The organism is Lapillicoccus sp. (genome assembly GCF_046595215.1).
Lineage (GTDB): Bacteria > Actinomycetota > Actinomycetes > Actinomycetales > Dermatophilaceae > Lapillicoccus.
Map to the genome: position 1 here is coordinate 1 of NZ_JBKJPP010000219.1, position 100,438 is coordinate 100,438.

Genomic DNA, 100,438 nt, shown 5'->3' on the forward strand with positions numbered 1-100,438 from the left:
CAAGTACGACATCAAGGGCGGCTGGGCGGCGCTGTTCGCAGCCAACAAGGGCTCCGTGAGCAACGCCAACCTGATCTTCGTCGGCCAGCAGCTCCAGCTGCCTGGCTGAGGATCGAAGCACGACTCCTCGAGTCGAGCGTGACGAACGGCCCCGTGGGAAGACCACGGGGCCGTTCGTGTCTCGTGTGGTCGGCGGCGCGGCATACCTCTGGCGCTCGGCCCGAAAGGCAGAGCTCTGGTATGCCGGGTGCCCATGTGCGTGCGGCCGCTTTCGTCCCGCGCGCTCTGCCTGTCTGGCGGGCCGGAGAGCGCCTGTCTCCGGGTCTGGTGGCCGCCGCGGGGTTTGCTGGGCGCGGGGTTTGGAGGCGACCCTCGTCTGACGGGTACGCTTTCGCCCGTCCTCGCCGCGGCTGCTGCGAGATGCCGGCGTGGCGCAATTGGCAGCGCACTTGTCTTGTAAACAAGGGGTTGCGGGTTCGAGTCCCGCCGCCGGCTCAATCTGCCTCTGACACTCGTTCAAGTCTCTGGCGTGCGCAAACGTCGGCGGAGGACGAACCAGATGCGGGTCAATCATGGCTCTCAACCTCCATCTCGACCGCCACATCAGTGGTCTGCGGTAGGGAGGCGGTAGGAACTGCTGGCCGCCCGCCACGGAGCGCGCCGGCGATCTGCTCCGCAGCGGTGCGTCCGACTTTGCGGTTGAGGTGGGTGTAGAGGTCGGCTGTGATGGCCAACTGCGAGCCCCAGGCGCTCGGAGACGACTTTGAGGTCGACTCCGGCCGCTACCAGATGGGGGACGTAGGCCCGGCGCAGACAGTGCAGCGTCAGCGCCGGGTGAAGCCGGGCCTGCTCACGCAGCCAGGAGGCGCTTGTCCAGGTGCTTTGACGAGACCCGGTTGACCCGTTCGCTGACCCACAGCGCGGGGTGGTCCCCGACGTCCATGATCGGGCGGGCGACTGGGCGAACTCGGTGAGCCGGCGTATCCACCGGATCGGTGAGGCGATCGTCGAGGCTCCGAGCAGGCGCGACTTCTGCTGGGTCGACCACCCCTTCAGCATCGCCTCGAACACCGCCGTCTCCGAGTCGAGATGCACGACTCCGTCGACAAAGGACGAGCGTTGAGCGACGCACTCGATGAGTACAAGGGAGGGTCTTGGCGTCAGCGGTCGTGAACACGGGTCATGGTCATCTTCCACGACATCTTGGGTAACGGCGTGTTGACCAGCTCCGAGCCGTTTCGACCATCCTCGTTAAGCCCTCGCCGGGGGGCTTGCGTCAAGGCCGCCGATGGGGTCAGGCTGCAACACCAACTCCCCCTGCCGACCGGGTCTCTGGATCGGGCAGGCTCACTCAACGGAATGCGAAGCACCCGAACACATGGTCATGATGCTGCGGCCGGCCGAGGCGGCCGAGCCCGACGAGCAGCAGGCCGCAGCGGAATGGCCAACAGCATTCACGTCGCGCCGGGCGTCATCGTCGAGGTCGTGCGCAGCCGAGGCGACGTGGAGGTTGCCACGGCTGTGCAGCTCCTGACGTAGCGCCGCGCCTGGAGGAGCCCGCCGCCAGGCGCTGGCGAGCGGCGCCCACGGACGACCCCGCTCGCTACCGCCCGACGAGGTGGAAGGCGTCCAGGCGTGGAGCGAGCTCCTTGGGCAGGTTGCGACCTCGTTTCCTCATCGCCACCGGACGACGACCTGGATCGTGAGCGACGGCGACCAGGTCTTCATCCGGTCCATGAACGCACCGCCGCGTGGTTCCGTGGCGGTATCGCCACCCGGCACCGGACAGGTCATCGCCGCCGGCACGGCGTCGACCACCTCGGCGCCATCGGTGCAGACGCAACCCTGGGGTGCGTCGGAACGGACACTCCGTGACCCAGGCTCTGCGCTCGGCCCCAGCCGGAGGATGGTCGGCTGGGTCGGCGTCCCCCACGTCACCGAGCTGACCCAGGAGCACATGTTTTGGATGAATGTCGGGCTTCGCGGCGGCCCCGCCCCGGTCCGCGCCTACCTGCCCGACATGCTCGGGCGCGTCTGGGACGGGCGCATCAACCGGCAAGGTCTTCGACCTCACCCTTCCCCTCGAACACGTCGCCGACGCGTATGCCGCCAAGGACGAACGCCGCGCCACCAAGGTCCTGCTGCGTCCTGGACCGCACCGATTCCTCCTCGCAGGGATAAGTCGGCGCCTCGCACCCACCGAATCCGAACCCACCCCTATGCCGTGAAGAGCGCACGTTGTCCCCCGGTCGGTGATCCCTGGCGGTCGTACTACTGCAGCGGGGCTTTGGGCAGGACAAGCAGGCCGAACTCACGCTCGGCCTGGGCGATGAGGTCCTCCGGGATCGGGCTCGGCTTGTCGGCGCTGAGCGCCGGCGCTGCCGAGGAGAACAGCGCCAGCGAGATCAGACGGAAGCCCGGGTCGTGGCGGGCGAAGTAGCGGATGCCGTCGAAGAAGTTCTCGACCAACTCGGCCGCGAGCCGCCCTGAGTCGTCGTAGTCCGGTCCCACCGACACCTCGGGGATCGCCCCGAGTTCACCGAGCAGCTTGCGGTCGGTCAGGTCCGCGATGAGCAGCGGCCGGGAGATCACCACCTCGGTCAGTGCCCTCTCGGCGATCATGGTCTCCGAGATCGGGTTGGTCCGGCCGAACACCTCCACGTAGGCGGTCAGGCGGTCGATCCCGAGGTAGCAGGTGCCGAACCCGCTTCCTGATCCCAGCGGCGGGTCGAACCGGCCGGAGATGCTGCGCGAGAAGTACACGGCGCCGTTGTCGGCACGATGGATTCGGTACAGCACCCGGCCAACCTCGGCGTTGTGCCTCGGGATGCGCCGGGCGATCTCGGCCAGTCGGTCTGGATCGAGCCTTCTCACTGAGCGAGTCGGGATGCGGTGACCCGCGCGCTAAAGATCAGTAGCTCAGCCTTATCGCCGCCGCCCTTGCCGAGGTGCTCGACCGGCGTCAGGTCATGCAGCTCGGGCTGCAGCGTCTGCGCCCAGGAGGCCACGGCGTACGGGTCCAGCGAGCCCATCTCCTCGACCCACGCCGTGAAGGCGGCGGCAACGCTGCGGCGGACGCGGAGCGGCTCGGCGCTGAGGTCGAACTGCCATCTCGGGTAGAAGGTCGTGCCCTTGCCGGGGAGTCCCAGCAGCGTGCCGCTGGCCACCCGCTTGGCCAGGGCCTGTCGGGTGATCCCCAGCATCTGTACCAGTTGGGCGGTGTCGAATCGCTCCCCCGCCACGTCGGCCCAGATCTTGGGCGCGAGCGCGGCGCCGACGACCCGGCCGCCGAGCTGCTCGGCCTGGCTGGGCCAGAGCGAGTCGAGGAGGTGGCTGGGAAGCGCGTCGAGACGTTCGCGGAACCCCCGCGCGAGGGCCTCGCGCATGTCGTCAGCATGGGTAGCGGTCATACCACCAGTGTGCGTCAACCTGTCAATCTCGTCAACTTGTCAACCACCCCGAGAATCGAGCGGCAACTGGAGAGCAACCAGCTGATGCTTCGGACCTGTCGCGGCGCTTCGAGCAGTGTGAGCTTAGAGCTCGCAAATCAACAACACGCGTAGTTCAGGGTTGAAGTGCTGGTCTCACCGCGTAGTTCCACTCGCCGTGGAAGTCGTACCTGGTGAGGTATTAGGTTTCCAGGTCTCGCATTTCTCGGTCGGTGATCTTGATGCCCTTGGGTAGAGGCTTTCGTCGAGTTCGGCGCGGACGGTCAGTCCGGTGCGGGTGGTTGTGCCCGCGATCAGGTTGACGATGACTTCGTGGCTGGTCAGCGGCTGTCCACGCCAGTTCGTCGAGATCTGGCTGAACAGCCGGTGTTCGATCTCGTTCCACTTGGAGGTGCCCGGCGGGAAGTGGGCGACGGCTATCGCCAGCCCGCTTTGGGTTGCCAGTTCGGCCAGTTCACGCTTCCACAGTCGCAGCCGGTATCCGTTGGAGCCTCCGCCGTCGGCGGTGATCAGCAGCCGCTCGGCTTTGGGGTAGGCCGCGGCGCGTCCTAAGGAGACAAGCAGCGCCCCATTGCCGTGAGGCCCGGTTGCGGAAGCCGGCGGCGGTCACCCCACGGGTGCAGTCGCTGCATCGGATTTTCGCTGTCACGGAGTCGCTCCCGTGGTGGTGGATCGCGTCCGATGTCGAGGACTTCACGGTCTCGTTGAAGTGCGGGCCGCGGCTGCTCGCGCCGTCGACGGTCCACCTGACGTTGCGGATGTCCTGCGACTACCTGACCGACGTCCGATATGACTGGGTCGGTGAATGCTCGACCCGGTTCGGCCGAGTGCCGTCGCAGGTGTCACGAGCGGGACCACGGATGGTGGTGCCTTGCGGGACGTGACCTTGTCGAAGGTCGCATACGGTTCGGGCTGCGTCGCAACGAGACCGGCATACCGGACGCCGCGTTCAGCCTTTGTGAGCCTTTGCGTAGGCGGCCTTGATCGCGGCGGGTAGGGTTCCGCGGTCGCTGACGGAGTGTCCGTTGGCGACCGCCCAGGCTCGCACTTCACGTGAGTCGGCAGTGGACTTCGGGCGCCCACGGCCCGACCCGCTCGGCGAGGAGACCGGGGATGTCTTCGGGCGGCGACGTCGTGAGGGCTTGGCTGTCCCAGGGCCGGCTGACTGATCCTGGGCCGCCGCCATGGTCGTGGTCTCGTCGGTGTCGGCGACTTGTGCGAGGTCGACGTTGTAGAGGGCGCCGATCACCCGGATCGCGTCGGCCAGCGGCTCGGTGGAGTCAATGGTGACCTTCAAGGGTTTCTCGCTTCTCGCAGTGTTCGGGCCCGACGGAGGAACCGCAAGGTGATGTCCGGAAGGAAACGGTATCGCGTTGCGCGATGGCAATGAACCATTCCGATCCTGCTTCTGTTCTTCCGGGTTTGGCGAGTGGATCGGTCCTCGCCTTCACGGGACGGAGGGCCGGTGACTGATCGGGTGGCGAGCACGCTGTGTGCTGGCTGGTGTCGCGTCGTCCAATACGTCTGCAACGCAACGCGTTTCAGGAGCCTGCTGACGCCCGCAGGCACGCCCTCATCCGGCATCTCCGGACGTACTCAGGTGTAGTTTTAGGGGCTCCTGTGGAGTTGGCCAGAAGCCTCAATACCGAAAGGATGAGGGGCACCCTCGACGTGCCGCCGGCCAAGGGCCCAGGAGTCACGTCCGACTGTGTCCTTTCGAGGTTCTCAGGCTGGGTGGGTGACGTACGCGGTTCGGATGAGACGGAGTCGGGGGAGGGAGATGGCATTTTCGCTGCTGCGCGGGCGAGGAATTGAGCTGGCGGTCTCCAGGCGGTGCTGGCGAACGCACGGGACGGCCAGGGCGCCGTGGTGTGAGCGTTACGGCCGATATGGATGTGAGCGTGGGCTTGGGCGAGCCGACGTCGACGACGTTGCCCTCCCGATGTCACCCTGTTGGCCACTTGCTTCGACGGCTCGACGTCGTCGGTGGTGAACCGCAGAGATCTGAGCAGTCCGCGAACCCTCGGTGCCGATCGCTACTGGCTGTTGCTTGAGCTCGAGGAACTGCCCGCACGCCGCACGGGTTAAGCCGGTGCTCATCTGTCTGGATGACAGGCATTGGGCGGATGCTGGTACGACGGAGGCATTGCGGTCTCTGCCGATGCGGTTGGCCGGCGCCCCCATCGTGTGGCTCATCGCCTACCGGGCTGGACAGTCGTCCTCCCGCTTCATGCGTGCTGTCCAATAGCGCGAGGAGGCGAAGGAGAAGCGCTTGGTCCTCCGCCGACTGGGCGTTGGTGCGACGGAGCTGTTGATGGGTGATCTGTTGGAGGCTCGAGCCGACGAGGGTTTGCTGCGCATCGTCAACAGTGCGCACGGCATCCCCTTCTTCCTGATCGAGCTGCTCAGGGGGCTGACCGATGAGGGTCTCGTGCGCATGCGGGGGAAGGCGCGTCCGTGGCGGAGAACCGCCTGCCCTCGCGGGGACGCGCCAGTATGCGAGCGGCTGGAGAAACTCAGCACGGACACCAGACAGGCCGCGATCGCCGCCTCAGTACTCGGCCGGAGGTTCCGGCTCGACGACCTGGCCGCCATGCTCGCCACCACGCCCGCTGCACTTCCCGGGCGGCTGGAGGCCTGTGCCCAGCGGAAACGTTCGGTGGGCCCGGGCAACGGCAAGGCCGGTCCGTCGACGTCAGGTGCAGCGGAAGACGTGTCTACCTTCGGTCTGGGAGGCGGACTGCACGTTCAAGATGTCGCGCATGACCGCGAAAATCTCGGCAAGTGGGAGAGGGTTCTGCGAGACGCGCAGGCTGTTGGAGGTGACGGCGACCGGGTGCCACCAGGCACCGTCGACGGAGAGGGTGGGCTCGGGTTCGATGGTGTCAAGGCTGATATGCGTGCCGGCCGCAGCGAAGCCCTCGTGCGCGACGGGCCGCACCAGTCGGTCCTCGACAGGGATGCCGACCTGATCGAGTCTGGTGTGCAGGGCGGGAGCTGAGGCGAGGTCTTCCTCGTGGAGGGTTGCCGCGACCTTGACGCGGAAGCCCAGTGAGCGGGCCTGCTCGATCCCGTCAATGGCCCTGGCGTGCGAGCCGGCCCCGCGTTGGGCGTCGTGCAGGCCAGGGCTGGCCGAGTCGAGGCTCACTTGGAGCACGACCCGGGCGGTGTCCATCGATTCCAGCATCTCCCGCCGGCGACCGCGACCGAAGACCATGGCGTTGGTCAGCACGGTGACCGGAACCCGGGCGGCGGCGTGAGCGACGATCTGGTCCAGTTCGGGGTGCAGGAAGGGTTCCCCGCCGGTCACGAGGAGCTCCTTCCCGCCAAGGGAGGCGAACTCCTCCACCGCGGCGGCGGCGAGGACGGGGGGCATGCTGCGCGGGTCGGCCTTGGGTGAGGATTGTGCGCAGCAGTAGGCGCAGGCCAGGTTGCAGTGGAAGTTGGAGTAGAGCCATAGTCGGGTGCCCAACTCGGCCGGGGTCCCCGTGCTCAGGACGTCGGCGAGCCGGTCCCGGCCGGCTGCCGCGCCCGGGCCGCCGCGACGCACCAGCAGCTGCCACGGTCCGTCTCCTTGGACAGCCACCAGCTCATGACCTGCCAGCCGGGCCCAGACCGGCAGGTCGGCCAGGACCGACTTCTCTCGGGTCCGCAGCAGCAGTACCTGTCCGGCCTCGATGCGGTGCATCGCGCCGGTCAGGCTCAGCAACAGCCCGCTGCCGCAGTCCTGGTCGCCGCCGTCGAGCTCGGCGCTCGGGGTGGGCAGCGTCGGCGTACCCACGTCAGAAGGAGAGGGAGGCTGCGCCGTCAACAAGCAGGCCGACAAGGGTGGCGCCCCCGACGATCGTGGCGCCCTCGATGAGGTGCTCCTCGGTGATGCCGCGCTTCTTGGCGCAGGGGCTGCACACCAGGAACGTGCCTCCCGCGGCCACGAAGGAGGCGACCAGCTCACCCAAGGGGGCAAACCCCTCCTCGTGGAGAGTCTCCGCGACGCCGTCCTTGGCGATCAGTGTGCCCTCCGAGGAAAGGAACACGGTGGTCCGCTGCGCCGAGGCCACGGAGGCGCCGGCGACGACCATCGCGACGCTGGCTCGGTCGACGTCGTCGGAGGAGTGGGTCAAGGAGATGACTAGTCCGTTCATGGGGCGTCCTTCCACAGGAGGTTGTCAGTGCTGGTCAGTGCTGGTCGTGCTGGTCAGGCGGGGAGTCTCGTAGGGCCGAGTGCGGCTGGTGGGTGTCGGCGGCGTCGCCGCAGCGGGCCAGGTGCCACGGACGTCCGGGCTGGGTCTGGCCGGCGGTGTCCGTGAGTCGAATGTCGAAGTGGGAGCGTCCGTCCGGCCCCCGACCAGCGCCCTCATACGAGTGACCAGTCAGATGACACCAGACCGGGATGTCCAACGGGGCTGCCGGGTCGGTCGCGATCAGACGGATCACGGTGCCCGGCGGGCGTCGCCTGATCGCATGGACGAGCTTCAGGAGCAGCTCGCCGCACCCGAGGCTCCCACCGTCCAGAAGGTGGGGCTGCGCGTTGACGCGCTCGTCAACGCCCACAGGCCGCGGGTCAGTCACGAACCGATGCCCCGGTGCGCGGTGCCGTCGCGGCGGGAACTGCACCACCCGCACGCGTGGCGTCCGAGCGCATGGCCTGTCCAAGGACGCCGGCCACGAGCACCAAGGCCAGCAAAAGGCCGGTGCTGCTCCCATTGGCCCCGAGGGGGACGGATCCGAAGCCCCAGCGGGCCACGACCGATAGCGCAGCGAGTCCGGCGACGACGGCTGCCCCGAGTGCCAGCCCAGGGCGTCGGCGGGCGCCCGCCGCGACCAGAGCCGCGCCGAGGGCGAGCATCAGCAGGGCGCCGAAGAGATTGAACTGCCCGAAGGACAATTCCAAGACGGAGATGCCCGGGGTGGTGCCGGCGCTGGCGAACGGGTCATTGAAGGAGCCGGCAGCGGACCAGAGCCCCACCGCGGCTGCCACTGCGCCCCAGCCGAGCAGCTGCCGGGACGCGCGAGCCGGACGCTCCCCGGGCTGGGACAGCAGCGCCGAGTCGACCCCCGGAACCGTCCGCGGTGAGGCGACCAGGACGGCCGCGTGGGCGGCGACCATGAGCACGTAGCTCCACGGCCACTCTCCCGGCGCAGCGAGCACGGACAGGCCAATCGCGAGGGACTGAACCATCCCCACAAGTGCTGCTACACGGGTCAGCGTCCCGGTCAGCAGCAGGCCCGCGAGCAGCGTCTCGACCGCCAACGTGGCCCATCCGAACACCATGAAGTTCGGCAGGACGAGGTGCTCGATGACCCAGCTGTATGGAGGCAGCACCGGATGCGAGACGGCGTCGGTGACGTAGAGGTACAACCCTCCTGCGGTGCCCTGGCCAAAATTAGGGGGGATCTTCCAACCCAGATTCGACAGCCACAGCAGGCCCAGGGTGATCCGAACGGCGGCCATCACCATCGACCCACCCCTCGGGTGGTCGGCGACCAGCCAGGTTCTCAGCGACGTCATGGCCACACGCTGCCCCCGTGCGCACTCGCGTGTCAACCAGTTCACGACACCGTCACCAGGCCGTAAGGCAGACGCCAGTGACCGCGCCACCGCACGCGGTCAAGGAGCCGCGCCGGAAAGGGGGACATCGGTCTCCCCACGGCTGGGAACAGGGGTCTGCCGCGCTGTCGGGGGGCGCAGCACCCGGACACCGTGGGCGACCCGCTGCACAGCGGTGATCGCGACCGCGGCGGTGAGCACCCAGGCGATCGTCGCGGCGTTCGCAGGGAAGAGGCAGAACAGGACGTAGACGATGACGGTCTCGGTCCCATGCGCCAGCCCGCCGACGAACCGGAGCGATCGTTCATCGCGATCGCCGGTGCCGCGACTCTCCAACAGCGCGGACAGCGCAAGAAATGCCGTACCGGAGATGTAGGACGCCGAAAGCAGAGCCACACACGCCAGTCGCGCGTCCGGGACGGCGACCGCGACCGCGACGACGAATCCGGAGTAGATGCTGAAGTCGGCGACGATGTCGAGGAATCCGCCCAGCTCGGTAGCGGCCCGCCGCCGCGTGACGGGTCCGTCAAGGCCGTCCAGCAGCCTGTTGACCAGCCAAAGGAGCAGGGCCGAGGAGCCAGTTCAGGGAGGCGACCGCGACGCAGGCGGCGGCGCCCGCAAGCCAGCCGGCACCCGTCTAGGCCAGCGGTGGAGCGACGGCATCGGCGATCCGTCTCGCGAGCCGTCCAAGGTGGGCGCGAGGACGCGACGTGCGCAGGGGTCAAGCATCCGGTCCGGCTCACATCGATGGTCCGGTGACGACCCGCGCGAGCGGGGTCAGCGGGAGCAGGCGCCGTAGGGCGACGTTCTCGAGCGGGTCCAGGACGGCGTGCTGAACGCAGGCCGGGACGAGTTCACCGGTCTCTGGGTGGGCCATGGCGTAGGAACAGGCCCGCAGCCGATCCTGGGTCTCGGCGATCCGAGGGTCGGTGCTGTGCGCACCCCGTTGCATCGCCGCCCATGCGGGCGCCACGTCGGCGGCGTCCATGAAGGAGTGCATCACAAAAGTTACCGGCCGGATCCGCCTGGTCAGCAGGGGCCGCAGCCCGATGGAGCGGACCCTCCGCGCCACCCAACCGGCGAAGTGACCGACGACAGACGGGTGTCGCGCCACGACCCGGGCCAACTTCGCGGCCAGCACGGGCAGGCGTGTCCCGGAGAAGTCGACGCCCCCGAGATGGTGGAAGAAGGCGTCGCGGACCGCCAGGTCAGCGGGGCTCTCGTCGTCGAGTATCGGGTGGTAGTCCTCGCCGACGTAGAACCCATAGGTGGTCCTGTTGCACCGTTCGTCGCCGACCTGCAGTGCACGGAACGGGAGCCGGGTGCCGGCTCCCCGTTCGATCTCGGCCCACACCTGATCGCTGGTGGTGTCACGGTATCCCTCGTGCCAGCGGCGGTCGTCACCGACAAAGGCGGCCGGTTGGAAGGAGAACAGCCCGAAGCCGTACCCGTGACAGTCGGTGATCACCTGGGCGATCTGGTCGAGGTTGGTTGGGGTGACCGTCATGTTGTGTGCAAGAAAGGACCGGACTCCGTGCTCGCGTCGCAGGCGGGCGAACATGTCGGTGAACTGTCTGCGATGCGGATTGAGAGACAACTCATCAGCCGGGCGAGGTATCCCCCGGCGGCCGAACATCAGCATGTCGAAGTGCCCGGCGAACGAGAGCCGGTCCAGCCTCGGTCGCCCGGAGGCGTCGACGGCCAGCGCCTCCAGGTAGGGGTAGTCGAAGTCGCCGTGCGTCATGCTCATCGGCTTGCGGCCGTGCTCGCGCATGATTCGCAGCGTCGCGGCGTGGTCATCGGGTGGCAGCAGGCTCACCTCGCCGCCGATCAGCTGGGCGTGGGCTGCCGGCCCCCGCCGGCGGCGCAGCAGCGCCATCTGCGCAGTGACCTCGGCCTGGGTGTGGCTGCCATTGACCGCGACCCGGTTGGCGTCGCGTGAGTGGTAGCACGGCATACATGCCAGGTTGCAGCGCGGGAACACCCCATGGGTGCCCTCGCAACCGACCGCGTGCTGGCCCAGCGCCTGTGCCGGGGTGCGAACCGGCATCGGCAGCTCGGCCCAGCGCCGTTGCAGCGCGACCCGGGCCTGCGGGTGGACGGGCCGGGTCTCGAGCTCCAGCCCGCGGAGCCACCGCACCAGCTTCACGCGGCACCGGCCTGGTACGTCGCCAACCAGAGTTTCTCGCCCACGATGATGTGCGCCATCGCTATCGCCGCGCTCATGCATGCCCCGTCCCTCGTCCGCGCTGCCGACGCGCACGCATCGGCAGCCCCGCCGGGTCAACCCTGGCGGACAAACGTCAATCCTTCCCCAGAATCCTTCCCCAGGCTCGAGGCGTCTGCCTGTCCGGGCTCGAGCCGGCATCCCGCCAGATAGCCGAGACTCGCCGCGACGAAGGGGTTCAGGCAGGTCACCGCCACGCGCACCCAGGTCGCTCAGGACGGTCTCCCCTGCTGAGGGTCGCGCCCTGGTTCGCGACGGACAGCACGGTCCCGACGGTGACAGCGACCCGACTCGCTTCCCGCACGGTTGCGCCACGAGCGAACCGGCCCCAGGCCTGCCGGCTGCCACGAACGGCGTCCCAGTCTCCGACGGTGACCGGCCGCTGACGGCGGATCATGTTCAGGTGCGTGTGGCGCACGATGGTCAACGGCCACGCCCGAGGATGGCGTCCGTCGAAGCGGGCCACCGATCGGTGGGCCCGGATCAGGCTCTCCTGCGTCACGTCCTCCGCATCGGGCGTGTTGCCGGTGAGAGACTGCGTCACCCGCAGCATCACCTCGATCTCAGGCTGCACGTAACGACGGAACGCGTTCGCCTGTGCGTCGACATCATGCGAATAACCAGCCACAGTGACGGAACCCTCCGAGGCACTCACGGTGTTCCCCGTCCGACCGACCGGTCCTTCGAGCAGTCACGAGCGCGCAGGACGGGGTGCTGGCCCCGGGGGTAACACCACACAGTGCGCAGGTTCGGCCCCTGAACGGGAACGCGGCGGCCCGCTCACCATTTGCTCTGTCATCGGGGCACGAGATCTCGGCAGCCGACGTCGCCCTGACGGCCCGCCACGGGGATGCCGAGAGCGTCAAGCTGCTCACCCGATCGGCGCAGCTCGTGGGGAGACGCTTGCCCGTCAGGGTCAACGTCGTCGACCCGTCCCAAGGTGGTGCTGGGCGGGGGGTGGCGCAGGCCGGAGACCTCCATCGGCCGTTCGCCAGGCCGTCCTGGCGAGGTCGCTGCCTCTTGCGACCCGATCGTTGCCAGTCGTCACGTCATCGCTGCGGTCCACGGCCGGGCTGATGGGCGCGCGTTCATGGTGACCGATGCGCTGTTCTCAGGGGAGATCCTCGGCGAGTGGCTCAGCTGCGGAAGCCCGCCGACACCCGAAAGCCCACGTGAAGGACGTTTCCGGACCCACCTGGGGTCGCCTGCGGCTACGTGGTGGTCTCGCAGCCGAGTTGGGCGGCGCCGTACCGACCGGGATCTCGACGTGGACATCTCAGTCGGGGCCGTCGCTGAGCGCCCGGTCGCGACGCATGCGCCGCGCGGCCGCGTCGAGCAGCACGATCACCTCTTCGTCGCTCGTCGGCGAGAAGTCGCGATAGTGGTTGCCGACCGCCTGGAAATGCCGTGGCGCCAAGACACAGACCACCTCGTCGGCGCCCACCAGGTCGTGGACGGCTTCGGCCGGGGCCACCGGCACCCCCAGGACCACATGGGCCGCGCCGAGGAGACGGGCCACCTCACACGCCACCCGTGCAGTTGACCCCGTCGCAATGCCGTCGTCAACGATGACCGCGATGCGATCGTTCAGGTCGATGCGCCCACGGCCCCTCCGCAGACGTGCGACGCGCGCCTCCAGCATGGAGCGCTCACGTCTCTCGATCGTGCGCAGCTCATCCTCGGCGACCTGGGCGTGCGCCAGCACCCCGGCGTCGAGCACCCGGACGCCCCCCTCGCCGATGGCCCCCATGGCCAGTTCGGGCTGTGACGGGACCCCCAGCTTGCGCACCACGATGACATCCAGCGGCGCGTCGAGCGCCTCCGCCACTTCGAACGCCACGGGCACCCCGCCTCGTGGCAGGCCCAGGACCACGACATCCTGGCCACGCAGGTGCTCCATCCGCACTGCCAGGCGACGGCCGGCCTCAACCCGGTCAGCAAATACTGCCATCCGCGGCTACCTCCGTCCCGGTATCTGAGGCGCTCGACGCCTGGTCGCGGTCCGAGAGCCCATGGCGCCATGCTCAGCCAGGGCTTGTCTATCGAGCGAGGTAGCCGCCGTCAATGGGGTAGAAGGTCCCCGTGGCGAACGACGCAGCGTCGCTGGCCAGCCACGCCACGAGCTCCGCCACCTCGTGGGGCTCACCGAGGCGCTGGAGTGCGTGCTGGGTGGCGAGGAATGCCAGCGCCGCCTCGTCGAGGTTCTTCGCCAGCAGGGGGGTCCGGATGAAGCCGGGGCCGACGGCGTTGATCCGGATCCCGTCGACAGCGTGCTCCCACGCGGCCGCCTGGGTCAGGCCCACGACACCGTGCTTGGCTGCGGTGTAGGCGCTCGCCGAGGCAAACCCGACGTCACCCAGGACCGAGGCCATGTTGACGATGGAGCCGCCACGGCCGCTCTGCCGCATCGCGCGGATCGCCGCCCGCTGTGTGTAGAAGACTCCGTCCAGGTTGATGCCGATGACGCGGTGCCAGTCATCGTCCGAATAGTCCCCGCTGGACGCGGCCGCCCCGCCGATCCCCGCATTGGCCACCGTGATGTCCACATGACCCAGGGTGTCGACCACGTCCTGCATCGCGCTGTCCACCGCGGCGGAGTCACTCACGTCGACGACCGCGCTGTGCAGCCGGTAGTCATAGTCCTCGAGCTCCTTGAGCACGAGGTCGAGGGCGCCCTGATCGAGGTCCCAGATCGAGATGTCCGCGCCGGAGCGCGCCAAGGTGTGGGCGCACGCACGCCCGATGCCGGAGGCGCCTCCCGTGATGACGGCGACCTTGCCGCCCAGACCGTAGATGTTCATGAGTCCTGTCCTCCTCCATCGTCTGCCGCCCGCGCTGCGGCCTGATCCATGGTCATCCGAGACGACCAGTACCAGTAGGGCCGAAGGGCCCGGCTACATTGACGAGGACAGGTCCGCGAGACACCCACCCCCGCCTGGGCGGGGGTGGGACCGGATGATCCCGACAACCCGGGCGAGCGAGGATGCCGAACACCTTCAGGCAGCGTCAACCCCGGTTGGGTCACGTGTGGGTCCGTGGGTGGCGGTCGGTGGTGGTGCTGCTGGTGGTCGTCGCGCTCGCCCTGTCCGCCGTCGTCGCCTTTCGGGTGCGGCTGGCTCCCACCGTCAAGGTGGTTGCCTTCGGAGACTCCGTCCCATCGGGACGCGCGTGCGGATGCCGAGGCTTTGTGGAGACCTTCGCCGCGATGCGGGCCACGCAGGTCGGAGGCGATGCCGCCACGGTGAACCTCGCCGTCGACGGGGACACCAGCGCAGAGCTCCTGTCGCAGGTCCAGGGACCGGCTGCGCGTGAGGCGGTCGAAGGTGCCGACACCGTGGTGCTGATGATCGGCGCGAATGACGTCCTCGACCCCTTCGCCCGTGACCTCGCAGCGCAGTGCTCCGAAAGAGACTGCTACACGAGCGCTGAGCAGAGCGTGACGGTGAACGTGACCGCCACGATCCGGTGGATCCGTGCGATCCACCGAAGCTGGGTCGCCGTCCTCGTGGTCGGGTACTGGAACATCGCGCAGGACGGCAGCATCGGACGCGCCGCTTACGGCGTGGAGGGAATGGCGAAGGCCGACCGGGCCACGACGGCCGCCAACAGTGCGCTGCTCGCGGCCGCGACCGCGGCAGGCGCCCTGTATGTCCCTACCTTCGCCGCATTCCGTGGCGCGGGTGGCGACCAGGACGCCACCGCGTTGCTGGCCGACGACGGGGATCACCCCAACGCCGCCGGGCACGCACGCATCGCTGAGGCACTCTTCATCGCGGCAACGGCCGGCTGACGGCGGGTGAGGCTCGAGGCCCGATGCCGCCCGAGACGGGGGCGCTGCCGCCGACCCATCGTCGCGTTGTTGTACGCTTCCCCTCGCACCACGGGAGCTCGGACTGACCGGGCTGAGAGGGCGACTAAACGGGTCGCCGACCGAATGAACCTGACCGGGTAATGCCGGCGTAGGGAGTGATCATGGTTGTTGGGCCTCGTCTCATGAAGCGGTCCTCCGCGACCGCGGAGGCGCCGTACACGCTGGGGGAGTCACCTCCACGGGTGCTCGGGTTGCTCGATCAGCTGGGCCTGTGGGGAAATCTGGGAGTCAGTCTGCTCGGCTTCACCGGCGCGATTTTTGTGCTGGTCCCCATAGCGGATCCGGGCATGTCGCTCGGTGCGGCGCTGACCGCGCTGGCCCTCGGGACGGTGCTCGGCGCCCTGGGGGTGGGCGCCGCGTCCGTGCCCGGCGCGCGGACGGGAGCACCGTCAATGGTCCTGCTGCGTGGGCTGTTCGGCACCAGGCCCTCCTACTTTCCGACGATCCTTAACATCGTGCAGCTGGTGGGGTGGACGACGTTCGAGCTGGTCACGATCAGCACCGCGCTGCATCAGCTCGCGCCGACGCTTCCCCGCTGGGTGTACGCGCTGGCGGCGGGCGTCCTCACGACGCTGTTGGCGCTTCGCCCGCTGGGTTGGATCAGGGTGCTGCGCAAGTACGTGACGGTCGCCGTCCTGCTCGCCCTGGTCTACCTGGGCGTTCAGCTGCTGGGCCATCCCCTCCCGGCCCTGGGCGAGGGGAGCTGGGACGGCTTCTGGGTGGCCGTCGACACGGTCATCGGCGTCGCCGTCTCCTGGGTGCCGCTGGCCTCGGACTACTCCCGCCACGCGCGCACGACGCGCTCGGCCTTTCTGGGCTCGTTCGTCGGCTACGGAGTGACGCAGATCGCCTGCTACACGATCGGGCTGCTCGCTCTCGTCACGGTCGCCGGTCGCGACCCGGACAAGATCTTCGGCTCGTTCATCGCCATCCCCTTGGGAGCGTTGGTGTTCGGTGTGCTGACGATCCGCGAGCTCGACCAGTCGTTCGCCGACACCTACTCCACCGCGGTCTCGGTCCAGAATCTCCGGCCGCGCTGGGACCGGCGCGCGCTCGCCGTCGCTGTCGGCCTGCTGGCAACGCTCGGCGCGCTCGCGTTCGACATCGGCGACTACGAGAACTTCCTCCTCCTGATCGGCTCGCTGTTCGTCCCACTGCTGGGCGTCCTCGTGGTCGACTACTTCGTGGTATGCCGCGGCCGCTGGGACCTCAGCGAGCAGGCCCGCGCGCGGTGGTCCAATCTGCTGGCCTGGGCGTTGGGCTTCGTCGCCTACCAGCTGGTCAACCCGGGGTCGGTCTCGTGGTGGACTGCCCTGTGGGCGCCAGTCAACCAGGCAATCGGTTTCACTCCGCCGTCGTGGCTGGGCGCGTCACCCTTCTCCTTCATCGTGGCCGCTGTCGCCGCCGGGGTGCTCAGTCTCCTCACCAGGCGCAACGGTCAGCGCGCTGCCGGGGCCGGCCCGCAGACGTCGCTGCCGGAGCGAAGGGACGTCACTCCATGACTGCCACGATGGCTCCGTCCGTGATCGGCGACGCACTCGAGACGCTGCGCTCACAACCGCCCCTGGTGCAGTGCCTGACGAACATCGTTGTCGCCCAGTGGACAGCGAACGTGCTCCTGGCTGCGGGCGCGGCACCGGCCATGGTCGACAACCCCCACGAGGCAGGCGACTTCGCGCGAGTCGCGGGTGGGGTGCTGATCAATCTCGGCACCCCCTACGACGACACCGCGTCGGCGATGCGGGGTGCCGTCGCCGCCGCCAGCGACGCCGGGACGCCGTGGGTGCTCGACCCTGTCGCCGCAGGCGCCCTGGCGTGGCGCACCGAGCTGGCGCACGAGCTGCTCGGGCTCGGCCGTCCGGCGATCATCCGCGGCAACGCCTCCGAGGTGCTGGCGCTGGCCGGCGGCGCGGGTGGCAAGGGGGTCGACGCGATCGACTCCCCGGAGGCCGCGTCCGAGGTGGCGCGGAGCCTGGCCCGTGAGCGTGGCACCGTCGTCGCCGTCAGCGGTCCCATCGACCACATCACCGACGGGGACCGACTGGTGCGCGTCGGCAACGGCCACCCATGGCTGACCCGGGTGACCGGGGTGGGGTGTGCGCTGGGAGCGTTGATGGCCGGGTTCGCCGCCAGCGTCGAGGACCCCCTGGCAGCAGCAGTAGCAGGCACAGCCATGTTGACGGTCGCCGCAGACATCGCCGCCGCCGGCACTCGGGGGCCCGGGAGCTTCGCGGTGGCGTTGCTGGATGAGCTGTCGCTGTTGACCCCCACGACGCTTGCCGACCGGGTCACCCTCAGCTGATGTCCACCTCGAACCACAGGTGCGATGGGGCCGTCCGGCCTCCCCTGGACCTCTCGCTCTACCTGGTCACCGACACCGCGATGTGCGACCGCGCCGGTGTCCCGGCCACGGTTGCCGCCGCGGTGGCCGCAGGTGTCACCCTCGTCCAGCTGCGCGACCCCGCCGCCTCGGACGGCGAGTTCGTCGCCCTCGGCCGGGCCGTCGGCGCGGCACTGGCGGGCACGGGGGTCCCGCTGATCGTCAACGACAGGGTGCACCTGGTCGCGGCCATCGGAGCGCAGGGGGCCCATGTCGGCCAGCAGGACCTCGACGTCGGGCAGGCGCGAGCCCGACTGGGCGGCTCGGCATACCTTGGCCTGTCGGCACACGACATCGAGCAGGTGACGCGGGCGATCTCTCGCGGCATCGAGACCCTCGACTACCTCGGCGTCGGGCCGGTCTGGGCGACCACGAGCAAGTCCGACGCGGCGGCGCCACGGGGAGTGGAGCACCTGAGGGCGATGACCACGTCCAGCCCTTGGCCATGTGTCGCGATCGGTGGGATCACCCCCGCCAGGGTCGCCGCCCTGCGGTCGAGCGGAGTGGCTGGTGTCGCCGTCATCAGCGCGATCTGCGGACAGCCGGACGTCGCCGCAGCGACCCGTGCCCTGCGCGCGGCGTGGGACGACGCACCGCACTTCGGCGTGGGCGACGGATCCCCGCTCCCACGGGAGGAGAGCCGCTGATGAGTCGACCACCGGTGGCCCTGAGCATCGCGGGCAGCGACCCGTCCGGCGGCGCCGGCATCCAGGCAGACCTGAAGACCTTCAGCGCGCTGGGCGCGTTCGGCACCACCGTGATCACCGCGCTGACCGCACAGAACACCCAAGGTGTGACGGGGATCCACGTGGTACCAACACCGTTCGTCGTCCAACAGCTCGAGACGCTGATCAGCGATGTCCGCGTCGATGCCGTGAAGATCGGCATGCTCGCGACCGCGGAGCTGGCCGAGGCCGTCGGCACGTTCCTGCACGCGCACCCCCAGCGGATCGTGGTGCTCGACCCGGTCATGGTCGCCACCAGCGGTGACCGGCTCCTTGAGGACGACGCCGTCCGGGCCATCCGGGCGCTGCTGCCCCTGAGCTCCGTGGTCACCCCCAACCTTGCCGAGGCAGGCATCCTCCTCGGCAGGGCACCCGCAAAGAGCATCTCCGAGATGCGATCACAGGCCGCAGCGCTGCTTCTCGCGGGCGCTGCCCGGGTCCTGCTCAAGGGGGGCCACCTGCAGGACGGCGACGAGGCCGTCGATGTCTTCGCCGACGGCGACGCGGTGGTGGAACTCCGGGCGTCACGGGTGCGCACCGTCAACACCCACGGGACCGGCTGCACGCTCTCCTCGGCCCTGGCGGCGCTGCGCCCCCAACGGGATTCATGGGTCGAGACGGCCATCGAGGCGAAGGCGTGGCTGACCGGCGCACTCGCTGCAGCCGATGTCCTCCAGGTCGGTCACGGACACGGCCCCGTCCACCACTTCCACCAGATCTGGAGCACGTGAATGACCTTCTGCGACGACGCCTGGGTCGCGACAGCCCCCATCCGTCAAGCCATCGACAGGCTGCCTTTCCTGACCGGCCTCAGGGACGGCACGCTGCCGGGCTCGTCTTTCGGCTACTACATGGCCCAGGACGCCCACTACCTCGTGGAGTTCGGTCGAGTCCTCGCCCTGGCCGCCGGACAGGCCAGCGACCCCAATGAGCTCCTCTTCTGGGTGAAGAGCGCCCACTCGGCGATCCTCGTCGAACGAGCGCTCCACGCCAGCCACGTCGCTGACTTCGACGCCACCACCATGTCCCCGACCTGCACGGCATACACCTCCTTCCTGCTGTCCCTCACCACCGCCGGGTGCTACCCCGCACTTGCCGCGGGAGTCCTGCCCTGTTTCTGGATCTACGAAGACGTCGGCCGCCGCCTCAAGGATCAGGTCACCGACCTCGCGGCCCACCCGTACGGCGACTGGATCGGCACCTACGGTGACCCCGACTTCGCCGCGGCCACCAACGACGCGAAGGCGATCGTCGACCGACTCGCCGCAGAATCCGGCCCGGCCACGACCGAGCGGATGCACCGGGCCTTCACCAGCGCCGCCCGCTACGAATGGATGTTCTGGGACGCGGCCTGGCACCAGGAGCCCTGGCCAGCCTGAGCCGACGCGCTCGTGGCCCGTCGACTGCACTCGGCCAGGGCTTAGCGGGAACTCGGCCAGTGCGCGGCTAGTGCTGGACGTACACCGAGGCACCGAGCTCGACGAACTCTCGTGACGTGCTCTCCATGCCCTTGGCGATGGCGCTGCTGTCTGAGAGGGCCTGCTCGGCCGCATGCCGGCGCACGTCCTGGGTGATCCGCATCGAGCAGAACTTCGGTCCGCACATCGAGCAGAAGTGGGCGGTCTTGGCGGGCTCGGCGGGCAGGGTCTCGTCGTGGAAGGCCCGCGCCGTGTCCGGGTCCAGAGAGAGGTTGAACTGGTCCTCCCAGCGGAACTCGAAGCGGGCCCTGGAGAGGGCGTCGTCCCAGTCGCGGGCCCCGGGGTGCCCCTTGGCGAGGTCGGCGGAGTGAGCGGCCAGCTTGTAGGTGATGACGCCGGTCTTGACGTCGTCGCGGTTGGGGAGGCCGAGGTGCTCCTTGGGGGTGACGTAGCAGAGCATCGCCGTTCCGTGCCAGGCGATGTGGGCCGCACCGATGGCGGAGGTGATGTGGTCGTAGCCGGGCGCGATGTCGGTGGCGAGCGGTCCGAGGGTGTAGAAGGGCGCGCCGTCGCACCACTCCTGCTGGAGGTCGACGTTCTCCTTGACGAGGTTCAGCGGCACGTGACCCGGGCCCTCGACCATCACCTGGACGTCGAACGCCCAGGCCCGCTTGGTCAGCTCCGCCAGGGTCCGCAGCTCCGACAGCTGGGCCTGGTCGTTGGCGTCTGCCGTGCATCCGGGGCGGAGGCCGTCGCCGAGACTGAAGGCGACGTCGTACTGGGCGAAGATCTCGCAGAGCTCGTCGAAGTGCGTGTAGAGGAAGTTCTCCTGGTGGTGGGCGAGGCACCACCCCGCCATGATTGCGCCGCCGCGGCTGACAATGCCGGTGATGCGCGCCGCCGTCATCGGCACGTAGCGCAGGAGGACGCCGGCGTGGATGGTCATGTAGTCCACGCCCTGCTCGCACTGCTCGACGACGGTGTCCCGGAAGATCTCCCAGGTCAGCTCGTGCGCCTCCCCGTCGACCTTCTCCAGCGCCTGGTAGATCGGGACAGACCCGATGGGCACCGGTGAGTTGCGCACGATCCACTCGCGGGTGGTGTGGATGTCGTCGCCGGTCGAGAGATCCATCACCGTGTCAGCCCCCCAACGGGTCGCCCAGGTGAGCTTGTCGACCTCGTCGGCGATGGAGCTGGTCACGGCCGAGTTGCCGATGTTGGCGTTCACCTTGACGAGGAATGCGCGGCCGATGACCATCGGCTCGGTCTCGGGGTGGTTGACGTTGGCCGGGATGATCGCCCGGCCCGCGGCGACCTCGGTGCGCACCAGCTCGACGTCGCAGTTCTCGCGCACGGCGACGAATTCCATCTCGGGCGTGATCAGCCCCTGACGGGCGTAGTGCATCTGCGTGACCCGGCGACCGGCGGTGGCGCGCAACGGCTGTCGGCGCGCTCCGCGCCACTCCTGCGACGCCTCGCCGCGACGCACCGCCGAGCGTCCGTCGTCGGCGAGATCGCGCTCGCGGCCGTCGTACTCCTCGACGTCGGCGCGCTCCGCGACCCATACCGCGCGCAGCGGCAGCAGGCCCTCCTCGGGGACACTCCCGGGGCCTGAGGTGTCGTAGATCCGGTGCGGTGGGTTGGCCTCGGGGCCGGCCGGGCCGGGGGAGTCGGCGAGGCGGACCTCGGTGAAGGGGACCCTCACGTCGGGGCGAGTGCCCGGGGCATGGACCTTCGTGCGGGAGCTGGGCTGGGTCATGGTTCTCTCCTGTGGTGGACTGCATTGGGGGGATGGATGGGCCAGGTATGCCGTGCAGCCCGGTGGTGGCATGCCCGGCCGCCGTCGTGAGGGAAGGTCAGGGCGACCGGGGGAGTGGTCCCGTGCGCGTTCCCGGGCTGACTAGGGGGTCGACTGCAGGGCCGACTGCAGGGCCGACACGACCTCTGCCGGCCGTTCGGCGCGCATGACGGCTCCCATCACCGCGACGCCGTAGGCCCCTGCCGCGAGGAACGACCCACAGGTGCGCTGGTCGACGCCACCCAGGGCGAACGTGTGCGGCAGGGGCCCGCTGAACTCCCGGGCGGCGCCCGCGAGCAGGGTCTGCAGCCCGTCGGCACCGAGCGCTGGGCCGTATCCCGGTTTGGACGGCGAGGGGGCGACGGGGGAGACGGTGACGTAGTCCAGTCCGTCCGCCGCCGCCCGGACGACCTCGTCGAGGCTGTGTGCCGACCTCCCGAGCAGGTCCGGCCGCACTGCGGGAAGCCGGCTTGCCGCCCGCAGGTGCAGGCCGCCGGAGGGCGTGCCGGCCGCGCTCCGGGGATCGGGGTCGGCCACGATGCAGACGCCTCCGACGACGTCCATGAGTCGGTCGCACGCGTCGGCGAGCACGGCCCGCTGGGCGCTCGGCAGGTCACGCTCGCGCACCACCACGGCACGGGCTCCGGCCTCGACGGCCGCCCGGATCGTGCCCAGCAGCGTCCCTCCTGCCGGCACGGACCGGCGGTCCGTCAGGACCAGCAACCGCGGCAGGACCGGCGTGGGTCGTGCGCCGGTCACGTGTCGACCAACCCGGTGGTCGGCGACGAGGCGTTCGCCAGGGGGCGCCGGGGGATGCGGCCGGCCAGACGGGCGAGACGGCCGGCCTGCACGGCATACCGCATGGCCTCGGCCATGGCTGCCGGCCGTTCGGCACGGGTGACCGCGCTGGCGACGAGGACGGCGTCGCAGCCGAGCTCCATCGCCAGGGTGGCGTCCGACGCCGTCCCGATGCCGGCGTCGAGGACGACCGGCACGCTGACGGCGTCCCGGAGGAGCTCGATGTTGTGGGGGTTGTGGATCCCGAGGCCGCTGCCGATGGGGGACCCGAGCGGCATGACTGCGGCGCATCCCAGGTCGGCGAGGCGGCGAGCGAGCACAGGGTCGTCGGTGGTGTAGGGCAGCACGGTGAAGCCGTCGGCGACGAGCTGCTCCGCCGCGTCGAGCAGCTCGACCGCGTCAGGCAGCAGGGTTCGGTCGTCGGCGATCACCTCCAGCTTGACCCAGGACGTCTGCAGGGCCTCACGCCCCAGCCGGGCGGTGAGGACCGCCTCCCGTGCGGTGTAGCAGCCGGCGGTGTTGGGCAGCAGTCGGACCCCGCAGGAGTGCAGGACGTCGAGCAGCCCTCCGACTCCGGAGGCCGGGACGCGGCGGATGGCGACCGTCACGAGGGCGGCGCCGGAGGCGCGGACGGCGGACTCGAGCGACGAGAGGCTGCTCGCGCCGCCGGTGCCGAGCAGCAGGCGTGAGCTGACCACCTCGCCGGCCACGACGAGCTGGTCGGCGTCGCCGCTGGCGTTCGTCGGGTCCATCTCAGCCGCCCTGCATCGCGGTGACGAGCTCGACGCGCGCGTCGGGGGTCAGGAGGGTGCTGGCCCACGCGGATCGGGGCACCACCTCGCCGTCCACGGCGATCGCGACACCGCGCTCGGGCAGCGCGAGCGCGGTTGCGAGGGTTCCGACGGTGGCGCCGGCGGCAACGTCGGTGCGCGCGCCGTTGAGGATGATCGTCATGAGGTGACCTCGGCAGGGCTGGGGAAGCGCTGTGGCGACAGCGCCTCGACGGACGGGTCGACGGGCCGGCGGTGCACGAGGTCGACCACGGCGCGGGCCGTGACCGGGGCGAGAAGGATGCCGCCGCGGTAGTGGCCCGTGGCGAGCAGCAGCCCGTCGATGCAGCTGGTCCCGATGAGCGGCATGTTGTCGGGAGTGGTGGGCCGGAAACGCGCGATCGACTCCACCAGCTCCAGCTCGGCGACCTCCGGGACCACAATGATCGCCGCGCGGAGCAGCGCGTGGGTCGCGCCTGCGGTGACCCGGCCGTCCAGGCCCACGTCCTCGCACGTGGCGCCCACGACGATCTCCCCGGACTCTCGGGGGACGAGGTAGACCGGTTCTCCCGCGACGAGAGCGCGGACCGTCCGGGTGAGCAGCCCCGCCCCGCCGGCCAGCCGGATGATCTGTCCCTTCACTGGACGCACCAGGGGGACGGCGTGCCGGGGCAGGCCCGGGATCTCGCCGGAGGCGATCCCGGCCGCCACGACCACCGTGTCGGCGACGTGCCGGGTGCCGACCGTCGTCCGCACGCCGACGGCGCGCCCATCCTGGACCTCCACGGCGACCCGTTGGGGGTGCAGGTGGGCGCCGGCCCGTTCGGCCGCCACAGCGAGGGCCCGCAGCAGGCTACGGTTCTCGACACTGTGGTCACCGGGCACGAGCAGTCCCGACGTGGTCCTCGGGGAGAGCGCCGGCTCGAGGGCGCGGGTCGCTCTGCTGGTGAGGGGCTCCGCGGCGAGCCCGTGACCGGCGAGCAGGGCGGCATGACGTCGCAGTGCCGCTGCGTCCTGCGGGTCGTGCCCCACGAGGAGAGACCCCGCCGGACGGTAGCCGACGTCGATCCCGGAGGCGTGGCCCAGCCTCGCGGCGAAGTCGGGCCACACCCTGGCCGACTCGAGTCCGACGGTGAGCAGGTCGTCCTCGCCGTAGGCCGCCTCGCTCACCGGCGCCAGCATCCCCGCAGCGGCGTGAGACGCCCCTCGGCCGAGCTGGTCGTCGAAAAGGTCCACCTGACAGCCCGATTCAGCAAGCTGCCAGGCCGCGCTCAGGCCGATGACCCCACCGCCGACCACCGCCACGGTGGGGCGGTCGACGTTCCCTGCCGCAGACGTGGACCTGCTGGCGATCGGTGACGAGATCATGGCAACTCCCGGCTCCCTGCGCCGGCATGATCCGGATCAGGTGTGGACGGTCGGGGCTGCCTCAGCCCCCTCTCAGCCCGGTGCGCCGGACTCCCGTGAAGGACGACGCCCACGCTAACGCGGTGCCCCGGGAGGGCGCAAGGCGCAAGGCGCCGCGGACCGGGCGCTCAGCCCACGAGGGAAAGGTCGAGGACCGATACCCCTGCGGCGGCCGCCGACGTCCACCCCCTAGCGTGTGGTCCGTGCCGACTCCGACCTCCTGCCCGCGACGGTGGGCCACCTCCGCGAGGGTGCTCGGTCTCCTCTCCGGGTATGCCGCGGACGCAGCCTTCGGTGACCCGCGCCGCGGGCACCCGGTTGCGGCCTTCGGTCGTGTCGCCCAGTCGGCGGAAGGGCGCCTCTACGCCGACAGCCGGCCACGTGGCGCGGCATACGCGGCGGTGCTGGTCGGCGGCGCCGCAGTGGCCGGTGCCCTGCTGCAGCGAGCTGTCGAGGGTTCGGCGCTGGCTGAGGCAGCGCTCGTCGCCGCCGCGACCTGGACCGTCCTGGGCGGACGAAGCCTGGTCGCCGAGGCCGACGCGATGAGCACGCTCCTCGACTCAGGCGACACCGTGGGCGCCCGCCGGCGGCTCTCTCACCTGTGTTCGCGCGATGCGACCCACCTCGGCCCCGACGAGCTCGCCCGCGCCAGTGTCGAGTCGGTGGCCGAGAACACCTCCGACGCGGTCGTCGCGCCGCTGCTGTGGGGAGCCGCCGCCGGCGTGCCCGGTCTGCTCGCCTACCGCGCCGTGAACACCCTCGACGCCATGGTCGGCTACCGGAGCGCGCGCTACCTCCGGTTCGGCTGGGCCGCGGCGCGGACCGATGATGTCGTGAACTGGGTGCCCGCCCGGGTGGCCGCGGGCCTCGCGGTGGCCGCGGCACCGGTCGTCGGGGGTCGCAGCTCACGCGCCTGGCAGGTGTGGCGACGCGACGCGGCCGCACACCCGAGCCCCAACGCGGGCCCCGTCGAGGCGGCCTTCGCGGGCGGCCTCGGCGTGCGGCTCGGGGGCACCAGCACGTATGCCGGGCACCGCGAGGACCGCGGCGTCATGGACGGTGGGCGTCCGGTGCAGGCAGCCGACCTGGACCGGGCGGCCCGGCTGTCCCGGCTCGTCGGGGTCGGCGCGCTCGCTCTCGCAGCACTGGTGGCCCAGGTGCTGGCGCGCCAGGATGACCGTCGCCGTGGCTAGGGGCCTGCTCGTCGCTGGGACGACGTCGGACGCCGGCAAGAGCCTTGTCACGTCGGGGATCTGCCGCTGGCTCGCCCGGACCGGGGTGTCGGTGGCCCCGTTCAAGGCCCAGAACATGTCCAACAACTCGATGGTCTGCCCCGACGGCGCCGAGATCGGCCGGGCGCAGTGGTTGCAGGCGCAGGCGTGCGGGGTGACGCCCGAGGCGGCCATGAACCCCGTGCTCCTCAAACCGGGTTCGGACCGCCGCTCGCACGTCGTGGTCATGGGTCGACCGCACGGCGAACTGTCGGCCGGGGAGTGGGCGACAGGTCGCAAAGCTCTGTCGGAGAGTGCTTTTGCTGCTTTCGACGATCTTGTGGGCCGGTTCGACGTCGTGGTCGCGGAGGGGGCCGGCAGTCCCGCTGAGATCAACCTGCGCCAGGGCGACTACGTGAACCTCGGCCTGGCCCGGGCCAAGGACCTGCCCGTGGTCGTCGTCGGCGACATCGACCGGGGTGGGGTGCTCGCCGCGATGTACGGCACGCTCGGCCTCCTCGAGCCGGCCGACGCGGCCCACGTCCGCGGCTGGATCATCAACAAGTTCCGCGGCGACCTCGACCTGCTGCGCCCGGGGCTGGCGATGCTCGAGGAGCGCACCGCCCGCCCGGTGCTCGGCGTCCTGCCGTTCCTGAGGGACGTGTGGCTCGACTCCGAGGACGCGTTGGCGCTCGGCGGCTGGCAGGGATCGGTGTCCCCCGCCGGAGCAGGGACAGGGTCCGGGTCGGCGTCGGTCTCGCTGACGGTGGCCGTCGTGCGCTTCCCCCGCATCTCCAACGCCACCGACGTCGACGCCCTGGCGGCCGAGCCGGGCGTCCGCGTCGTGGTGACCGCGGACCCGGACGTCGCCGCGGCGGCCGACCTCCTCGTCCTGCCCGGCAGCCGGGCCACGCTCTCGGACCTGGCGTGGCTGCGGAGCAGGGGGCTCGACGAGGCGATCACGGCGCGCTCCCGCTCCGGCCGGCCGACGCTGGGCATCTGCGGCGGCTATCAGATGCTGGCGTTGGAGCTCGTCGACGAGGACGGCGTGGAGTCGTCCCGGCCCGAGCGCGTTGCCGGCCTGGGTCTGCTTCCCGCGACGGTGGCGTTCCGTGCGGAGAAGCACCTGGGCACCCCGCGCGGCGCGTGGCGCGGCCACGACGTCACGGCATACGAGATCCACCACGGGGTGGCGCAGCCCGCGAGCACGCCGGGCGCCGAGCCGTTCCTCGACGGATGGGCCCTCGGGCCGGTGTGGGGGACGATGTGGCACGGAGCCTTCGAGAACGACGGGTTCCGCAGGGAGTTCCTGCGCGAGGTCGCCTCGAGGGTCGGGTCGCGGTGGCGGCCCGACGCGACCGCCCCGGGCCACCGTCAGCGACGCGAGGAGATGTTGGACCGCCTCGGCGACGCCGTCGAGGAGCACTTCGACACCGCGGCCCTGATGTCCCTCATCGACGGCTCTCGCCCGGCGCCAGCCCCGCAGCCGCCGGCATCAGGCCGTGACGCGGGCCCGGGCCCGGGCGGCGGGCGACGGGTCGTCGTCGTGGGCATCGGAGCGGACGGGTGGTCGGGTCTGGCGACGGCGTCCCGCGCGGCGATCGAACAGGCCGGCGCAGTCATCGGCTCACCCCGCCAGCTGCGGCTCCTCCCGGCCCACGTGAGCGCCGAGCAGGTGAGGTGGCCGTCACCCCTGCGCCCGGCCGTCGCCGCGCTGGTCGCCACCTACCGGGCGTCGGGGCTGGTGGTCCTGGCCAGCGGTGACCCGATGTGGCACGGCATCGGGACGACGCTGGCCGCGGAGGTGGGTGCGTCCGCCTTGACGGTGCTTCCGCACCCGTCGTCGGTCTCGCTCGCGTGCGCGGCCCTGGCCTGGCCCGTCGAGGACACGACGGTGGTCTCCCTCGTCGACGCCCCGCCCGAGCTGGTGCTGGCGGCGTGCCACCAAGGGCAGCGCGTCCTCGTGCTGAGCCGGGATGGCGCCACCCCCGGGGCCGTCGCCGGGCTGCTGTCCGCACACGGCTACGGCGGCTCGCAGATGACGGTGCTGTCCGGCCTGGGCGCGGCCACGACCGGTCGCCGGGACGGCGTCGCGCGGACCTGGGACGCCGGGCCCATGGACCCGCTCAACGTCGTCGCGGTGCGCTGCCGACGCGACGAGGGTGCGCTCGCCGTGGGCCTGACGCCGGGGCTGGCGGACGGGGTCTACGAGCACGACGGGCAGCTCACCAAGCGGGAGGTCCGCTCGATCACCCTCGCGTCGTTGGCGCCCGAGCCGGGCGAGCTGCTCTGGGACGTCGGCGGCGGCTCGGGCAGCGTGGCCATCGAGTGGATGCGGGCTCACCCACGGTGCCGTGCGGTCTCCTTCGAGCGTCGTCGCGATCGTGCGAACCGGATCATCGCCAACGCTGCTCGGCTCGGCGTGCCCGGGCTGCAGGTCTGCGTCGGGGATGCTCCCGGCGTCCTGGTCGGCCAGCCCCGACCCGATGCGGTGTTCATCGGCGGCGGCCTCATGCTCGACGGCGTGGTCGAGGCGTGTTGGACGGCGTTGCGCCCCGGTGGCCGGCTCGTCGCCAACGCGGTGACGATCGAGTCGCAGTCGGCACTGGCCACGTGGCGGGCCAGGCTCGGCGGAGAGCTGACCAGGATCGAGGTGGCCCGCGCGGGTGCCGTCGGCGGTTTCACGGCCTGGCGTCCAGCCATGCCCGTGGTCCAGTGGCGTGCCGTCACACCGGCCGGGCACGACGAGAGGAACGCACGGTGACGGTCCACTTCATCGGCGCGGGGCCGGGAGCCGCAGACCTGATCACGGTCCGGGGGCAGCGGCTGCTGAGCACCTGCCGGGTCTGTCTGTATGCCGGAAGCCTCGTCCCCGCCGAGCTGCTCGACAGCTGCCCGAGCGGCGCCCGCCTCGTCGACACCGCGCAGCTGACCCTGGACGAGATCGTCGCCGAGTGCGTCGCGGCGACCCGGGACGGCCACGACGTGGCCCGGCTGCACTCCGGCGACCTGTCGCTCTACAGCGCCGTGGCCGAGCAGGTCCGACGCCTGCAGGCCGAGGGCATCCCCTACGCGATGGTCCCGGGTGTGCCCGCGTTCGCGGCCGCGGCCGCCGCCCTCGGCCGCGAGCTGACCGTGCCGACGGTCAGCCAGAGCGTCATCCTCACCCGGATGGCCCGCGAGGCCACCGCCATGCCCGAGGGGGAGGACCTCGCGACGCTCGGCGCGAGCCGGGCCCTGATGGTCCTGCACCTGGCGACGCACCTCATCCACGAGGCGGTGGCGGAGCTCGCTCCCGGCTACGGAGCGGACTGCCCGGCAGCCGTCGTGGCCTTCGCGAGCCAGCCCGGGGAGATCGTCCTGCGCGGCACCCTGGGCACGATCGCCGACCAGGTCGTGGCGGCCGGGATCCGACGCACCGCAGTGATCCTCGTCGGTCGAAGCCTTGCGGCAGAACAGTTTCCCGACTCGCACCTCTACTCAGCGACGCGCCGGCGGGACTCCTGATCCCGGTGCGGCGGTCCCCGCTCCCGTCAGCGTTCCCGTCAGCGGCGGCGGGGATCGCTGCGTCCGACGACCAACCCGGCCCGGTCGATGCAGATGGTGTCCACGGTGACGGGCGCCTCCCGCAGCACCTCGAGCGCGGCGTCCCGGGCCCCGACCGCAACGACGTCGCCAAGCGGCAGACCGTGCCGTTGGGCGATCTGCAGCGCACCGAGTCCCGTTGTCGCAGAGGCAATTTGAGCAACCAGATCCGCCGTTGCCCCTGCTCCGCGGGCCAGCTCGGCGAGCAGCCCGAGGTCCACCTGGGAGCGACCGGAGTGCAGGTCGAGGTGCCCCGCGGCGAGCTTCGACATCTTCGCGAACCCGCCGACGATGCTCAGCCGGTCGATGGGGTGACGCCGGAGGTACTTCAAGACGGCGCCGGCGAAGTCGCCCATGTCGAGCAGCGCCTCGGGTGGCAGGTCGTACTGCGCGATGGCGGTCTGCTCGGAGGTCGATCCCGTGCACCCTGCGACGTGAGTGCGTCCGACGGCCCGGGCGACGTCGATCCCCCTGCGGATGCTGTCGATCCACGCCGCGCAGGAGTAGGGCACGACGATGCCGGTCGTGCCGAGGATGGACAGGCCACCAAGGATGCCGAGGCGGGGGTTCCACGTCCTGAGGGCCAGCTCCTCGCCGTTGTCGACACTGATCTCGATGCGCACGTCCCCGCCCCCACCGTGGGCCTCGGCGACGGCTGCCACCTGCTCACGCATCATCCGTCGTGGCACCGGGTTGATGGCCGGCTCGCCGACGTCGAGGGGCAGTCCGGGCAGGGTGACGGTGCCGACCCCGGACCCCGCGTGGAACGTCACCCCCGACCCGGTTGCCCCCGCGCGGACGGTGACCCTGACGAGGGCCCCGTGGGTGACGTCAGGGTCGTCCCCGGCGTCCTTGACCACCCCGGCCGTCGCCCACCCCGCCCCCAGCTCCTCGGCCGCCAGCGCGAACGCCGGGCGCTGACCACCGGGCAGCGTGATGACCACCGGGTCGGGGAAGTCGCCCGTCAGCAGTGCGGTGTATGCGGCGGTGGTCGCGGCGGTGGCGCAGGCGCCGGTCGTCCAGCCGCTGCGCAGGCCCGTCCGTTGCAGCTGGGCGGGTCGGCCGCCCTGGCGCTCAGCCACGGGGCCACCTCGGGGACGATGACGTCATGACGAACTGCCGGGTGCTCGTCCTCGGGGGCACAGGAGAGGCCAGGGAGCTCGCGTCGGTGCTGGCCACGCTGCCCGACGTGAGCGTCGTCTCCTCGCTCGCCGGACGGATCGCCACGCCCCGGCTCCCGGAGGGCGAGGTCCGGGTGGGCGGGTTCGGAGGAGCCGACGGGCTCACGCACTGGTTGCGTGACAACGCTGTTGCGGCTGTCATCGATGCCACCCACCCCTTTGCCGCCCGGATCACCACGAGTGCCGCGCACGCCGCGGCCCACACCCATGTTCCTCTGCTCGTGCTGCGTCGGCCAGCCTGGGTCGTCGACGACGCGGACGACTGGCACGTGGTGGCCGACCTCGGCGGCGCGGCCGTGCTCACGCCCACCCTCGGACAGCGGGCCTTCCTGACGATCGGCCGACAGGAGGTGGCTGCCTTCTCGGCGCTCGAGGACGTGTGGTTCCTCATCCGCGCGATCGAGGCGCCGGGTGAGCCCCTGCCACGGCATCGGCAGGTGCTGTTGGCTCGCGGCCCGTTCACCGTCCAGGGGGAGGTGGAGCTGTTGCGCCACCATCGGATCGATGTGGTGGTGTCGAAGAACAGCGGTGGCCCGGCCACCGTCGCCAAGCTGACGGCAGCACGCCGACTCGGGGTGCCCGTCATCATGGTCGAGCGGCCACCCCTGCCGGCGGGGGTGGCGAGCGCGGGGACGGTCGACGAGGCCGTGTCATGGCTGACGGCTCACTCCGGATAGCGGCGTGGCGTCCACACCACCGTGCTCCCGTCGCCCCGGACCGCGCGAGTGGTCTGCGTGGAACCGATGATGAGCAGGGTCCTCATGTCGACCACGTCGGGGTCGAGGGACGCGAGGTCGACCACGGCAACCGACTCGGTCGGACCCCCGACGTCGCGCGCCACGACGACCGGGGTGTCCGGCTTGCGATGGCCCAGGGCGAGGTCGCGCAGGAGCGACACCTGGTGTCGCCGCTGGCGGGAGGCCGGGTTGTAGACCGCCAGCACGAGGTCCGCCTCAAGGACCGCCTCGACCCGTCGCGCGATGACGGCCCAGGGCTTCAGGCGGTCGGAGAGCGAGATCGTCGCGTAGTCGTGACCCAGCGGTGCGCCGACCCGTGCAGCCGCGGCGTGCGCCGCGGTCAGGCCCGGGAGCACCCGCACCGGCACGGCGGCGTACCGTGCCTCGCAGGCCACCTCGAGCACGGCGCTCGCCATCGCGAACACTCCCGGGTCCCCTGAGGACACGACCGCCACCCGCCGGCCACGCAACGCCAGGTCCAGCGCCAGCTCGGCCCGCTCGGACTCGACCTTGTTGTCGGAGCAGTGGCGCGACTGACCCGCCCGGTGGGGGACACGATCGACATAGGTGGTGTAGCCGACGAGGTCCTCGGCCCGGGCAATCGCCCCGCGGGCCTCCGGCGTGAGCCAGAGGGGCCCCGCCGGGCCGAGCCCGACGACGGTGACCTCGCCCCGACGGACGTCGTGACCCGCGTCCGCGTCGGCCCAGGCCGGCCTTCCCTGACGGCTGGGCAGCACCGCCATGGAGAAGTAGGGCACCGAGTCGACGTCGACGTCGGCCAACGGCGAGACCCGCTGTGCGCCCATCGTGGCCCGCTCGACGTAGTAGGCCTCCTCCAGCCGGCCCACGCGCTCGAGCGCGCCGCGCACGGCAGGGAAGGTCCGACCGAGCTTGAGGACGACGGCGGAGTCGGTGGAGGCCAGTCGCGCGGCGAGCTCCTCCTGCGGCAGGGTCCCGGGCAGGACCGTCAGCACCTCGTCCGCCTCCGTCAGCGGCAGCCCGAGCGCGGCGGCCGCAGCCGAGATCGAGCTGACACCGGGGACGACCTCGGTCTCGTAGCGATCGGCCAGGCGCTGGTGCATGTGCTGGTAGGAGCTGTAGACCAGCGGGTCGCCCTCGGACAGGACCGCGACGCTGCGACCGGCATCGAGGTGCGCGGCGAGCCGGGCCGCCGCCTCCTCGTAGAAGGTGTCCAGGGCTCCCCGATAGCCGCCTGGATGGTCGGTCGTCCCGGTGGTCAGGGGGTAGACCAGCGCCTCCTCGATGTGGTCCTCGCGCAGGTGGGGAGCGGCGATCGTGCGGGCGATGCTGCGACCGTGCTGGGCGCTGTGGAAGGCCACCACCTCGACCTCACGGATGACCTCGACGGCCCGCAGGGTGAGCAGCCTGGGGTCTCCGGGCCCGAGCCCGACGCCGTAGAGCCGACCGGTCCGGGTGCTGGTCATTCTTCCTCGCTCGCGATCGCGTTGACGGCCGCCGCCGTGATGGCGCTGCCGCCCCGACGGCCACGGACGGTGAGGTGGTCGAGGCCGAGGTCGTTGGCCGCGAGGGCATCCTTGGACTCGACGGCGCCGATGAACCCGACCGGGATGCCGATGATGGCGGCTGGACGGATGCCGCTGTGCGACAGCATCTCCAGCAGGTGGAAGAGGGCCGTTGGCGCGTTGCCGATCGCCACCACCGCGCCGTCGAGACGGTCCCGCCACAGCTCGACGGCGGCGGCGGTGCGGGTGGTGCCCAGCTGGGTTGCGAGCCCCGGCACACGCGGGTCGTCGAGCAGGCAGACCACGTCGTTGTCGGCGGGGAGCCGGCGCCGTGTGACGCCGCTCGCCACCATGCTCACGTCACACAGGACGGGCGCCCCGTCGCGCAGGGCGGTCCGGGCGCGACCGACCAACCCGGGGGAGTGCGCGACGTCGCTGGCCAGGTCCACCTGGCCGCAGGCGTGGATCATCCGGACGACGACCTGGGCGGTCTCGGGGTCGAACGCCCGCAGGTCGGCCTCGGCCCGGATCGTCGCGAACGACCTCCGGTAGATCTCGGCGCCGTCCCTCTCGTAGTCGTACCGCATCAGACGGGCTCAGCTCCCTCGTGGTGGGTGGTGACGACGCTGTCGTCGGGGGCGTGGGTGCGCACGACGTAGCGCCCCTCGCCGGAGGCGACGGCCTCGGCGCGGGCGCCGCCCGGGTGCCCGCACCGGCGCTCACAGCCGGAGACGTGCAGGGGCCGCTGGTGGTGACGCCCCGCCAGGTGCGGCGCGTCGACGTGCACGTCGGAGGTCGCCGAGGCGCACCCCGGTCTGCCGACACAGGCGCTCACCCCGGCCAGCGGCGACGTCCGGTCGGTGAGCAGGCCGGCTCGTCGGAACCGGGCGAGGGCGTCGTGGGCGCTCGCGCCGTCCAGGCCGCCGACCACGACCGTGCGCCACGGCGTGACCCGGATCGGTGCCACCCCCGGTCCCAGGACGGACGCCGAGGCGAGCGCGACGATCTCCTGCCACGTCGTTGCGTCCGCCCGGCCCAGCGGGAGCCCGACGGTGACCGCCCACGTGCCGCGGTGCGGGCCGAGCAGCCCGAACGCCGTTGCGGCAGAGGTGTCCACGGTGACAGAGGTGTCCACGGCGACAGCGGTCGATGCGTCGTCCAACGGCGCGACCCGGTCCGCGGCCGCGCCGAGATCCGCGACCCGCCAGGCGTCAGGGCTGGTCGCCGCCCGCACTCCGAGGAACGATCGGGCCGCCTCCACGAGCAGCCCAGCGGCTCCGGCCGGGGAGGCGGTGCGGGTCGTGGGACGGTCGCCGACCCACAGGCGCAGGTCGCCGGGGGGTTGTCCGACGACGGCCAGGTCGGGACCCAGAGCGAGGACGTCGCCCCTGCCGTCGTCGACGGCGAAGAGGAAGCGACCGGAGAGCCCGGTGAGGTCCGGCGCCGAGCAGACGAGCGCGTCGAGGTCCGCGACGACGGTCTCGATGTCGACGAGTCCGCGACCGTCCAGCCCGGCCCAGGGGGACGCCACGACGTTGCGCACGCGGTCGTGGGCCGGTGACGGCAGCATCCCCACGGCGAACAGGCGGTCGGCCAGCTCCTGGCCGGACCCCCCGTCCAGGCCCCTCAGCTGGACGTTGCCCCGGGAGGTCAGGTGCAGACTGGCGTCACCCAGCTCCGTTGCGGCACCGACGATCACCTCGAGCTGAGGGGGTCGCAGACGTCCACCCGGAACGCGCACCCGGGCCACGTGGCCGTCGGCCGCCGGGTGCAGGCGCAACGTCCCCGGGCACCGGTCGTCGGGGCGACGGCCGTCGGTGGTGGCGGAGGAGGGCAGCATGGCGCGGAGCATACCCACCGTCGATGGCGCGTCGATCCGTCGTCCGCTACGCTCCGGGACGACGCCCGACTGGGTGTCACTCCACCGAAGGTGACACCTGGGGAGGAAGCCGGTTAGAGCCCGGCACGGTCCCGCCACTGTGTCCACGCCCCCCAGCGTGGAAGTCAGGAACTCCCGTCACCTTCACTCAGCCCGGGGCGCGGACACCCCAGGAAGAGAGCACGCGTTGCTGCTCCTGCTGTCGACCTCTGACACCGATCTCATGAGTGCCCGCTCGGCCCGCGGCCCGGTCCCGTGGCGTTACGACAACCCCTCACGGATGCACGCCGGCGACCTGCCCACGCTCCTCGAGGGCGTCGACCTCGTGGTGGTGCGGCTCCTTGGTGGACGGCGGGCCTGGGCAGAGGGTCTCGGGCTGCTCCTGGCCGGCCGGCGACCGGTCGTCGTCCTCACCGGCGAGCAGGCTCCCGACGCCGACCTCATGGCCCTGTCGACGGTGCCGGCAGGGATCGCTGCGCAGGCCCACGCCTACCTCGCCCACGGCGGTCCGGAGAACCTCGCCCGGCTCGCGGCGTTCCTGTCCGACACCGTGCTGCTCACGGGAGTGGGCTTCGAGGCGCCCGCCCCCGCCCCGTCCTGGGGACGGCTGGAACGGCTGGAAGGGCTGGAGCGGGCCGCGGCCGCCGGTCCCGACGGGCCCCGCCCGAGCGTCGCGGTGCTCTACTACCGGGCCCACCACCTGAGCGGCAACACCGCCTTCGTCGACGCCCTCTGCCGACAGATCGAGGTCGCCGGGGGTCGGGCGCTGCCGATCTGGTGCGCTTCCCTGCGCGACACCACGCCCGAGCTGCTCGCCGCGCTGGCCGAGGCCGACTCCATCGTCACCACCGTCCTCGCGGCGGGTGGCACCCGGCCGGCGGACGCCCAGGCCGGGGGCGACGAGAGCGCCTGGGACGCAGGGGCACTGGCCGCCCTGGACCGCCCGATCCTGCAGGCCCTGTGCCTGACGGGGTCGCGGGCGACGTGGGAGGCCGGCAGCGAGGGACTCTCTCCCCTGGATGCCGCGACGCAGGTCGCGGTCCCGGAGTTCGACGGCCGGATCATCACGGTTCCGTTCTCGTTCAAGGAGATCGACGCCGACGGGCTGCCCGCCTACACGCCCGATATCGAGCGGTCTGCCCGCGTCGCGGGCATCGCGGTCGCGCATGGCCGGCTGAGGCACGTCGCCCCGGCGGACCACCGGGTGGCCCTGGTCCTGTCGGCCTATCCCACCAAGCACGCCCGGATCGGCAACGCGGTCGGCCTCGACACCTCGGCGAGTGCCATGGCGCTGCTCGGTCGGATGCGTGACGAGGGGTGGGACGTGGGTCCGGCCGAGGGGCCGGACGCCCTGCCGGGCCTGGCGACGGGCGCCGGTGACGACCTCATCCACGCGCTCATCGAGGCCGGCGGTTACGACGAGAACTGGCTCACCGAGGGGCAGCTCGCGTCCAACCCGGTGCGCATCCCCGCCGCCGACTACCGCCGCTGGTATGCCGCCCTGCCGCGCTCCCTTCGTGAGGACGTCGAACGCCACTGGGGTCCGCCGCCGGGCGAGCTCTACGTCGACCGGAGCCGCAACCCCGAGGGTGACCTCGTCCTCGCGGCGTTGCGCGCGGGCAACGTGCTCGTCCTCGTGCAGCCGCCGCGGGGGTTCGGTGAGAACCCCATCGCCATCTACCACGACCCCGACCTGCCGCCCTCGCACCACTACCTCGCGGCATACCGGTGGATCGGGTCCGCCCGGGCGGACGGGGGGTTCGGCGCCGACGCGGTCATCCACCTGGGCAAGCACGGCAACCTCGAGTGGCTGCCCGGCAAGAACGCCGGGCTCTCCGCCGGCTGCGGCCCGGACGCGGCGCTCGGTAACCTCCCCCTCATCTACCCGTTCCTCGTCAACGACCCCGGCGAGGGGACCCAGGCAAAGCGGCGCGCCCACGCGGTGATCATCGACCACCTCGTGCCGCCGATGGCGCGGGCGGAGAGCTATGGCGACATCGCCCGGCTTGAGCAGCTCCTCGACGAGCACGCGAGCATCGCGGCCCTCGACCCGGCCAAGCTGCCGGCGATCCGCGGGCAGATCTGGACCCTGATGCAGGCCGCCAAGCTGGACCACGACCTCGGCCTGTCCGACCGTCCCGAGGATGAGCGCTTCGACGACATGATCATGCACGTCGACGGGTGGCTGTGCGAGATCAAGGACTCCCAGATCCGCGACGGGCTGCACGTCTTCGGTCAGGCGCCCACCGGTGGACCGCGCGTCGACCTGGTCCTGGCGATCCTGCGGGCCCGGCAGATCTTCGGCGGGAGCGTCAGCGTTCCCGGCCTGCGCGAGGCCCTGGGGCTGGACGAGTCCGAGCACGAGCGGGCCAGCGTCGACCTCGCCGAGGAGCGGGCCAGGGAGCTCGTCGAGGCCCTCGACGCCGGCGACTGGAACGACGCCGCCGTCGACAAGGCCGTCAGCCTCGTCCCGGCGCACCAGGCGGGCGCGGTGCGCGAGGTGCTCGACTTCGCCGTGACCCAGGTGGTGCCGAGGCTCGCGGCGACCCCGCAGGAGCTGGACAACACCATCCGGGCCCTGCGCGGCGGCTTCGTCGAGGCCGGGCCGAGCGGCTCGCCCCTGCGTGGCCTCGTCAGCGTCCTGCCCACCGGACGCAACTTCTACTCCGTCGACCCCAAGGCCATCCCCAGCCAGCTCGCGTGGGTGACCGGCCAGCTCCTCGCCGACTCCCTCCTCGAGCGGCACCGTGCCGAGACGGGGACCTGGCCCAGCTCGGTGGGTCTGTCCCTGTGGGGCACCTCCGCCATGCGCACCGCCGGTGACGACATCGCCGAGGCGCTGGCCCTGCTCGGGGTCCGACCTCTCTGGGACGAGGCGTCACGGCGGGTCACCGGCCTCGAGCCGATCCGCGCCGACGAGCTCGGTCGCCCGCGGGTGGACGTCACGCTGCGCATCTCGGGCTTCTTTCGCGACGCCTTCCCGCACGTGGTGGCCATGCTCGACGACGCCGTGAACCTCGCAGCCGACCTCGACGAGGGCCCGGAGGACAACCATGTCCGAGCCCACGTCCAGGCCGACCTCGCCGAGCACGGCGACCGCCGGCGGGCGACCACCCGGATCTTCGGGTCCCGCCCCGGCACCTATGGCGCCGGGCTGCTCCAGCTCATCGACTCGCGCGACTGGCGCACCGACGCCGACCTGGCCGAGGTCTACACGGTCTGGGGTGGTTACGCCTACGGGCGCGGGCTGGACGGCCAGCCCGCGCGGGAGGAGATGGAGACGGCATACCGGCGGATCGCGGTGGCCGCCAAGAACACCGACACCCGTGAGCACGACATCGCCGACTCCGACGACTACTTCCAGTACCACGGGGGGATGGTCGCGGCGGTGCGGGCGCTGACCGGGACCTCGCCCGCGGCCTACATCGGCGACAGCACCCGTCCCGAGTCGGTCCGCACCCGCAGCCTGCACGAGGAGACCTCCCGGGTGTTCCGCGCCCGCGTGGTCAACCCCCGATGGATGGAGGCGATGCGGAGGCACGGCTACAAGGGCGCGTTCGAGATGGCCGCGACGGTGGACTACCTCTTCGGCTACGACGCGACGACGGGGGTCGTCGACGACTGGATGTATGAGCGGCTCACGCAGGAGTACGTCTTCGACGAGACGAACCGCGAGTTCCTCCAGCAGGCGAACCCCTGGGCCCTGCACGGCATGGTCGAGCGACTCCTCGAGGCGACCTCGCGCGGCCTGTGGGCCGAGCCCGACCCGGACGTGGTCGCGCGACTGCAGCAGGTCTACCTCGACGTCGAGGGCGACCTCGAGGGGGGAGAGCGATGAACCACGACACGGTGAGCTATCCCTTCACGGCGGTCGTCGGCATGGACGACCTGTCCCTGGCTCTGTGCCTCGCCGTCGTCTCGCCGGCCATCGGCGGCGTCCTGGTGCGCGGTGAGAAAGGCACGGCGAAGTCGACGATGGTCCGCGGCCTCGCGTCGGTCCTGCCACCCGTGAGCGTGGTCGAGGGGTGCCGGTTCAGCTGCGACCCGCTCGCACCCGACCCGGGGTGCCCGGATGCGCCGCACCCGAGCGTGACCTCGGGGGCGGGAGCCGCGGTGGATCGGCCGGTGCGCCTCGTCGAGCTCCCCGTCGGCGCGAGCGAGGACCGTCTCGTCGGCTCGCTCCACCTCGACCGGCTGGTCTCCACCGGTCGCGTCGCCTTCGACCCCGGCCTGCTCGCCCGGGCCCACCGCGGGATCCTCTACGTCGACGAGGTCAACCTCCTGCCCGACCACCTCGTCGACACGCTGCTCGACGCCGCCGCCATGGGGCGCGCCCGGATCGAGCGGGAGAGCGTCTCCGTGACGCACGCCGCACGCTTCGTCCTCGTCGGCACGATGAACCCCGAGGAGGGCGACCTGCGCCCCCAGCTGCTCGACCGTTTCGGTCTCACCGTCGAGGTCGCCGCCGACCGCGACCCGGCCGCCCGCGTGCAGGTGGTGCGCCGCCGGCTGGCCTACGAGGCGGACCCCCGGGCCTTCGCGGCCGACTACGCCGACAGCGACGAGGCGCTGGCGCGGCGGCTCAGCGACGCACGGGACGGCGTCGGGTCGGTCGACCTGCCCGACAGCGCCGTGGTCAGCATCGCGTCGTTGTGCGCCGCCTACGACCTCGACGGGCTGCGTGGCGACCTCGTCGTGGCGAGGTGCGCCGTGGCCCATGCGGCCTGGTGCGGGCGGGATGTCGTCTCGAACGACGACATCCGGGTGGCAGCGCGGCTCGCGCTGCCCCACCGCCGCCGCCGCAACCCGTTCGACAGCAGCGACTCCAGTGCCCGCGGCCTCGACGACCTCCTCGACGAGATGGTGCCGGCCACGCCTCCCGAGGGTCCCGAACCGCCGGCCTCCCCGGATCCGGAGGCGGACGGCCCGGTCGGCGGCCCAGCACCCGAGGCTGAGACGTCGTCCGAGGGGGAGCCGGCGTCCGAGGGGGAGCCGGCGTCCGAGGGGGAGCCGGCGTCCGAGGCCGAGACGGTGCCCAAGGGACAGACGCCACCCGAGACGCCCCAGTCGTGCGACGCGCACGACGGGTCCCCGCAGCAGGCTCGGGGGCGCGGGGCCGAGACTCAGGGTGAGCCCACCGGCACACCGTATGCCGCTCACCTCCTGCGCCTCGATCGTGCCGGTCGGGGGGTCGTCGGTCGTCGGTCGGCCGCCATCACGGCCGTTGGTCGCCATGTGCGTCCCGTGGGTCTGGATGACGCCCGGGGACAGGGACTTTCGCTCATGGGCACCGTCCTCGCCGCAGCGACCCGCACCGCAGCAACCCGCACGGCAGCGACCCGCACCGCAGGCTCGCGACCCGGCGGGGACGGACCGGGCGAGCTCGGGCGGATCGCCCTGTCCGCGACGGACCTGCGACGCAGCCTGCGCCACGGAAAGGAGGGCAACCTCGTCGTCTTCGTCGTCGACACGTCAGGGTCGATGGGGGCGGCCCGGCGCGTCCGTGAGGTCAAGACCGCGGTGGTCTCCCTGCTGCTCGACGCCTACCAGCGTCGCGACAAGGTGGCGGTGCTCACCTTCGGCGACCGGTCCGCGCACGTCGTCCTGCCGCCCACCTCGAGCGTCGAGCTCGCCGAACGGCTCCTCACCCGGGTGGCCACCGGCGGCCGCACGCCGCTGGCCGAGGGCATCGCCGCGGCAACCGACCTCGTCCGTCGCGAACGCGCCCGCGACCCTCACCGGCGGGCCCTGGTGCTGCTCATGACGGACGGCCGGGCGAACGCCGGTCCCGACGCGCTCGCCAGGGCCCTCGAGGCCGCGGCGGAGGCGTCGCGCCGCGACGGTGAGTGGGTCGTCGTCGACTGCGAGGACCCCCGGGCGGTCGTGCGACTCGGTCTGGCCCGGACCATGGCCGGCGCACTCGGTGCCCGGTGCCTCGAGCTCGACGACCTTGCGGCCCACACCCTGGTCCGGGCCGTCCGGGCCGTCACGAACGAGCACCCGCAGAGGGGAGTGGCCTGATGCCGCAGGGTCAACCGGAGAGCGTCCCCCGGGACGGGCTCACCACCAGGCAGCGCCGCAACCGGCCACTGCTGATCGTCCACACCGGCGACATGAAGGGCAAGTCCACCGCAGCGTTCGGCCTGGGCCTGCGCGGCTGGAACCAGGGGTGGGACACCGCGGTCTTCCAGTTCGTCAAGTCGGCGAAGTGGAAGGTGGGCGAGGAGAACGCCTTCAAGGCACTGGGGGAGCTGCACTCCGAGAAGGGGATCGGTGGTCCGGTGCAGTGGCACAAAATGGGTGAGGGCTGGAGCTGGGCCCGCAAGCCGGGCAGCGACCAGGACCACGCGGAGGCGGCCCTGCAGGGATGGCACGAGATCAAGCGTCGTCTCGCCGAACAGGCCCACGACCTCTACATCCTCGACGAGTTCACCTACCCCATGGCGTGGGGCTGGGTCGACGTGGACGAGGTCGTCGAGACCCTCCGCGCCCGCCCAGGGCACCAGCACGTCGTCATCACCGGCCGACGGGCCCACCCGGCGCTCATCGAGGTGGCCGACCTCGTCACGGAGATGACGAAGGTCAAGCACCCCATGGACACGGGCGCCAAGGGCCAGCGGGGCATCGAATGGTGACCCTGCCCCGGGTCGTCATCGCGGCCCCGGCCTCCGGCCACGGCAAGACGATGATCGCGACGGGCCTCATGGCGGCGCTGCGCGCAGTGGGGTATGCCGTGTCTCCTCACAAGGTCGGACCCGACTACATCGACCCCGGCTACCACGCCGTCGCGGCGGGCCGGCCCGGGCGCAACCTGGACCCGCACCTGCAGTCCGAGGCACTCGTCGCCCCGCTGCTCGTGCACGGGGCCCTCACCCCCGAGCCTGCGGACGTGGCGGTGATCGAGGGCGTCATGGGCCTGTTCGACGGGGCCATCGGCACCCGCGGACACAGCTCCACCGCCCACGTCGCGCGGCTCGTCGGGGCGCCGGTCGTGCTCGTGGTCGACTGCAGCTCGACCGCCCGCAGCGTCGGGGCGGTCGTCCACGGCTTCGCGCACTTCGACCCCGACGTGCAGGTCGCCGGGGTGATCCTCAACAACGTCGCCTCGGCACGCCACGAGGCCGAGGCACGGGAGGGCGTCGAAAGCACCGGCGTCCCCGTCCTCGGGTGCGTGCCGCGCCGGCCCGACGTCGTCGTCCCGAGTCGACACCTGGGGCTCGTCCCCGCGGCCGAGCGCCGCCAGCAGGCGACGGGCGCGGTCGACGCGCTGGCGACCCTCATCGCCGGGCACGTCGACCTCGAGGCCGTCGTCGCCCTCGCGCGCCGAGCGCCGGACCTCGACGTGGAGCCGTGGTCCCCGACCCGGGCGGTGGGCGGACCCGTGGCCGACGGGCCACGGATTGCCGTGGCAGGCGGCGTCGCCTTCACCTTCGGCTACGCGGAGACCACCGAGCTGCTCACGGCCGCGGGCGCCGAGGTGGTCGGCTTCGACCCGGTCCACGACCGCGAGCTCCCCTCGGGCGTGTCCGGACTCGTCATCGGCGGCGGTTTCCCCGAGGCCCACGCACACGTGTTGTCCCAGAACGCCTCTCTTCGGCGGGCCATCCAGGCCTTCGTGGTCGGGGGCGGGGCGGTCGCGGCCGAGTGCGCCGGGCTGCTCTATCTCGGCACCGCGATCGAGGACGAGCCGATGTGTGGGGTGCTGCCGTTCACCGCGGCCATGGGTTCGCGCCTCACCCTTGGCTACCGCACGGCCGTGGCGCTGTCGGACAGCGTGCTGGCCAGGGTGGGGGAGCGCGTGACCGGGCACGAGTTCCACCGGACGGTGATCACGCCCGACCTGGGGCCCGGCGCCGAGCAGGGCGCCTGGGGGTGGGTCGGGTCGACCGGCGAGACGGTGCGGGAGGGGTTCGTCGATGGCCGCGTCCACGCGTCCTACCTCCACGTGCACTGGGCCGGGCACCCCCGACTGGCCCGTCGCTTCGTCGAGGCCGCCGCGGCCGCCGCGGCCGCCCGGGGGAGCGCGGCGTGAGCAACCAGAGGGAGTGCGGCATGAGGGAGCAGGGAGAGCGACTCGGGCGCGTCGTCGTCGGGGTGGGGGGTCGCAGGGGCGCCGACCCCGAGGAGCTCGTGGCCCTGGTCCGGGCCGAGCTCGGGGTGCACGACCTGATCGCCGAGCGGGTCGACGTGGTCGCCACCCTCGACCGTCGGGCAGGGGAGCCGGGCGTGCGCCTGCTCGCGGCGCGGCTGGGAGCCCGCGTCACGGCATACAGTGCCGTGGCTCTCGCGGCCATGGACGTGCCGAGCCCGAGCGACGTCGTCCGGGGTCACACCGGCACAGCGGGGGTCGCGGAGGCGGCGGTGCTCGCGGCGGGAGCACATTTGTTGTGCCACAAGCGATCCGGAGCCGACTGGACGGTCGCGATCGGCGTCTCGGACACCCGTGGGGAGGCGCGATGAGCGTCGTCGGGCCGGGAGCCGGCACCTGGAGCAGGGCCGAGCGGGTCCGACTCATGGGCATCCTCGGCATGATCGCCGCCCTGCACGTCAGCGGCATCAGCCTCTACCTCGCCTACAGCGACAACCTCGTCGGGGCGGGGGGTGTCGCGGGCGCCGGCGCCCTGGCCTACGTGCTGGGCATGCGCCATGCCTTCGATGCCGACCACATCGCCGCCATCGACGACACGACCAGGGTCATGCTCCTTCGTGGACGACGCCCCGTCGGTGTCGGCTTCTTCTTCGCCATGGGCCACTCGACGGTGGTCGTCGTGCTCGCGCTGCTCGTGGCGGCCGCCGCGGGGAGCCTCTCGGACTCCACCGCCCTGTCGGTGCGATCGGTGGGGGGCACCGTGGCCGTCGTCGTCGCGGTGCTGTTCCTCATGCTCGTCGCCACCCTCAACGCCAAGGTGCTCGCCAACCTCGTCAGGCTGCGGCGCGAGCTGCGGCGCGGCGGGTCGGATGCCGCTGCGGGCGTCGAGGAGGCGCTGCTGTCGCGAGGACTGCTGACCCGCTTCATGGGCGGCCGGCTGCGCGGCCTCATCCGGCACTCGTGGCACATGTATCCCGTCGGCCTGCTCATGGGCCTCGGGCTCGAGACCGCCAGCGAGGTCACACTGCTGGCCCTGTCGGCATCGTCCGCCGCCGGGGGGCGACTGCCGATCCTCGCCGCGCTCAGCCTGCCGCTGCTCTTCGCCGCCGGGATGTCGATGTTCGACACGGCCGACTCGCTCCTGATGACCCGGATCTACTCGTGGAGCTACCGCGACCCCGCCAGAGCCCTGTCCTTCAACATCGCGACCACGGCGATGACCGTGCTTGTCGGCGGGTTCGTCGCCGGCGTCTATCTCGCGGGCCTGCTCGTCGAGCACGCCGGGGTCGAGGTGCTCGCCCCGGTCGCCGCCGTGGGTGAGCACTTCGAGGTGCTCGGCTTCGTGATCGCCGGAGCCTTCGTCCTGACGTGGCTGGGAGCCTACGGCGCGTGGAAGTGGGGTGCCCGTGCCCGTGCCCGCGCCGAGTGAGCCGATGCCGGCCGTCCAGTCGGACCGGGTTCCACCCGACCACGCCCTGCTCGACCACCACGGCGACGTCGAGGTCGCCGACGGGCTGGCGGACTTCGCGGTCAACGTCGCCGAGCCCGAGCCGCCGTCATGGCTGGTCGAGGTGCTCCGGTCGGCGGTGAGCGACCTGGCCCACTACCCCGACCCCGGCCCGGCCCGGTCTGCTCTCGCCACCCTCCACGGAGTGCCCGCCGAGTGCGTCCTCGTCGTGGCCGGCGCCGCCGAGGCCTTCACCCTGGTCGCCCGGCTGCCGTGGCGCCGGCCCCTGGTCGTCCACCCGCAGTTCACCGCACCGGAGGCGGCGCTGCGGGCTTCCGGACACCCGGTGGAGCGGCTCCTCCTCTCGGCCGAGGACGGCTTCCGCCTGGGTGAGCGCGTTGTCGGCGTGCCGCCCGACGTCGATCTCGTCGTGGTCGGCAACCCCACCAACCCGACGTCGCGGCTGCACCGGCCGGACGAGGTGCTGGCGCTGGTCCGTCCGGGGCGAACGGTGCTCGTGGACGAGGCCTTCATGGACGTCGTCGAGGCCCCTGGTGCCCCGCGTCACTCGCTCACCCGCCGCGCGGCCTCGTCGCCCGGTCTGGTCGTCGTGCGGAGCCTCACGAAGACCTTCGCCATCGCCGGGCTCAGGGTGGGCTATGTCGTCGCCGACCCTCCCTTGATCGCGCGGCTGGCCCGGCTCCAACCGCCGTGGTCCGTGGGCAGTCTCGCGACGGTGGCTGCCGTGGCCTGCGCCGGCCCCGAGGGCAGGGCGCACGCGTCCAGCGTGCGTGACGGGCTGCCGGGGCGGTTGGCCCGCCTGGTCCGTGGCCTGGGGGACGTCGGCCTCGAGGTCGTCACACCTCCGCGCGGACCGTTCGTGCTGGCCCGACACGACCATGCCGACGAGACACGGATGCTGATGCGACACAGAGGGTTTGCCGTTCGTCGCGGTGACACGTTCCCGGGCCTCGGCCCCGAGTGGCTGCGCGTTGCCGCGCGCCCACCTGAGATGACGGACCGACTGATCGACGCGCTGCGCGCGACGCTAGGCGCCCCCACCCAGGAGCCACGATGATCTCGCCGCACGCCTTCCCCCAGCCCGCGGTCGAGGCGATCCACGACGTGATCAGGCTCCGGCGCGACATCCGCCAAGGGTTCACCATGGAGGCGATCGACGACGCCGTGCTCACCCGCGTCCTCACCGCCGCGCACCGGGCTCCGAGCGTCGGGTTGAGCCAGCCCTGGGACTTCCTGCTCATCACCGACCTCGAGCAGCGGCGCCGCATCCAGCACCTCGCGGCGTCGCAACGGGACGCGTTCGCCGCGACGTTGCCGAGGCCGCGGGCCCGCGCGTTCGACGGGCTCAAGGTCGAGGCGATCCTCCAGACCCCGCTCAACATCGTCGTCACCTGCGACCCCACCCGCGGTGGGCCGTTCACCCTGGGCCGCCACGCCGACCCGCGGATGGCCCCCTTCTCGACATCCCTCGCCGTCCAGAACCTCTGGCTCGCAGCCCGCGCCGAGGGCCTCGGGGTCGGCTGGGTCAGCTTCTTTGACCCCGACGAGCTGGCCCGCGAGCTGCACCTGCCCGACCACCTCGACGTCGTCGCCTACCTGTGCGTCGGTCACGTCGAGCGATTCCCGCCCGCACCCGAGCTCGCCCTGAGCGGCTGGGCCCGCACCCGCCCCCTGTCATGGGCGGTCCACCACGGCGCGTGGGGCGAGCGCCACCTACCCGGAGGAGATCCCGTGAGCCTGCTGGAGCAGACCATCGAGGCGGTCGAGCCGGCCTCGGTGCCCGACATGGCCGATGCCGAGGAGCGACAGAGCCGACTGACCAAGCCGCGTGGCGCCCTCGGTGTCCTGGAGCGCCTGGGCACCCGGCTCGCGGGCATGTATGCCGCGTGCCCCCCGCCGCTGCCGGAGCCGGTCGCCGTGGCGGTCTTCGCCGCCGACCACGGCGTGCACGCGCAGGGGGTCTCACCGTGGCCGCAGGAGGTGACGGCCCAGATGGTCGGCAACTTCCTCGCGGGGGGCGCCGCGATCAACGCCTTCGCCCGCCAGATCGGTGCGGAGGTCAACGTCGTCGATGTCGGAGTCGCCGCGGACCTGCCGGTGGCCCCCGGGCTGCTGGCCCGCAAGGTGCGCTTCGGCACGGCCGACATGACGCTCGAGGCGGCAATGACACGGTCTGACGTGCGCCAGGCCCTCGAGGCCGGCATCGAGGTGGCGCGCGACCTCGTGGCGCAGGGCAACCGGCTGCTCGTCGCGGGCGACATGGGCATCGCGAACACGACCGCGTCGGCGGCCCTCATCGCGACGTTCACCGGGCGCGGTGTGGCTGAGGTCACCGGCCGGGGCACCGGGATCGACGACGAGACCCTGAGCCACAAGATCTCGGTCATCCGTCGTGCCCTGGACCTGCACCGCCCCTCTGCGTCGGACCCGATCGCGGCCCTGGCAGCCGTCGGTGGTCTCGAGCACGCGGCCATCACGGGGTTCCTCATCGGCGCCGCGGCCCTGCGCACCCCGGTCGTCCTCGACGGGGTCATCGCCTGCTCGTCGGCTCTCGTGGCCGCGGCCCTGGCCCCCGTCGCCGCGGACTACTGGGTCGCCGGACACCGCTCGTCGGAGCCCGGTGCGTCCGTGGCGCTCACGCACCTGGGCCTCGAGCCGCTGATCGACCTCGACCTGCGACTGGGCGAGGGGTCCGGCGCCGCGCTCGCGGTGCCCCTGGTGCAGTCGGCCGCCCGGATCCTGCGCGAGATGGCGACGTTCGACGCAGCCGGGGTGACGGACAAGGGATGACGGAGTCAGGACAGCTCTCCCTGACCGTGCCACTCGGGGGGCGCCGGGTCGTCGTGGTCGGAGGAGGGCCACCGGCCCTGCGACGGGTGTCCCGGCTCCTGCGCGCGGGCGCTCGGGTCGAGATCGTCGCCGGTCAGCTCGAAGCGGCTCTCGAGGACCTCGCCCAACGAGGCGTCGTCACCTGGCTCGCCCGGGACCACCGGCCGGAGGACCTCGAGGGGGCCTGGCTCGTCGTGGCGGCAACAGGCGACCCGCAGGCGGATGCCGCCGTCGCCGGCGCCGCGGACGCGGCGCACGTGTGGAGCATCGGTCCTGCTCATGCAGCCATGAGCGACGACCTGGTCCACCACGGCGACCGGGCTCCTCTCGAGCGGGGGTCCGTCACCCTGGTGGGCGGAGGCCCGGGCGACGAGGGGATGCTGACGCTGAGCGGTCTTCGGGCCCTGCGCTCCGCCGACGTCGTGGTGGTGGACCGGCTCGCCCCGCTCGCGGTGCTCAACGAGCTCGGGGACGACGTCGAGATCATCGACGTGTCGAAGATCCCCCGCGGCCGATCGACGTCCCAGGAGGACATCAACGCGGTGCTCGTCGATCGCGCCCGGGCCGGCCATCGGGTCGTGCGTCTCAAGGGGGGCGACCCGTTCGTCTTCGGCCGGGGACAGGAAGAGGCGCTCGCCTGCGCGATGGCGGGAGTGCCCGTCGAGGTGGTCCCGGGCGTGACCTCGGCGGTCGCGGCCCCCGCCCTGGCCGGCATCCCCGTCACCCACCGCGGCCTGAGCCAGGGCTTCACCGTCGTCTCGGGTCACGTCGTGCCCAGCGACCCACGCAGCTCCCTGGACTGGGCGGCGCTGGCCAGGGGGGGCACCACCCTCGTCCTGCTCATGGCGGTCGACACCCTGGCGGTGATCGCCCAGGCCCTCGTCGAGGCCGGGATGCCCGGCGACACCCCGCTGGCGAGCATCATGGACGCCGGACTTCCCAGTCAGCGCTCGCTCCTGACGAGCGTGGGACACGTCGCCATGCACGGGCGGCCGGCGGGTCTGCACGCGCCGGCGGTCACCGTCGTCGGGGCCGTGGCCGCCTTCGCCGAACAGCCGGCTCGCGACGACTCGTAGGCCTGGAGGGTCAGGAGGCTCAGCGCGAGCGCGCCACGGCATACGTGGTGGTGCGCTGCCGGACCGGGCGCCCGATCCCGGCGGCGATGTCCGTCAGCTCGGCCACGGTCTTGGCCGAGCCGTGCTCGGAGCCGGCCATCCGGCTGATGGTCTCCTCCATGAGGGTGCCTCCCACGTCGTTGGCGCCGCCCCGGAGCATGGCGCGGGTGCCCTCGACGCCGAGCTTGACCCACGAGGTCTGGACGTTGGGGATGCGCCCGTGCAGCAGGATCCTCGCCACGGCGTGGACGGCCCGGTTGTCGCGCAGGGTGGGTCCGGGGCGGGCGATGCCGGCGAGGTAGACCGGGGCGTTGGTGTGCACGAACGGCAGCGGTACGAACTCGGTGAAGCCGCCCGTGCGGTCCTGCAGGGTGGCCAGGGTGCGCAGGTGTCCCACCCAGTGCCGGGGGTGGTCGACGTGGCCGTACATCATCGTCGAGCTGCTGGGGAGGCCGAGCTCGTGCGCAGCCGCGACGACCTCGATCCACTGGGCGGCGGGGAGCTTGCCCTTGGTCAGGACCCAGCGGACCTCGTCGTCCAGGATCTCCGCGGCGGTGCCCGGGATCGATCCGAGCCCGGCCTCCTTGACCTCGGTGAGCCACTCCCGCACGGGGATGCCGGCCTTGGCGGCAGCGGTGGCGATCTCCATGGGAGAGAAGGCATGCACGTGGATGCCGGGGGCGGCGGCCGTCACGGCGCGCACGATGTCCGTGTATGCCGTGCGCCCCAGTGAGGGGTCGATCCCGCCCTGCAGGCAGACCTCGGTGGCGCCCAGGGCCTGGGCCTCTGCGGCGCGCTGGCCGATCTGCTCGAGCGAGAGGGTGTAGGCGTCGGCGTCGGTCCGGCGCTGGGCGAACGCGCAGAAGCGGCAGCCCACGTAACAGATGTTGGTGAAGTTGATGTTGCGGTTGACGACGTAGGTCACGTCGTCGCCGACGGTGTCGCGACGCAGCTCGTCGGCCAGCACCGTCACGGCGTCGAGGCCGGCTCCGTCGGCCGTGATCAGGGCGAGGTAGTCGTCGTCGCTGCAGCCCGCGGGGTCGTCGTGGGCCCGGTGCAGGGCGGCGCGGACGTCGGCGTCCAGCCGGGCGGGCGCGACGGACGCAGCGTCGGCGTCCACCCGGGTGGCGACCTGCTGCCAGTCGCCGTAGACCTCGTCGAAGTCACCCCGCCGGTCGCCGGTGCGGCCCTGCTCGTCGACGCCCCGGTGCAGGTCGACCCGTCCGGAGCCGGCGCCGGTTGCCGCGATGCCGCCGTCGGGCTCCTGCCACGGCATACCGGCCGGGCGCCCGCCCTCGCGGGCCAGTCCCGTGCCGTCCGCCAGGGCCCGGACGTGGCCGTGCAGGCGCGGGTCGATCCACGCCTCGTCCCGCTCCAGCGCCCCGAGGACGAAGCGGGGGTGGGCGGTGAGGCGCTCGCGCAGCCGCAGCCCCGACTGGGCCGTCCACCGGGCCAGGTCCCCGATCTGCGGCCACGGGCGCTCGGGGTTGACGTGGTCCGGCGTCACGGGGGAGACCCCGCCCCAGTCGTCCACCCCCGCCGCCAGGAGCCGGGCGATCTGGTCCGGCTCGGACAGGTTCGGCGGCGCCTGGACCGTGACGCTCGCGCCGAGGAGCAGGCGGGTCACCGCGATCGTTGCGAGGTACTCCTCCTCGTCGACGTCCGGCACCGACCGCATCGCCGTGTCGTCCTTGGCGCGGAAGTTCTGGACGATGCACTCCTGGATCGAGCCGTACTCGCGCGCCACCCTCCGGATCGCCAGGATCGAGTCGAGTCGCTCGGCCGGGGTCTCACCGATGCCGACGAGGATCCCCGTCGTGAACGGCACCCCGACGCGCCCGGCGTCCTCGAGCACCCGCAGGCGCACCGCGGGGTCCTTGTCCGGCGAGCCGTAATGGGCCTGGCCGGGCTCGCTGAAGAGCCGCTGCGAGGTCGTCTCGAGCATCATGCCCATGGACGGGGCGACCGGCTTCAGGCGCTGCAGGTCCGACCACGACATCACCCCGGGGTTGAGGTGCGGCAGCAGCCCTGTCTCCTCCAGGACCCGGATGGCCATGGCCCGCACGTAGGCGAGGGTGTCGTCGTAGCCGTGCGCGTCGAGCCATTCCCGCGCTGCGGGCCAGCGGTCCTCCGGGCGGTCCCCGAGGGTGAACAGCGCCTCCTTGCAGCCCCGCGCCGCACCCTGCCGGGCGATGTCGAGGACCTCGTCGGGGGAGAGGTATGCCGCGGGAAGACGGTGCGGGACCGTCACGAACGTGCAGTAGTGGCACCGGTCCCGGCACAGGCGGGTCAGCGGGATGAAGACCTTGCGCGAGTAGGAGACGGTCCCCGGACGACCGGCCCGCAGCATCGCCGCGTCACGCACCCGGGTGCACGCCTCGAAGATGCTCTCGAGGTCAGCGCCGCGGGCCCCCAGCAGGATCAGCGCCTCCGGCTCGTCGATCGGCTTGCCGGCACGAACGCGGGCCAGGACCCTGCGCATGGACGAGTCGGTCATCCCCGCAACATAGTGGCCCCTGCCGGGGGCGTTCCGTGCGGGTGCAGCGCAGCACGGGCGTGGCCCAGCAGGGTGTCGCGTTGAGCGGTGTCACCGTGACGGCTCTCGGCCAGGCCGGCCAGCCGCACCACGGTGAGCATCGTCCACGCCGTGACGTGGCCCTCATCGATGCCGGCACACGCTCCGTAGCCTTCCAGGAACGCCTCGCCGGCGGCCGCTGTCGCCGCCACCGACCGCGCCCCGGTGGCGCGCTCCTGGACGAGGTGGCCGAGCATGTTGCCGATGTCGAGGCCCCGGGGCGCCATCGCCGCATCATCGAGGTCGATGAAGGCCACCGAGCGATCCGCACCCAGCACCACCTGGCGGGGATGGAAGTCCCGGTGGGCGGGCACGAGTGCGGCACCGCTCAGCCACCGGGTCGAGGACACGAGGGTCTCGACGACGTCAGTGGTGGCCGGGACGGCCCCGCGTCGCAGCTGGGCTACCTCCTGCTCCCACTCCCAGAGGCGGTCGAGCTCGCTACCGCTGTCGTGCAGGCGCCGCAGCACGGCCCCGATCGGCTCGAAATGGGCCGCGTACTCGGCGTCGGGCACGCTTCCGGGCAGGACGCCGTGGCGGTAGGTGACCGCCAGCACGTGCCCTGCGGCATCGCAGCCGAGGACGCTCGGCACGAATGCCGCGGCCCGAGAGCCGGCCAGCGCGCGAAGCCGCCGGACGTTGCCGCGGGCCCGCGGCGAGGCGAAGACCTTGACCACGGCGAGCTCTCGTCCGTGTTCCACCAGGGTCGCGACCCGCCGACCGGGCAGGTAGCGCAACACCTCGACGACGCGCGCCCCCGGCGCCACCTCGTCGATCCCGCCAGCCCACGGGGAGAGCCCGGGATCGGTGGAGACGGGATGGTCAGCCGGCCAGGGCACGGCGGGCTCCCCTCGGCACGTGATCGAGGTCCGCCAGCACCTGTTGGGCGCGGCTGCGCCAGCTGTGCTCGGCCAGCGCGTGCGCCCTAGCCAGCTCGGCGCGCGCCGCCCAGGCGGGCGGGTCTCCCAGGAGGTCCGCAATGCCGGCGGCCAGAGCCGTGGGGTCACCAGGAGCGACGAGACGTCCCCAGCGCCCCCCGTCCAGACACTGCGGGATCTGGCCGATCGAGCTGGCGACGACCGGGATGCCGGCCGCGAGGTACTCGTAGAGCTTGAGGGGGGAGAACGCGAACTCCTGCATGGCCGGGTAGGGGGCGAGTGCCGCCTCGCACGCCGCGAGGACCAGCGGGATGCGGTGGTGCGCCACCTGCCCCAGCCAGTGCACCCGCGCGCCCAGCCCCAGCTCTTGCGCACGCCGTTCGAGCTCGGCCCGCACCGGCCCGTCGCCGGCGACGACGAGATGGACGTCCTCGGGAAGCATCGCCGTCGCGTCGATGGCGCTGTCCAGTCCGTGCCAGGGCCGCAGGGAGCCGGTGAAGCACACGAGACGGGCCGACGCCGGAAGATCCAGCTCGGCCCGTGCGGACGCGCGGGCCGGCCGGTGGCGGAACAGGTCGACGTCGACGCCGTTCGGGACCACGCTCACGGGACCTCCCCGTGTGAGCGGCCGGACCTGGGCAGCGACCTCCTCGCTCACGGCGACGCTCAGATCCGCGCCGGCAAGCACCCCGCGCTCGATGTCATGGGCCTCGTCGACGCCCTCGAGGCCCCGCCACCTGGCCTCCTCACGGGCGAGGAGGGCGTTGACCTCGACGACGTGTCGCGCCGCGCACGTCCCGGCCACCCGCAAACCGGCCGTGCCGAAGAGCGAGAGCCGCTCGTAGACCACGTGGGGCCGCAGCCGCTCGGCAGCCTCGAGCCCACGCTCGGCGACCCGCTCGACGACCTCGCGCTTGCGCTGCTCGCGAAGCTCTCCCTGCGCCCGGCCCGGGTGGGGCACCAGGTGCTGCGGGACGTCCCAGGCTTCCAGCGGACCGGTCGGGTTGGCCGCGACACCGACCACCTCCGTCTCGTGGCCCAGGGCGGCGAAGGCCGAGGTGATCGCCTTGAGGTGCAGGGCGGCACCCTTTCCGTCACCGACGCGAACCCCCGTGTCGGAGCAGAGCACGAGGATCCTCACGAGTGGTGCCCCGCGCCGGTGCTGGTCCCGGCGGCGGCGAAGGCCTCGACGAGAGCGGCGGTGGAGTCCGCCGGCCGGAACTGACGACGGACCAGCGCCCGGCCGGCGTCGCCGAGCCGTGCGGCCAGGGCAGGCTCCACCAGGAGCCGGTCCAGCGCCGCAGCCAGCGCGGTGGTGTCCTCCGGTCCCACGAGGAGTCCGGTCTGGCCGTCGATGACGAGCTCACCGATGCCCACGACATCGGTGGACACGACAGGGACCCCGTGCGACAGCGCCTCGACCAGCACGGTGGGCATCCCGTCCCGGTCGCCGTCCGCGTCGATCCGGCACGGCAGGACGACCGCCCGGGCCGACGCCATCGCCGCATGGACCTCTGAGGTCGTGGCGGGGCCGAGCAGCCGGACCCGGCCGACGAGACCGAGGCGCTCGATCAGCGCGGACAGCTCCTCCCGCAGTGGGCCGTCCCCGATGATGTCGACCCTGAGGTCCGGGTGCTGCCCGACCAGCTGCGCGGCCGCCGTGACGAGCAGGTCGACGCCCTTCTTCGGGACGAGGCGCGCAACGCACAGCAACGTCATGCTGGCCGCAGGGTCGGCGGCGGCGCCGAGCGGGACGCCGTTGGCGATGTGGCGGATCTCGGCGGCGCCTCCGGCCCGCGTCAGGACCCGCTCGAGGTGGCCCACGTTGTGGGACGAGACGGTGACGACGGTGTCGACACCGGCAAGGCGCCGGGCCAGGTGGGGAGCGTTGTCCTGGTGGTAGATGTCCTTGGCATGCGCCGTCACGGAGCAGGTGACGCCGGCGAGACGGGCAGCCATCGTGGCAACCTCGCAGGCGGCGGTGGCGAAGTGGGCGTGGACATGGCCCACGCCCTCGTCGCGGACCCTTGCGGCGACGAGGCCGGCCTGCAGGAAACGCCGCCAGGTGCCGTCGTGGTGGGCACGGACGGCCAGGGCCGCCCACCGCAGCGGGTGCCGGGCAGCGACGCCGGCGTGGGCGCGGAGCACCTGCTGCTGGCGAAGTCTCGGGCGGCGCGACACATAGCGCACGGGGGCGTGCACGGCGGCGAGCTCGGGGTGGGTGGGCCCCTCCTCCGGCGGCAGCAGCGTGTCGACCAGGACCGGCACGCCGGCCGCTTCCAGGCCGAGGACCTCACGCAGGATGAAGGTCTCCGAAAGGCGGGGGAAGCGCTTGAGCACATACAACACGGGTGGAGTGGTGACGGGCACCTCAGCGACGGTTTCGCGCACGAGAAGGTCGGTCACGACAGTCTCCCGTCGAGGGGGAGCAGCCCACGGTCGTTGACCCGCAGGGCTCCCTGGGTGGCGGTGAGCCGGGCGAAGTGACCTCCGCTGCGGAGCAGGTGCTCCGGCGCCCCCTCCTCGATGAGCCGACCGCCTTCCAGGACCGCGATCCGGTCGGCGCGGCGCACGGTCGAGAGCCGGTGGGCGATGATCAGCGTCGTCCTGCCGCTGGGCAGCTGTTCGAGGGCCTGCGAGATCAGGCTCTCCGACTCCACGTCGAGGGCGCTGGTCGGCTCGTCGAGGATGAGGATCGGGGTGTCGCGCAGGATGGCCCGCGCGATGGCGACCCGCTGTCGCTGCCCGCCGGACAGGCTCACGCCGCGCTCTCCGACGGGGGTGTCCAGGCCGAGCGGCAGCCGTTCGGCGAACTCGTCGACGAGGGCAAGGCGTGCGGCCCGGCGCACGGCTTCCTCCGTGGCGTCGGGGCGCCCGCAGGCGATGTTGTCCAGCAGTGACCCGTGCAGCAGGACACAGTCCTGGAGCACGAGGGAGACCTGCGCGCGGACGGTCTCGAGCTCCAGCCCTCGCACGTCCATGCCGTCGAGCAGGACACGTCCCTCCTGCGGGTCCATGAGGCGGGGGACGAGGGCGGCGATCGTGCTCTTGCCGGCGCCGGTGCGCCCGACGAGGGCCAGGGTCTCGCCCGGGTCGATGTGGAGGTCGAGACCGCTGATGACGGGCTCGCGGCCATAGCTGAAGGTGACGTTCTCGAAGTCGATCCGGCCGGCGAGGCTCCCTGCGGCGACGGCGTGCGGCGCATTGCGCACGTCGGGCGTCATCGCCAGGATGTCCAGCACCCGCTCTGCAGCGGCAGTGCCCTTCGAGGTCACCGTGGACAGCTTGGCGAGGGCCTTCAACGGCTTGTACAGGCTGGAGACGTATCCGAGGAACACCAGCAGCACGGCGACGCTCATGTGGCCGTCCAGGACCCGCCAGGAACCGACGGCGAGCACCACCGCCAGCGACGCGGCGCTCGCCACGTCGACCACGGGGCTGAACCGCGCCTGCAGGCGGGTGGCCTCGAGCCCCTGCAGCAGGCTGGTCAGGGCCAGCGACTCCATCCGGTTGCGCATCCGCGGCTCGAGCGAGCACGCCTGCACGAGGGGCATGACCGACAGGCCCTCCGCCGCGGCGGCGGCGACCTGCCCGTCAGCGGTGCGGGCCCGACGGGCCGCCCGTTTGAGCGCGCGGGTGGACCGGAAGATGACCACCGCCATGACGGGGGTCGCGGTGAAGGCCACGAGCGCGAAGGTCGGGTCGAGGATCAGCATCACCGTGCCCATGCCGAGCACGAGCATCGCATTGGGGATCAGGACGGACAGGCTCTGGACGAGCAGGTCCTGCATCCGGTCGACGTCGGAGGTGACCCGGGCGGTGAGGTCGCCGACCCGCTGGCCGGCGTGGAAGGCCAGCGACTGGCGCTGGAGGTGCGCGTAGACCTCGACCCGGACGTCCGCGGCCATCCGGAGCCCGGTCGAGGACAACAGCCGCGTGGACCAGTAGTTGACGATGGCCGCCAGGACGTAGATCAGCAGGAGCGAGCCGACCGCGGCGCCCACCGCCATCGTGGGCGACATGGTCGGCGCTGACCCGGATTTCGTGAGGACACTGCCGACCAGCAGGGAGACCGGCCACGGTTGCGCGAGGTTCACGAGCACCTCGAGGACCGCCAGCAGACCACCGGTGGTGAGGGCTCGGCGGTGCTGGCGCGCGAACGGACGCAGGCAGCGGATGGTGGCGATCATGCGACGGCCGCCAGGGCCCGGGACGTGAGCATCCGGGCGGCGAAGTTGGCCCCGTCCAGGGAGATCCCGGCACGTTCGCATGCCCCGTCGGGCAGGAGCCGGGGCTGGTCCAGCAACCAGGCCACCTCGTCCGGCGAGGCCGACTCGTCAACCACGTCAGCGAGCCCGAGCGACGCCAGCCGACTGGCCCGGATCGCCTGCTCGCGTCGGGGCGAGCGCCGCGGGATCAGCACGGCCCGTACCCCGGCCGAAAGGGCCTCGACCGTGCTGTTGTATCCGCACATCTGCACCACGGCACCGGCCCCGGCGAAGAGCTGCACGGTCGATCCGGTGTCACGGCTCAGCTGCACCCGGGCGGCGAGGTCGGAGTCACCATGCATGCTCTGGTGCGCCCACTCACCGGTGTAGGGCCCGGCGGCGACGATGCCGCTCAGGTGCGGGCGCCGCCGCAACGCCTCCACGCCGAGGCGAAAGACGGTCTCGCCGTCGCCGCCGCCACCGGCACTGATGACGACGAGGTTGTCGGCCCGGACCTGCCGCGCCGGGGCCTCGACGACCCAGCCGCAGTAGGTCGGTCTGATCGCCAGCCCGTACTCGCGTTCGTGATCGCACAGCAGGGGATTGCCGAAGACGAGGACCTCGTCGAAGAGACGGTTGACACCCTCCCAGCCCTGGCCCCCCAGCTCCCGCCGCACGGTGGCGACATCGTCGATGACGTCTCGCAGTCCGAGCAGGATCGTGGCGCCATGGCGTCGCGCGGCGACCAGTCCCGGCCGGAGCTCGCCAGCGGTGCCGTACGGGTGACGGTCGACCACGACGACGTCGGGGCGCAGGTCGGCCACGGTGTTGGCGAAGATGCGCGAGCGTTCGGCGACGGCGGCGCGAAGGCCCAGACCGGGGTTGTCGTACTCACCCTGCGCGTTCTTGAGCAGCGGGGGGACGGCCACGACGGTGAACCGAGGGTCCTGCAGCCAGATCGGCCGCCTGGAGACACCGGTCACGAGGGTGATCTGGGCGTCCGGGTCGCAACGCGCCACCTCGCGGGCGATGAGGACGTTGCGACGGACATGGCCCAGGCCGTACCCGTCGTGCGAGGAGAAGAGGTAGCGGCTCATAATCGAATCTCTCGGCTCATTCGGGGGAACTTCGGATGTCGAGCAGATGAACGGAGCCCATCGTGTCCAACACGTGGGTATGACCAACATCCGACAATGGTCTTAGTACCCGTGTCGTCGACCGGCCCACGATCCCCCACCGCTATATAAGTGAATAATAGGTGACAAACCGACCGCTGCGGTCGTGTTTGACGAGGTTGCGCCGGACGGGGGACGTCGGATGGCAGACCATTGACAAGGTCCCTCACGCGTGAGCTACTATCCGAGCACTCACGGAGGAGCGCGGTGCACATGAGCAGCCCGTTGAAACTGCGGCTGGACGACCAGCTGTGCTTCGCCCTGTATGCCGCGACCAACTCGGTCACGCGCGCCTACCGCCCGCTCCTCGAGGAGATCGGGCTGACCTATCCGCAGTACCTGGTGATGATGGTCCTCTGGGAGGACGACGAGCTCCCCGTGCACGAGATCGCCGCTCGGCTCGCGCTCGCCCCGCACGCGATCAGCCCCCTCCTGCGCCGTCTGGAGGAGGCCACTCTCGTGATCCGGTGCCAGGACACGGCCGACCGTCGCGTCTTCCGCGTGCACCTGACGGCGAGCGGGGTCGAGCTCGAGCAGGCCGCCGCAAGGGCCCAGCTCGCCGTCGTCGACGCGACGCGGCTGTGCCCCCCCGAGCTGCACGGGCTCCGGGACGAGCTCCACCACCTGATCCGGCGGATGGGTGCCGACCTCGACCCGGCGGCCGAGTCGGACGGCGATCCGCGCCCCCTTGATGTCAGACCTGAGACCCCGTCCACCACCTCACAAGGAGAACCGTCATGAGCGACACAGCACACAACCCCTCGCTGTACGAGCGTCTGGGGGGCACCTACGGCATCGCTGGCGCGGTCGACGTCCTCGTCGACCGGTTGTACGACAACGCGTCGGCCAACCAGAACGCCAACGTCCAGGCCTTTCACCTGGAGAAGGGCCATGCGGGTTTCAAGTACCTGGTCACCGCATGGTCCATTGAGCAGACCGGGGGGCCCAAGTGCTACCCGGGTCGGGACATGCGGGAGTCTCACGCGCACCTCAACGTGAGCGAGTTCGAGTTCGACATCGTCTCCGGCGAGATCGCCGCCACGCTCTACCATGTGGGCGTCCCGCCGCAGGAGCACCGGGAGTTCATGGACATCATCGAGAGCTACCGCTCGATGGTGGTCGGTCCCCCCGGAAACAAGGAAGAGACCGAGCAGAAGGAAGCGACCGACCAGAAGCAGCCGGTGTCCGTCTGACGTCGTAGGGCGCCAAGCCCGACCGCACCGCTCGCCGCCCTGTTGCCCACGCGACAGGGCGGCGAGCGCGTCCAGGGCCGGGTGGCGGGACCGATGTATCACGGTGTGGGGCTGGTCCGTCCTCATAGACGTCCCGACAGACGTCCACCCGAGGAGCCCCCCGTGAGCGCCATCACGTCGACAAGCGGTCCCGCTGCGGTCGCCCGTGCCCGCGCAGTGGGCCGGTGACCACATGGACCCGCAGGAGGACGTGGACCCGCCGGAGTACGAGACCCCGTCGGTGCGCAAGTCGTCGCGCACGGGCGTGATCGTGTGTCTCGTCCTCGGCCTGGCCGCCCTGGGTCTCGAGACCTTCGCGGTCCGGGCCTCCGGGGCGCCGCCCGCCCCGGCTCCCGCCGCCTGCGTCGCCGAGGGGCCGGGGCTGCGCGTGGCTGCCGCCCCGGCGATCGCGGCGGCAGTCGCCGAGGTCGCCCAGCAGACCCTGGCGTTGCCCGGACAGGAGTGCTTCCGGGTCAGCGTCGAGTCAGTGGCCCCCGACGTCGAGCTCGCGGCCCTGGCAGCAGGTGGCGTGGTGCCCGACGTCTGGGTCCCCGACTCCTCACTCTGGCTCGACCGGGCGGGGGTCGTGCGGCTCGCCGCCGTGACGAAGGCGCCCTCCGTCGCGAGCAGCCCGCTGGTCCTCGCCATCTCGGGCGATGTCGCAAAGGGCCTGCCTCACGGCGGGACCCGGCTCCAGGTCCAGGACATCGTGCCGACCTCCCGGTTGGTCAGGCCCGTCAGCCTCACCCTTCCCACGGAGCGGCTGTCACCCGCCCGGGTGGGCGGCATACTCGCGCTGACGTCATCAGCGGGTGGCGCCGACGCGCAGGCGGCGCTCACCGACCTGGTCCGCGGTGCCCGGGCCGGCAGCGCCACGGGGGCCGACCCCCTCGCCGCCCTCGCCTCCGCCGACCCGCTGGCCGTGCCGGTGTCCGAGCGTGACGTGTGGGCCGCGAACAACGCCGGCCACCTCTCGGGGCTCGTGGCGATCTACGCGGGCGGCGTCACCTTCGACTTCCCGTATGCCGTGCTGGCCGGCGATGCGGTGGCCGTCCAGCGGGCGGGGCGCGTGTTCGACCTGCTCTCGGGCGAAGGGGGTCAGCAGACCATCAGGGCCACCGGCCTGCGGGACGCCGCCGGAGTCGCCGGAACCGCCCTGGCCAGCGACCCGCGCGTGGACGGGGCGCACGTGGTCAGACCGGCGCCCTTGGCTGCGGCATCGCTCGACCAGGCCGACGCTGCCCTGAAGAAGGCCCCGCTCGACGCGAGGCTGCTGGCCGTCGTCGACGTCTCGGGCTCCATGGGATGGGGAGTGGGGGGGCCCGGCAGCCCGGGACCGTCGCGGCTCACCATCGCCGGGCAGGCTGCAGCGCGTGGCCTCGGGCTCTACCCCGACAGCACCGAAGCCGGGCTATGGGTCTTCTCGCAGAAGATCGGCGGGGGCGCCGACTACCGTGAGGTGGTGCCGATCGCCCAGCTCGGCGGGGCGGGCGGCGCGCGCGCCGCACTGGCCGCGGCCGTCATGAAGATCGCACCCGTCCCCGGCGGGGACACGGCGCTCTACGCCACGACGTCCGCGGCGGTGCAGGAGATGCAGGCTCACTGGGAGCGAGGGCGGATCAACGCCGTGGTGCTCCTGTCGGACGGCAAGGACACCAACACCGTGGGACCGACGCTGCAGCAGCTGGTGTCGCTGCTCACCGCGCAGCGGCAGTCGGCCAAACCGGTCCCGGTCATCACCATCGCCTTCGGAGCGCAGAGCGACGACGCAGCCCTCGCCATGATCAGCGCGGCGTCGGGCGGCACGGCCTATCACGCAGACAGGGCCGAGCAGGTGCAGCAGATCTTCCTCGACGCCGTCGGCCAGCGCGCCTGTCGCCCCAACTGTCCCAAGTGAGCCCGGCTCACCCGCACGCACCACCACAGGTTCGGTGCAAGCGGGCACAGCGATGGCCCGGCACCACGAGGGTGCCGGGCCAGGACCGAGGTGAGCGGGGTCCGTCAGCGGCTCCGGCCGCCGCGGGAGCCGGCGGAGAACGAGGCAGCGCCACCGGCGCCTGACGACGAGGTGCTGTAGACCGAGGCCGAGCCGGCGCCACGGCCACCCGAGCCGCGGGGGCCGCCCTGGCCGCCGGCCTTGCGGTTGCCTCCCCCGGAGGTGGAGGGCGCAGCGCTGCGGCCGGCGCCACGGCCGCCGCCCACGGGCTCGCCGCGACCGGAACCTCCGCGTGCGCCACCGGTGCCCCCACGCGGTGCGCCGCCGCGAGCAGAGCCGCCGCGGGCGCCGGGACGACCCTGGGCACCGGAGGAGCCGGACCCACCGCGGGGACGACCGCCGCCACGGGAGTCGTCGACCGCGGTCGCCAGGCCGCCGCTGAAGCTGCGCTCGCCGGGTGCGAGCTCCCGCAGGAACGGGTGCGTCGCGGTGATGCGCGTCGTCGTGGCCTTGATGCCGGCCTTGCGGGTCAGGTCGCGGACGTCGCCGACCTGGTCGTCGGTCATCAGCGTGACGACCTTGCCCTCGGCGCCGGCGCGAGCCGTGCGACCGGAGCGGTGGAGGTAGGCCTTGTGCTCGACCGGCGGGTCGGCGTGGATGACGATCTCGATGTCGTCGACGTGGATCCCTCGGGCCGCGATGTCAGTGGCGACAAGGGTTTTCGCTGCCCCGCTGTGGAACTGGTCCATGTTGCGGGTGCGCGCGTTCTGGCTGAGGTTGCCGTGCAGCTCGACCGCCGGGACGCCGGAGGCGTTGAGGTGCTTGGCGAGCTTCTTGGCCCCGTGCTTCGTGCGGGTGAAGACGACCTTGCGACCGGGGGCCGCGGTCAGGTCGAGCAGCACGGGCAGGCGGGCGTCGTGGCTGACGTGCAGCACGTGGTGCGCCATGGTCGAGATCGGTGACTGGGCCGAGTCCGCGTGGTGCGTCACGGGATCGGTGAGGAAACGCTTGACGATGACGTTGACGCCGGCGTCCAGCGTGGCGGAGAACAGCAGCCGCTGTCCGTCGCGGGGCGTCGTGTCCATGATGCGCCGCACGCCGGGCAGGAAGCCGAGGTCGGCCATGTGGTCGGCCTCGTCGAGGATGGTGATCTCGACCGCGCCGAGGTCGACGTGACGCTGACCCATGAGGTCCTCGAGGCGGCCGGGGCAGGCGACGACGACGTCGACGCCGGCACGCAGTCCGGAGACCTGCGGGTTCTGGCCGACGCCTCCGAAGATGGTCAGGGTGCGCAGCCCGAGGGCCTTGGCCAGGGGGGCCATGGCGGTGTCGATCTGGGTGACGAGCTCACGGGTCGGCGCGAGGATCAGCGCCCTCGGGCGTCGAGCCGTGCGAGGCGCCTTGCTCTGCGAGAGCCGGGTCATCAGGGGCAGGAGGAAGGCGTAGGTCTTGCCCGAGCCGGTGCGCCCGCGGCCGAGGACGTCACGCCCGGACAGCGAGTCCGGGAGGGTCGCGGCCTGGATGGGCGTCGGGACGGTGATCCCGAGGTCGGCCAGGATCGTGGTGAGGGAAGAGGGCACGCCGAGGTCGGCGAAAGTCGTGTCGACAGACACAGGTAGGTACTCCAAAGAAGTGGGATGGGCGTTCCGCCCGGCGCGAGCCAGCATGGGTCGCGGCGCATGAGCATCGCATCGAGAAGCGGGTCCGAGGCAGAACGGAGCGGACCGCTGGACCAAGTCTAGCGGTCCGCGAGCGGCGCCTTCGCCACCGTGTCCAGACCGCCCCCAGGGCGACCCGTTCGGAGCAGTTTCTCGGGCCGTCCGGGCCCCCGTCACGCTCAAACAGACGTCTCTTTGGCGGATGAACAGGGGTATTCCCGTCGTGGCCAGTGTGCAACGTCTCCAAAGAGGAGGACACTGGGGTCATGCCCTCTCGTTCCACAGCCCGCAGATCGCGTCTGTCGACCAGCCCCTTCCGCGACCAGCCGCAACCCGTCTACGACACGTTCGAGCTGGAGAGCCGGGTCATCCACGACCGACACGGCCTCGGCCGCGTGGTCCGTCTGAACGGCGACCGGATGGATGTCAGGTTCGGCGACATCACCGTCGACGTCGACATCCGCAGCTCCAAGGTCCACCTGCTCTGACCCCACTGCGGTCGGCCGGGGACACCCCACGTGGTGCGCCACCGGCCCGCCTCGTGATGGCGGCGCGTGGACGGTCACGACAGGAGCGCCGTCGCCGTGACCAGCGATGCGGCGAGAGAGAGCTCGACACAGGCCCCCAGGACGTCGCCGGTCATGCCCCCGATCCGCCGGATCGCCGTCCTCAGCACGTATGCCGTGGCGACGAGAGCTCCGACCACCGTGGCGGCCCCGGCATACCAGGGCTCCCCGAATCGCTGGCCGAGCACTGTCGCCACGAGGAGCGCGGCCCCGCTGACCGCAGCGGCGAGCCGGGTCGACACCGTCCCGCCGACGGTCACCCCCAGCCCGGTCGCCCGGGCCGTGGGGACCCGTGACGAGCAGCCCCACGCCAACACGTGGCGGCTCGACACCAGGGCGACGACCGCAAGCGCAGTCCCGGCGCCCGAGGTGAGGAGCGCCCCGAGGGCCACGGACTGGACGAGAACCGCGAGGACGATCGCGCCGGCCCCGCTCGGTCCGACGTCACCCGTCTTCATCACGGCCAGGGCACGCTCGCGGTCGTAGCCGGCCGACAGCCCGTCCGCCGTGTCGGCGAGCCCGTCGAGGTGCAGGCCACGGGAGTAGAGCGCCGTGCAGCCGACGAGGATCACACCGACGAGCAACGGTGGGACAGAGCTGATCCGGACCACGAGGTGGCCGAGGGTCCAGACCAGCGCCAGCGGCAGGACCGCCAACGGCGCGAGAACCATCGCGAGGCGGGCGACGCCCGGGTCCACCCGTCCCGGAGGCGTTGTCGGCAGGGCGGTCAGGGTGCCGAACGCCAGCCGGAGGGCGTCTGTCATGGCACCACCGGCGCGTTGCTGAGGTCGAGGACCCGGCCCGCGACGACGAGGTGGACGTGATCGGCGACCGCAGCCACGGCAGCGTTGAGGGTGCCGAGCTGGTCCTGGAAGAACCTCCCGGACGGTGTCTGGGGCACGAGGGCCATCCCCACCTCGTTGGTCACGAGGACGACGTCGACCCGTGCCGCGTGGAGCGCCCGGCAGAGGGCGCCGGTCTGCTCGCCCACGACCGCGCCGGCCCGGTCGAGCTCGTCCCACGCGCCGGCGCGGTCGACGAGACCGGTCAGCCAGGTGCCCAGGCAGTCGATGATGACGGGTTGGCTCCCCGTGACGAGGACGCCGACCAGGTCGAGGGTCTCGACACTGCTCCACGTGGCCGGCCGCCGCGCCCGGTGCTGGGCCACCCGCGTGGACCACTCCGGGTCCGACCCGTCGTCGGGCTGGCCCGTCGCGACGTAGGTCACCGACGGCGTTGCGCCAACCAGCTGCTCTGCGTGCCGGCTCTTGCCGCTGCGGGCGCCGCCGGTGACGAGGGTGACCGTCATCGTGAGCTCCCGGGTTCGGCGTCGCCGCGCGGGTGGGACGGCTCGGTCAGGATAGGCCAGGAGGACCCGTTCGCAGGTGGTCGCGCCCGGGGAGGGTCCGGGTGTCAGGATGAGCCTCCTCCACTGAGCGAAGGACAGGATCGGCCCCAGGCCCCAGGGCCCCGCAACCAGCCCACCATCAGGGAGAACTCGCGGCCCCGGAGCCTGTCCCGGGGGCACCGAGCGCCGCGACCATCGCGCCGTCGTGCGTGCGTCGATACGGCGCACGACCTGTGCCGACGCGAGGTTGACCGGGGCATCCGGGGCGGGCGGTTGCGTGTCGGTCAGCTGCGGCGGCCCACCGTGGGCGTAGAACAGCCTTGGCACCACCGGACGGCGCCACCGCAACACCAGTGAGACCCGGCCACGTATGAGGTGGCCGGGTCTCGGTGTGCTCCCCCTCAGCCCTCCGGCCGGCCCGCAATCCGGGTGCAGGGCCTGCTCAGTCGGGGATGCGGAACTGGCGGATCCGGCTGTAGAGCGTGGCGCGGGCGATGCCGAGGTGTTTCGCGGTGCGCACCTTGTTGCCGCCGCAGGCCCGCAGGGCCGCGACGATCGTGTCGTACTCGGACTGCTGCAGCGGCGTGCGCGCTCGCGACGAGGTCGAGCGCTGGTAGGCCGTGGGGAGGTCACTCGCGTTCAGCCGCCTGCCGTGCCGCCCCAGGACAAGGTGGCGTGCGACCGCCTCGAGCTCGTGCAGGTTGCCCGGCCACGGCTGGTTGACGAGGACGTCGACGAGCTGGGGGGTGAGGGTCAGCCGGGCCCCGGGGCGGGCCGCCTCGACCATCGACGCGGCGAGGGCGGGGATCTCGGCGCGGCGGTGCCTCAGGGCGACGAGGTCGACCTTGCCCAGGAACACCGACGCGAGCGCGGTCAGCTCGCCATCGAGTGAGGCCATCGAGGCGAGGGGCACCGAGGTGGCGACGACCTGCCCGGAAGCCGTCCGGGCGAGCAGGAGGTGGCGCACCCGGTTCGCGGAGGCCGGCGGGAGGAGATGGAGGTTCTCGATGCGCACGGCGCGGCTGCCCCCCACGAGGGCCTCGAGGTGGGTGCACCACGACGCCTCCCCGACCTCCATGACCGTCAGCGCGTCGACGACGACCTGGCCCGGGCCGCACAGCTCGGCCGCCGTCGTCGTGCGTCCTGTCCCGGCCTCGCCCGTGACGAGCGTCAGCGTGGTGCCGCCGGTGGGTCGGCGGCTGGAGGTGGCGACGGAGCGGCCCTGCTGGTCGACCGGCCGCAGCCTGACGAGCGCGCCCTGGGAGCGGTCGATGGCCTCGAGGTCCACCTCGGCTCCTGCTCCGGAGGCCAGGGTGATCCGGGTCGAGCGGTGCTGACTGGGACCGAGCTCGTCGGCCAGCGCACGGAGGACGACGAAGTCGTGTGGCCCGAGCTGGTCGAGGGCCGGCTGGTTCGCGAGGGTGACGCCCTCACCGACGACGACGACCGGGCCGGACGTCCGGGTCGACGCCACCTGGTAGGTCGCCAGGAGCTGCTGCTGAGCGGCTCGCGACCCGAGCAGGAGCCGTTCCTCGATCTCGCGGGCCGCGCTGACGAGGAACGGGGTGAACAGGTCGCTCGCGTCGGCCGCCGCGCTCGTGATGTCGATGACGCCGGCAAGCCGACGGGTCACGGGGTGGACGATCGGGTGGCCGTAGCAGCTGAAGCCCTTGAGCGACTCCAGGAAGTGCTCGGACCCCCGGACCCTGAACCCGCGCCGCACCTCGAGGGGCGTGGCGATGCAGTTGGTGCCCGTCGAGGCCTCGTCGTAGACGGTCCCGGGGACCGCGCTGATCCGGTCGAGGAGAGTGACGAGACGGGGGTCGCCCACCCGGCGGTCGACGATCCGCGCCTCGGAGTCGGCGAGGAGAACGCAGATCCTCGAGCCGGCCAGCTGATGGGCCACGTCGTTGAGGACGGGCGCGGCCGCGACGAGGAGCCGGCTCCGGCGGTCGACGTCGACCTGGCCGAGGCCGTCCAGGGACGAGCCGGGGTGGAGGCCGGACAGCTCGGCGCGACGCCACGACAAGGCGATCTCGGCCCTCGGGGCTGACGTGCTGTCGTAGATCTCTTCGGTCACGGCGACTCCGTTGGCGGCGACGATGGCAACCCGTCGACCGACTCCGACCGGGCGCGGCCGGGGTGACGTGCAGGAGTGACGGGGTGTCCTCGTCGGACTGTACAGAACTTGGACACCCCGGTCCTCGCCCCGCGACCCACGATGAGACACGAGCGCGCCGTCATTCGGCCGCACACCAGCTCTGAGGAGCTACACGGCGATGGAGGAACACGGATGAAGACCAAGGCCGCAGTTGTCTACGAGTTCGGGAAGCCGATCGAGATCGAGGAGCTCGACCTCGACGGCCCCCGTGAGGGCGAGGTCCTGATCCGCTACACCCACGCCGGGCTGTGCCACTCCGACATCCACGTCGCCCACGGGGACCTCGAGGCCCGGCTGCCCATGGTCCTCGGTCACGAGGGCGCCGGCATCATCGAGGAGGTCGGGCCCGGTGTCACCCGCGTCAAGGTGGGTGACCACGTCGTCTGCTCGTTCATCCCCAACTGCGGCACCTGCCGCTACTGCGCGAACGGCCAGCAGTCGATCTGTGACATGGGTGCGACGATCCTGGAGGGCTACCTGCCCGGTGAGCGGTTCCCCTTCACGGGACCTCGGGGCCAGTACGGAGCCATGTGCATGCTCGGCACCTTCAGCCAGTACGGCGTCATCCACCAGAACTCCGCCGTCAAGGTCGACGACGACCTGCCGCTCGAGAAGGCCGTGCTCGTCGGGTGCGGGGTGCCGACCGGCTGGGGGGCCGCGGTGAACACCGCAAACGTGCGAGCGGGCGACACCGTCGCGATCTACGGCATCGGCGGCATCGGCATCAACGCCGTCCAGGGCGCCCGGTATGCCGGGGCCAAGAACGTCGTGGCCATCGACCCGCTGGAGAACAAGCGCGAGAAGGCGATGGAGCTCGGCGCGACGCACGCCTTCGCCACGGCCGAGGAGGCCCAAGCGGCCATCACGGACATGACGCGGGGTCAGATGGCCGACTCGGCGATCCTCACCCCGGGCCTGATGACCTCGGAGATCGTCGCGAGCGGTTTCCATGCCGTCGGCAAGGGCGGCACCGTCGTGCTCACCGGGCTGAACAAGATGATGGAGCAGACCATCGAGCTGCCCGGCACGATCATGACCCTCTTCCGCAAGACGGTGAAAGGCAGCCTCTTCGGCGACTGCAACCCAACCACCGACATCCCTAAGATCCTGGGGCTCTACCAGAGCGGCGACCTCAAGCTCGACGAGATCATCACCCGCACCTACACCCTGGATCAGGTGCAGGAGGGATACGACGACCTGCTCGCCGGCAAGAACGTGCGCGGCGTCGTGATCCACGAGCACGCGTGAGCCCACTCGGACCACGCACCGACCCCGAGGCCCCCGACCCGGGGTCGGTGCGCTTCCGGGGGCAGGCCTCGCCGGGCGGTGTCGTCGGGCGCGGCCGTGAGGTCGAGCTGCTGAGTGCTGCCCTGACCAGTGGGGCGCACGTCCTGCTCGAGGGCCCTCCCGGCACGGGCAAGAGCACGCTGCTGCGCTCCCTCGCCGCGACCGACGACGTGCCGTTCATCTTCGTCGAGGGCAACGCCGAGCTGACGCCGGGTCGGCTGACGGGACACTTCGACCCGGCCCAGGTCCTGAGCAAGGGCTACCGCCCCGAGGTGTTCGTCGACGGTCCGCTGATCGAGGCGCTGCGGGCCGGGGCTCTGCTCTACGTCGAAGAGCTCAACCGGGTGCCGGAGGAGACGCTCAACGTCCTGCTCACGGTGATGTCCGAGGGCGAGCTGCACGTGCCCCGCCTCGGGAAGGTCGCCGCCGCAGCCGGGTTCCGGCTCGTGGCGGCGATGAATCCTTTCGATGCCGTGGGCACCGCCCGCATCTCCTCGGCCGTCTACGACCGGACCTGCCGGATCACCATGGGCTATCAGGACGCGGACGCCGAGGGACGCATCGTGGCCCTGCGCGCGCCCGACGTGCCCGCCCTCTGGCGGGACAAGGTCGTCGACCTCGTCCGGCGGACGCGGGCCCACCCCGACATCCGGGTCGGCTCGTCGGTGCGGGGCTCGATCGACGTCGTCCGGCTGTCGGTCTCGCTCGGCGCCCTCCGCTCGACGGCCGCGACCGACTGGCACACCGGGCTCGATGCCGCCCTCGTCGCCCTGTCGGGACGGATCCGTCTGATGGAGTCGTGCCCCCGCGATCCGGAGAGCATCGTGCGGGAGCTCTACGAGCAGGTATTCGGCCTCGAGCCAGCCCAGGAGAGCGCGGGCGACCCGCCGGGGGAAGCCTGAGCCCGCCGGGAGGCGGGCCACCTCAGCACCAGCATGGAGCATCTCCTCCACCGCGCCGGGGACAGCAGTCCCGCACCACGGGCCGGTCCGAGCTCGCCCGCAACCCCCGGTTCGCAGAGATCTCGCCCGAGGTCGGGCAGCTCGACCCCGTCGCGGTGCAACAGCTGTTGGCGCAGGACGCGGACGCCGCGCTCGCGCTCCTCGCGGACCTTGTCCACGCCACCGACGAGAGCCTGCGTGAGGCCGCCCGGCTGCTCGCGGCCCGGCTCGTCCTCGACCGCGCCCGGGTGGGCCGACCGCACCTGCGCGGGATCGGGCGCCTGCGCCGCGTCCGCGCGGACCAGGGCGGTGACCTCGACGTCGACTCCTCACTCGACGCGGTCGTCTCGGCCCGGGCCGAGGGTCGCCAGCCAGCCCTCGAGGAGCTGAGCGCCCGGGACTGGTCCCGCCCCGAGCTGGCCATCGCGCTGGTCGTCGACACGTCGGGTTCGATGAGCGGGGCGCGGCTCGCGGCCGCGGCCCTGACGGCCGCCGCGTGCGCCTGGCGCGCGCCTGCGGAGCACGCCGTCATCACCTTCGCGCGAGAGGTGACCGTCCTGAGGTCCCTGGACAGTGCCGCGTCCCCGTCTGCCGAGGTCGACGCCGTGCTCGCCCTTCGGGGGCACGGGGTCACCGGCCTGGCCGGGGCGCTGCGGGCGGCCAACGACGCCCTCGCCTCGGCGCGCGCCTCGAGGCGGCTGGTCCTGCTGCTCTCGGACTGTCGGGCCACCGACGAGGTCGACCCCGTCCCGGCCGGGTCGCACACCCCCGAGTTGATCGTCCTCGCGCCGGCCGACGACTGCGCCGAGGCGGCGGAGTTCGCCCTTGCCTGTGGTGCGCGTTGGGCCCCGCTCAGCGGACCGGGCGACGCCCCGACCGTCCTTGAGGAGCTCCTGCGCTGACCTGTGTCAACATCGCACCCGGTGTCGGAGCATGACCCTGTCGGGCACGGAATGGGTAGCCGGGTCAGGTCTCGATCCCTGGTGAGACGGCGTCGCCGACCCGGACGGTGCCGACGCCGAGCGCGACGAGTCGAGTGCCGAACCACGTCGCGCCCTCCCACCGCCGGTGCCGGGCAAGGGTGCGGATCGGCTCCGGGCCGCCGAGCAGGCTCACCGGGTCGATCGTCGTCATGACGCACCGGTCGCACACCATCGTCGTGCGGAAGTCGACGTCGCCGATCCGCACCGTCGGCCAGCCGTCCTCCTCGAAGGGTGCCCCACCGTCGATGACGACGTTGGGCCGGAACCGTTGCATCGCGAGCCGCCCGGGACGCTCCGGCTCACCGGCGTCCTGCTCACCGGCGTCCTGCTCACCGCCGTCCTGCTCACCGCGGTCCTCCTCGATCCAGTCGTTGAGCTGCTCGAGCGAGGCCTGCGAGGTCAGCAGCACCGGACCGGCGTCGGCGAGGGAGAGGTGGTCGCCCGGCATACCGCCCATCGGCTCTGCGACCGTCCTCGCGGTGGGGTCCTTCTGCCACACCAGACGCACGCGCCTGCCGACCTGCCCGGTCAGCCAGTCGTTGACGTCCTCGTCCGCGGGGACCGCGAGATCCTGTCGGGAGAGGCTGATCGGCAACGGACGCAGACCCAGCGGGGTGTCGACGAGGATGCTCGGGCCTTCGCGAGCGACGAGCCGGATCTGCCCGTCGTCGACCTGCTCGGCCCGCAGCGCGAGGAGCTGGTGCGCCTCCCGGGCGGTGACCATGTCACCGGCCTCATCGACCAGGCCCCAGCGGCGGTCCCCGGCCAGGCCCCACGGTTCGACGACGGATGTGCCGACGGAGACTCCGCCGAGCGACTTGACGGGATAGACCTGCAGCTCGGTCACGCGCATCACCCGATCGTGTCACCGTCGGGTGCCAGACTGGCGCCCATGCTCATGGCTGAGGTCGTCGACGCCGCCGCCGCCGTGACCGCCACGACGTCACGGCGGGCCAAGATGGAGATCCTCGCGGCCCTGCTGCGGCGGCTGGACGCCGACGAGATCGCGCCGACGGTCGGCTTCCTGGTCGGCCGGGCCCGGCAGGGGCGGGTCGGTGTCGGTTGGCGTGGGGTCTCCGACGTCATGGGTGAGCCGGCCGACGTCGCGACCCTCGAGATCGGCGACGTGGACGCCCTCTTCGACCGGCTGCTCGGGGTGTCGGGGGCCGGCTCCGCGGCGGCGCGGTCCGCCGAGCTGAGGGCCGTCACGTCCCGGGCGACCGTGAGCGAGCAGGACTTCATCGGCCGGGTGCTGTTGGGGGAGATGCGCACCGGGGCGCTCGAGGGGGTGCTCGCCGACGCGGTCGCGGCGGCGTCGGATGCTCCCGGAGCGATCGTGCGACGGGCAGTGATGCTGTCAGGCGACCTCGGTGCGACTGCTCGCCTGGCCCTCACCGGGACGGTCGACGATCTCGAGGCGGTCGGGCTCGTCGTCGGCACGCCGGTCCAGCCGATGCTGGCCTCGGCGGCGGCCGACCCGGCCTCGGCCCTGGTTGTCACCGGGCGGGCCTCGGTCGAGTTCAAGCTCGACGGCGCACGGATCCAGGTGCATCGCAGCGGTGACGAGGTGCGGGTCTTCACCCGCAACCTGGCCGACATCACCCACCGGGTGCCGGAGGTCGTCGAGGTCGTGCGGGGGTTCCCGGTGCGGGACGTCATCCTCGACGGCGAGACGTTGTCGCTGGACGAGGACGGGGCGCCCCGACCGTTCCAGGACACGATGTCGAGGTTCGGGGCGGACGCCCCGCGGACCGTGCTGCTCAAGCCGTGGTTCTTCGATGTGCTGCACGTCGACGGGCAGGACCTCATCGACCGGCCACTGATCGAGCGCATCGAGGTCCTGACCCGGGTCGTCGGCGAGCACCGGGTGCCGGGCGAGCTCACCGATGATCCGGCTGTGGCACAACGGGTTTCGACCGAGTCCCTGACAGCGGGGCACGAGGGGATCGTCGTCAAGGGGGTGGACTCGTTCTATGCCGCGGGTCGGCGCGGCAAGAGCTGGGTGAAGGTGAAGCCGGTCCACACCTACGACCTCGTGGTCCTCGCGTGCGAGTGGGGCTCCGGCCGGCGCACCGGGTGGCTGTCCAACCTGCATCTGGGGGCGCTGGACCCGGCCGGGGAGTTTGGGGAGCCGGGCGCGTTCGTCATGGTCGGCAAGACCTTCAAGGGGCTGACCGACGCACTGCTGCGTTGGCAGACCGAGAGATTCACCCAGATCGAGGTGCGGCGCACCCGCGGCACGGTGTTCGTGGAGCCCCTGACGGTCGTCGAGATCGCCATCGACGGGGTCCAGCGCTCGAGCCGCTATCCCGGCGGGCTGGCGCTGCGCTTCGCCCGGGTGAAGCGCTACCGCGAGGACAAGTCGGCGGGCGAGGCCGACACGATTCAGGTGCTGCGCGCGATGCTCCGAGGCTGACGCCGCGCCGGCCCTCCGCAATACCTCGCAAGGGGCCGCGATGTGGTGGGCTGGCGCTGGGACGGACCTCGAGCTTTGTGGTGTCCCTGTTCGCGCGCTATGCGGTGCCCACCACGGTGGGCAGGGCACTATGCGGTGCCCACCATGGTGGGCAGGGCATAGCGCCGTGCGTCATGGGTCGCCGGGCAGGACCAGCGGACCGCTGGAGGGCCAGCGGAACAGGGGGCCAGGTCAAGCGGCGAGCGCGATCGGGGTGTTCTGTTGCGCGTTGCCGAGGCGTTCGTTGATCTTGTTGAGCTCGGACTGGTAGTAGATCGGGTAGAGGCCGAAGACGAAGATGAGGACGAACCCGATGACGGGAGAGCACGTCTCGGCCAGACCGGCCACGCGCTGGCGCTCCGCGATCCGTTGGCCGGTGTTGTAGATGCTCACATACGGTGGGACGAGGATGAATGCGCCGAGCGTCACCGCGAGCAGAGACGTCCCCGCGCTGACCGGGCGGCGCGGATCGAGGCGGCCCATCTCGGCGTTGATCTTGTACCACCACACGAAGGAGTAGATCCCGAAGGTGATGAGAGGCAGGAGCCAGACAGCCACCGGGTGCCGTCGCTTCATCGCACAGCCGACCGGAGCGGACTGGACGAGGGACGTGTTGTCTGGCGGGCGAGGCGGTCGGAAGGCCATCGGCGCGGGTGTGTCGGCTGGTGGCGTTGCCGCCGGCGGCTCGTCGATCTGAGACACGGGATTCCCCTTGGTTCGGGTTGATGGTCCAGGCCGAGCCCGGAGCGGGCGATCAGAGTGTGCCAGCCACCGGGCGCCAGAATGGGCGAAATGCCGGAAACCCGTCGACCGCCCGTCGTATCCATGACGTCAGTACTGGTGTCAGCGCGGTGGCATCCGCAGGGCGCCGTCGAGCCGGATGACCTCGCCGTTGAGCATGCCGTTGTCGACGATGTGGCGCACCAGCGCGGCATACTCCTCGGGCCTGCCCAGCCGCGACGGGTGCGGCACCTGCGCCTCGAGGGCAGCGGTCGCTTCGGGCGGCAGTCCCGCGAGCATGGGGGTCTCGAACGTGCCGGGCGCGATCGTCATGACCCGGATGCCCTTGTCCGCGAGGTCGCGCGCCGCCGCCAGGGTGAGGCCGACGATGCCGCCCTTGCTTGCGGCATACGCCGCCTGGCCGACCTGTCCGTCGTAGGCCGCGATGCTCGCTGTCATGACGATGACCCCGCGGTCGGCGTCGATCGGCTCGTTGCCGAGCATGGCGGCGGCCGCGAGGCGCAGCACGTTGAACGAGCCGACGAGGTTGATGTCGATGACGGTCTGAAACGTCTGCAGCGGGTGGGGGCCGTTGCGGCCGACGACGCGCCCCGGGGTGCCGACCCCGGCGCAGGTCACGACGATCCGCAGCTCACCGAGCTCTCGCGCCGCATCGATGGCCCCCTGCACCTGGCCCTCGTCGCGCACGTCGGCGGGGACGAAGCGCGCTCCGGCGCCGAGCTCGACGGCGAGGTCGGCACCCGGGGATGATGGCAGGTCGACGATGACAACCATGACGCCGTCCGCGACCAGCCGCCGTGAGGTGGCACCGCCGAGACCGGAGGCCCCACCGGTGACGAGAGCGACGGTGCTGTCGTTGAGCTGCAAGGGGTTTCGGCCTTTCGGTGGCACTGCTCGATCAGGTGGACTTGAGCAGCTGGCGGGAGATGACGAGCCGCTGGATCTGGTTGGTGCCCTCGAAGATCTGGGTGACCTTCGCCTCGCGCATATATCTCTCGAGCGGGAAGTCCTGGGTGTAGCCCGCTCCGCCGAGCACCTGCACCGCGTCGGTCGTGACCTTCATCGCGGCGTCCGTGCAGACGAGCTTGGCGACGGCGGCCTGCCGGGAGAACGGGCGCCCCGCGTCCTTGAACCGCGCCGCATGGAGGTAGGTCGCGCGCGAGCTGGTCACCGCGGCCTCCATGTCGGCGAGCAGGAACGCGAGCCCCTGGAACTCGCCGATGGGGCGGCCGAACTGCTGGCGATCCTTCGCGTATGCCGTTGCGGCATCCAGGGCGGCTTGAGCCAGTCCCGTTGCGGCAGCGGCGATCCCGAGACGTCCGGAGTCGAGCGCCGAGAGCGCGATGGCCATGCCCTGGCCCTCGTCACCGACCCGGCGGTCGGCGTCGACGTGCACGCCCTCGAACATCACCTGTCGCACCGTGTCGCTGTTGAGGCCCATCTTGCGCTCCGGCGCCCCGAAGACGATGCCCTCGCTGTCGGCCGGGACAACGAAGCAGGACAGGCCCCGGCTGCCGTCGTCGGAGGTGCGCGCGAAGGTGGTGTAGAAGTCTGCGTGGCCCGCGTGGGAGATCCAGGCCTTGGTGCCCCTGAGGGAGTAGCCGGGCGCGTCGTCGTCGCCCGTGCGGGTGGCGCGCGTCGTCATCGAGCCCACGTCGGACCCCGACATCGGCTCGGACAGGCAGTAGGCCCCCAGCTGGTTGCCGCCGATCATGGCGGGCAGGAGCTGCTTCTGCTGGGCGTCACTGCCGAAGCTGGCCACCGGAAAGCAGGACAGGGTGTGGACGCTGACCCCGACGGCCACGGACATCCAGACCGAGGCGATCTCCTCGACGACCTGGAGGTAGACCTCCGACGGCTGGGCGCCCCCGCCGTACTCCTCGGGGTAGGCCAGCGAGAGCAGGCCGGAGCGCCCGAGGAGGCGGAAGACGGCGCCCGGGAACTCGCTGGCCCGTTCCATCTCGTCGACGACCGTCGCGAGGTCCTTCGCGCAGATCTCCCGGGTCAGGTCGATGAGATCCCGGGCGTCGTCGGACGGCATGAGGCGCTGCGCAGGCATGGCCGCACTGTATCCCGCGCGGTCCCACATGTTGGATGGACGAGCGAGTACTGGCTGAGTTGACCGGCTGGGGGTTGACCCTGGTGGGCTTCTTGCCGAATATCAGCTGGAGATCGCTCATCTGCCCGGTCCCCACGAGCCAGGTCAAGGTGTTGTCACAGCAGCTGAATCGACACGTCTGGAGATGCGACGCCGAGGACGATCAATGGGTCGAGGTCGGGAAAGGACGGGTACGAACGAGGCCAGGCGAGATCCTGCTCATTGTGGTGGCTGAGGGCGGATACGACCCGGTGCTGGGGCTGGACGCCAGGTCGAACGTTCGAGTCGCTCTTGTGCTGCCGGACGGCGAGGCCTCAGGTCTCGACGCGACGAGCGCCGCGATGTTGCGTGCCTTGGCGCCGTCTCTGGCCCCAGCTCGATCGCGACCGCGGTCGAGGCGGCTCGGCTTCACGACATAGGCAAGGCTTTCCCTCCTTGGCAGGACCCTTTGAGAAGTCTTGCACGGGAGGTTGAACGGCCATCAGCCGACGTTGTCCATGCGAAGGCACCCATCAACGGTCGACTGCGGATGGCAGAGCACTCAGGTTTTCGCCATGAACTGTTTGGCGCGCTCATGCTGCACGAGCGTCCGGGCGACTTCGACACCTACTGGCCATGGCACCTCGCCCAAGAACAACGACGCGTCCACCAAATCCGCCACCTCGACACCGTCGTTTCCCCACGACGCATCACGTCCCTCCAGAAGAGCCGCACCCACTTCAGTCTTCGGCCTCAGTGGGGTTGCGGAGCCTCAGTGGTGGGACGTTGAGCGTCGGGATGGCGCGCAGCAGGAACCGGTCGAAGTAGGGGACGGTGAACGCGGCGTATCCGTGTTCAGGGGTGTAGAGCAGACCCATGTTGATGAGCTCGGCGCGGGTGGGGCCGAGGTTGGTCGCGGTTCGTCCCATCACGTCGGCGACGTGGGCGGCCTTTTGGGCCGTGGGGCCCAGCTCGGCCATGGCGCGCAGGTAGGGGCGTTGCAGCTCGGTGGCACGGTCGAGGCGGACCCGGAAGAAGGACGCGTCGAGCTTGGCCTCGCAGGCGGGGATGGCGGCCTCGACGTCGGCTTTCGTGATGAGCGGCCCGTCAGCGACGCTCCAGACGGCGTACCCGACTTCTTGGACGAAGGAGGGATATCCGCCCGTGATGGTGACGGCCTCTGCGAGGGCGTCATCCGTGAAGCTGGCTCCCTCGTCTCCTGCCGGCCGGGCCAAGGCCGTCTGTGCGTCGGCGGGGGAGAGGTTGGTGATGGCGGGAAACGTGAAAAGGCGTTCGGCGTAGGACTTGGCGTCGCCGGCGAGCTCAGCGATCTGGGGCAGTCCGGCGCCGACCATGATGATCGGCACCTTGCGTTGGACCATCTTGTGCAGGGCTTCGATGAGGGACTCCAGCTGCGGCTTGCTGAGGAACTGGACCTCGTCGGAGAGCAGGACGACCCCTCGTCTGCGCTCGACCGCGGCTTCTCCGAGGGCGAGGAAGACGTCGGTGAGGTCCTGGGCCAGGTTGGCGTGGTCAGCGAACCCTTCGGCCGCCTCGACGTCGAGACCGGCGGTCCACGTGCCGACCGCGTCAGCGCTGATCGTGAACGACTTCAGGACGGCCGCCGCATGATGGAATCGGTCGGTCCAGCGCACCTTGGGGGACAGCTCGAGGAGAGCGGAGCGCAGCCTGGTCGAGATGTCCCGGCGGAACTCACTGTCGTCGTGCTTGCTGACCTCCAGCTCGGCCACGACCCAGTCCCGACTCAGGGACTTGGTGCGGAACTGACCGAGCAGCACCGTCTGCCCACGCCGCGCAGTCCGGTGATGAGCATGGGCTGTTCCGTGCGTCCCCGCTCGATCCGGGCCAGGAGCAGATCGAAGGAGTCGAGCTGGTCGTCGCGGCCGACCACGGCCTGCGGTTCCGCACCGGCGTTCGGCGTGTAGGGGTTCGTCAACGCGTGCACGATGAGCACCTTGACCTTTAGGACGCTTTTGGCAATGGAGATAAAGCTTGCTAAAGGTTGTAAGGACAGGCAGTCACCATCGTCAGCAACGGTGACGGCTGGGGGCACCCACGTGGCCATCCGAAGCGTCGCACGACACCCGTGCGCGTCGGCCAGCACGACCGCTCGTGCTGTCCCGGTGAGGCGGGCCGCTGCGGCGCTGACGGCCAGGCCGCCGAGGGCCGCCACCACGTCGACGTCGTCGGGCAACAGGTCGCCCAGGACCAGCGGGAGCACGCCGTACCCGGCCAGTCCGGTAGCCATCCGATGTACTGCGGTCGCGTTCCCGAGTCCGGGTTTCCCGAAGTGGAACACGCTGGGCTTGGCGATGAGGTTTGCTCGCTGGAACCAGCTGAGCTGTGTCAGCACAACGTCGCCCGGGTGGTGATGTGCCGCCCGAACGGGACCCAGATCATGGGCGTGCCAGACCCAACGAACCACGGCCACAGCCCGCAGACCTGAACGGTGGTACCGCGGTACTCGTCGGCGGCCTCAATCACCCCTGCCTCGCCGCAGACGCGTCCGATCTCCAGGCGATCTCCGCGGTCGGCGGGCGGGAAAACCAAGGGCACCGTTCAGTTTGGAGGCTCAAAGTGAGGGACCTCGATGCCGTACTCAGTACGAATGGGTGATTCTATCGCGGATAAATCGTGGCCGTCGTGTGTAGTGAGCATCCACGCGTAGCCGCTCACCGCCCAACGTCACGGTCAACTGGCTAACGGCGGTGCACGGGATCGTGCGGACGGCGCCCCCCGGTCCTCCGACCGGGCTTCATGGCGGCTCGACGGCACCGACGAGCCGCCAGCCGTACCCGCATGTCTGCCCGATCACGTGCCCCGGCTCCACGGCGGCCATGTCTGCCCTCAGTGCGACGGGTCCGTCGGCGGGGTTGGAGGGGACGGGTCAGGTGTCGGCGCGTCGAACCGGGGGGCGTCGCGAGGGGCGTCGGACGGCCTGGGGTCGAACCGCGGGGCTGCTGGGGCGTCGGCGGACGGCGCGTCGAACGGTGCGACCGTTCCTGCATTGCCGGCCGGGCGCTGCTCGGCCAGCTTGTCGACGCTCTTGGAGACCTGCTGCTTGGCCTTGGCGACCTTGTCGGCGTACTTGCCGTCGGTCTGCTTGTCGATGGCGGCGCCGGCCTTGTCGAGGGTGCTCCCGATCTTGGCGCGGTTGTCGTTCGCGAGCTCGGCGGCCTTGTCCTTGGCCTGGTGGGCGGCCTTGGACGCGGCGTCGGCCAGCTGGTCGGCCTTGCCCTGGAGGTCGAGCTCCTCGGCCCTGCGCTTGAGCTTGTCCATGAAGGTCATGGTGTTCTCTCCGTCCCTGAGGTGGTGTCGCCCCCTCAACGCCGGGGCCCGGTGGCCCGTTCCCGCACCCGACCGGCATACTCACCCGACCGGCATACTCAGCCAGCGGTCAGCCGAAGGCGCTGACCCCGGTCAGGGCCTTGCCGATGACGAGGGTGTGGACCTCGGTGGTGCCCTCGTAGGTCAGGACCGACTCGAGGTTGGCGGCGTGCCGGATCGGGCTGTATTCCAACGAGATCCCGTTGGCGCCCAGGATCGTGCGGCTCTCGCGGCAGATCTCGAGGCTCTTGCGTACGTTGTTGAGCTTGCCGAGGCTGACCTGCTCGGGTGAGACCGAGCCGGCGTCCTTGAGCCGGCCGAGGTGGAGCGCGAGCAGCATGCCGTTGCCGAGCTCGACGGCCATGTCGGCGATCTTCTTCTGGGTCAGCTGGTAGCCCGCGAGCGGCTTGTCGAAGACGTCGCGCGTCAGGCTGTAGTCCACCGCGACCTGGAGGCTGTCGCGCGCGGCCCCGAGCGAGCCGAAGATGATCCCGAAGCGGGCCTCGTTGAGGCACCCCAGCGGGCCTGCGAGCCCGGCGGCGCCCGGCAGCAGGGCGCTCCCCGGCAGGCGCACGTCCTCGAGCACGAGCTCGCTCGTGACGCTGGCCCGCAGCGACAGCTTCTGGTGGATCTCGTTGGCGGAGAAGCCCTTGGTGTCGGTGGGGACGACGAAGCCCCGGATCCGGTCGTCGGTGCGGGCCCACACGACGGCGACGTCGGCGATGGACCCGTTGGTGATCCACATCTTGGAGCCGTTGAGCACCCAGTCCTCGCCGTCCCGTTTGGCGTTCGTGCGCATGCCGCCGGGGTTGGAGCCGAAGTCGGCCTCGGTGAGCCCGAAGCAGCCGATCTTCTCGCCCGCAGCCATCCCCGGGAGCCACTCCTGCTTCTGCTCGTCGCTGCCGTAGGCGTGGATCGCATACATGGCCAACGAGCCCTGGACGGAGACCAGCGAGCGCAGGCCCGAGTCGACGGCCTCCATCTCGAGACAGGCCAGGCCGTAGGAGACCGCGGTGGTACCCGCGCAGCCATACCCCTCGAGGTGCATGCCGAGCAGTCCCAGCCTGCCCAGCTCGCGGGCGATGTCGCGGGCCGGCAGCTTGGCCTCGTCGAACCAGGTGGCGACGTGGGGCCGCAGCTCCTTGTCGCCGAAGTCCCTGACCGTGTCGCGGATGTCGCGCTCCTCCTCGGTGAGGAGCGCGTCGATGCCGTAGAGCTCGAAGGTGTCCATCAGCTGTCCTTCCGTGCGAGGGGGGTGATGACGGGTCGCTTGGCCTGCAGGAGATCGCCGGAGGACTGGCCACGAAGTCGCCGCTGGACCCAGGGCGCGAGGTACTCCCGGGCCCACTTCGCGTTCGCGGTCGCGGCGTCCATGCGGGCGGGCGCCGGCAGGACAGGCAGCGGGGTGCGCCAGTCCGACTCGTCGCTCTGGTGACCGAGGGAGGACATCGCCGCGAGCGCGACCCGGCGGTGGCCCTCGGCGGTCATGTGGATGCGGTCGTCGGCCCACATCCGCCAGTCGCGCAGCGCGGTCAGGCTCCACTGGTCGACGACGTGGCAGCCGTGGCGCTGGGCGATCCCCCAGATGAAGGCGGTGTATGCCGCGACGCGTCCTCGCGTCGCCCTGACCACCGGGGCGTCGGCCGGGTCGACGGGGGTGACCATGAGCACGTCGGCGCCGGTGGCGCGGACCGCGGTGACGGCCGCCTCGAGGGTCCCGACGAGGGCGTCGATGTCGGCCCGGGGCCGCAGGATGTCGTTGCCTCCGCCGACGATGCTGACGAGGTCGGGCCCGAGCTCGAGGGCGGCGTCGAGCTGAGGGCCCACGACGTCGGCGAGGAGCCGGCCGCGCACCGACAGGTTCGCGTAGCCGAACTCCTGGCCGGCGTCCACGGCATACCGGGCGAGGTGCTCGGCGAGCCGGTCGGCCCACCCGACGAACTGTCCGGGGGCGTCGGGGTCGGGGTCCGACATGCCCTCGGTGAAGGAGTCACCGAGGGCGACGTAACGCGTCCACACCCGGGGTCCGGGTCGCAGGGTCATCGGGCGCTCCTCATGGCAGGCGCCAGTCGACCGGTGGGGCGCCCTGCTCCTGCAGGAGCGCGTTGGCGCGGCTGAACGGGCGGGAGCCGAAGAAGCCGGAGTGGGCCGAGAGCGGCGAGGGGTGGGCGCTGTCGAGGTGCGGGACCTGCCCGAGCATCGGCCCCAGCGTCTGGGCCGCACGCCCCCAGAGGATGGCGACCAGCGGCCGGCCGCGCTCGACGAGGGCCGAGATGGCCTGTGCGGTCACGGACTCCCAGCCCTTGCCCTGGTGGCTGGCAGCGGCCCCGGGGCGGACGGTCAGCACCCTGTTGAGGAGCATCACCCCCTGCTCGGCCCACGGACCGAGGTCGCCGTTCGACGGGGTCGCCAGCCCGAGGTCGGTGCCGAGCTCGGTGTAGATGTTCTGGAGGCTGCGGGGCACGGGCCGCACGTCCGGGGCCACGGCGAAGCTGAGGCCGACGGGGTGACCGGGGGTCGGGTAGGGGTCCTGCCCGACGACGAGGACCCGCACGGCGTCGAAGGGGTGGGTGAAGGCGCGCAGCACGAGTTCACCCGCGGGCAGGTAGCCCCGTCCGGCCGCGACCTCCTCACGCAGGAAGTCGCCCAGCTCGGTGACCGTCTGCGCCACGGGGGTCAGTGCCGGGACCCATGACGGGTGGACGAGCTTCTCCAGGGCACGTGCGGTCATCTTCGCAACCTATACCGGGCGGCCGCGGGCCGGTGAAGGTCCCGTCCGCAGGACGCCCTGCCGCAGCGGGTGCTACAGCGCCGCCGCCCGCGGGGTGATGGGGGCGTTGCGGGCGGCGGCGCCGTACTCGGGGGGAGCCGAGGCCCCTTGGCCGTCGGGCTCGGTCGGTCGGAACGGTGGGTGGTGGGGGCACGGGTCGAGCCCGGGCACGCCTGCTGTGGTGGTCTCAACAACGGACGGGGGGACGGTCATTCCCCCGGTGACGGCCCGCCGTGTGGCGGACCGTCACCGTCGTCGTCGTGATGCACGACGCCTCCCCCACGGGATTGACGCAGGGAGTCCGAGACGGTGAAAACTGCGGCCCCACGCCGCTGCTCGAGCTCCGTGACCTGACCGTACCAAAGGTAAAGGAATAGTCAAGGATTTTCCCAAAACTGGTCAAGGGGTGGATATCGGGCTCCCCCGATATCGTCCTCCCCATGCCCTCCCGAACCCCTCGCTGGCCCGTGGCCGTCTTCGACCTCGACGGCACCCTCGTCGACACGATCGGTCTCATCGTCGCCTCCTACCAGCACGCGTTCCAGACCGTGCTCGGCCGGCAGGAGGACGAGGTGCTGATCCGCAGCTGGATCGGACAGCCCCTCGCGCGGGCCTTCCGGAGCGTCTCGCCGGAGCACGCCGACCAGCTCTACGCCACCTACCTCGAGTGGAACCAGGCCAACACCGGGCGCCTCATCCGCCGGTATGCCGGGGTGGAGACCATGATGGCGGCGCTCGCCGAGGCGGGGGTCGAGGTCGCCGTGGCGACGTCCAAGCTCAAGGGGCCGGCCGAGACGGCGGTGCGGCTCGCGGGCCTGGCGGGCGTCGTCGACGTCCTGGTGACGATGGAGGACACCGACCGGCACAAGCCCGACCCGCAGCCGCTCCTGCACGCCCTCGAGCGGCTGGGGGCGACGCCGGACCAGGCGGTCTACGTCGGTGACGCGGTGGTGGACGTGCAGGCCGCGCGCAACGCCGGGATGGCCGCGATCGGTGTCACCTGGGGAGCCGGGGAGCGCGACTCCGTCGTCGCGGCCCGTCCCGACCTCGTGGCCGACACCGTGGAAGAGCTCACCGCGGCCCTCCTGCCCCCGTCGTCTCGGCGGCGCGTTTGAGGGCGGCAAGGGTCACGGGGATCCCCTCGTGGGCGGCCCTGGTCCGGTCGGCGATCTCCGCCGGGGCGTCGGCGCCGAACTTCTCCTCGAACATGGCGATCCCCCCGGGCAGGAACTCCCAGGACTCCGTCAGCTCGGTCCCCTCCTCCCGCGGGGTGAAGGTGTATCCCCACCGGACGTAGGTCCCCCCGACGACGAAGGCGAACTCCCGGCCCGGGTCGGCCACCACGACCTGCGATCGGGTCTCCCAGGTGCGCTCGGGGAGCTCGTTGCGCCCGGTGAACCAGGCTCCGACCCGGGGCCCGCCGCCCTCGTCCCACCAGCAGGTCCGGCACACCGGGCTCCACTCGCCGATCCGGGTCACGTCCGCGACCATGTCGTAGAGGGTCTGCGCCGAGCAGCCGATGACGATCGACTCGGAGTGGGTGAGGGTGTCCATCCACCTAGTCTGGCAGGGCGCCGCCACGTCCTAGACTCCGCGCGTGCACCGCTTCGACCCGCAGACGTCCCCGGCCATCGTGGACTCGATCCTCGCCTACGCCGCCGACCGGCTCCGCCTCGACCCGGTGCCCCTCGACGGGCCCCTCAGCCGGGAGGAGCTGACCGAGGCTGCCGGCGCGACGATCACCGCCGACGGGCTCGGCGCCACCCGGGCCCTCGACGTCTACGCGGACGTGCTCGCCCCGGCCTGTCTCTCGACCGACCACCCCCGCTACCTCTCCTTCATCCCGTGCGCCCCGACGAAGGAGGCGGCGGCCTTCGACGTCGTGGTCGGCGCCTCCTCGATCTACGGCGGTTCGTGGATGGAGGGCGCCGGCGCGGTCCACGCCGAGAACGAGACCCTGCGCTGGATCGCCGACCTCGCCGGCCTGCCCGCGGAGGCGGGCGGCGTCTTCGTCAACGGCGGCACGATCGGCAACCTGTCCGCGCTGGTGGCCGCCCGGCATACCGCCCGGCGGCAGCGCACGGAGGCGGGCTCCGACGTCCGCCCGTGGCGGGTCGCCACGACCTACGGCGCGCACTCGTCGATCCAGTCCGCCTGCGACGTCATGGACGCCGAGCTGGTCACCGTCGAGGCCGACGAGCGGTGGCGGCTGAACGGCGACAACCTGCGAAAGACGTTGCAGGAGTGCGGCCCCGAGACCTTCTTTGCGGTCGTGGCCACCTGCGGGACGACGAACTTCGGGATCATCGACGACCTCACCTCGGTGGCTGCCGTATGCCGTGAGCTCGGCATCTGGTTCCACGTCGACGGCGCCTACGGCGGGGCCGCGCTGGCCGCGCCCTCGGTCCGCGAGCGGTTCGTCGGGGTCGAGCAGGCGGACTCCTTCATCGTCGACCCGCACAAGTGGCTCTTCGCGCCGTACGACTGCTGCGCCCTGCTCTACCGCAACCCGGCGCTCGCGCGGGCGGCCCACACCCAGCACGCGACCTACCTCGACGTCCTGAACGAGGCGGAGCAGTGGAACCCCACCGACTACTCGGTGGGGCTGACCCGCCGCGCGCGGGGGCTGCCGCTGTGGTTCTCCCTGGCCGTCCACGGCACGCGGGCCTACTCGGACGCCATCGAGCGCACTCTCGAGGTGGCGCGGTTCGCCGAGGCGGAGATCGAGCGGCGGCCCTACGTCGAGGCGCTGCGCGAGCGGGACCTGTCCGTCATCGTCTTCCGGCGGATCGGGTGGGCACCCGCGGACTACCAGGCCTGGTCCGACCGGCTGCTCGCCGAGGAGTTCGCGTTCGTCGTGCCGACGTCCCACGACGGCGAGACGGTGACCCGGTTCGCCATCGTCAACCCGCTGACGTCGGAAGACGACATCGCCGCGATCCTCGACACGATGGCCTGAGCCGAACTCCTGCGCGGCGAATGACACCGGTGTGATTTGCCCGTAGGGTGGGCAGCGCAGGAGCAGCCCAGGCCGCCGGTCGCGTGGCCACCCAGCTGTCGAGTGAGCACGGGGTCGAGATGAACGCGGAACGCCACGCCGGACCGGAGGTGTCGACGGATGCCGGACTCGGCTCCCGTGACCGCGAGATCCTCGCGTTCGAGCGACAGTGGTGGAAGTATGCGGGCGCCAAGGAACAGGCCATCAAGGAGCTGTTCGACATGAGCGCCACGCGCTACTACCAGGTCCTCAACGCCCTCATCGACACCTCCGAGGCGCTCGAGGCCGACCCGATGCTCGTCAAGCGCCTGCGTCGCCTGCGGGCCTCGCGCCAGCGGGCCCGTAGCGCGCGACGGATGGGCATCACCGTCTGAGACCACCCTCGCGTGGTTCACTTCCCGTCATGGGTGAGGTCCGGGTCCGGCAGGCCGCCGCAGCAGACGTGCTCATCGTCGCCGCACTGCGCCTGCAGGCGGCCCGGGTGCTCGGCGCCGGTCCCGAACCGGGCTTCCTCGACCGCTTCGCCCGGGTCTGGGACGCCGAGTCCGACCCGACGTGGGTGGCCGAGCTCGACGGAGCCCATGCCGGTGTCCTGATCGCCCGCAGCGTGCCGTCGCTGCCCTGGCCGGGTGTCGCAGAATACGTGGGCGGCCACCTGCTCGTCTCGATGCTCTTCGTCGCGCCGGGGCACGCCGACCGGGGCGTGGCGCAGGCGCTGACCGCCGCGATGACGACCTGGGCGCGCGACCGCGGGCTCGCCCTGACGGGAGAGCCGTGAGCGAGCCGGCGCCCGGACCGACGAACTCGATCACCGACGTCGCGGGCCTGCGCGTCGGCCATGCCACGCGCCGTGAGCCGGGGTGGTTGACCGGCACCACCGTCGTCCTGACGCCCGACGGCGGCGCCGTGTGCGGCGTCGACGTCCGCGGCGGCGGCCCGGGCACCCGCGAGACCGACCTGCTCGACCCGCGCAACCTCGTCGACCGCGTCCACGCGGTGCTGCTCGGTGGGGGCAGCGCCTTCGGGCTCGCCGCCGCCGACGGCATCGTCGCGTCCCTGTATGCCGCGGGGATCGGCTGGCCCGTGGGCGCCCCCGGGCAGGTCGTCCCCATCGTGCCCGGCGCGATCCTCTTCGACCTCGCCCGCGGCGGGCAGTTCGGGCACACGCCGGGCGCCCCCGAGGGGGTGGCTGCCTACGCGGCCGCCTGCGCGGCAGCGACCGACCGGGCTCCGGAGGCCGGTTCGGTCGGGGCGGCGACCGGAGCCGCAGCCGGAGGCCTGCGCGGCGGGATCGGTTCGGCAAGCGTCGTGCTCCCCTCCGGCATCACGGTCGCTGCGCTCGTCGCCGTCAACGCCGTCGGGTCGGCGGTCGACCCCGCCACCGGCGAGCTGTATGCCGTGCGGCACGGGCTCGGCGGCGAGTTCGCCTCGGTCGGTCGGCCCGGCGACGAGGACGTGGCGGCCTGGCGAGCCCGGGCCGAGCCCCCGGGGGCGTCCGCGCGGCAGCCGGCGACGGCCACGACGATCGGGGTCATCGCCACGGACGCGACCCTGGGCAAGGCGCACTGCCAGAAGGTCGCGGGGATGGGCCAGGACGGGATGGCGCGAGCCATCAACCCCGTGCACACGCTCTTCGACGGGGACACCCTCTTTGCCCTCGCGACCGGTGATCGCCCCGAGCCGGACCTGGCGCAGCTCTACGCGCTGATGGAGGCGGCCGGGTCCTGCGTCACCCGGGCCATCGGGCACGCCATGCTCGCCGCGGAGTCGGTCGACCGCACCGCTGACGGGGGCGTGGCCTTGCGCTCGTGGCGCGACACCTTCCCCTCCGGGGCACGGGGCTGAGCCGCCCTCCATCTCCAGACCGGGTGAGGGTGGGGCGGGGGTGGCTGTGTCAACCGGGGGACGGGTCAACGACACGCCTCATCCGTGTCTGAGAAGGAGGACACCATGAATCCCCTTCATCGCCGTAGACACATCATCCGTCCGCTGATCCTTGCCCTGGTGCTCACCGGGGCAGCCGGCGTCGCCTCAGCCTCGAGCACCGAGGCAGTGTCGGCGTCCTGCGGCATCTTCTTGGGGGCCGCTGCCCACGTCCGAAGGCTTCGTCCGCTACGTCCCCGAAGTCCTCACCGAGGCGGTGGGCGACGTCGTGGCGCTGCGTGGGGGGGCGAAGCTCTCCATCGTGCTCATGAACGCGAGCATCTCGAACGTGCGCAGCGCCCGTCCCGGCTGCTACGACCGGCTCGTCTTCGACCTCTCCGCACGCGACAGCTGCGGCCCGGGCCACGACCTGACGCTCCCGAGCGTCGCCGGGTTCTCGACCTTCCGGCAGGTGGCCTACTGAGGCAGCTTCGAGGGATACACCACCATCGGCCTCGGGGTCCGGGCACGACTGCCGATGCGGGTCTTCACCCTCGCCGGACCCGGGGACGGCAGCCGACTGGTCGTCGACGTCGCGCACCACTGGTGACCTCGCGCGGGGACATGCCCCGGGACATACTGAAGGCATGGAGAAGCTCAGCACCATGCAGATCCTCGACGCCGGCCTCGACGACTGGCGCAAACTCGCCCTGGCCTTGCACGCCCGGTTCCTGACCGGCGACTTCATCACGGGTCTCGCGTTCGTCACCGCCGTCACCGAGGCGGCCGAGCGAGCCGACCACCATCCGGACGTGACGCTGACGTACCCGTGGGTGGACCTGGAGCTGGTGAGCCACGATGTCTCCCAGGTCACCCAGCGCGACGTCGACCTCGCGCGTCGGATCAGCGAGATCGCCCGCGAGCAGGGGATTCTCGCGGAGCCGAGCGCCGTTGCCGAACTCGAGCTGGCGCTGGACACCGCCGACCTCGCTGCCGTCGGACCCTTCTGGGCCGCCCTGCTCACCGGGAGTCCCGACTCACTCAAGGGAGACGACGTGGTGGATCCCCGTGGGCGGGTGCCCTTGCTCTGGTTCCAGCACACCGATGCGCACGAGCCTGCGCGTCAGCGTTTTCACTGTGACCTGTGGGTGCCTCACGACGTCGCCGAGCAGCGCATCGCGGCCGCGGTGGCCGCCGGTGGCCGGGTGGTCGACGACGACGAGGCCCCGTCGTTCGTCGTCCTGGCCGACCCCGAGGGCAACAAGGCCTGTGTGTGCACGTGCCTCAACCGTTGAGAGCCTGAGAAGCGGGCGCACCCGGCGGGAGGCTATCGCGCCACGGCTTCGCGGCGAAGGCGAGGGCCTCGGGGAGGCGCTCGGTGAGCTGGCGGCGGGCGGTTGGCGCGATGATCAGGTCGTGGGACAGCTGACGGACGCAGACGCCCTGCGCCTGTTCATTGCTTCGACGAGCGCTTCAGCCGTCTGGCCTTCGCCCCTGGCCAGTTCCGCCTCCGAGGCGGCAAGCTGCCGCACGGTCTCGGATTCGGAGAGGACCGCGATGGTCTCCTGGTGCACCCGGCCGACGGTCTCGGACAGGTGAGCTCTCACTCCGGCCAGCGGACGATGCTCTGTCATGGTCATCAGCAGGACCCACGCAGGCCAGCGTTGACCCAACGGGATCGCCACATCCGGGATTCGCCTCTCAGGGAACGGACCACCATGACGCCGGACGACACCTACTCGCACGGCCACCACGAGTCCGTCCTGCGCTCCCACCAGTGGCGCACGGCGGAGAACTCGGCCGCCTACCTGCTGGCGCACCTCACCCCGGGGACGGACCTGCTCGACATCGGCTGCGGGCCCGGAACGATCACGCTCGACCTCGCCGAGCATGTCGCCCCGGCTCGGGTCGTCGGCGTCGACAACGCACCCGAGGCGCTGGACGCGGCCCGCAGCAACGCTGCCCGGCGCGGCGACACCACGACCGCCTTCGCGGCCGGCGACGTCTACGCCCTTGGCCTCCCCGACGAGAGCTTCGACGTCGTCCACGCCCACCAGGTGCTCCAGCACCTCACCGACCCCGTCGCCGCCCTGCGCGAGATGCGCCGCGTCTGCCGCCCCGGTGGCCTCGTCGCGGCCCGCGACGCCGACTACGCGGCCATGACCTGGCACCCCGCCAGCCCGGACCTCGACGCGTGGCTCGCGCTCTACGAGGCCGTGGCCCGCAGCAACGGCGCCGAGCCGGACGCCGCCCGCCGGCTGCTCGGGTGGGCCCACGCCGCGGGGTTCGACGACGTCGGCACGTCCGCCGACGTCTGGTGCTACGCGAGCGCGGAGGAGCGTGCCTGGTGGGGCGGGCTGTGGGCGGACCGGGTGACGAGGTCGGCCCTGGCCGGGCAGGCCGTCGACCGGGGCCTGGCGACCCCTGAGCGGCTCGAGGAGATGGCGCGGGCCTGGCGGGCGTGGGCCGCGCACCCGGACGGCTGGTTCGCGGTGCTCAACGGCGAGATCCTCTGCCGGGCCTGACCCACCCGACCTGACGCCGGCGTGCGAGGCTGGTCGCCATGAGCGCGAAGTGGAGCACCCCGGTAGAGCTCGATGCGGCCCGCGAGACGATCGCCGCCTCCATCGACGGATGGCAGGAACCCGCGGCGTATGCCGTGGGCCTCACCTCCGCGACCTCGTCCGCGGAGACCGAGTTCCCCCGGATCAACGTCGGGGAGAGCTACCTCCCGGCGCTGGTCATGGCCAAGACGATCGGCTACGCCAATGGGACCGTGACGCACCCGCTGACCTCCCACGAGCTGCGGCACGCGATCAACGGCCTCGAGCCGGCCGAGGCGTGCACGGCATACGAGCACCCCAACCTCGCCGCCTGGCGAGGCATCCTCGCCGAGCTGGAGTCCAACCCCGCGCGCACGGCCGTCGTCGTCTTCATCGGCGACCTCGCCGACCCGGTGTCCTCCGAGGCCGACGGGTCGTTGCGCTCCCAGCTGCCCGGGTGAGCTGCCTGTTCTGCGCGATCGTCGCGGGCGCGATGCCGGCGCAGGTCGTCCTCGACGAGCCCGACCTGCTCGGCTTCCTCGACGCCCGACCGGTCTTCAAGGGCCACGTCCTGCTCGTGCCCCGCGAGCACGTCGACACGATTCTCGACCTGCCGGCCCGGCTGCGCGAGCCGCTGCTGGAGGCGACCCAGCGGCTCGCGGCGGCGCTCGTGGACGGGCTCGGCGCCCAGGGCAGCTTCGTGGCGATGAACAACGTCGTCAGCCAGTCGGTGCCACACCTGCACGTCCATGTCGTGCCCCGCACCAAGGGTGACGGGCTGCGGGGGTTCTTCTGGCCGCGCACCACCTACGCCGACGACGTCGAGGCCGCCGAGTATGCCGGGCGGCTGGCGGTCGCCCTCGCTGACCCCTCCGCCCGCTGACCCCCTGCTCACCCTTTGCGTCCGGCAGCTCGGTCGCCCTGGCGACCGACGTGCCGGACGCAAGGGGGCCGCGTGGGCTCCATCGTTTGCACTCTCCACCCGAGAGTGCCAATAATGGCACTGGCACTCTCGACCCGAGAGTGACAACTCGACCACTTGGCGAGGTCCGGGGAACGCGCGCGACGTGAGCGTGTCGGGAACCGGATCGTCCGTCGCGGGCGCCTCGTGGTCTTCCACATACGTTTTGCGTGGGAGGAACCACCCGAATGGCCAAGATCATCGCTTTCGATGAAGAGGCTCGCCGCGGTCTCGAGCGAGGGATGAACATCCTCGCCGACGCCGTCAAGGTGACGCTCGGTCCGAAGGGCCGCAACGTCGTCCTCGAGAAGAAGTGGGGTGCACCCACGATCACCAACGATGGTGTGTCCATCGCCAAGGAGATCGAGCTCGAGGACCCGTACGAGAAGATCGGCGCAGAGCTGGTCAAGGAAGTTGCCAAGAAGACCGACGACGTCGCCGGTGACGGCACGACGACGGCCACGGTCATCGCCCAGGCGATGGTCCGTGAGGGTCTGCGCAACGTCGCCGCCGGCGCCAACCCGATGGCCCTCAAGCGGGGCATCGAGAAGGCTGTCGAGGCCGTCGCCGCAGAGCTGCTGCGCAGCGCGACCGAGATCGAGACCAAGGAGCAGATCGCTGCCACGGCCTCCATCTCCGCCGCCGACGAGCAGATCGGTGAGCTCATTGCCGAGGCCATGGACAAGGTCGGCAAGGAAGGCGTCATCACCGTCGAGGACTCCAACACCATGGGTCTGGAGCTCGAGCTCACCGAGGGCATGCGCTTCGACAAGGGCTACATCTCGCACTACTTCGTGACCGACACCGAGCGCATGGAGACCGTCCTCGACGACGCCTACGTGCTCGTGGCCAACAGCAAGATCAGCAACGTCAAGGACCTGCTGCCCTTGCTGGAGAAGGTCATGCAGTCGGGCAAGCCGCTGCTCATCATCGCCGAGGACATCGACGGTGAGGCGCTCGCCACCCTGGTCGTGAACAAGATCCGTGGCACCTTCAAGTCCGTCGCCGTCAAGGCGCCGGGCTTCGGTGACCGGCGCAAGGCCATGCTCGCCGACATCGCCATCCTCACCGGTGGCCAGGTCATCTCCGAGGAGGTCGGCCTCAAGCTCGACAGCGCGGACCTCGACCTGCTCGGCCGGGCCCGCAAGGTCGTCGTCACCAAGGACGACACGACCATCGTCGAGGACCAGGAGGACCGCAGCGCCATCGAGGGCCGCATCTCCCAGATCAAGGCGGAGATCGAGAAGTCGGACTCCGACTATGACCGCGAGAAGCTCCAGGAGCGCCTCGCCAAGCTCGCCGGCGGCGTCGCCGTCATCAAGGCGGGCGCGGCCACCGAGGTCGAGCTCAAGGAGCGCAAGCACCGCATCGTGGACGCCGTTCGCAACGCGAAGGCGGCCGTCGAAGAGGGCATCGTCGCCGGTGGCGGCGTCGCGCTGGTCCAGGCCGGCATCGAGGCGTTCGCCAAGCTCGAGCTGACCGGCGACCAGGCCACAGGCGCCAACATCGTCCGCGTGGCGATCGAGGCACCGCTCAAGCAGATCGCGATCAACGCCGGTCTCGAGGGCGGCGTCGTGTCGGAGAAGGTGCGCAACCTTCCCGCGGGTCACGGCCTCAACGCCGCGACCGGTGACTACGTCGACATGATCGCCGAAGGCATCATCGACCCGGCCAAGGTGACGCGTTCCGCGCTGCAGAACGCGGCGTCGATCGCCGCGCTGTTCCTCACCACCGAGGCCGTCATCGCCGACAAGCCCGAGAAGGCTGCGGCCATGGGCGGCGGCGACGGAGGCATGGGCGGCATGGGCGGCATGGACTTCTGAGTCCACGCACCTCCTGCCCCACCGCTTCACCAGATCCACAGCAGGGCCCCCGCTCCGGCGGGGGCCCTGCTGCCGTGCGGGGGCCGGTCGTGCGGCAATGATGTGTTGAATCGTGACCTGACGGTCGTGTCCACGCGCATATCCACCCCCTAAGGTGCTGCTGTCAACGCATTCCTCGGTCGTGAGCAGGGGGCTGGATGAGCACAGCGGCGGTCGAGCTGGTGGGTCTGAGCAAGTCGTTCGGCGACGTGAGCGCCGTGGACAGCATCGACCTGCGGATCGAGGACGGCGAGTTCTTCTCGATGCTCGGGCCGAGCGGCTCGGGCAAGACCACCGTGCTGCGGATGATCGCGGGCTTCGAGCGGCCGAGCGGTGGCACGGTAAGACTGGCCGGCGACGACGTCACCACCCGCCCTCCGTTCGCCCGCGACGTCAACACGGTCTTCCAGGACTACGCGCTCTTCCCGCACATGGACGTGCTCACCAACGTCGAGTACGGCCTGCGCGTCCAACGGGTGCCGCGTGCCGAGCGACGCGAGCAGGCGATGGCGGCACTCGACGCCGTGCAGCTCGGCGGACTCGGCGACCGCCGCCCCACGCAGCTCTCCGGCGGCCAGCGCCAGCGCGTCGCCCTCGCCCGGGCGCTCGTCAACCGCCCCAAGGTGCTGCTGCTCGACGAGCCGCTGGGGGCGCTCGACCTCAAGCTGCGCCGGGCGATGCAGCTCGAGCTCAAGGAGCTCCAGCGCGAGGTCGGCATCACCTTCGTGTTCGTGACCCACGACCAGGAGGAGGCGCTGACCATGAGTGACCGCATCGCCGTCTTCCGTGACGGTCGCATCGAGCAGGTCGCCACTCCCGCGGAGCTCTACGAGTTCCCGACGACGCCCTTCGTCGCGGGGTTCGTCGGCACCTCCAACCTGCTCACCGGAGACGCCGCCCGCGCGGTGCTCGGGCGCGCGGGCACCTTCAGCATCCGCCCGGAGAAGATCCACCTCGACCCGGAGGCCGGCCTCTACTCCGGGGCGGGTCACACGACCGCCCGCGGCACCGTGGCCGACGTGGTCTACCTCGGCTCGGTCAACCACTACCTCGTCGAGCTCGACGCCGGACCCACAGTGACGGTGCTGCGCCAGAACCTGCACGGCAGCACCGACCAGTCCATGAGCCGCCGTGGCCAGCCGGTGAACGTCGGCTGGGCCGACGAGCACGTGATCGACCTCTCGGACCCACCCCATGAGAAGGAGACGCCATGAAGCAGACCAGGATGCTCGCCGCGACCGCGGCGGTGCTGACCCTCGCGTTGAGCGGGTGCGGGACCTCGTCGGGAGACGGCGGCGGCACGGCCACCGGCTCGGAGGAGCAGGGCGGGTTCACCGCCCCTGACGTGCCCATCGCCGATGCGCTCGGCGACAACGAGGGGAGCCTGACGGTCCTTGCGTGGCCCGGCTATGCCGAGGACGGGTCGACGGACCCGTCGGTCGACTGGGTGACGCCGTTCGAGAAGGAGACCGGCTGCCAGGTCGACGTCAAGTACTTCGGCACCTCCGACGAGGCCGTCAACCTGATGAAGTCCGGACAGTACGACGTCGTCTCCGCCTCTGGCGACGCGTCCCTGCGGCTGGTGGCCGGCGGTGACGTCGCGCCGGTGAACACCGACCTCATCGCCAACTACGCCGACGTGTGGTCCTTCCTCAAGGACCGGGCCTGGAACTCCGTCAACGGCCAGATGTACGGCGTCCCCCACGGCTACGGCGCCAACCTGCTGATGTACAACACCGACGACGTCACACCCGCCCCCACCAGCTGGAGCGCCGTGTTCGACGACGCGTCGTCGTACTCCGGCAAGGTGACCGCCTACGACTCGCCGATCTACATCGCCGACGCCGCCCTCTACCTCATGAAGACGCAGCCCGACCTGGGCATCGAGGACCCCTATGCCCTCGACGAGGACCAGCTCGCCGCCGCGGTCGACCTGCTCAAGCAGCAGCGCGAGCACGTGGGGGAGTACTGGTCGGACTACCTCAAGGAGATCCAGTCCTTCAAGAGCGGCGACTCGGTGGTCGGCACGACGTGGCAGGTGATCGTCAACCTCGCCCAGGACGAGAAGGCGTCGGTCGAGGCGATCCTCCCGGAGGAGGGCGCGACCGGCTGGTCGGACACCTGGATGGTGTCGTCGAAGACCGAGCACCCCAACTGCGCCTACGCCTGGATGAACCACATCATCAGCCCCGAGGCCAACGCCGCGGTGGCCGAGTGGTTCGGCGAGGCGCCGGCCAACGAGAAGGCGTGCGACCTGACCACCAAGGGCTTCTGCGACTCCTACCACGCCGGTGACGAGGCCTACGCCGAGCAGATCCACTACTGGACCACGCCGATCGAGCAGTGCCTGGACGGCCGCACCGACGTCACCTGCACGACGTACCAGGACTGGACCCGGGCCTGGACCGAGATCAAGGGCTGACGCATGGCACGACAGCGACCGCCGGGGGGAGGTGGGGACACCTCGAGCGCTGGGGTGCTCCACCGCCACCCCCGAGTGCGGCTGGGCCTGCTCCTGGGCCCGCCGATGCTCTGGCTCGGGGTGCTCTACCTGGGCTCCCTGGCGGCGCTGTTCGTCACCTCGCTGTGGACCGTCGACGCCTTCGGCGGCAACATCCAGCGGATCTGGAACCTCGACAACTACCGCGACCTGTTCACGCTCGAGGTCTACCGCACGATCACGATCCGCACCCTGCTCACCGCCGCGGCGGTCACGGTCATCGACGCTGTGCTGGCCTTCCCGATCGCCCTCTACATGGCCAAGGTCGCCTCGCCGGCGCGCCAGCGGCTGCTGGTGATCGCGGTCCTGACGCCGCTGTGGGCCTCCTACCTGGTGAAGGCCTACGCCTGGCGGGGCATGCTCGCCAACGGCGGTCCTCTCGACTCGATCGGGGTCTCGCCCGGCTACGGCGTGACGGCGACCGTGGTCACCCTGTCCTATCTGTGGCTGCCCTACATGATCCTGCCGATGTACGCCGGTTTGGAGCGGCTGCCGAACTCGCTCATCGAGGCCTCCGCCGACCTCGGCGCGAGCACCGCCACCACGATGCGTCGAGTCGTGCTGCCCGTGCTGCTCCCGGCGGCGGTCGCGGGCTCGATCTTCACCTTCTCGCTGACCCTGGGCGACTACATCGCCGTCAAGATCGTGGGCGGTGCCAACCAGATGCTCGGCAACGTCGTCTATGACTCCTTCCTGACCGGCAACAACATGCCGTTCGCAGCAGCGGTCGCGACGATCCCGGTCGTCGCCATGCTGGTCTACCTCTCGGCCGTGCGCAGGACGGGAGCGCTGGACTCGCTGTGAGCTTCTCCCGGACGACGAGGACCGTGCTCGGCCTGCTCAGCGGCCTGGTGCTGCTGTTCATCTATGCGCCGCTGGCGCTGGTGCTGCTCAACTCCTTCAACACCTCGCGCACCTTCGAGTGGCCCCCGACCGGCTACACGACGAAGTGGTGGTCGGCTGCCGTCGAGAACCCGGGCGCGCGCAACGCGATCATGGTCTCGCTCGAAGTGGCGGTGGTGGCGACAGCGATCGCGCTCGTCCTCGGGACGATGGCGGCGATCGCCCTGCAGCGCTTCCGATTCTTCGGCCGCGACACCGTCTCGTTGCTCGTCATCCTGCCGATCGCGCTGCCGGGGGTGGTGACCGGCATCGCCCTGGCCAACGCGTTCCTGACGATCTTCGGGATCGAGCTGGGCTTCTTCTCCCTGGTCGTCTCGCATGCCACCTTCTGCATCGTGACGGTCTTCAACAACGCGATCGCGCGGCTGCGGCGGCTGGGCGGCAACCTCGAGGAGGCGTCGATGGACCTCGGCGCGGGCACGTTTCGGACCTTCTGGTCGGTGACCCTGCCGATGATGCGCTCGGCCCTGCTCGCGGGTGCCCTGCTGTCCTTCGCGCTGTCCTTCGACGAGATCATCGTGACGACGTTCACGGCCGGGTCCGGGGTCCAGACGCTGCCGATCTGGATCTACCAGAATCTCTTCCGGCCCAATCAGGCGCCGGTGGTGAACGTGGTCGCGGCCGCGCTCATCGTGCTGTCCGTGATCCCGATCTGGCTCTCGCAGAAGCTCGCCGGCACCGACGAGTCCGTCGCCGCGGCCCGCTAGCCCGGTCCGACAGTGCGATGATCCCCCCGATGATCAGTGGTCGGAACCGTGACGGGGTCGGTGCCGTCCGATCAGATGAGGGGCCGGGACGCACCGCCCCCCACCAGAAGGGATGGTCGAAGATGAACCGACTCCGTACGACTCACCTGCTGCTCGCTGCGGTGGCCGCTCTGGCCCTGGCCCTCACCGGGTGCGGCGCCCAGGACGACACGGACAGCGCGGCCGACCCTGCCACGAGCCAGACCTCGGCCCCGTCGGCCGAGGCGGGCGGCACCCTGGCCCTGATCGCCGACGGATCTGCGACCGGCAAGTGCGCGGTGCCCAACGCCCAGACCCTCGAGGCGTTCGACACCGCCTTCGCGGGCACGGTCACCTCGCTCGGCGACGACACCGTGACGCTGTCGGTCGACCAGTGGTACGCCGGGGACGAGGCGTCGACGGTCACGGTGGCTGCACCGAGCCAGGATCTCCAGGACCTGCTCATGGCCGTCGACTTCCAGGACGGCAAGAGCTATCTGGTCAGCGCCACCGACGGTCGGGTGACCCTCTGCGGCTACACCGCCGAGGACAACCCGGAGCTGCAGACGATCTACGACGAGGCGTTCGGCCAGTGACCTCGGTCGTCGGCGTGCTCCTCGCGGCGGGGGCTGGTCGGCGCTTCGGCGGTCCCAAGGCGCTGGCGCGGGACGACGACGGCACCTCGTGGCTGCTGCGCTCGGTGCAGGCGCTGGGACCGTGCGCGGAGATCGTCGTGGTGCTGGGCGCCGAGGCCGAGCGGGCCGCAGCGCTGCTGCCGATGTCGGTGGCGCGCATCCGTGCCGACGACTGGGCCGACGGAATGGGCGCGTCGCTGCGCAGCGGGCTCACCGCCCTGGCCGAGACCTCCCACGACGCGGCGCTGGTCTCGCTGGTCGACCTCCCCGACGTCGACGCGGCCGTCGTCGCCCGGCTCGCGGCCGCTGCCGGCGGGCCCGACGTCCTCGCGCGGGCGGCGTACGACGGCGTGCCCGGGCACCCCGTGCTGCTCGGGCGCGACCACTGGGCAGGAGTCGTGGAGACCGCGAGCGGCGACCGGGGGGCCCGCGACTACCTGGCTGCCCACGAGGTCGCGCTGGTCGAGTGCGGAGACCTGGCGACCGGCGTCGACGTGGACCACCGCCCAGGCGCGGTCGCGCATCCAACGTCTGGCCAACGTCCCTGGTCGTAACCTGACGTCATGGACTCTGCCGCCGACGTGGCTGCCCGCCTGGGCGCGACCGGCTACCTCGCTGACGAGGACCTCGCGACCGTCGTGTTCCTGGCCTCCCGGATGCAGCGGCCGCTGCTGCTGGAGGGCGAGCCCGGCACCGGCAAGACAGCGCTCGCCGAGGCGCTCGCCCAGAGCCTCGACCTGCCGCTCGTGCGCCTGCAGTGCTACGAGGGCATCGACGCCAGCCAGGCGCTCTACGACTGGGACTTCCCGCGCCAGATCCTCCACCTGCGCGCCCTCGAGGCGTCCGGACACGTCGACTCCGACGAGGCCGAGAAGAGCCTGTACGACGAGCGGTTCCTGCTGTCGCGACCGGTGCTCGCCGCCCTGCGGCAGGCGCCCGCGGTGCTGCTGGTCGACGAGGTGGACCGCGCCGACGACGAGTTCGAGGCGTTCTTGCTGGAGGTGCTGTCGACCTGGCAGGTCACCATCCCCGAGTTCGGCACCATCACCGCCCCGGAGCCACCGCTGGTGGTGCTGACCTCCAACCGCACCCGCGAGCTGCACGACGCGCTCAAGCGTCGCTGCCTCTACCACTGGATCGACCACCCGGGTCTCGAGCGGGAGGTGGAGATCGTGCGCTCTCGCGCCCCCGAGGTCAGCGAGACCCTCGCCCGCCAGGTGGTCGGACTGGTCCAGCAGCTGCGCGCCCGCGACGACCTGCTCAAGCCGCCCGGCGTCGCGGAGACGCTCGACTGGGCGCGCGCCCTGACCTATCTCGGCACCGCCGAGCTCGACCTCGCCTCGGCCGCGGCGACGCTCGGTGCGCTGCTGAAGTATCGCGAGGACGCCGACCGGGTGAAGGCCGCGCTCGACCGGATGCTGGCGAAGTGAGCCTCGCGCCCCACGCCGCCGACGAGATCCTGCTCGGCTTCGCGCGCGCGTTGCGCTCGGCCGGTGTGAACGTGACCCAGGACCGCGCGCAGTGCTTCTTGTCAGCAGTGGCCACCGTCGGGGCCGACGACCGACAGGCGACCTACTGGGCAGGTCGCGCCACACTGTGCGGGTCGCCCGACGACCTCGCCCGCTTCGACCAGGTCTTCGCCAGCTGGTTTGAGCACCGCGACGGGTTGCCGCAGCCGCGTCCCCGCGAACGCTCCCGCCCGTCCACGGCCCACCTGCTGCCGGATTCCGAGAGCGGCGGCCGCGATGGCGGCGACGGCGAGGAGGACGTGGTGCGTGCCGCCGCGTCGGCCGCGGAGGTGCTGCGTCACCGCGACGTCGCCACCATGGACTCGGCCGAGAAGCGACGCCTGGCGGCGATGTTCTCCCGCCTGTCGCTGCGTCCGCCCATGCGTCGCACGGCCCGCCACCAGAGGTGGCACCGCGGCACCATCGACGCCTCCCGCACGTTGCGCAACTCCCTGCGTCACCTCGGCGAGCCCGGCGAGATCGCATGGCGCCGCCGCGGTGTCCGCCCGCGTCGGGTGGTGCTGCTGGTGGACGTGAGCGGCTCGATGAGCCTGTACGCCGACGCGCTGCTGCGCCTGGCCCACCGGCTGACCCAGTCGGCGCGGACCACGGGCGGCACCGTCGAGACCTTCACGGTCGGCACCCGCCTGACCCACGTCACCCGTGCCCTGCGGTCCCCGGACGCCGACCGCGCCATCATTGCCGCCGGCGAGGTCGTGCCGGACTGGTCCGGTGGCACCAAGCTGGGGGAGAACCTGCGCGTCTTCCTCGACCGGTGGGGCCAGCGCGGCCTGGCCCGCGGTGGGGTCGTCGTCGTCTTCAGCGACGGCTGGGAGCGCGGCGATGCGGAGCTGCTGGGCGAGCAGATGGCCCGGCTGCAACGGATCGCGCACCGGGTGATCTGGGTCAACCCGCACCGCGGCAAGGAGGGCTACCAGCCCCTGCAGGCCGGGGTCGTGGCCGCCCTGCCGCACTGCAACGACTTCCTCGCCGGCCACTCGCTGGCCACGTTCGCCGAGCTGACGGAGGTGATCGCACGTGCGTGACGTGCTGTCGGAGCTCATGACCTGGTGGGAGGCCGGCGAGACGATCGGAGTGGGGACGGTCGTGGCGACCTTCCGGTCGGCCCCGCGCCCAGCCGGCGCCTCCATGCTCGTCGGGCCCGACGACACGGCCGTCGGTTCGGTGTCGGGCGGGTGTGTCGAGGGCGCGGTCTACGAGCTCGCCCAGGGCGTGGTCGCCTCGGGCGAGCCGGTGCTCGAGCGCTACGGCGTCTCCGACGACGACGCCTTCGCGGTGGGCCTGACCTGCGGCGGCATCCTCGACGTCTTCGTCGAACAGGTCTCCCGCACGACCTTCCCGGAGCTGGGCGAGGTCGCCGCCGACATCGAGGCGGGGCGACCCGTCGCCCTGGCCACCGTCATCCAGCACCCCGACCCCGCGTGGGTCGGGCGGCGGATGGTGGTCCGCCCGGACGTCCCGGCCGAAGGTGGCCTGGGCTCCCCGCGTGCCGACGCGGCGGTCCATGACGACGCGCTCGGGCTGCTGGCCGTCGGCACCAACGCCACGCTCACCTACGGCCCTGACGGCGAGCGCCGTGGGGAGGGGATGCGGGTCTTCGTGTGGGGATTCGCCCCCAAGCCACGGATGCTGGTCTTCGGCGCCATCGACTTCGCCGCCGCGGTGGCCAAGGTCGGCTCGTTCCTGGGCTACCACGTGACGGTCTGCGACGCGCGTCCGGTGTTCGCCACCACCTCACGCTTCCCCGGTGCGGACGAGGTCGTGGTCGACTGGCCCCACCGCTATCTCGGCGCCGAGCTCGAGGCCGGACGCATCGACCGGCGCACGGTGCTGGCGCTGCTGACCCACGACCCGAAGTTCGACGTTCCGCTCCTCGAGGTCGCGCTACGGCTCCCCGACGACGTACGCCCCGGATTCATCGGCGCGATGGGGTCCCGGCGCACGCACGAGGAGCGCATGGGCCGCCTGGCCGAGGCCGGGCTCGGCGCCGACGAGATCGCGCTGCTCTCCTCGCCCATCGGCCTCGACCTCGGCGCCCGCACGCCGGAGGAGACGGCCGTGTCGATCGCCGCCGAGATCGTGGCCCGCCAGTGGGGCGGATCGGGCGAGCGCCTCGCCTCCACAGAGGGTCGGATCCACCACGACGACTGATCCCCTGTTGTGAGCGTCACACTCGGGCTAGGTTTGCCGCGACCCCCGGGGAGAAGCGATGAAGCCCGACGACCTGCACGCACGCCGTGTCAGTGCTGTGCGCGCCTGGACCCAGTTCGTCGCCCAGGGCGACCGGGAGGCCGACGCGGTCCGCCCGGAGATCCTGCGCAGCTGGCAGCTCTCGGGGGTGGTCTCGCCTGCCATGACCGAGGCCCCGCTCGACGACGAGGGCGACACGGCCGACTTCTTCAACGCCTCACCCCTCCAGGCCGCGGTCACGCGCGTGCAGGACGAGCTGCGACGCACCGCCGAGGACGGTGACCTGGTCATCGCCATCACCGACGAGCAGACCCGCATCCTGTGGACCTACGGCGGTCGGGTGATGCGCCGCAAGGCCGAGACGGTCAACTTCGTGCCCGGGGGCCGTTGGGACGAGGCGAGCGTGGGCACCAACGCCCTCGCGATCGCCGGCCGGACCGGTGCGCCGTCGATGGTCTTCAGCGCCGAGCACTATGCCGAGGTCGTGCACAACTGGGTGTGCTGGGCCGCTCCCGTCTTCGACCCGGTCACCGGTCGCCCGCTCGGCGTGATCGACCTCTCGACCACCTGGGACCGCACCCACCCCATCGGCCTGGCGACCGCGCGGGTGATGGCGAGGCACATCGAGGGCGCGATGCCCGCCGACCGGCGGACGACCCCCCTCGGGGTGGCGGCACCCGCCGATGCCGGCCTCACGCTGACGCTGCTCGGCACCGCCGAGGTGTGGCTCGACGGCCAGCGCCTGCTGCTCAACCGTAGACAGACCGAGATCCTCGCGCTGCTGGCGCTGCACCCCGACGGTCTGTCGGTCGAACAACTGCACTCGTTGCTCTACGGGGACTCCTCGGTGACCACCTCCACGCTCAAGGCGGAGGTCTCCCACCTCCGCTCGGCCCTGTCCGGCCAGCTCTCTTCGCGGCCCTACCGCCTCACCCTGCCGGTCACCACCGACATCGAGGAAGTCCAGCGGCAGCTGCGTCGCGGCGACGTACGAGCGGCGGTGCGTGCCTATGGCGGTGACCTGCTCCCCGGGACGGACTCGCCGTCGCTGGTGCAGACGGGGGAGTACCTCGCGGTCAGCGTGCGCGAGGCGCTGCTGGCCCATCCCGACCCGGACGCCGTGCTGCGCTACAGCGAGCTCGCGCCCTATGACACCGCCGTGGTGGAGGGATGCCTTGCCTCGCTGCCGGTCCATCACCCGGTGGCCCCGCTGCTGAAGGGGCGGTTGGCCGCGGCCCGGTGACGGACCGGTCCCGACGCGGTCGGGCAACCGTTGTCCAACCACGACGACATAGATTCACCATCACGTGACCCACCTCACACTGGAGCTGCCTGATGTCGAAGATCGAACTCACTGTCGACGGGGCTGCGGTCTCCGATGATGTCGAGCCCCGGATGCTGCTCGTGCAATACCTGCGCGA

The 100,438-nt window shown here is 71.5% G+C and carries 90 protein-coding genes, 1 tRNA gene, 2 pseudogenes and 3 riboswitches; of the genes and pseudogenes, 51 read left to right on the top strand and 42 right to left on the bottom strand.

Annotated features, from left to right (window positions below; genetic code table 11):
- The first annotated feature begins 422 nt into the window (after positions 1 to 422).
- Both ACLL9L_RS18900 and ACLL9L_RS18905 read left to right on the top strand, forming a co-directional pair.
- Positions 423 to 495 (top strand) — tRNA-Thr (locus tag ACLL9L_RS18900).
- Between the two features lie 475 nt (positions 496 to 970).
- Positions 971 to 1,123: a hypothetical protein gene (locus tag ACLL9L_RS18905; RefSeq protein ID WP_411286201.1), complete on the top strand. Its 153-nt coding sequence runs from the start codon at positions 971 to 973 to the stop codon at positions 1,121 to 1,123.
- Between the two features lie 1,148 nt (positions 1,124 to 2,271).
- Here ACLL9L_RS18905 and ACLL9L_RS18910 read toward each other — a convergent pair.
- From ACLL9L_RS18910 to ACLL9L_RS18965, 12 genes and pseudogenes are all read right to left on the bottom strand, one after another.
- Positions 2,272 to 2,799 (bottom strand): RES family NAD+ phosphorylase, encoded by a 528-nt coding sequence (locus ACLL9L_RS18910; RefSeq protein ID WP_411286202.1) that lies wholly within the window; start codon positions 2,797 to 2,799, stop codon positions 2,272 to 2,274.
- Between the two features lie 71 nt (positions 2,800 to 2,870).
- Entirely contained in the window at positions 2,871 to 3,410 is a 540-nt protein-coding gene (locus ACLL9L_RS18915) for a hypothetical protein (protein WP_411286203.1), read from the bottom strand.
- Positions 3,411 to 3,564: 154 nt separating this feature from the next.
- Positions 3,565 to 3,983: pseudogene (locus ACLL9L_RS18920) on the bottom strand (ISAzo13 family transposase); the annotation flags it as partial.
- Positions 3,984 to 4,398: 415 nt separating this feature from the next.
- Positions 4,399 to 4,746 (bottom strand): histone-like nucleoid-structuring protein Lsr2, encoded by a 348-nt coding sequence (locus tag ACLL9L_RS18925; protein WP_411286204.1) that lies wholly within the window; start codon positions 4,744 to 4,746, stop codon positions 4,399 to 4,401.
- Positions 4,747 to 6,144: 1,398 nt separating this feature from the next.
- Complete coding sequence (locus ACLL9L_RS18930) at positions 6,145 to 7,230, bottom strand: radical SAM protein (protein ID WP_411286205.1); 1,086 nt, start codon at positions 7,228 to 7,230, stop codon at positions 6,145 to 6,147.
- Position 7,231: 1 nt separating this feature from the next.
- The gene (locus tag ACLL9L_RS18935) at positions 7,232 to 7,591 is read right to left on the bottom strand and encodes a DsrE family protein (protein ID WP_411286206.1); all 360 of its coding nucleotides are present in this window, start codon (positions 7,589 to 7,591) and stop codon (positions 7,232 to 7,234) included.
- Positions 7,592 to 8,010: 419 nt separating this feature from the next.
- Entirely contained in the window at positions 8,011 to 8,958 is a 948-nt protein-coding gene (locus ACLL9L_RS18940) for a hypothetical protein (protein ID WP_411286207.1), read from the bottom strand.
- Between the two features lie 99 nt (positions 8,959 to 9,057).
- Positions 9,058 to 9,564: a CDP-alcohol phosphatidyltransferase family protein gene (locus tag ACLL9L_RS18945; RefSeq protein ID WP_411286288.1), complete on the bottom strand. Its 507-nt coding sequence runs from the start codon at positions 9,562 to 9,564 to the stop codon at positions 9,058 to 9,060.
- 172 nt (positions 9,565 to 9,736) lie between these two features.
- The gene (locus ACLL9L_RS18950) at positions 9,737 to 11,146 is read right to left on the bottom strand and encodes a hypothetical protein (RefSeq protein ID WP_411286208.1); all 1,410 of its coding nucleotides are present in this window, start codon (positions 11,144 to 11,146) and stop codon (positions 9,737 to 9,739) included.
- A 265-nt stretch (positions 11,147 to 11,411) separates the two neighbouring features.
- Positions 11,412 to 11,798 (bottom strand): sigma factor, encoded by a 387-nt coding sequence (locus tag ACLL9L_RS18955; protein ID WP_411286209.1) that lies wholly within the window; start codon positions 11,796 to 11,798, stop codon positions 11,412 to 11,414.
- Positions 11,799 to 12,500: 702 nt separating this feature from the next.
- Positions 12,501 to 13,124 carry a phosphoribosyltransferase gene (locus ACLL9L_RS18960; protein ID WP_411286210.1) on the bottom strand — a complete coding sequence of 208 codons (624 nt, stop codon included), beginning with the start codon at positions 13,122 to 13,124 and terminating at the stop codon, positions 12,501 to 12,503.
- A gap of 139 nt (positions 13,125 to 13,263) precedes the next feature.
- Positions 13,264 to 14,025 (bottom strand): SDR family NAD(P)-dependent oxidoreductase, encoded by a 762-nt coding sequence (locus ACLL9L_RS18965; RefSeq protein WP_411286211.1) that lies wholly within the window; start codon positions 14,023 to 14,025, stop codon positions 13,264 to 13,266.
- Between the two features lie 182 nt (positions 14,026 to 14,207).
- Here ACLL9L_RS18965 and ACLL9L_RS18970 point away from each other — a divergent pair, with 182 nt between their 5' ends.
- The 6 genes from ACLL9L_RS18970 to ACLL9L_RS18995 all read left to right on the top strand — a co-directional run bounded on the left by ACLL9L_RS18970 (position 14,208) and on the right by ACLL9L_RS18995 (position 19,579).
- Positions 14,208 to 15,014 carry an SGNH/GDSL hydrolase family protein gene (locus ACLL9L_RS18970; protein WP_411286212.1) on the top strand — a complete coding sequence of 269 codons (807 nt, stop codon included), beginning with the start codon at positions 14,208 to 14,210 and terminating at the stop codon, positions 15,012 to 15,014.
- Positions 15,015 to 15,094: 80 nt separating this feature from the next.
- Positions 15,095 to 15,206, top strand: a riboswitch (TPP riboswitch).
- Positions 15,197 to 16,597: a purine-cytosine permease family protein gene (locus ACLL9L_RS18975; RefSeq protein ID WP_411286213.1), complete on the top strand. Its 1,401-nt coding sequence runs from the start codon at positions 15,197 to 15,199 to the stop codon at positions 16,595 to 16,597. Its footprint overlaps the riboswitch before it by 10 nt.
- Entirely contained in the window at positions 16,594 to 17,397 is an 804-nt protein-coding gene (gene thiM / locus ACLL9L_RS18980) for a hydroxyethylthiazole kinase (RefSeq protein ID WP_411286214.1), read from the top strand. The genes ACLL9L_RS18975 and thiM overlap by 4 nt, the downstream gene beginning before the upstream one ends.
- Entirely contained in the window at positions 17,397 to 18,122 is a 726-nt protein-coding gene (gene thiE, locus ACLL9L_RS18985; RefSeq protein WP_411286215.1) for a thiamine phosphate synthase, read from the top strand. The genes thiM and thiE overlap by 1 nt, the downstream gene beginning before the upstream one ends.
- Positions 18,122 to 18,931 (top strand): bifunctional hydroxymethylpyrimidine kinase/phosphomethylpyrimidine kinase, encoded by an 810-nt coding sequence (thiD, locus tag ACLL9L_RS18990; protein WP_411286216.1) that lies wholly within the window; start codon positions 18,122 to 18,124, stop codon positions 18,929 to 18,931. Before thiE ends, thiD begins: the two co-directional genes overlap by 1 nt.
- A complete protein-coding gene (locus ACLL9L_RS18995) occupies positions 18,932 to 19,579 on the top strand; it encodes a TenA family protein (protein WP_411286217.1) in 648 nt (215 codons plus the stop codon).
- A gap of 67 nt (positions 19,580 to 19,646) precedes the next feature.
- On the opposite strand, the gene thiC is transcribed toward ACLL9L_RS18995, so the two are convergent.
- The 5 genes from thiC to thiO form a co-directional block, all read right to left on the bottom strand.
- A complete protein-coding gene (gene thiC, locus ACLL9L_RS19000) occupies positions 19,647 to 21,377 on the bottom strand; it encodes a phosphomethylpyrimidine synthase ThiC (protein WP_411286218.1) in 1,731 nt (576 codons plus the stop codon).
- 141 nt (positions 21,378 to 21,518) lie between these two features.
- On the bottom strand, positions 21,519 to 22,175 hold the full coding sequence (locus tag ACLL9L_RS19005) for a thiamine phosphate synthase (protein ID WP_411286219.1): 657 nt from the start codon (positions 22,173 to 22,175) through the stop codon (positions 21,519 to 21,521).
- Positions 22,172 to 22,966 carry a thiazole synthase gene (locus ACLL9L_RS19010; RefSeq protein ID WP_411286220.1) on the bottom strand — a complete coding sequence of 265 codons (795 nt, stop codon included), beginning with the start codon at positions 22,964 to 22,966 and terminating at the stop codon, positions 22,172 to 22,174. The genes ACLL9L_RS19005 and ACLL9L_RS19010 overlap by 4 nt, the downstream gene beginning before the upstream one ends.
- A 1-nt stretch (position 22,967) precedes the next feature.
- Positions 22,968 to 23,168 (bottom strand): sulfur carrier protein ThiS, encoded by a 201-nt coding sequence (gene thiS, locus ACLL9L_RS19015; protein ID WP_411286221.1) that lies wholly within the window; start codon positions 23,166 to 23,168, stop codon positions 22,968 to 22,970.
- Complete coding sequence (gene thiO / locus ACLL9L_RS19020) at positions 23,165 to 24,352, bottom strand: glycine oxidase ThiO (protein ID WP_411286222.1); 1,188 nt, start codon at positions 24,350 to 24,352, stop codon at positions 23,165 to 23,167. The genes thiS and thiO overlap by 4 nt, the downstream gene beginning before the upstream one ends.
- Positions 24,349 to 24,459, bottom strand: a riboswitch (TPP riboswitch). (Overlaps the previous gene by 4 nt.)
- A gap of 135 nt (positions 24,460 to 24,594) precedes the next feature.
- On the opposite strand from thiO, the gene ACLL9L_RS19025 reads away from it, so the two are divergent.
- The 4 genes and pseudogenes from ACLL9L_RS19025 (at position 24,595) to cobM (ending at position 29,109) form a co-directional block, all read left to right on the top strand.
- On the top strand, positions 24,595 to 25,584 hold the full coding sequence (locus ACLL9L_RS19025; RefSeq protein ID WP_411286223.1) for a cobalamin biosynthesis protein: 990 nt from the start codon (positions 24,595 to 24,597) through the stop codon (positions 25,582 to 25,584).
- Positions 25,565 to 27,058: pseudogene (locus ACLL9L_RS19030) on the top strand (cobyric acid synthase); the annotation flags it as partial. The gene ACLL9L_RS19025 and the pseudogene ACLL9L_RS19030, both read left to right, overlap by 20 nt.
- On the top strand, positions 27,047 to 28,366 hold the full coding sequence (cbiE, locus tag ACLL9L_RS19035; RefSeq protein WP_411286289.1) for a precorrin-6y C5,15-methyltransferase (decarboxylating) subunit CbiE: 1,320 nt from the start codon (positions 27,047 to 27,049) through the stop codon (positions 28,364 to 28,366). The pseudogene ACLL9L_RS19030 and the gene cbiE, both read left to right, overlap by 12 nt.
- The gene (gene cobM, locus ACLL9L_RS19040; protein ID WP_411286224.1) at positions 28,363 to 29,109 is read left to right on the top strand and encodes a precorrin-4 C(11)-methyltransferase; all 747 of its coding nucleotides are present in this window, start codon (positions 28,363 to 28,365) and stop codon (positions 29,107 to 29,109) included. Before cbiE ends, cobM begins: the two co-directional genes overlap by 4 nt.
- Before the next feature lie 38 nt (positions 29,110 to 29,147).
- Here the strand turns inward: cobM and ACLL9L_RS19045 are convergent, their stop codons facing one another.
- The gene (locus tag ACLL9L_RS19045) at positions 29,148 to 30,269 is read right to left on the bottom strand and encodes a cobalt-precorrin-5B (C(1))-methyltransferase (protein WP_411286225.1); all 1,122 of its coding nucleotides are present in this window, start codon (positions 30,267 to 30,269) and stop codon (positions 29,148 to 29,150) included.
- A gap of 26 nt (positions 30,270 to 30,295) precedes the next feature.
- On the opposite strand from ACLL9L_RS19045, the gene ACLL9L_RS19050 reads away from it, so the two are divergent.
- The gene (locus ACLL9L_RS19050; RefSeq protein ID WP_411286226.1) at positions 30,296 to 31,045 is read left to right on the top strand and encodes a cobalt-precorrin-6A reductase; all 750 of its coding nucleotides are present in this window, start codon (positions 30,296 to 30,298) and stop codon (positions 31,043 to 31,045) included.
- Here the strand turns inward: ACLL9L_RS19050 and ACLL9L_RS19055 are convergent.
- Genes ACLL9L_RS19055 through ACLL9L_RS19065 form a run of 3 tightly spaced genes read right to left on the bottom strand, consistent with a single transcriptional unit; the run spans position 31,033 to position 34,429 of the window.
- Positions 31,033 to 32,550 carry a precorrin-2 C(20)-methyltransferase gene (locus ACLL9L_RS19055; protein WP_411286227.1) on the bottom strand — a complete coding sequence of 506 codons (1,518 nt, stop codon included), beginning with the start codon at positions 32,548 to 32,550 and terminating at the stop codon, positions 31,033 to 31,035. The two genes, ACLL9L_RS19050 and ACLL9L_RS19055, sit on opposite strands and share 13 nt — an antisense overlap.
- Complete coding sequence (locus tag ACLL9L_RS19060; RefSeq protein WP_411286228.1) at positions 32,547 to 33,176, bottom strand: precorrin-8X methylmutase; 630 nt, start codon at positions 33,174 to 33,176, stop codon at positions 32,547 to 32,549. The genes ACLL9L_RS19055 and ACLL9L_RS19060 overlap by 4 nt, the downstream gene beginning before the upstream one ends.
- On the bottom strand, positions 33,176 to 34,429 hold the full coding sequence (locus tag ACLL9L_RS19065) for a hypothetical protein (protein ID WP_411286229.1): 1,254 nt from the start codon (positions 34,427 to 34,429) through the stop codon (positions 33,176 to 33,178). The genes ACLL9L_RS19060 and ACLL9L_RS19065 overlap by 1 nt, the downstream gene beginning before the upstream one ends.
- A 74-nt stretch (positions 34,430 to 34,503) precedes the next feature.
- Positions 34,504 to 34,626, top strand: a riboswitch (cobalamin riboswitch).
- Between the two features lie 65 nt (positions 34,627 to 34,691).
- Between ACLL9L_RS19065 and cobN the strand changes: the two genes are divergently transcribed.
- The 9 genes from cobN to cobA are packed head-to-tail and all read left to right on the top strand — an operon-like array spanning position 34,692 to position 47,930.
- Positions 34,692 to 38,306 (top strand): cobaltochelatase subunit CobN, encoded by a 3,615-nt coding sequence (gene cobN / locus ACLL9L_RS19070; RefSeq protein WP_411286230.1) that lies wholly within the window; start codon positions 34,692 to 34,694, stop codon positions 38,304 to 38,306.
- The gene (locus ACLL9L_RS19075) at positions 38,303 to 40,489 is read left to right on the top strand and encodes a VWA domain-containing protein (protein ID WP_411286231.1); all 2,187 of its coding nucleotides are present in this window, start codon (positions 38,303 to 38,305) and stop codon (positions 40,487 to 40,489) included. The genes cobN and ACLL9L_RS19075 overlap by 4 nt, the downstream gene beginning before the upstream one ends.
- Positions 40,489 to 41,103 (top strand): cob(I)yrinic acid a,c-diamide adenosyltransferase, encoded by a 615-nt coding sequence (gene cobO / locus ACLL9L_RS19080; protein WP_411286232.1) that lies wholly within the window; start codon positions 40,489 to 40,491, stop codon positions 41,101 to 41,103. Before ACLL9L_RS19075 ends, cobO begins: the two co-directional genes overlap by 1 nt.
- Complete coding sequence (locus ACLL9L_RS19085) at positions 41,097 to 42,500, top strand: cobyrinate a,c-diamide synthase (RefSeq protein ID WP_411286233.1); 1,404 nt, start codon at positions 41,097 to 41,099, stop codon at positions 42,498 to 42,500. Before cobO ends, ACLL9L_RS19085 begins: the two co-directional genes overlap by 7 nt.
- A 20-nt stretch (positions 42,501 to 42,520) precedes the next feature.
- A complete protein-coding gene (locus tag ACLL9L_RS19090; protein ID WP_411286234.1) occupies positions 42,521 to 42,928 on the top strand; it encodes a cobalamin biosynthesis protein in 408 nt (135 codons plus the stop codon).
- Positions 42,925 to 43,986 carry a HoxN/HupN/NixA family nickel/cobalt transporter gene (locus ACLL9L_RS19095; protein ID WP_411286235.1) on the top strand — a complete coding sequence of 354 codons (1,062 nt, stop codon included), beginning with the start codon at positions 42,925 to 42,927 and terminating at the stop codon, positions 43,984 to 43,986. The genes ACLL9L_RS19090 and ACLL9L_RS19095 overlap by 4 nt, the downstream gene beginning before the upstream one ends.
- Before the next feature lie 4 nt (positions 43,987 to 43,990).
- Positions 43,991 to 45,082 (top strand): Rv2231c family pyridoxal phosphate-dependent protein CobC, encoded by a 1,092-nt coding sequence (cobC, locus tag ACLL9L_RS19100; protein ID WP_411286236.1) that lies wholly within the window; start codon positions 43,991 to 43,993, stop codon positions 45,080 to 45,082.
- On the top strand, positions 45,079 to 46,815 hold the full coding sequence (gene cobT, locus ACLL9L_RS19105; protein ID WP_411286237.1) for a nicotinate-nucleotide--dimethylbenzimidazole phosphoribosyltransferase: 1,737 nt from the start codon (positions 45,079 to 45,081) through the stop codon (positions 46,813 to 46,815). The genes cobC and cobT overlap by 4 nt, the downstream gene beginning before the upstream one ends.
- Complete coding sequence (cobA, locus tag ACLL9L_RS19110) at positions 46,812 to 47,930, top strand: uroporphyrinogen-III C-methyltransferase (protein WP_411286238.1); 1,119 nt, start codon at positions 46,812 to 46,814, stop codon at positions 47,928 to 47,930. The genes cobT and cobA overlap by 4 nt, the downstream gene beginning before the upstream one ends.
- A 19-nt stretch (positions 47,931 to 47,949) precedes the next feature.
- Here cobA and ACLL9L_RS19115 read toward each other — a convergent pair whose 3' ends face one another.
- Genes ACLL9L_RS19115 through ACLL9L_RS19140 form a run of 6 tightly spaced genes read right to left on the bottom strand, consistent with a single transcriptional unit; the run spans position 47,950 to position 56,727 of the window.
- Positions 47,950 to 50,466, bottom strand: a complete 2,517-nt coding sequence (locus tag ACLL9L_RS19115; protein ID WP_411286239.1) for a bifunctional FO biosynthesis protein CofGH — start codon at positions 50,464 to 50,466, stop codon at positions 47,950 to 47,952.
- Positions 50,463 to 51,383, bottom strand: coding sequence for a phosphotransferase (locus tag ACLL9L_RS19120; protein ID WP_411286240.1), 921 nt, complete (start codon positions 51,381 to 51,383; stop codon positions 50,463 to 50,465). The genes ACLL9L_RS19115 and ACLL9L_RS19120 overlap by 4 nt, the downstream gene beginning before the upstream one ends.
- Positions 51,367 to 52,563, bottom strand: a complete 1,197-nt coding sequence (locus tag ACLL9L_RS19125; protein ID WP_411286241.1) for a glycosyltransferase — start codon at positions 52,561 to 52,563, stop codon at positions 51,367 to 51,369. The genes ACLL9L_RS19120 and ACLL9L_RS19125 overlap by 17 nt, the downstream gene beginning before the upstream one ends.
- The gene (locus ACLL9L_RS19130) at positions 52,560 to 53,828 is read right to left on the bottom strand and encodes a glycosyltransferase (RefSeq protein ID WP_411286242.1); all 1,269 of its coding nucleotides are present in this window, start codon (positions 53,826 to 53,828) and stop codon (positions 52,560 to 52,562) included. The genes ACLL9L_RS19125 and ACLL9L_RS19130 overlap by 4 nt, the downstream gene beginning before the upstream one ends.
- Complete coding sequence (locus ACLL9L_RS19135) at positions 53,825 to 55,612, bottom strand: ABC transporter ATP-binding protein (protein ID WP_411286243.1); 1,788 nt, start codon at positions 55,610 to 55,612, stop codon at positions 53,825 to 53,827. Before ACLL9L_RS19135 ends, ACLL9L_RS19130 begins: the two co-directional genes overlap by 4 nt.
- Complete coding sequence (locus ACLL9L_RS19140) at positions 55,609 to 56,727, bottom strand: glycosyltransferase family protein (RefSeq protein ID WP_411286244.1); 1,119 nt, start codon at positions 56,725 to 56,727, stop codon at positions 55,609 to 55,611. The genes ACLL9L_RS19135 and ACLL9L_RS19140 overlap by 4 nt, the downstream gene beginning before the upstream one ends.
- A gap of 291 nt (positions 56,728 to 57,018) precedes the next feature.
- Between ACLL9L_RS19140 and ACLL9L_RS19145 the strand changes: the two genes are divergently transcribed.
- The 3 genes from ACLL9L_RS19145 (at position 57,019) to ACLL9L_RS19155 (ending at position 59,934) form a co-directional block, all read left to right on the top strand.
- On the top strand, positions 57,019 to 57,546 hold the full coding sequence (locus tag ACLL9L_RS19145; RefSeq protein ID WP_411286245.1) for a MarR family winged helix-turn-helix transcriptional regulator: 528 nt from the start codon (positions 57,019 to 57,021) through the stop codon (positions 57,544 to 57,546).
- Positions 57,543 to 57,998, top strand: a complete 456-nt coding sequence (locus ACLL9L_RS19150) for a group I truncated hemoglobin (protein WP_411286246.1) — start codon at positions 57,543 to 57,545, stop codon at positions 57,996 to 57,998. Before ACLL9L_RS19145 ends, ACLL9L_RS19150 begins: the two co-directional genes overlap by 4 nt.
- 232 nt (positions 57,999 to 58,230) lie before the next feature.
- The gene (locus tag ACLL9L_RS19155; protein ID WP_411286247.1) at positions 58,231 to 59,934 is read left to right on the top strand and encodes a VWA domain-containing protein; all 1,704 of its coding nucleotides are present in this window, start codon (positions 58,231 to 58,233) and stop codon (positions 59,932 to 59,934) included.
- Between the two features lie 104 nt (positions 59,935 to 60,038).
- On the opposite strand, the gene ACLL9L_RS19160 is transcribed toward ACLL9L_RS19155, so the two are convergent.
- On the bottom strand, positions 60,039 to 61,586 hold the full coding sequence (locus ACLL9L_RS19160) for a DEAD/DEAH box helicase (RefSeq protein WP_411286248.1): 1,548 nt from the start codon (positions 61,584 to 61,586) through the stop codon (positions 60,039 to 60,041).
- 311 nt (positions 61,587 to 61,897) lie between these two features.
- Here ACLL9L_RS19160 and ACLL9L_RS19165 point away from each other — a divergent pair, with 311 nt between their 5' ends.
- Positions 61,898 to 62,119 (top strand): hypothetical protein, encoded by a 222-nt coding sequence (locus ACLL9L_RS19165; protein ID WP_411286249.1) that lies wholly within the window; start codon positions 61,898 to 61,900, stop codon positions 62,117 to 62,119.
- 74 nt (positions 62,120 to 62,193) lie between these two features.
- On the opposite strand, the gene ACLL9L_RS19170 is transcribed toward ACLL9L_RS19165, so the two are convergent.
- From ACLL9L_RS19170 to ACLL9L_RS19180, 3 genes are all read right to left on the bottom strand, one after another.
- Positions 62,194 to 62,961, bottom strand: coding sequence for an adenosylcobinamide-GDP ribazoletransferase (locus ACLL9L_RS19170; protein WP_411286250.1), 768 nt, complete (start codon positions 62,959 to 62,961; stop codon positions 62,194 to 62,196).
- Positions 62,958 to 63,506 (bottom strand): bifunctional adenosylcobinamide kinase/adenosylcobinamide-phosphate guanylyltransferase, encoded by a 549-nt coding sequence (gene cobU / locus ACLL9L_RS19175; protein WP_411286251.1) that lies wholly within the window; start codon positions 63,504 to 63,506, stop codon positions 62,958 to 62,960. The genes ACLL9L_RS19170 and cobU overlap by 4 nt, the downstream gene beginning before the upstream one ends.
- 481 nt (positions 63,507 to 63,987) lie before the next feature.
- On the bottom strand, positions 63,988 to 65,625 hold the full coding sequence (locus ACLL9L_RS19180; RefSeq protein ID WP_411286252.1) for a sigma-54-dependent Fis family transcriptional regulator: 1,638 nt from the start codon (positions 65,623 to 65,625) through the stop codon (positions 63,988 to 63,990).
- A gap of 213 nt (positions 65,626 to 65,838) precedes the next feature.
- Here ACLL9L_RS19180 and ACLL9L_RS19185 point away from each other — a divergent pair, with 213 nt between their 5' ends.
- From ACLL9L_RS19185 to ACLL9L_RS19195, 3 genes are all read left to right on the top strand, one after another.
- Positions 65,839 to 66,954: an NDMA-dependent alcohol dehydrogenase gene (locus tag ACLL9L_RS19185; RefSeq protein WP_411286253.1), complete on the top strand. Its 1,116-nt coding sequence runs from the start codon at positions 65,839 to 65,841 to the stop codon at positions 66,952 to 66,954.
- A complete protein-coding gene (locus tag ACLL9L_RS19190; protein ID WP_411286254.1) occupies positions 66,951 to 67,895 on the top strand; it encodes an AAA family ATPase in 945 nt (314 codons plus the stop codon). Before ACLL9L_RS19185 ends, ACLL9L_RS19190 begins: the two co-directional genes overlap by 4 nt.
- 155 nt (positions 67,896 to 68,050) lie before the next feature.
- A complete protein-coding gene (locus ACLL9L_RS19195) occupies positions 68,051 to 68,836 on the top strand; it encodes a vWA domain-containing protein (protein ID WP_411286255.1) in 786 nt (261 codons plus the stop codon).
- Positions 68,837 to 68,900: 64 nt separating this feature from the next.
- Here the strand turns inward: ACLL9L_RS19195 and ACLL9L_RS19200 are convergent, their stop codons facing one another.
- A complete protein-coding gene (locus ACLL9L_RS19200) occupies positions 68,901 to 69,770 on the bottom strand; it encodes an MOSC domain-containing protein (protein WP_411286256.1) in 870 nt (289 codons plus the stop codon).
- A gap of 39 nt (positions 69,771 to 69,809) precedes the next feature.
- Between ACLL9L_RS19200 and ACLL9L_RS19205 the strand changes: the two genes are divergently transcribed.
- A complete protein-coding gene (locus ACLL9L_RS19205) occupies positions 69,810 to 71,333 on the top strand; it encodes an ATP-dependent DNA ligase (RefSeq protein WP_411286257.1) in 1,524 nt (507 codons plus the stop codon).
- Between the two features lie 231 nt (positions 71,334 to 71,564).
- Here the strand turns inward: ACLL9L_RS19205 and ACLL9L_RS19210 are convergent, their stop codons facing one another.
- The 9 genes from ACLL9L_RS19210 to ACLL9L_RS19250 all read right to left on the bottom strand — a co-directional run bounded on the left by ACLL9L_RS19210 (position 71,565) and on the right by ACLL9L_RS19250 (position 80,269).
- On the bottom strand, positions 71,565 to 71,930 hold the full coding sequence (locus ACLL9L_RS19210) for a DUF4234 domain-containing protein (RefSeq protein WP_411286258.1): 366 nt from the start codon (positions 71,928 to 71,930) through the stop codon (positions 71,565 to 71,567).
- A gap of 285 nt (positions 71,931 to 72,215) precedes the next feature.
- On the bottom strand, positions 72,216 to 72,980 hold the full coding sequence (locus ACLL9L_RS19215; RefSeq protein WP_411286259.1) for an SDR family NAD(P)-dependent oxidoreductase: 765 nt from the start codon (positions 72,978 to 72,980) through the stop codon (positions 72,216 to 72,218).
- A gap of 31 nt (positions 72,981 to 73,011) precedes the next feature.
- Positions 73,012 to 74,172, bottom strand: a complete 1,161-nt coding sequence (locus tag ACLL9L_RS19220) for an acyl-CoA dehydrogenase family protein (RefSeq protein WP_411286260.1) — start codon at positions 74,170 to 74,172, stop codon at positions 73,012 to 73,014.
- 758 nt (positions 74,173 to 74,930) lie between these two features.
- Positions 74,931 to 75,989 carry an ATP-binding protein gene (locus tag ACLL9L_RS19225; protein ID WP_411286261.1) on the bottom strand — a complete coding sequence of 353 codons (1,059 nt, stop codon included), beginning with the start codon at positions 75,987 to 75,989 and terminating at the stop codon, positions 74,931 to 74,933.
- Positions 75,956 to 76,459, bottom strand: coding sequence for a hypothetical protein (locus ACLL9L_RS19230; RefSeq protein WP_411286262.1), 504 nt, complete (start codon positions 76,457 to 76,459; stop codon positions 75,956 to 75,958). The genes ACLL9L_RS19225 and ACLL9L_RS19230 overlap by 34 nt, the downstream gene beginning before the upstream one ends.
- 599 nt (positions 76,460 to 77,058) lie before the next feature.
- Positions 77,059 to 77,499 carry an antitoxin gene (locus ACLL9L_RS19235; RefSeq protein WP_411286263.1) on the bottom strand — a complete coding sequence of 147 codons (441 nt, stop codon included), beginning with the start codon at positions 77,497 to 77,499 and terminating at the stop codon, positions 77,059 to 77,061.
- Between the two features lie 109 nt (positions 77,500 to 77,608).
- Positions 77,609 to 78,769: an acyl-CoA dehydrogenase family protein gene (locus ACLL9L_RS19240; RefSeq protein WP_411286264.1), complete on the bottom strand. Its 1,161-nt coding sequence runs from the start codon at positions 78,767 to 78,769 to the stop codon at positions 77,609 to 77,611.
- Positions 78,769 to 79,581: an SGNH/GDSL hydrolase family protein gene (locus ACLL9L_RS19245; protein WP_411286265.1), complete on the bottom strand. Its 813-nt coding sequence runs from the start codon at positions 79,579 to 79,581 to the stop codon at positions 78,769 to 78,771. Before ACLL9L_RS19245 ends, ACLL9L_RS19240 begins: the two co-directional genes overlap by 1 nt.
- A gap of 10 nt (positions 79,582 to 79,591) precedes the next feature.
- Positions 79,592 to 80,269 carry a uracil-DNA glycosylase gene (locus ACLL9L_RS19250; protein ID WP_411286266.1) on the bottom strand — a complete coding sequence of 226 codons (678 nt, stop codon included), beginning with the start codon at positions 80,267 to 80,269 and terminating at the stop codon, positions 79,592 to 79,594.
- Between the two features lie 479 nt (positions 80,270 to 80,748).
- Here ACLL9L_RS19250 and ACLL9L_RS19255 point away from each other — a divergent pair, with 479 nt between their 5' ends.
- Positions 80,749 to 81,423: an HAD family hydrolase gene (locus ACLL9L_RS19255; protein ID WP_411286267.1), complete on the top strand. Its 675-nt coding sequence runs from the start codon at positions 80,749 to 80,751 to the stop codon at positions 81,421 to 81,423.
- Here ACLL9L_RS19255 and ACLL9L_RS19260 read toward each other — a convergent pair.
- Positions 81,380 to 81,862 (bottom strand): SRPBCC family protein, encoded by a 483-nt coding sequence (locus ACLL9L_RS19260; protein WP_411286268.1) that lies wholly within the window; start codon positions 81,860 to 81,862, stop codon positions 81,380 to 81,382. The genes ACLL9L_RS19255 and ACLL9L_RS19260 overlap by 44 nt on opposite strands.
- Positions 81,863 to 81,905: 43 nt before the next feature.
- On the opposite strand from ACLL9L_RS19260, the gene ACLL9L_RS19265 reads away from it, so the two are divergent.
- The 20 genes from ACLL9L_RS19265 (at position 81,906) to ACLL9L_RS19360 (ending at position 100,260) form a co-directional block, all read left to right on the top strand.
- Positions 81,906 to 83,267, top strand: a complete 1,362-nt coding sequence (locus tag ACLL9L_RS19265) for a pyridoxal phosphate-dependent decarboxylase family protein (RefSeq protein ID WP_411286269.1) — start codon at positions 81,906 to 81,908, stop codon at positions 83,265 to 83,267.
- 119 nt (positions 83,268 to 83,386) lie between these two features.
- The gene (locus ACLL9L_RS19270; RefSeq protein WP_411286290.1) at positions 83,387 to 83,680 is read left to right on the top strand and encodes a DUF3263 domain-containing protein; all 294 of its coding nucleotides are present in this window, start codon (positions 83,387 to 83,389) and stop codon (positions 83,678 to 83,680) included.
- Positions 83,681 to 83,709: 29 nt separating this feature from the next.
- Entirely contained in the window at positions 83,710 to 84,084 is a 375-nt protein-coding gene (locus ACLL9L_RS19275) for a GNAT family N-acetyltransferase (protein ID WP_411286270.1), read from the top strand.
- On the top strand, positions 84,081 to 85,151 hold the full coding sequence (locus ACLL9L_RS19280; RefSeq protein ID WP_411286271.1) for a P1 family peptidase: 1,071 nt from the start codon (positions 84,081 to 84,083) through the stop codon (positions 85,149 to 85,151). The genes ACLL9L_RS19275 and ACLL9L_RS19280 overlap by 4 nt, the downstream gene beginning before the upstream one ends.
- A gap of 295 nt (positions 85,152 to 85,446) precedes the next feature.
- A complete protein-coding gene (locus tag ACLL9L_RS19285; RefSeq protein WP_411286272.1) occupies positions 85,447 to 85,653 on the top strand; it encodes a hypothetical protein in 207 nt (68 codons plus the stop codon).
- 163 nt (positions 85,654 to 85,816) lie between these two features.
- Complete coding sequence (locus ACLL9L_RS19290; protein ID WP_411286273.1) at positions 85,817 to 86,464, top strand: VOC family protein; 648 nt, start codon at positions 85,817 to 85,819, stop codon at positions 86,462 to 86,464.
- Between the two features lie 423 nt (positions 86,465 to 86,887).
- Positions 86,888 to 87,694 carry a class I SAM-dependent methyltransferase gene (locus tag ACLL9L_RS19295; protein WP_411286274.1) on the top strand — a complete coding sequence of 269 codons (807 nt, stop codon included), beginning with the start codon at positions 86,888 to 86,890 and terminating at the stop codon, positions 87,692 to 87,694.
- A gap of 38 nt (positions 87,695 to 87,732) precedes the next feature.
- Positions 87,733 to 88,173, top strand: coding sequence for a hypothetical protein (locus tag ACLL9L_RS19300; protein ID WP_411286275.1), 441 nt, complete (start codon positions 87,733 to 87,735; stop codon positions 88,171 to 88,173).
- Positions 88,170 to 88,595 (top strand): HIT family protein, encoded by a 426-nt coding sequence (locus tag ACLL9L_RS19305; RefSeq protein ID WP_411286276.1) that lies wholly within the window; start codon positions 88,170 to 88,172, stop codon positions 88,593 to 88,595. Before ACLL9L_RS19300 ends, ACLL9L_RS19305 begins: the two co-directional genes overlap by 4 nt.
- Before the next feature lie 266 nt (positions 88,596 to 88,861).
- On the top strand, positions 88,862 to 90,496 hold the full coding sequence (groL, locus tag ACLL9L_RS19310; protein WP_411286277.1) for a chaperonin GroEL: 1,635 nt from the start codon (positions 88,862 to 88,864) through the stop codon (positions 90,494 to 90,496).
- Positions 90,497 to 90,693: 197 nt separating this feature from the next.
- Positions 90,694 to 91,749, top strand: a complete 1,056-nt coding sequence (locus ACLL9L_RS19315; RefSeq protein WP_411286278.1) for an ABC transporter ATP-binding protein — start codon at positions 90,694 to 90,696, stop codon at positions 91,747 to 91,749.
- Entirely contained in the window at positions 91,746 to 92,957 is a 1,212-nt protein-coding gene (locus ACLL9L_RS19320; protein ID WP_411286279.1) for an ABC transporter substrate-binding protein, read from the top strand. The genes ACLL9L_RS19315 and ACLL9L_RS19320 overlap by 4 nt, the downstream gene beginning before the upstream one ends.
- 3 nt (positions 92,958 to 92,960) lie before the next feature.
- The gene (locus ACLL9L_RS19325) at positions 92,961 to 93,839 is read left to right on the top strand and encodes an ABC transporter permease (RefSeq protein WP_411286280.1); all 879 of its coding nucleotides are present in this window, start codon (positions 92,961 to 92,963) and stop codon (positions 93,837 to 93,839) included.
- Positions 93,836 to 94,645, top strand: a complete 810-nt coding sequence (locus tag ACLL9L_RS19330) for an ABC transporter permease (protein WP_411286281.1) — start codon at positions 93,836 to 93,838, stop codon at positions 94,643 to 94,645. The genes ACLL9L_RS19325 and ACLL9L_RS19330 overlap by 4 nt, the downstream gene beginning before the upstream one ends.
- Positions 94,646 to 94,767: 122 nt before the next feature.
- Positions 94,768 to 95,259 (top strand): hypothetical protein, encoded by a 492-nt coding sequence (locus ACLL9L_RS19335; protein WP_411286282.1) that lies wholly within the window; start codon positions 94,768 to 94,770, stop codon positions 95,257 to 95,259.
- Positions 95,256 to 95,852: an NTP transferase domain-containing protein gene (locus tag ACLL9L_RS19340; RefSeq protein WP_411286283.1), complete on the top strand. Its 597-nt coding sequence runs from the start codon at positions 95,256 to 95,258 to the stop codon at positions 95,850 to 95,852. Before ACLL9L_RS19335 ends, ACLL9L_RS19340 begins: the two co-directional genes overlap by 4 nt.
- 9 nt (positions 95,853 to 95,861) lie before the next feature.
- Positions 95,862 to 96,728: an AAA family ATPase gene (locus tag ACLL9L_RS19345; protein ID WP_411286284.1), complete on the top strand. Its 867-nt coding sequence runs from the start codon at positions 95,862 to 95,864 to the stop codon at positions 96,726 to 96,728.
- Positions 96,725 to 97,852 carry a vWA domain-containing protein gene (locus tag ACLL9L_RS19350; RefSeq protein ID WP_411286285.1) on the top strand — a complete coding sequence of 376 codons (1,128 nt, stop codon included), beginning with the start codon at positions 96,725 to 96,727 and terminating at the stop codon, positions 97,850 to 97,852. Before ACLL9L_RS19345 ends, ACLL9L_RS19350 begins: the two co-directional genes overlap by 4 nt.
- Positions 97,845 to 98,978, top strand: a complete 1,134-nt coding sequence (locus ACLL9L_RS19355; protein WP_411286286.1) for an XdhC family protein — start codon at positions 97,845 to 97,847, stop codon at positions 98,976 to 98,978. The genes ACLL9L_RS19350 and ACLL9L_RS19355 overlap by 8 nt, the downstream gene beginning before the upstream one ends.
- Before the next feature lie 58 nt (positions 98,979 to 99,036).
- Positions 99,037 to 100,260 carry a transcriptional regulator gene (locus ACLL9L_RS19360; protein ID WP_411286287.1) on the top strand — a complete coding sequence of 408 codons (1,224 nt, stop codon included), beginning with the start codon at positions 99,037 to 99,039 and terminating at the stop codon, positions 100,258 to 100,260.
- Positions 100,261 to 100,438 lie beyond the last annotated feature (178 nt).

Coding starts and splice junctions, on each gene's coding strand:
- ACLL9L_RS18995 (WP_411286217.1), top strand. CDS start 18,932: ATGACCTTCTGCGACGACGCCTGGGTCGCGACAGCCCCCATCCGTCAA.
- ACLL9L_RS19010 (WP_411286220.1), bottom strand. CDS start 22,966: ATGGACCCGACGAACGCCAGCGGCGACGCCGACCAGCTCGTCGTGGCC.
- ACLL9L_RS19295 (WP_411286274.1), top strand. CDS start 86,888: ATGACGCCGGACGACACCTACTCGCACGGCCACCACGAGTCCGTCCTG.
- cobU (WP_411286251.1), bottom strand. CDS start 63,506: ATGACGGTCACCCTCGTCACCGGCGGCGCCCGCAGCGGCAAGAGCCGG.
- ACLL9L_RS19150 (WP_411286246.1), top strand. CDS start 57,543: ATGAGCGACACAGCACACAACCCCTCGCTGTACGAGCGTCTGGGGGGC.
- ACLL9L_RS19140 (WP_411286244.1), bottom strand. CDS start 56,727: ATGAGCCGCTACCTCTTCTCCTCGCACGACGGGTACGGCCTGGGCCAT.
- ACLL9L_RS19360 (WP_411286287.1), top strand. CDS start 99,037: ATGAAGCCCGACGACCTGCACGCACGCCGTGTCAGTGCTGTGCGCGCC.
- ACLL9L_RS19165 (WP_411286249.1), top strand. CDS start 61,898: ATGCCCTCTCGTTCCACAGCCCGCAGATCGCGTCTGTCGACCAGCCCC.
- ACLL9L_RS19065 (WP_411286229.1), bottom strand. CDS start 34,429: ATGCTGCCCTCCTCCGCCACCACCGACGGCCGTCGCCCCGACGACCGG.
- ACLL9L_RS19275 (WP_411286270.1), top strand. CDS start 83,710: ATGGGTGAGGTCCGGGTCCGGCAGGCCGCCGCAGCAGACGTGCTCATC.
- ACLL9L_RS19230 (WP_411286262.1), bottom strand. CDS start 76,459: ATGGCTACCGGACTGGCCGGGTACGGCGTGCTCCCGCTGGTCCTGGGC.
- ACLL9L_RS19220 (WP_411286260.1), bottom strand. CDS start 74,172: ATGCCTGCGCAGCGCCTCATGCCGTCCGACGACGCCCGGGATCTCATC.
- ACLL9L_RS19055 (WP_411286227.1), bottom strand. CDS start 32,550: ATGACCAGCACCCGGACCGGTCGGCTCTACGGCGTCGGGCTCGGGCCC.
- ACLL9L_RS19320 (WP_411286279.1), top strand. CDS start 91,746: ATGAAGCAGACCAGGATGCTCGCCGCGACCGCGGCGGTGCTGACCCTC.
- ACLL9L_RS19240 (WP_411286264.1), bottom strand. CDS start 78,769: ATGGACACCTTCGAGCTCTACGGCATCGACGCGCTCCTCACCGAGGAG.
- ACLL9L_RS19345 (WP_411286284.1), top strand. CDS start 95,862: ATGGACTCTGCCGCCGACGTGGCTGCCCGCCTGGGCGCGACCGGCTAC.
- cobT (WP_411286237.1), top strand. CDS start 45,079: ATGATCTCGCCGCACGCCTTCCCCCAGCCCGCGGTCGAGGCGATCCAC.
- thiD (WP_411286216.1), top strand. CDS start 18,122: ATGAGTCGACCACCGGTGGCCCTGAGCATCGCGGGCAGCGACCCGTCC.
- ACLL9L_RS18965 (WP_411286211.1), bottom strand. CDS start 14,025: ATGAACATCTACGGTCTGGGCGGCAAGGTCGCCGTCATCACGGGAGGC.
- ACLL9L_RS19145 (WP_411286245.1), top strand. CDS start 57,019: ATGAGCAGCCCGTTGAAACTGCGGCTGGACGACCAGCTGTGCTTCGCC.
- ACLL9L_RS18935 (WP_411286206.1), bottom strand. CDS start 7,591: ATGAACGGACTAGTCATCTCCTTGACCCACTCCTCCGACGACGTCGAC.
- cobN (WP_411286230.1), top strand. CDS start 34,692: ATGAGTGCCCGCTCGGCCCGCGGCCCGGTCCCGTGGCGTTACGACAAC.
- ACLL9L_RS19050 (WP_411286226.1), top strand. CDS start 30,296: ATGACGAACTGCCGGGTGCTCGTCCTCGGGGGCACAGGAGAGGCCAGG.
- ACLL9L_RS18915 (WP_411286203.1), bottom strand. CDS start 3,410: ATGACCGCTACCCATGCTGACGACATGCGCGAGGCCCTCGCGCGGGGG.
- ACLL9L_RS19155 (WP_411286247.1), top strand. CDS start 58,231: ATGGACCCGCAGGAGGACGTGGACCCGCCGGAGTACGAGACCCCGTCG.
- ACLL9L_RS18940 (WP_411286207.1), bottom strand. CDS start 8,958: ATGACGTCGCTGAGAACCTGGCTGGTCGCCGACCACCCGAGGGGTGGG.
- ACLL9L_RS19335 (WP_411286282.1), top strand. CDS start 94,768: ATGAACCGACTCCGTACGACTCACCTGCTGCTCGCTGCGGTGGCCGCT.
- ACLL9L_RS19235 (WP_411286263.1), bottom strand. CDS start 77,499: ATGACCTTCATGGACAAGCTCAAGCGCAGGGCCGAGGAGCTCGACCTC.
- cobO (WP_411286232.1), top strand. CDS start 40,489: ATGCCGCAGGGTCAACCGGAGAGCGTCCCCCGGGACGGGCTCACCACC.
- ACLL9L_RS19300 (WP_411286275.1), top strand. CDS start 87,733: ATGAGCGCGAAGTGGAGCACCCCGGTAGAGCTCGATGCGGCCCGCGAG.
- ACLL9L_RS19250 (WP_411286266.1), bottom strand. CDS start 80,269: ATGACCGCACGTGCCCTGGAGAAGCTCGTCCACCCGTCATGGGTCCCG.
- ACLL9L_RS18970 (WP_411286212.1), top strand. CDS start 14,208: ATGCCGAACACCTTCAGGCAGCGTCAACCCCGGTTGGGTCACGTGTGG.
- ACLL9L_RS19085 (WP_411286233.1), top strand. CDS start 41,097: ATGGTGACCCTGCCCCGGGTCGTCATCGCGGCCCCGGCCTCCGGCCAC.
- ACLL9L_RS19325 (WP_411286280.1), top strand. CDS start 92,961: ATGGCACGACAGCGACCGCCGGGGGGAGGTGGGGACACCTCGAGCGCT.
- ACLL9L_RS18960 (WP_411286210.1), bottom strand. CDS start 13,124: ATGGAGCACCTGCGTGGCCAGGATGTCGTGGTCCTGGGCCTGCCACGA.
- ACLL9L_RS19135 (WP_411286243.1), bottom strand. CDS start 55,612: ATGATCGCCACCATCCGCTGCCTGCGTCCGTTCGCGCGCCAGCACCGC.
- ACLL9L_RS19095 (WP_411286235.1), top strand. CDS start 42,925: ATGAGCGTCGTCGGGCCGGGAGCCGGCACCTGGAGCAGGGCCGAGCGG.
- ACLL9L_RS19170 (WP_411286250.1), bottom strand. CDS start 62,961: ATGACAGACGCCCTCCGGCTGGCGTTCGGCACCCTGACCGCCCTGCCG.
- ACLL9L_RS19185 (WP_411286253.1), top strand. CDS start 65,839: ATGAAGACCAAGGCCGCAGTTGTCTACGAGTTCGGGAAGCCGATCGAG.
- ACLL9L_RS19205 (WP_411286257.1), top strand. CDS start 69,810: ATGCTCATGGCTGAGGTCGTCGACGCCGCCGCCGCCGTGACCGCCACG.
- ACLL9L_RS19060 (WP_411286228.1), bottom strand. CDS start 33,176: ATGCGGTACGACTACGAGAGGGACGGCGCCGAGATCTACCGGAGGTCG.
- ACLL9L_RS19200 (WP_411286256.1), bottom strand. CDS start 69,770: ATGCGCGTGACCGAGCTGCAGGTCTATCCCGTCAAGTCGCTCGGCGGA.
- ACLL9L_RS18975 (WP_411286213.1), top strand. CDS start 15,197: ATGGTTGTTGGGCCTCGTCTCATGAAGCGGTCCTCCGCGACCGCGGAG.
- ACLL9L_RS19090 (WP_411286234.1), top strand. CDS start 42,521: ATGAGGGAGCAGGGAGAGCGACTCGGGCGCGTCGTCGTCGGGGTGGGG.
- ACLL9L_RS19315 (WP_411286278.1), top strand. CDS start 90,694: ATGAGCACAGCGGCGGTCGAGCTGGTGGGTCTGAGCAAGTCGTTCGGC.
- thiC (WP_411286218.1), bottom strand. CDS start 21,377: ATGACCCAGCCCAGCTCCCGCACGAAGGTCCATGCCCCGGGCACTCGC.
- ACLL9L_RS19075 (WP_411286231.1), top strand. CDS start 38,303: ATGAACCACGACACGGTGAGCTATCCCTTCACGGCGGTCGTCGGCATG.
- cobA (WP_411286238.1), top strand. CDS start 46,812: ATGACGGAGTCAGGACAGCTCTCCCTGACCGTGCCACTCGGGGGGCGC.
- thiE (WP_411286215.1), top strand. CDS start 17,397: ATGTCCACCTCGAACCACAGGTGCGATGGGGCCGTCCGGCCTCCCCTG.
- ACLL9L_RS19270 (WP_411286290.1), top strand. CDS start 83,387: ATGAACGCGGAACGCCACGCCGGACCGGAGGTGTCGACGGATGCCGGA.
- thiM (WP_411286214.1), top strand. CDS start 16,594: ATGACTGCCACGATGGCTCCGTCCGTGATCGGCGACGCACTCGAGACG.
- ACLL9L_RS19245 (WP_411286265.1), bottom strand. CDS start 79,581: ATGACCCTGCGACCCGGACCCCGGGTGTGGACGCGTTACGTCGCCCTC.
- groL (WP_411286277.1), top strand. CDS start 88,862: ATGGCCAAGATCATCGCTTTCGATGAAGAGGCTCGCCGCGGTCTCGAG.
- ACLL9L_RS19255 (WP_411286267.1), top strand. CDS start 80,749: ATGCCCTCCCGAACCCCTCGCTGGCCCGTGGCCGTCTTCGACCTCGAC.
- thiO (WP_411286222.1), bottom strand. CDS start 24,352: ATGATCTCGTCACCGATCGCCAGCAGGTCCACGTCTGCGGCAGGGAAC.
- cbiE (WP_411286289.1), top strand. CDS start 27,047: ATGTCCCTCATCGACGGCTCTCGCCCGGCGCCAGCCCCGCAGCCGCCG.
- thiS (WP_411286221.1), bottom strand. CDS start 23,168: ATGACGATCATCCTCAACGGCGCGCGCACCGACGTTGCCGCCGGCGCC.
- cobC (WP_411286236.1), top strand. CDS start 43,991: ATGCCGGCCGTCCAGTCGGACCGGGTTCCACCCGACCACGCCCTGCTC.
- ACLL9L_RS19115 (WP_411286239.1), bottom strand. CDS start 50,466: ATGACCGACTCGTCCATGCGCAGGGTCCTGGCCCGCGTTCGTGCCGGC.
- ACLL9L_RS19290 (WP_411286273.1), top strand. CDS start 85,817: ATGGAGAAGCTCAGCACCATGCAGATCCTCGACGCCGGCCTCGACGAC.
- ACLL9L_RS19260 (WP_411286268.1), bottom strand. CDS start 81,862: ATGGACACCCTCACCCACTCCGAGTCGATCGTCATCGGCTGCTCGGCG.